The organism is Akkermansia muciniphila ATCC BAA-835 (genome assembly GCF_000020225.1).
GTDB lineage: Bacteria > Verrucomicrobiota > Verrucomicrobiia > Verrucomicrobiales > Akkermansiaceae > Akkermansia > Akkermansia muciniphila.
This window is the reverse complement of the sequence record NC_010655.1, coordinates 343,911-459,253: the sequence shown is the minus strand read 5'-3', so window position 1 is coordinate 459,253 and position 115,343 is coordinate 343,911. Positions and strand designations below refer to the sequence as shown.

Annotated in this window: 95 protein-coding genes and 1 pseudogene (2 of these 96 cut by a window edge); 70 read left to right on the top strand and 26 right to left on the bottom strand. The window is 54.4% G+C overall.

Annotated features, from left to right (window positions below):
* From AMUC_RS02130 to AMUC_RS11770, 6 genes are all read left to right on the top strand, one after another.
* On the top strand, positions 1–1,260 hold the 3' portion of the coding sequence (locus tag AMUC_RS02130; RefSeq protein WP_012419436.1) for a polyribonucleotide nucleotidyltransferase. 885 nt of this gene lie to the left of the window's left edge; the window shows 1,260 of its 2,145 coding nt (coding positions 886–2,145); its start codon lies off the left edge, out of view; its stop codon occupies positions 1,258–1,260.
* A 283-nt stretch (positions 1,261–1,543) separates the two neighbouring features.
* Positions 1,544–2,878, top strand: coding sequence for a hemolysin family protein (locus tag AMUC_RS02120; protein ID WP_012419435.1), 1,335 nt, complete (start codon positions 1,544–1,546; stop codon positions 2,876–2,878).
* Positions 2,875–4,200: a hemolysin family protein gene (locus AMUC_RS02115; RefSeq protein WP_012419434.1), complete on the top strand. Its 1,326-nt coding sequence runs from the start codon at positions 2,875–2,877 to the stop codon at positions 4,198–4,200. The genes AMUC_RS02120 and AMUC_RS02115 overlap by 4 nt, the downstream gene beginning before the upstream one ends.
* 94 nt (positions 4,201–4,294) lie before the next feature.
* Entirely contained in the window at positions 4,295–6,574 is a 2,280-nt protein-coding gene (locus AMUC_RS02110) for a tetratricopeptide repeat protein (protein WP_162610401.1), read from the top strand.
* A gap of 25 nt (positions 6,575–6,599) precedes the next feature.
* Entirely contained in the window at positions 6,600–7,334 is a 735-nt protein-coding gene (locus AMUC_RS02105) for a thioredoxin-like domain-containing protein (RefSeq protein ID WP_161994233.1), read from the top strand.
* Between the two features lie 27 nt (positions 7,335–7,361).
* Complete coding sequence (locus AMUC_RS11770) at positions 7,362–8,036, top strand: TetR/AcrR family transcriptional regulator (RefSeq protein ID WP_012419431.1); 675 nt, start codon at positions 7,362–7,364, stop codon at positions 8,034–8,036.
* A 25-nt stretch (positions 8,037–8,061) separates the two neighbouring features.
* Here AMUC_RS11770 and thiE read toward each other — a convergent pair whose 3' ends face one another.
* On the bottom strand, positions 8,062–8,706 hold the full coding sequence (gene thiE, locus AMUC_RS02095) for a thiamine phosphate synthase (protein WP_012419430.1): 645 nt from the start codon (positions 8,704–8,706) through the stop codon (positions 8,062–8,064).
* Between the two features lie 87 nt (positions 8,707–8,793).
* Between thiE and AMUC_RS02090 the strand changes: the two genes are divergently transcribed.
* From AMUC_RS02090 to AMUC_RS02065, 6 genes are all read left to right on the top strand, one after another.
* Positions 8,794–9,840 (top strand): quinone-dependent dihydroorotate dehydrogenase, encoded by a 1,047-nt coding sequence (locus tag AMUC_RS02090; RefSeq protein WP_012419429.1) that lies wholly within the window; start codon positions 8,794–8,796, stop codon positions 9,838–9,840.
* Positions 9,841–9,872: 32 nt separating this feature from the next.
* Entirely contained in the window at positions 9,873–13,397 is a 3,525-nt protein-coding gene (gene dnaE, locus AMUC_RS02085) for a DNA polymerase III subunit alpha (protein WP_012419428.1), read from the top strand.
* A 4-nt stretch (positions 13,398–13,401) separates the two neighbouring features.
* Complete coding sequence (locus AMUC_RS02080) at positions 13,402–13,965, top strand: GNAT family N-acetyltransferase (RefSeq protein ID WP_012419427.1); 564 nt, start codon at positions 13,402–13,404, stop codon at positions 13,963–13,965.
* Between the two features lie 651 nt (positions 13,966–14,616).
* Positions 14,617–16,017 carry a glutamate decarboxylase gene (gene gad / locus AMUC_RS02075; RefSeq protein ID WP_012419426.1) on the top strand — a complete coding sequence of 467 codons (1,401 nt, stop codon included), beginning with the start codon at positions 14,617–14,619 and terminating at the stop codon, positions 16,015–16,017.
* Between the two features lie 1,184 nt (positions 16,018–17,201).
* On the top strand, positions 17,202–19,778 hold the full coding sequence (locus AMUC_RS02070; protein WP_012419425.1) for a ligand-binding sensor domain-containing protein: 2,577 nt from the start codon (positions 17,202–17,204) through the stop codon (positions 19,776–19,778).
* 194 nt (positions 19,779–19,972) lie between these two features.
* Positions 19,973–20,311 carry a hypothetical protein gene (locus AMUC_RS02065; RefSeq protein ID WP_128191307.1) on the top strand — a complete coding sequence of 113 codons (339 nt, stop codon included), beginning with the start codon at positions 19,973–19,975 and terminating at the stop codon, positions 20,309–20,311.
* A 339-nt stretch (positions 20,312–20,650) separates the two neighbouring features.
* On the opposite strand, the gene AMUC_RS11765 is transcribed toward AMUC_RS02065, so the two are convergent.
* On the bottom strand, positions 20,651–22,648 hold the full coding sequence (locus tag AMUC_RS11765) for a beta-N-acetylhexosaminidase (RefSeq protein WP_012419423.1): 1,998 nt from the start codon (positions 22,646–22,648) through the stop codon (positions 20,651–20,653).
* Between the two features lie 217 nt (positions 22,649–22,865).
* Here AMUC_RS11765 and AMUC_RS02055 point away from each other — a divergent pair, with 217 nt between their 5' ends.
* The 4 genes from AMUC_RS02055 (at position 22,866) to AMUC_RS02040 (ending at position 28,240) form a co-directional block, all read left to right on the top strand.
* Positions 22,866–23,660 carry a hypothetical protein gene (locus AMUC_RS02055; protein WP_143246147.1) on the top strand — a complete coding sequence of 265 codons (795 nt, stop codon included), beginning with the start codon at positions 22,866–22,868 and terminating at the stop codon, positions 23,658–23,660.
* 170 nt (positions 23,661–23,830) lie between these two features.
* Complete coding sequence (locus AMUC_RS02050; RefSeq protein WP_012419421.1) at positions 23,831–25,618, top strand: chloride channel protein; 1,788 nt, start codon at positions 23,831–23,833, stop codon at positions 25,616–25,618.
* Positions 25,619–25,817: 199 nt separating this feature from the next.
* Entirely contained in the window at positions 25,818–27,344 is a 1,527-nt protein-coding gene (locus AMUC_RS02045) for a sigma-54 interaction domain-containing protein (protein ID WP_012419420.1), read from the top strand.
* A complete protein-coding gene (locus AMUC_RS02040) occupies positions 27,341–28,240 on the top strand; it encodes a phytoene/squalene synthase family protein (protein WP_012419419.1) in 900 nt (299 codons plus the stop codon). Before AMUC_RS02045 ends, AMUC_RS02040 begins: the two co-directional genes overlap by 4 nt.
* A gap of 1 nt (position 28,241) precedes the next feature.
* Here the strand turns inward: AMUC_RS02040 and AMUC_RS02035 are convergent, their stop codons facing one another.
* From AMUC_RS02035 to AMUC_RS02025, 3 genes are all read right to left on the bottom strand, one after another.
* Positions 28,242–29,822, bottom strand: a complete 1,581-nt coding sequence (locus AMUC_RS02035; protein WP_012419418.1) for a glycoside hydrolase family 75 protein — start codon at positions 29,820–29,822, stop codon at positions 28,242–28,244.
* A complete protein-coding gene (locus AMUC_RS02030; RefSeq protein ID WP_012419417.1) occupies positions 29,819–30,664 on the bottom strand; it encodes an SDR family NAD(P)-dependent oxidoreductase in 846 nt (281 codons plus the stop codon). The genes AMUC_RS02035 and AMUC_RS02030 overlap by 4 nt, the downstream gene beginning before the upstream one ends.
* A 235-nt stretch (positions 30,665–30,899) precedes the next feature.
* The gene (locus AMUC_RS02025) at positions 30,900–31,322 is read right to left on the bottom strand and encodes a DUF6941 family protein (RefSeq protein ID WP_012419416.1); all 423 of its coding nucleotides are present in this window, start codon (positions 31,320–31,322) and stop codon (positions 30,900–30,902) included.
* Between the two features lie 191 nt (positions 31,323–31,513).
* Here AMUC_RS02025 and AMUC_RS02020 point away from each other — a divergent pair, with 191 nt between their 5' ends.
* The 5 genes from AMUC_RS02020 to AMUC_RS01995 all read left to right on the top strand — a co-directional run bounded on the left by AMUC_RS02020 (position 31,514) and on the right by AMUC_RS01995 (position 38,661).
* Entirely contained in the window at positions 31,514–35,050 is a 3,537-nt protein-coding gene (locus tag AMUC_RS02020) for an ATP-binding cassette domain-containing protein (RefSeq protein ID WP_162610403.1), read from the top strand.
* Between the two features lie 253 nt (positions 35,051–35,303).
* Entirely contained in the window at positions 35,304–35,804 is a 501-nt protein-coding gene (locus AMUC_RS02010; RefSeq protein ID WP_094137949.1) for a hypothetical protein, read from the top strand.
* A 163-nt stretch (positions 35,805–35,967) separates the two neighbouring features.
* Positions 35,968–36,924 carry a hypothetical protein gene (locus AMUC_RS02005; protein ID WP_102744002.1) on the top strand — a complete coding sequence of 319 codons (957 nt, stop codon included), beginning with the start codon at positions 35,968–35,970 and terminating at the stop codon, positions 36,922–36,924.
* Positions 36,921–37,553: an ATP-binding cassette domain-containing protein gene (locus AMUC_RS02000; RefSeq protein ID WP_012419412.1), complete on the top strand. Its 633-nt coding sequence runs from the start codon at positions 36,921–36,923 to the stop codon at positions 37,551–37,553. Before AMUC_RS02005 ends, AMUC_RS02000 begins: the two co-directional genes overlap by 4 nt.
* Positions 37,516–38,661 (top strand): hypothetical protein, encoded by a 1,146-nt coding sequence (locus AMUC_RS01995; RefSeq protein WP_094137948.1) that lies wholly within the window; start codon positions 37,516–37,518, stop codon positions 38,659–38,661. The genes AMUC_RS02000 and AMUC_RS01995 overlap by 38 nt, the downstream gene beginning before the upstream one ends.
* A gap of 163 nt (positions 38,662–38,824) precedes the next feature.
* On the opposite strand, the gene AMUC_RS01990 is transcribed toward AMUC_RS01995, so the two are convergent.
* Positions 38,825–39,307 carry a hypothetical protein gene (locus AMUC_RS01990; protein WP_012419410.1) on the bottom strand — a complete coding sequence of 161 codons (483 nt, stop codon included), beginning with the start codon at positions 39,305–39,307 and terminating at the stop codon, positions 38,825–38,827.
* Positions 39,308–39,335: 28 nt separating this feature from the next.
* Entirely contained in the window at positions 39,336–39,851 is a 516-nt protein-coding gene (locus AMUC_RS01985) for a hypothetical protein (protein WP_012419409.1), read from the bottom strand.
* Positions 39,852–40,049: 198 nt separating this feature from the next.
* Between AMUC_RS01985 and AMUC_RS01980 the strand changes: the two genes are divergently transcribed.
* Both AMUC_RS01980 and AMUC_RS11760 read left to right on the top strand, forming a co-directional pair.
* Positions 40,050–41,339 carry a hypothetical protein gene (locus AMUC_RS01980; RefSeq protein ID WP_012419408.1) on the top strand — a complete coding sequence of 430 codons (1,290 nt, stop codon included), beginning with the start codon at positions 40,050–40,052 and terminating at the stop codon, positions 41,337–41,339.
* Positions 41,340–41,422: 83 nt separating this feature from the next.
* On the top strand, positions 41,423–42,379 hold the full coding sequence (locus tag AMUC_RS11760) for a hypothetical protein (RefSeq protein ID WP_143246144.1): 957 nt from the start codon (positions 41,423–41,425) through the stop codon (positions 42,377–42,379).
* A gap of 70 nt (positions 42,380–42,449) precedes the next feature.
* On the opposite strand, the gene AMUC_RS01970 is transcribed toward AMUC_RS11760, so the two are convergent.
* Together AMUC_RS01970 and menB are read right to left on the bottom strand one after the other, a co-directional pair.
* Positions 42,450–43,280, bottom strand: a complete 831-nt coding sequence (locus tag AMUC_RS01970; protein WP_012419406.1) for a hypothetical protein — start codon at positions 43,278–43,280, stop codon at positions 42,450–42,452.
* A gap of 19 nt (positions 43,281–43,299) precedes the next feature.
* Complete coding sequence (gene menB, locus AMUC_RS01965) at positions 43,300–44,124, bottom strand: 1,4-dihydroxy-2-naphthoyl-CoA synthase (protein ID WP_012419405.1); 825 nt, start codon at positions 44,122–44,124, stop codon at positions 43,300–43,302.
* 211 nt (positions 44,125–44,335) lie between these two features.
* On the opposite strand from menB, the gene AMUC_RS01955 reads away from it, so the two are divergent.
* The 7 genes from AMUC_RS01955 to AMUC_RS01920 all read left to right on the top strand — a co-directional run bounded on the left by AMUC_RS01955 (position 44,336) and on the right by AMUC_RS01920 (position 53,381).
* Positions 44,336–45,412 (top strand): AAA family ATPase, encoded by a 1,077-nt coding sequence (locus AMUC_RS01955; RefSeq protein WP_012419404.1) that lies wholly within the window; start codon positions 44,336–44,338, stop codon positions 45,410–45,412.
* Positions 45,402–46,199, top strand: a complete 798-nt coding sequence (locus tag AMUC_RS11755; RefSeq protein ID WP_012419403.1) for a hypothetical protein — start codon at positions 45,402–45,404, stop codon at positions 46,197–46,199. The genes AMUC_RS01955 and AMUC_RS11755 overlap by 11 nt, the downstream gene beginning before the upstream one ends.
* Positions 46,200–46,375: 176 nt before the next feature.
* Entirely contained in the window at positions 46,376–48,814 is a 2,439-nt protein-coding gene (gene ftsH, locus AMUC_RS11750; protein ID WP_012419402.1) for an ATP-dependent zinc metalloprotease FtsH, read from the top strand.
* Between the two features lie 21 nt (positions 48,815–48,835).
* Entirely contained in the window at positions 48,836–49,186 is a 351-nt protein-coding gene (gene rsfS, locus AMUC_RS01940; RefSeq protein WP_012419401.1) for a ribosome silencing factor, read from the top strand.
* A 315-nt stretch (positions 49,187–49,501) separates the two neighbouring features.
* A complete protein-coding gene (gene mutS, locus AMUC_RS01930) occupies positions 49,502–52,003 on the top strand; it encodes a DNA mismatch repair protein MutS (RefSeq protein WP_042447562.1) in 2,502 nt (833 codons plus the stop codon).
* A 1-nt stretch (position 52,004) separates the two neighbouring features.
* Complete coding sequence (locus tag AMUC_RS01925) at positions 52,005–52,598, top strand: 3'-5' exonuclease (protein ID WP_012419399.1); 594 nt, start codon at positions 52,005–52,007, stop codon at positions 52,596–52,598.
* Between the two features lie 51 nt (positions 52,599–52,649).
* Entirely contained in the window at positions 52,650–53,381 is a 732-nt protein-coding gene (locus AMUC_RS01920) for a GDSL-type esterase/lipase family protein (protein WP_012419398.1), read from the top strand.
* 75 nt (positions 53,382–53,456) lie between these two features.
* Here the strand turns inward: AMUC_RS01920 and AMUC_RS01915 are convergent, their stop codons facing one another.
* Positions 53,457–55,769 carry a protein-disulfide reductase DsbD family protein gene (locus tag AMUC_RS01915; protein ID WP_042447560.1) on the bottom strand — a complete coding sequence of 771 codons (2,313 nt, stop codon included), beginning with the start codon at positions 55,767–55,769 and terminating at the stop codon, positions 53,457–53,459.
* 81 nt (positions 55,770–55,850) lie between these two features.
* On the opposite strand from AMUC_RS01915, the gene AMUC_RS01910 reads away from it, so the two are divergent.
* A complete protein-coding gene (locus tag AMUC_RS01910; protein ID WP_012419396.1) occupies positions 55,851–56,258 on the top strand; it encodes an OsmC family protein in 408 nt (135 codons plus the stop codon).
* Positions 56,259–56,390: 132 nt separating this feature from the next.
* Positions 56,391–56,852 carry a hypothetical protein gene (locus AMUC_RS01905; protein ID WP_012419395.1) on the top strand — a complete coding sequence of 154 codons (462 nt, stop codon included), beginning with the start codon at positions 56,391–56,393 and terminating at the stop codon, positions 56,850–56,852.
* A gap of 11 nt (positions 56,853–56,863) precedes the next feature.
* Here AMUC_RS01905 and AMUC_RS01900 read toward each other — a convergent pair whose 3' ends face one another.
* Together AMUC_RS01900 and AMUC_RS01895 are read right to left on the bottom strand one after the other, a co-directional pair.
* Positions 56,864–57,331 (bottom strand): deoxycytidylate deaminase, encoded by a 468-nt coding sequence (locus AMUC_RS01900; protein ID WP_012419394.1) that lies wholly within the window; start codon positions 57,329–57,331, stop codon positions 56,864–56,866.
* Positions 57,321–59,987 (bottom strand): MFS transporter, encoded by a 2,667-nt coding sequence (locus tag AMUC_RS01895; RefSeq protein WP_012419393.1) that lies wholly within the window; start codon positions 59,985–59,987, stop codon positions 57,321–57,323. The genes AMUC_RS01900 and AMUC_RS01895 overlap by 11 nt, the downstream gene beginning before the upstream one ends.
* Before the next feature lie 476 nt (positions 59,988–60,463).
* On the opposite strand from AMUC_RS01895, the gene AMUC_RS01890 reads away from it, so the two are divergent.
* From AMUC_RS01890 to AMUC_RS01815, 16 genes and pseudogenes are all read left to right on the top strand, one after another.
* Positions 60,464–61,024 carry a hypothetical protein gene (locus AMUC_RS01890; RefSeq protein WP_128252034.1) on the top strand — a complete coding sequence of 187 codons (561 nt, stop codon included), beginning with the start codon at positions 60,464–60,466 and terminating at the stop codon, positions 61,022–61,024.
* A gap of 80 nt (positions 61,025–61,104) precedes the next feature.
* On the top strand, positions 61,105–61,992 hold the full coding sequence (locus AMUC_RS01885) for a prephenate dehydrogenase (RefSeq protein WP_012419391.1): 888 nt from the start codon (positions 61,105–61,107) through the stop codon (positions 61,990–61,992).
* A 134-nt stretch (positions 61,993–62,126) separates the two neighbouring features.
* Positions 62,127–64,334: a TonB-dependent receptor gene (locus AMUC_RS01880; RefSeq protein WP_167525133.1), complete on the top strand. Its 2,208-nt coding sequence runs from the start codon at positions 62,127–62,129 to the stop codon at positions 64,332–64,334.
* A 15-nt stretch (positions 64,335–64,349) separates the two neighbouring features.
* Positions 64,350–65,096, top strand: a complete 747-nt coding sequence (locus AMUC_RS01875) for an ABC transporter ATP-binding protein (RefSeq protein ID WP_012419389.1) — start codon at positions 64,350–64,352, stop codon at positions 65,094–65,096.
* 5 nt (positions 65,097–65,101) lie between these two features.
* The gene (locus tag AMUC_RS01870) at positions 65,102–67,918 is read left to right on the top strand and encodes an ABC transporter permease (RefSeq protein WP_162610404.1); all 2,817 of its coding nucleotides are present in this window, start codon (positions 65,102–65,104) and stop codon (positions 67,916–67,918) included.
* A gap of 176 nt (positions 67,919–68,094) precedes the next feature.
* Positions 68,095–68,730 carry a CatA-like O-acetyltransferase gene (locus AMUC_RS01865; protein WP_012419387.1) on the top strand — a complete coding sequence of 212 codons (636 nt, stop codon included), beginning with the start codon at positions 68,095–68,097 and terminating at the stop codon, positions 68,728–68,730.
* A gap of 273 nt (positions 68,731–69,003) precedes the next feature.
* Positions 69,004–69,453, top strand: coding sequence for a hypothetical protein (locus AMUC_RS01860; RefSeq protein WP_012419386.1), 450 nt, complete (start codon positions 69,004–69,006; stop codon positions 69,451–69,453).
* 378 nt (positions 69,454–69,831) lie between these two features.
* The gene (locus AMUC_RS11740) at positions 69,832–70,218 is read left to right on the top strand and encodes a site-specific integrase (protein WP_143245897.1); all 387 of its coding nucleotides are present in this window, start codon (positions 69,832–69,834) and stop codon (positions 70,216–70,218) included.
* A gap of 52 nt (positions 70,219–70,270) precedes the next feature.
* Entirely contained in the window at positions 70,271–71,638 is a 1,368-nt protein-coding gene (locus tag AMUC_RS01850) for an ATP-binding protein (RefSeq protein ID WP_012419384.1), read from the top strand.
* A 114-nt stretch (positions 71,639–71,752) separates the two neighbouring features.
* On the top strand, positions 71,753–73,768 hold the full coding sequence (locus tag AMUC_RS01845) for an AAA family ATPase (protein WP_012419383.1): 2,016 nt from the start codon (positions 71,753–71,755) through the stop codon (positions 73,766–73,768).
* Complete coding sequence (locus tag AMUC_RS01840; protein ID WP_012419382.1) at positions 73,762–74,349, top strand: hypothetical protein; 588 nt, start codon at positions 73,762–73,764, stop codon at positions 74,347–74,349. The genes AMUC_RS01845 and AMUC_RS01840 overlap by 7 nt, the downstream gene beginning before the upstream one ends.
* A gap of 6 nt (positions 74,350–74,355) precedes the next feature.
* The gene (locus AMUC_RS01835) at positions 74,356–75,471 is read left to right on the top strand and encodes a hypothetical protein (RefSeq protein ID WP_012419381.1); all 1,116 of its coding nucleotides are present in this window, start codon (positions 74,356–74,358) and stop codon (positions 75,469–75,471) included.
* A gap of 13 nt (positions 75,472–75,484) precedes the next feature.
* Entirely contained in the window at positions 75,485–76,780 is a 1,296-nt protein-coding gene (locus tag AMUC_RS01830; RefSeq protein ID WP_012419380.1) for a TRM11 family methyltransferase, read from the top strand.
* A 1,810-nt stretch (positions 76,781–78,590) separates the two neighbouring features.
* Positions 78,591–78,818, top strand: coding sequence for a helix-turn-helix transcriptional regulator (locus AMUC_RS12475; RefSeq protein WP_157738218.1), 228 nt, complete (start codon positions 78,591–78,593; stop codon positions 78,816–78,818).
* 4 nt (positions 78,819–78,822) lie between these two features.
* Positions 78,823–80,044 (top strand): annotated as a pseudogene (locus tag AMUC_RS13085) (primase-helicase family protein).
* A 469-nt stretch (positions 80,045–80,513) separates the two neighbouring features.
* Positions 80,514–80,816, top strand: a complete 303-nt coding sequence (locus AMUC_RS01815) for a hypothetical protein (protein ID WP_012419378.1) — start codon at positions 80,514–80,516, stop codon at positions 80,814–80,816.
* Here AMUC_RS01815 and AMUC_RS01810 read toward each other — a convergent pair.
* The 10 genes from AMUC_RS01810 to AMUC_RS01765 all read right to left on the bottom strand — a co-directional run bounded on the left by AMUC_RS01810 (position 80,808) and on the right by AMUC_RS01765 (position 92,373).
* Positions 80,808–81,776, bottom strand: coding sequence for an ABC transporter ATP-binding protein (locus AMUC_RS01810; protein WP_012419377.1), 969 nt, complete (start codon positions 81,774–81,776; stop codon positions 80,808–80,810). The two genes, AMUC_RS01815 and AMUC_RS01810, sit on opposite strands and share 9 nt — an antisense overlap.
* An 18-nt stretch (positions 81,777–81,794) precedes the next feature.
* On the bottom strand, positions 81,795–83,189 hold the full coding sequence (gene der / locus AMUC_RS01805; protein ID WP_012419376.1) for a ribosome biogenesis GTPase Der: 1,395 nt from the start codon (positions 83,187–83,189) through the stop codon (positions 81,795–81,797).
* Between the two features lie 75 nt (positions 83,190–83,264).
* Positions 83,265–84,356 (bottom strand): LptF/LptG family permease, encoded by a 1,092-nt coding sequence (locus tag AMUC_RS01800; RefSeq protein ID WP_012419375.1) that lies wholly within the window; start codon positions 84,354–84,356, stop codon positions 83,265–83,267.
* Positions 84,357–84,507: 151 nt separating this feature from the next.
* The gene (gene recO / locus AMUC_RS01795) at positions 84,508–85,044 is read right to left on the bottom strand and encodes a DNA repair protein RecO (protein WP_012419374.1); all 537 of its coding nucleotides are present in this window, start codon (positions 85,042–85,044) and stop codon (positions 84,508–84,510) included.
* Positions 85,044–85,817 carry a tetratricopeptide repeat protein gene (locus tag AMUC_RS01790; protein ID WP_012419373.1) on the bottom strand — a complete coding sequence of 258 codons (774 nt, stop codon included), beginning with the start codon at positions 85,815–85,817 and terminating at the stop codon, positions 85,044–85,046. The genes recO and AMUC_RS01790 overlap by 1 nt, the downstream gene beginning before the upstream one ends.
* A 7-nt stretch (positions 85,818–85,824) precedes the next feature.
* Positions 85,825–87,726, bottom strand: coding sequence for a 1-deoxy-D-xylulose-5-phosphate synthase (dxs, locus tag AMUC_RS01785; RefSeq protein ID WP_233420558.1), 1,902 nt, complete (start codon positions 87,724–87,726; stop codon positions 85,825–85,827).
* On the bottom strand, positions 87,692–87,952 hold the full coding sequence (xseB, locus tag AMUC_RS01780) for an exodeoxyribonuclease VII small subunit (RefSeq protein WP_012419371.1): 261 nt from the start codon (positions 87,950–87,952) through the stop codon (positions 87,692–87,694). The genes dxs and xseB overlap by 35 nt, the downstream gene beginning before the upstream one ends.
* A gap of 7 nt (positions 87,953–87,959) precedes the next feature.
* Positions 87,960–89,837: an ArnT family glycosyltransferase gene (locus tag AMUC_RS01775; RefSeq protein ID WP_012419370.1), complete on the bottom strand. Its 1,878-nt coding sequence runs from the start codon at positions 89,835–89,837 to the stop codon at positions 87,960–87,962.
* Positions 89,834–91,225 carry a sigma-54-dependent transcriptional regulator gene (locus AMUC_RS01770; RefSeq protein WP_012419369.1) on the bottom strand — a complete coding sequence of 464 codons (1,392 nt, stop codon included), beginning with the start codon at positions 91,223–91,225 and terminating at the stop codon, positions 89,834–89,836. Before AMUC_RS01770 ends, AMUC_RS01775 begins: the two co-directional genes overlap by 4 nt.
* Complete coding sequence (locus AMUC_RS01765; RefSeq protein ID WP_012419368.1) at positions 91,222–92,373, bottom strand: two-component system sensor histidine kinase NtrB; 1,152 nt, start codon at positions 92,371–92,373, stop codon at positions 91,222–91,224. The genes AMUC_RS01770 and AMUC_RS01765 overlap by 4 nt, the downstream gene beginning before the upstream one ends.
* A gap of 133 nt (positions 92,374–92,506) precedes the next feature.
* Here AMUC_RS01765 and AMUC_RS11735 point away from each other — a divergent pair, with 133 nt between their 5' ends.
* From AMUC_RS11735 to rplN, 18 genes are all read left to right on the top strand, one after another.
* Positions 92,507–92,938, top strand: a complete 432-nt coding sequence (locus tag AMUC_RS11735; protein WP_052294418.1) for an acyl-CoA thioesterase — start codon at positions 92,507–92,509, stop codon at positions 92,936–92,938.
* A gap of 5 nt (positions 92,939–92,943) precedes the next feature.
* A complete protein-coding gene (gene gpmI, locus AMUC_RS01755; protein ID WP_012419366.1) occupies positions 92,944–94,488 on the top strand; it encodes a 2,3-bisphosphoglycerate-independent phosphoglycerate mutase in 1,545 nt (514 codons plus the stop codon).
* A 574-nt stretch (positions 94,489–95,062) separates the two neighbouring features.
* Positions 95,063–95,446 (top strand): 30S ribosomal protein S12, encoded by a 384-nt coding sequence (gene rpsL / locus AMUC_RS01750; protein ID WP_012419365.1) that lies wholly within the window; start codon positions 95,063–95,065, stop codon positions 95,444–95,446.
* A gap of 26 nt (positions 95,447–95,472) precedes the next feature.
* Positions 95,473–95,946: a 30S ribosomal protein S7 gene (gene rpsG, locus AMUC_RS01745; RefSeq protein WP_012419364.1), complete on the top strand. Its 474-nt coding sequence runs from the start codon at positions 95,473–95,475 to the stop codon at positions 95,944–95,946.
* A gap of 63 nt (positions 95,947–96,009) precedes the next feature.
* Entirely contained in the window at positions 96,010–98,157 is a 2,148-nt protein-coding gene (fusA, locus tag AMUC_RS01740; RefSeq protein WP_012419363.1) for an elongation factor G, read from the top strand.
* Between the two features lie 37 nt (positions 98,158–98,194).
* Positions 98,195–98,503, top strand: a complete 309-nt coding sequence (gene rpsJ, locus AMUC_RS01735; protein ID WP_012419362.1) for a 30S ribosomal protein S10 — start codon at positions 98,195–98,197, stop codon at positions 98,501–98,503.
* 45 nt (positions 98,504–98,548) lie between these two features.
* A complete protein-coding gene (gene rplC, locus AMUC_RS01730; RefSeq protein ID WP_012419361.1) occupies positions 98,549–99,184 on the top strand; it encodes a 50S ribosomal protein L3 in 636 nt (211 codons plus the stop codon).
* A 41-nt stretch (positions 99,185–99,225) separates the two neighbouring features.
* Positions 99,226–99,834 carry a 50S ribosomal protein L4 gene (gene rplD, locus AMUC_RS01725; protein ID WP_012419360.1) on the top strand — a complete coding sequence of 203 codons (609 nt, stop codon included), beginning with the start codon at positions 99,226–99,228 and terminating at the stop codon, positions 99,832–99,834.
* Between the two features lie 6 nt (positions 99,835–99,840).
* Positions 99,841–100,125, top strand: coding sequence for a 50S ribosomal protein L23 (gene rplW / locus AMUC_RS01720; RefSeq protein WP_012419359.1), 285 nt, complete (start codon positions 99,841–99,843; stop codon positions 100,123–100,125).
* Positions 100,126–100,151: 26 nt separating this feature from the next.
* A complete protein-coding gene (gene rplB / locus AMUC_RS01715) occupies positions 100,152–100,988 on the top strand; it encodes a 50S ribosomal protein L2 (protein ID WP_012419358.1) in 837 nt (278 codons plus the stop codon).
* A gap of 35 nt (positions 100,989–101,023) precedes the next feature.
* Positions 101,024–101,293, top strand: coding sequence for a 30S ribosomal protein S19 (rpsS, locus tag AMUC_RS01710; protein ID WP_012419357.1), 270 nt, complete (start codon positions 101,024–101,026; stop codon positions 101,291–101,293).
* Positions 101,294–101,313: 20 nt separating this feature from the next.
* Positions 101,314–102,024: a hypothetical protein gene (locus AMUC_RS01705; protein ID WP_012419356.1), complete on the top strand. Its 711-nt coding sequence runs from the start codon at positions 101,314–101,316 to the stop codon at positions 102,022–102,024.
* 38 nt (positions 102,025–102,062) lie between these two features.
* Positions 102,063–102,401 carry a 50S ribosomal protein L22 gene (gene rplV, locus AMUC_RS01700; RefSeq protein ID WP_012419355.1) on the top strand — a complete coding sequence of 113 codons (339 nt, stop codon included), beginning with the start codon at positions 102,063–102,065 and terminating at the stop codon, positions 102,399–102,401.
* 39 nt (positions 102,402–102,440) lie between these two features.
* Entirely contained in the window at positions 102,441–103,130 is a 690-nt protein-coding gene (gene rpsC, locus AMUC_RS01695) for a 30S ribosomal protein S3 (RefSeq protein ID WP_012419354.1), read from the top strand.
* A gap of 52 nt (positions 103,131–103,182) precedes the next feature.
* Entirely contained in the window at positions 103,183–103,605 is a 423-nt protein-coding gene (gene rplP / locus AMUC_RS01690) for a 50S ribosomal protein L16 (RefSeq protein WP_012419353.1), read from the top strand.
* Between the two features lie 14 nt (positions 103,606–103,619).
* Positions 103,620–103,823, top strand: a complete 204-nt coding sequence (rpmC, locus tag AMUC_RS01685; protein WP_012419352.1) for a 50S ribosomal protein L29 — start codon at positions 103,620–103,622, stop codon at positions 103,821–103,823.
* A gap of 48 nt (positions 103,824–103,871) precedes the next feature.
* Complete coding sequence (gene rpsQ, locus AMUC_RS01680) at positions 103,872–104,144, top strand: 30S ribosomal protein S17 (protein ID WP_012419351.1); 273 nt, start codon at positions 103,872–103,874, stop codon at positions 104,142–104,144.
* A gap of 37 nt (positions 104,145–104,181) precedes the next feature.
* Positions 104,182–104,547, top strand: a complete 366-nt coding sequence (gene rplN, locus AMUC_RS01675) for a 50S ribosomal protein L14 (RefSeq protein WP_012419350.1) — start codon at positions 104,182–104,184, stop codon at positions 104,545–104,547.
* A 617-nt stretch (positions 104,548–105,164) separates the two neighbouring features.
* On the opposite strand, the gene AMUC_RS01665 is transcribed toward rplN, so the two are convergent.
* From AMUC_RS01665 to AMUC_RS01645, 4 genes are all read right to left on the bottom strand, one after another.
* Complete coding sequence (locus tag AMUC_RS01665) at positions 105,165–106,007, bottom strand: DUF4332 domain-containing protein (RefSeq protein WP_012419349.1); 843 nt, start codon at positions 106,005–106,007, stop codon at positions 105,165–105,167.
* An 18-nt stretch (positions 106,008–106,025) separates the two neighbouring features.
* Entirely contained in the window at positions 106,026–108,698 is a 2,673-nt protein-coding gene (locus AMUC_RS01660) for a valine--tRNA ligase (protein WP_012419348.1), read from the bottom strand.
* Positions 108,699–108,851: 153 nt separating this feature from the next.
* Positions 108,852–111,812: a beta-galactosidase GalB gene (galB, locus tag AMUC_RS01655; RefSeq protein WP_012419347.1), complete on the bottom strand. Its 2,961-nt coding sequence runs from the start codon at positions 111,810–111,812 to the stop codon at positions 108,852–108,854.
* 296 nt (positions 111,813–112,108) lie between these two features.
* Positions 112,109–113,227 carry a peptidylprolyl isomerase gene (locus AMUC_RS01645; RefSeq protein ID WP_042447544.1) on the bottom strand — a complete coding sequence of 373 codons (1,119 nt, stop codon included), beginning with the start codon at positions 113,225–113,227 and terminating at the stop codon, positions 112,109–112,111.
* Positions 113,228–113,405: 178 nt separating this feature from the next.
* On the opposite strand from AMUC_RS01645, the gene AMUC_RS11730 reads away from it, so the two are divergent.
* The 4 genes in view from AMUC_RS11730 to AMUC_RS01625 are tightly spaced (at most 55 nt apart) and all read left to right on the top strand, a layout consistent with a single transcriptional unit that may run on beyond the window.
* Entirely contained in the window at positions 113,406–114,131 is a 726-nt protein-coding gene (locus tag AMUC_RS11730) for a UbiA family prenyltransferase (RefSeq protein ID WP_012419345.1), read from the top strand.
* A 55-nt stretch (positions 114,132–114,186) separates the two neighbouring features.
* The gene (locus tag AMUC_RS01635) at positions 114,187–114,837 is read left to right on the top strand and encodes a MotA/TolQ/ExbB proton channel family protein (protein ID WP_012419344.1); all 651 of its coding nucleotides are present in this window, start codon (positions 114,187–114,189) and stop codon (positions 114,835–114,837) included.
* 24 nt (positions 114,838–114,861) lie between these two features.
* A complete protein-coding gene (locus tag AMUC_RS01630) occupies positions 114,862–115,293 on the top strand; it encodes a hypothetical protein (protein WP_012419343.1) in 432 nt (143 codons plus the stop codon).
* 19 nt (positions 115,294–115,312) lie between these two features.
* Positions 115,313–115,343: the beginning of an energy transducer TonB gene (locus tag AMUC_RS01625; RefSeq protein ID WP_012419342.1), read on the top strand. It continues 734 nt past the right edge of the window; only the first 31 of its 765 coding nucleotides appear in the window; it begins with the start codon at positions 115,313–115,315; the stop codon falls past the right edge of the window.

Below are 115,343 nucleotides of genomic sequence, written 5' to 3'. Positions count from 1 at the left end.
TTTGAATATATTCAGAAAAAGGCTTTCCGCATCTCCATCATGGAAAAGGACAAGCGGGCCGATGGCCGGGCTCTCAAGCAGCTGCGCCCTCTGACTGCGGAAGTCAATGTGCTGCCTCCTGTGGTGCACGGTTCCGCGATGTTCGCCCGCGGTGAAACGATGTCCCTTTGCCTGGCGACGCTCGCTCCGATGGAAGAACGCCAGTACATGGACAATTACACGGGCAGCGTGAATGAAAAGCGTTTCATCCTGCACTACAATTTCCCGCCTTTCTCCGTGGGAGACACCGGCCGTTTCGGCGGTCAGAACCGCCGGGAAATCGGCCACGGCGCTTTGGCGGAACGTTCCATCGCTCCGGTCGTGCCTGGCGAACAGGAATTCCCGTACGCCATTCGCGTCTCTTCTGAAATCATGGAATCCAACGGTTCCACCTCCATGGCTTCCGTCTGTGCGGGCACGATGTCTCTGCTGGCGGCCGGCGTGCCCCTCAAGCGCCCTGTAGCGGGTATTTCCGTGGGCCTGGTGACGGAACAGAATGACCAGCATGAAATCACCTCTTACAAAACTCTGCTGGATATCATCGGTTCCGAAGACTTTTACGGTGATATGGACTTCAAGCTCTGCGGCACGTCGGAAGGCGTGACAGGCTACCAGCTGGACCTCAAGCTGCCCGGCATTCCCCTCTCCATATTGGAGGAAGCCATTCACGTGGCGAAAGCCGGCCGCACGGATGTTCTGAAGGTCATGAATGAAGCCATTGCAGCTCCGGCCCAGATGAGCCCGAATGCTCCCCGTATTGAGACCACCAAAATTCCCGCCGACCGCATTGGCGAACTGATCGGCCCCGGCGGCAAGAACATTAAGGCTATTCAGGCCGAATCCGGCGCCGATATCAATATCGAGGAAGATGGCACCGTGCATATTTACGCCGCCAAGCAGGAAGGCCTGGACCGTGCTCTGGAATTGGTCACCCGCATGTTCAAGACCATTGAAATCGGGGAACTGTACACCGGTAAGATTGTTTCCACGACCACCTTTGGAGCGTTTATGGAAGTGCTGCCCGGCAAGGATGGCCTGATTCATATCTCCGAACTGGCCGAAGGCCGCACCGCCAAGACGGAGGACGTCGTGAGCGTCGGAGACGTGGTGACCGCCAAGTGCATTGGTATTGACGACAAGGGACGCGTGAAAATGTCCATACGTGCCGCTTTGCGAGATGCCAAGGCTGCCGAAGCAGAAGCCGCCGGCATTACGGAATAACGTTTTTTGTTGAGCCTTTAAACTCTCAGCCCCGTTTCCGGTTATTCCGGGAACGGGGCTTTCCGGTTGCTGGAAAGATGTTTTGCAGTTGCTTCAACTGCTTGCGTGATCGCCGGAATTTTTTTACCTGTGCCGGAAGGAGAAAGTTTGGAATGCTGGAAAGGGACGGGAGGAATGGAGCTCTTTCCGCATGGCAGATTTTTTTGTTTCCCGTTCTTGACAGGATTTTTTCGGTTCCTATGATGCGGATGCCCGTTGCGTTTTACGGACACCCCTGCCATACATGATTCTTTTTGTCACTTTCGTTATTCTTTTTCTGATTCTGGTCAACGCCTTTTATGTTGCAGCAGAATTCGCCGCAGTGAGCGTACGCCGCAACATGATCCGGGAAATGGCGGAGAACGGCAGCAGGGTGGCTGTTCATCTGCTTAAGATTTTGGAAAATACAAAAGAGCTGGACCGCTACATTGCGGCTTGCCAGTTCGGCATTACCATTTCCAGCCTGGTTCTGGGCGCATACGGACAGGTTGAACTGGCCGCCTATCTGTTCCCTCTGTTTGAGCGGTTTGGTGGGATGGACTCCGTAATGGCCAATTCTGCAGCCGCTCTTGTTGTACTGATAGGCTTGACGGTTTTTCAGGTAATTCTTGGAGAATTGATGCCCAAATCCCTGGCTCTTCAGTTTCCCAAGCAGGCGGCCTTGTATACTTATTATCCCATGCGATGGACACTGGCTTTCTTCGCATGGTTCATTGACTTTCTTAATGGAAGCGGTTTGTTGCTTCTTAAACTGTTCCGGCTCCCACCTGGCGGCCATCAGCACATCCACTCCCAGCAGGAGATTAATATGCTGCTGGATGAAAGCCACCAGGGCGGGATGTTGGAGGAAGATGAGCATGAACGGCTGCACAGCGCTTTGTCCCTGGCGGAACGAACGGTGGAACAAATTATGATTCCCCGTTTTCAGCTTGTTTGCCTGGATGTGGATGCCACACAGGAAGATATTTTGAATATGATCGCAGATAGGCCTCATACCCATATTCCCGTGTATGAAGGGAACCGTGAATCTGTCATTGGCATGCTGCATATTAAAGATATGGTATCCGCTTATGCGGAAAAGGGAATTCTGCCTCCTCTCCGTTCCATGCTGAGGCAGGTGCCATGCGTGATGGAAATGCAGACGGTAGAGATGCTGATGGCCCGTTTGCGGGAAGACAGGGCCAAGGAAGCCTTTGTTCTGGATGAATACGGTAAGTTTGTGGGGCTGGTGACGCTGGAACGTCTGCTGGGAGAAATGGTGGGAGATATAGATGAGGAATTCATCCGTTCCGGGGAAAAGGTGGAAACCCTTCCGGATGGTTCCGTGCGCATCCCCGGCATGATGCGTGCCCATAAGGCGGAATGCCTGGTACCCTTTTTGATGAATGGCGCCACTACTGTGGGCGGCTGCGTGATCAAGCACATGTCCTGCATTCCGAAGGATGGGGACCGCCTGATTATTGCCGGACGCGTGCTTGTGGTGGAAAAGATGGACCATAACCGTGTTTCCTCTATCCTGCTGCTGCCTCCGGAGAGAAAGGAAAATGAATTTGCCATGGAAAGCGGGGTGGATGCATGATGACGGTTTTCATTATTCTGTTGCTGATTGTGCTGAACGGCCTGTTTGTGGCTGCAGAATTCGCGTTGCTTGGCGCTCCGCGTGCGGCATTGGAGCAGATGGGTGTGTCCGGCAACATGGTGGCGCGCCGCGTTTCCCAGATATTGAAAACGCCCCGGTTACAGGACCGCTACATTGCTACGGCGCAGCTTGGCGTCACGTTCGCCAGTCTGGGGTTGGGTATGTACGGAGAGCATGCGGTAGCCGGATGGCTTCATGAATGGTTGGCGCAGTACGGCTGGGCTTCCTGGCTGGTGGCTCATGGCGCAGCCAGCATCCTGTCTGTGGCGGTGCTGACGTACCTGCATATTGTTCTTGGGGAAATGGTGCCCAAGGCGCTGTCCCTACAGTACGCCGCAAAGCTTTGCCTCATCATTGCGATGCCCATGTACGTGATCCAGCTCTGCCTGTATCCTCTGGTAGTGGGTATGAATGCCCTGGGCAATTTCTTTCTGGGGTTGCTGGGTGTGGACCGTAATGAATCCAAGTCCCACTACCATTCTGCGGAAGAACTCCAGTATATTATTGAAGAGAGCCATGAGAACGGGGCGTTGCCGCAGGAATCCGGCCGCATCATGGACGGCTTGTTTGACCTGGATGATCTGTATGTACACCAGGTCATGACCCCGCGCGTCAGGATAGACGCCATTCCAGAAGGGGCGGAACATGAGCAGATACGGGAAATTGTGCGTCGCACTCGCCGTACGCGTTACCCTGTCTACCGCGGTGATCTGGACCATGTGGTGGGCATGGTGCATGCCCGCGATCTGTTCCGTATCATGTTCCGCAGAAAGGCTCTGACTCCTGAATACATTCATGCCATACCCAAGGTTCCCAAAACGGTGAAGTTTGACAATGTGGTGGAAATCATGAGGAAGGACAATGTGCGCCTTGCCATTATTCTGGATGAGCACGGGGGGACTTCCGGACTTTTGACCCTGACGGATGTTTTTTCCGAAGTAATGGGCTGGGACCGAGGCCGCATTAAAGTGCTAACGGAGTTGTCTAGGGATGCGGTGGGCTTCTCCTGTGACGTATCCGGTCTGGCACGCATTGAGGAATTGGGGGAGGCCATGGACATGGATTTGGAGGACGGGGAAATAGACACCGTAGGGGGCCTGATTCTTAATTTGCTGGAAGCTCCTGCGGAGGAAGGAGATACTGTCGGCTATAGAGGGCTGGAATTCAAGGTGACCCGGACGGAGAATGGCGGTGTGGAGCGCTGTACCGTGACCCGGATTACTCCCCTGATGCGGGAGGAGGTCCTGGAAGAGGAGGAATAATCTGCCGTTTACGGACTGGGCATGTCAAGGACTGTGCTGCCTGATGTAAAAGTTCCTTGGTGGAGCGCGTATGATATGGCAGAATATTTCCGCCATGTCCGCCCCTGAATCTGCTGATGCCCCTGTGAACCGCCCTTCCATGAAGAAATGGGTGGTTCTCCTCGTTGTTCTTGGGGCTTTGATCGGACTGGGCACAATGGTGAAGGCCTGGATGGACAGACGTTCTGGAGCGGCAGCGCAGCCGGTTGTTTTTTCAGGAGGCAGTGAGCACTGGGACCAGAATGAGGTGCCTATTTCCATGCAGTGCGGAGCATGTCATGAAAAGGAATTCCGTCAGTGGGCCGGTTCAGACCATGCCTGGGCATTCCGCAAACTGGGAGATCAATGGGAATCTGAAGCGTTCCATAACATGAAGCTGGACGCTCATGGCAGCATTCTCCAATTCTCTACGAATGGTCACGGGCGCATGGTCCATGACGGTCAGTCTTCAACCTCCTGGCGCGCGGAATGGGCCACAGGGAGAATTCCCCTGGTGCAGTATCTGGTTCCTGCCAAGGACGGCGGTTTTCATACCTTGAGCGCTGCATGGGACGTGAACCGCAAAGAATGGTTTGATATTTTCGGCAAGGAGTCCCGCCAGCCGGGAGACTGGGGGCACTGGACAGGACGAGGCATGAATTGGAACACGCAGTGCGCGTGGTGCCACATGTCTTTGTTCCATAAGAATTATGATCCTGTTAAAGATCGGTATGCTTCTACCTGGACGGAACCCGGAGTGACTTGCATTCAATGCCACGGCCCCCTGCTGGACAAGCCGGAGGCGGGGACGGGTTGCATGATTTCCACCAGGAACAAGCTGACGCCACAGCAGATTCATGATAACTGCGCTTCCTGCCATGCCCGGAGGGATGAATTTGATCATGATTTTGCCGTAGGTGACCGTTTTGACAATCATTTCCAACTGGTGCTTCCCGTGCAGCCCGGCGTTTTCTGGCCCAATGGCATGCAAAGGGATGAGGATTATTGCGAGACTGGTCTGAGGTTAAGCCGTATGGGCAAGGCGGGAGTGACCTGTTTGGACTGTCATGATCCGCATACGGGAACACTGAAGCTTCCTCAAGAAGATAATACGCTCTGCTTGAGGTGTCACGGTACTGGAGAAGCGGTAAACGGCGTAAAAGCTCCCGTTATTGACATGGCTACGCATACGCCATGTCCTCAGTCCAGCATGGGTGCCCGGTGTGTGGAATGCCATATGCCGGAAAGCCTGTATATGGCTCGGGACCCCCGCAGGGATCATTCTTTCAATTCTCCTGATCCTTTGCTGAGCGTAGAGTTGGGGATTCCGAATGCCTGTACCATGTGCCACGAGGAAAAAAGCAATGAATGGGCTGCGGAGGCGGTAAAGAAATATTACGGAGCTAAACCCAAAATGGCGCAGTACAGGGAACGGACCAGGGCCGTTCAGCATGCCTACGAAGGAAAGGAAGATGTTTTGCCTCTGCTTATGGAATGTTTTAAGAGGGAGGAAGTGGGTGCATGGCGCGCTACGTTATTGGATTTGATGGATGCATGGGCTCATGAACCCGCCGTCCAGGAAGTGGCCGCGGCGGCGGTTAAGGACCCGGATCCTCTGACGCGAGCCGCCGCCGCCAAAGTGATGGGGCGAGTGGGTAATCCTGCTGCGGGCAAACTTCTTAATGATCCGTTCAGGGTCGTGCGCTTGCAGGCGGAATGGGCTCTCCGGGATTCCCTGCCTCCGGACAGTCCGGGAATGAAGGAGCTTACTGCTGCCGCTTTGCACCAGGCGGACCAGCCTTCCGGAGCTATGAAGCTGGCCCAGATAGCCATTAGCCGTAAGGATGTGAAAACTGCGGAATTGTGGTTTTCCAAAGCTTTGAAATGGGATGCCACTTCATCCGTGGTGCACCGTGATTATGCCGTTTTCCTGGCTTCTCAAGGCCGCAGCCGGGAGGCGGTGGATCAGATGCAAGAGGCTGTACGCCTGGCTCCCAGGGATGCCAATCTGTGGTATCTCCTGGGACTGGGCCAGATTGAAAATAATGATGAGTCGGGAGCTTTGGAATCCTTTAACGAAGCTTTAAAAATAGAGCCTTCCTTTATTCGTGCTTTGTTTAACCGTGCTCTGTTGAATGAAAAAGTGGGCCGGCTGGAGCAGGCTTTGCAGGATTTGGAAAACTGTTCTTCCCTGGAAAAGGGAAATGCGGATATTCCTTTCACTCTTGCGGTGATGCTTTACCGCAATGGGCGGTACCGTGAGGCCGCTGCCGCTGCCGCGGAAGCCCTGCGCCGCGACCCGGGACATGCCCGGGCCAGGCAAATTTTGGAATCAGCTTCTCGACATGGAAGATAAGAAATAGTATATTAGCATTATGTGTATGAAATTTTCATCTTGGTGTATCTTATTGGCATCCACATTCATGATGGGGTCCTCTCTCTGTTGGGCGGATTCTTCCGGAGTAGCGGATGATCCTTCCCTTCGCACCTGGACTAATAAAAATACGGGCAGTACGGTGGAAGCCCGTCCAGTAGCCCTGAATATGAAGACCGTCAAATTGGTGACGACGGCTAAAAAGCCCATTACGATGCCGCTGGAAAAGCTTTCCGATGAAGATCGCGCATGGCTGGAGGAACACAAGGAAGTTATCGGCAAGCCTATTGCAGAATGGTCGTCCATGCCGTCCGGCCCTGTGGCGGAGGAGATGAAGGGAAAGACTTACATGCTTGAAAACGGCAAACTTAAAAAGAGGGACGGGAAATTGAATCCCAAGCATTTCATTTTGTATTTCAGTGCAAGCTGGTGCGGTCCTTGCTGCCGGAATGCGCCTCACAGCGTGGAGGCCTATAACAGGGTGGTAAAGGATAATCCGGATGTGGAAGTAATCATGTGCAATCTGGACCAGAACCTGGATGCCGCCCAAAAATGGGCTGCTGCCAATAACATGCCATGGCCTATCCTGTTGAAAGAGGATTTGACGGAGCTTGCCAAGAAGGTGGCTCCACGCGGTATCCCTACCATGATTCTGGTGGACAAGGACGGCAAGCCTATTCAGTCCTCCCAAAACATGGAACAGTTGGTAAAAGCCATCGGCTCAAGCCGTTCTTCCCGCTAGGCGGCGCATTGTCTGATTGTTGAGGAGATGTCTTCTACCCGCAAATCCCAGTCCGACCGTTCTGCGGAAACCAGCGGCAAAATCCTCCGTGCTGCACAGAAGCTTTTTGCCCTCAGGGGATTTAATGGCGTGACCATGAGGGCGGTCGCTTCTGAAGCAGGAGTTAATCTGGCTTCTATCGTTTACTATTTTGAGAATAAGGAGGGACTGTATCTGGCTGTTTACAGACAATATGCGGAACCTCTGATGAAAGCGCGCATGAAGATGCTGAAAGAGGCGGATCTTCATCCGTCCCTGAGGGCGTATGCCCGTGCATTTATAGAACCTGCTTTCCGGCTATTTCTGGATGAGAGCCTGGGAGGGCCGGATCATGTCCGTTTATTGTGGCGTTTGCCGCAGGAGCCGGAATATCTGGGAAGAAAAATCTATGATGAATTTTATGCTCCATCTATCCAGGAGATGATAGCAAGAATTCGGAGATTCTGTCCGTGGGATGATGAGCTTTCCTTATCTTGGCATGCGCATATCATGAGTTCCATCTTCCATGCTACGTTGGGGAAATATGTCGCGTGCATGGATCTTCAAGAAAAGGAACCGTGGATGAAGGATCAGGAGCACATTTTGCAGATGATTGTGAATACCGCCGTTTTTCTGATCTCCCGTCCGGCTCTGTCTCCGGAGGAAGAGGAAAGGCAGGGATAACATGGCTGGGGGTGTGCGTTTTTCGTTACGCTTCTCCCAGTTCTTTTCTGAGAGTTCTGACTGTTCCCGTGATGTCGGGGTGTGTAAGCAGCCAGGAAACGATGACTACCCTGTTTGCCCCCGCCTCCAGTACGGAGGGCAGTGTGTTCCCATTGATGCCGCCGATACAGAAGACAGGGAAATTTTCCGGTAGCTGTTGCTGTACGCTTGCGATGTCTTCCAGGCCAATGGCCTGTCTTCCCGGTTTGGTACCCGTGGGGAACAAGGGCCCAAACCCGATATAGTCCGCCTGCTCTCCACATGCACCCAAGGCCTGTTCAGGACTATGCGTGGACCGTCCTATAACGGCATCCTTTCCCAGCAGCCCCCTTACGGATGCCAAGTCTCCGTCATCCTGTCCCAGATGGACGCCGTCTGCGCCGATGTTCAGGGCAATTTCAGGATAATCGTTGATGATGAAAAGACAGCCGTATTTACGGCACAGGGGGGCAAGCTGGAGCCCCATATTTTCAATGTGTTCCGGGTTATGGTTTTTTGCCCTTAGCTGGAGAATGCGCAGGCCGCCTGCCAATAGTTTTTCTGTTACAGGGAGTAGTTGATGTTCAGCTGTATATCCCATATCTACAATACCGTACAGACGGCAGGATGAGAGGCATTCCTTCCTGTTCATGGCAAGGAATTGTACCGGATAAAATCATCCCGGCAAGACGCTTCCCATTCTTGACCCTAAAAGAGGGTGTGATACACTCCCCGCATTGTGTCACCCGCCTTATATTCCGCCGCTAAAAGTGTATTATTCCAAATGAATCCGGAAACTGCCCACAAGGTGACCTTGTGGGGGTTGCGCCTGGCAGAAAAGATGCGTGTACTACCTCTAGTAATGGGGGAAGTTCCTTCTGATCCTGTGGAAATCCTGGGGATGAAATTCCCCAACCGGGTGGGACTTGCCGCCGGAATGGACAAGGAAGCGGATACGGTAAGCGCTTTTGGCCAGGCCGGATTCGGTTTTGTGGAAGTGGGTACGCTGACGCCCCGGCCGCAACCGGGCAATGAAAAGCCCCGCCTGTTCCGGCTGATTCCCCAGAAAGCTATTATCAACCGGATGGGATTTAACAATGAAGGTATTGCCGCCGGAGTGGAAAACATTCGTTCCGCCACTCGTTTTCACGGTGTTCTGGGGGTCAATATCGGGAAAAATAAAATAACTCCCAATGAGGATGCCGCCCAGGATTACCTTACTTGTCTGCGTGCGGCATGGCCTGTGGCGGATTATATAGCCATTAATTTCTCTTCTCCCAATACGCCAGGCCTGCGCGACCTTCAGGCGGCGGAACCCGCTGCCCGTCTGCTGGCTTCCCTGAAATCGGAGCAATCCAACTTGGCTGCGGAAACGGGGCGCCATGTGCCCATTTTTATGAAAGTGGCTCCTGATGTGACAGATGAGCATATTGCGGAGCTCAGCCGCGTTTTTCTGGATGAGGGACTGGATGGTCTTATTGCTACGAATACGACTCTTTCCCGCGTCGGGGTAGAGGCCAATCCTCGGCATGAAGAAGCAGGCGGCCTGTCAGGCGCTCCTCTGACGGAACGGTCCACGGAAGTTATTGGAGCTTTTGCTTCCGAATTGAAAGGACGTATTCCGATCATTGGCGTTGGAGGCATTATGAACGGGGTGGACGCCGTCGCCAAAATCAAGGCTGGAGCCAGCCTGGTGCAGCTTTATACCGGCTTCGTTTATCGCGGCCCGGACCTTATCCGGGAATGCGTGGAAGCCATGAAGGCCGAATGCCCTGTTCACCGCTGATTTCCTTTATTAACCGCTTACAGGATCCATCCATGCCCGGTTCCTTCGTACACCTTCACAATCACACGGAATATTCGTTGTTGGACGGCGCAGTCCATATCAAGGACCTCATTGCTGAGTGTTCCCGCATGGGGATGCCCGCCGTTGCTGTTACGGATCACGGCAATCTGTTCGGAGCCATTGAACTGGTCATGGAGACAAACAGCCTCAATAAATCCGTGGCCGCCTGGAACAAGGAGCATCCGGAAGGACCGCAGAAGCAGGAGGTAAAGCCTATCTTTGGTTGCGAGGTTTACCTTTCCCCGACGCCCATCAGCGTGAAAAAACAGCTTCCCGGCCGCCGCAAATACACACATCTCCTTTTGCTGGCGGAAAATGAAACCGGGTGGCAGAATCTGGTTAAACTGGTGTCCCGTTCCCACTTGGAAGGCTTTTATTATAAACCCCGCGTGGATATGGAAACCCTGAGGGAATTTCATGAGGGCCTCATCTGTTGTACAGCATGCATTGCCGGACCGCTTAATGAGTGGCTGCTCAATGACCAGCCTGAAAAAGCAGAGGAAGCCCTTCTGGCGCTAAAGGATATTTTTGGGGACGACAATATTTTTGTAGAGCTTCAGGACCATGGCATGGAGGAACAGAAAAAATGCCTGCCGGAGCTGGTGCGTATCGCCCGCAAGACCAATACCCCCATTGTTGCCACCAATGACGTGCACTTCCTCAGGAAGGAAGATCACGACATGCACGATGTTCTGATTTGCATCGGAACCAACGAAAAACTGGCTTCCCCAAAACGCATGCGCTATTCCACGGAAGTGTATTTGAAATCTCCAGAGGAAATGCGGGAGGTGTTCAAGGATTATCCGGAGGCCGTGGAAAATACGTTGAAAATTGCGGAACGGTGCAATGTTGCCATCAAACTGGATTCCACCAGTACAGAGAAATACCCCGAATTCGGCACGCCGGACGGGTCGTCGCGCGAAGAATACCTGCGTAAAGTATGCTATAAGGGGCTGGAAGAACGGTACGGAAAGGAACGTGTAGCTGCAGATAAGGAATTGCGCGATCGTCTGGATTATGAACTTGGAATTATCAACCAGTTGAAATTTCCCTCCTATTTCCTGATTACGGCGGATTTCATCAACTGGGCCAAGGATCATGACATTCCCGTAGGTCCCGGTCGCGGTTCTGCAGCCGGTTCCTTGGTGGCTTATGCCATGAAAATCACGAACATAGATCCTCTGAGATTCGGATTAATCTTTGAACGTTTCCTAAATCCGGAACGCGTCAGCCCTCCGGATATTGATATTGACTTTTGCCAGACACGCCGGCCGGAAGTAATTGATTATGTTCGGCAGAAATACGGAGAGCGCGCTGTTTCCCACATTATTACGTACGGCACCATGGGGGCCAAGTCCGTACTCAGGGATGTAGCCCGTGTGATGGATATGTCCTATGCGGACGGGGACCGTATTTCCAAACTTATCGAAACCGGCCCCAAGGTGACTCTTCAGTCCAGCTACAAGAGTAACGAGGAGCTGAGGGAGTTGATTGCCTCTGATGAGGGGTATGCGGAATTGTGGGGGTACGCGACCCGCCTGGAAGGCTTGATCCGCAACGTGGGGGTACATGCGGCAGGTGTTGTGATCGGTGACCGTCCCCTGGACGAGCATGTGGCCCTTACCCGTGACGATCTGTCCGATCCTCATGCCGCTGTCGTCGCCCAGTGCGACATGAGCGCGATTTATGAAGTGGGGCTTTTGAAGATGGACTTCCTGGGTTTGAAAACCCTGACCGTCATGCATGATGCGGAGCAATACGCCCGCTGGCGCGTGCCGGAGTTCAAACTGGATTCCGTCCCTCTGGATGACCGGGAAACCCTGGACTTGCTGAACAGGGGGGATACGATGGGGGTTTTCCAATTGGAATCCGGCGGTATGGTGGACACTTGCCGCCGTTACGGGATTCAGAAAATTGAAGACATCATTGACTTGCTGGCTCTTTACCGACCGGGAGCCATGCAGTTTATGGATGAAATGATTGAAGTGAAGAAGGGACTGCGCCAGGTGGAGTATGAGCATCCTTTGCTGGAACAGGTCAGTGGGGAAACCTACGGCGTGATGATCTACCAGGAACAGGTGCAGGCGGCGGCCAAGCTGCTGGCCGGCTATACGCTTGGCGGGGCCGACCTTCTGCGGCGCGCCATGGGCAAGAAAGACCCGGCGAAGATGGCCAAGGAAAAGGCCCACTTTGTGGAAGGATGCTGGAAAACAAACCAGATTGATGAAAAAACGGCTACAGCTATCTTTGACAAGATTGAAAAATTCGCCGGGTATGGTTTTAATAAATCCCACTCCGCTTGCTACGGGCATATTTCCTACTGGACGGCCTATCTCAAGGCCCACTTCCCTGTGGAATTCCTCTGCGGGCTGATGTCTAATGAGGCGAACAATGACAAAATCGGAGTGTTCATTCAGGAAGCCAATCGCATGGGTATTGAGATCCTGCCTCCCGATGTGAATAAATCCATGCTCAAGTTCACTCCTGAGAAAATGCCCTCCGGCAAGCTGGCCGTGCGTTATGGGCTGGCGGCCATTAAGAACGTGGGAGAGGGGGCTATGCAGATTCTTCTGGAAGAAAGAGAGAAGAATGGGGAATTTTCCAGTATGGAGGACATTTGTAACAGGCTGGATTCCAAATCTGTCAACAAAAAGATTCTGGAATCCCTGATTCGTGCGGGAGCGCTGGACTGGACGCTGGAGCCGCGTTGTGTTCTGTTCGAACGTGTGGACCTGGCCCTCAGCGGAGCTTCCCAGGTACATAAGGATAAGGCTCTGGGGCAGGGGTCTCTGTTTGACATGACCTTTGAAGCGCCCAGGGTGAAGGATGAACCTGCCGTTCCAGAGTGGTCCAAGGAGCAGCGTATGGGAGATGAAAAGGATCTGTTGGGCGCTTATTTTTGCGGCCATCCCCTGGACTCCATGCGCGGTGTCATTGATGCGGAAAAATATACCCGCATAGGACTCATTGACACGCTGGAACCACACGAACTCAAGCAGAAGCACCAGATTGCCGGCATGGTTCGTTCCGTCACCCCCAAAATCAGCAAGGCCGGTAGAAAATTCGCCATTCTGACGTTGGAAGATTTTACCGGCAGCATAGAAGTGTTGTTGTGGTCGGATGTTTATGAAAAGGCTCAGGAAATGGAGGGAGGCTTGGAGCCGGGCGTTTTCGTCTCCGTGCGAGCCAACATCCGGGAGGATGACCGTACATCCTCCAAAAGCGTGGCTGCCCAGAGCATTGACCCACTTGGAGGCAAAAAGCGCAAATCCAAATCCGGGGATCAGGGGCCTCTGAATATCATTGTCAGTCCCCTCCGCCACACGAGAAAAAATCTGGAACAGATACGGGATATTCTAAAAAGGTATCCCGGTCGTTCCAAAGTCAATCTCACCATCAAGGACAGCCTGGGCCATAGCCAAATTCTGGAACTGGATGAACGGTTTCGCGTGAATCGCTGCCCGGAGCTGGAAACAGAGCTTTCCATGTACAACTAAGGCCATGCCGGGAGGAAAACTGTCATTGCCGGAATCTGAACGCCTGGTGTTACGGGAGTGGCGGGAAAAAGACTGGCCTTTTTTTGCGGCTATGAACGCCAATCCCCAGGTGATGCGTTTTTTTCCCGGTGTCATGACGGAAAAGGATTCTCTTTCCATGTGGAACCGTATACGGAAAGAACTGGATGAAAGAGGGTATGGATTGTACGCAGTGGAATTGAAACATTCCGGTTCCTTGATCGGACTTCTCGGCTTTCATTGGGCTGATTTTGAAGCGGACTTTACACCGTGTGTGGAAATAGGCTGGAGGCTTGTGCCGGAAGCCTGGGGGTACGGATACGCTACGGAAGGCGCCCGTGCATGCCTGAAACATGGTTTTGCACGATTCGGCTTTGACAGGGTATATTCTTTTACTGCTTGCGTGAATTTCCCTTCACAAGCTGTGATGCAACGTGTTGGAATGCGAAAAATAGCGGAATTCAATCATCCCAAAGTAGCTCCGGATTCCATTCTTTATCCGCATGTACTTTATGTGAAGGATACCTTCCGGAAAATTGAACGGGAGTAATCTTGAAGGAATGCCACCTGTTGACCGGGTAAAAAGTGCAGGGAGGGGGAGAAGGTACCTCTGCTGCCAGCCGTGGCTTAAAAGGGTGTAACTTGCCACGGCATTAACCCGGTATAGGTTGGGTATTTCTTCCCCCTGTCTGCACCAGAAGTTGCTCATCAGGAAAAGCGGGGAAGATTCCACGATGTTGGTTTTATTATTGTGCAGCAGTTTTTTTGATGGAAATTCGGGTTAATCCGTATTTTTCCCTTTCTGAAAATGCGCATGCACGCCTCAGCATCAGGAACCGTAAAAGTCCGTGACACAGTTTTTTCCAATGGATGTTGTATTGTTAAGATAGGGGGTAACACATTATCCCGTCTGGGAATTGCATCCGAAAACGTCCGTTTCTCTTAACTGTCATAATATGGAGATGTCATACATAAAGTTATCTGGAGATATTGGCGAGTTTTTATAAAGATATTTGCAATTAAATAATTTTTAGTCATCAATGAATGATGAAATAAATCTCGACTCTGTGTTTTTCCGGGAAAATTATACCTAGGATAATGACAATGGAAATATGAACGCTTTTATTCTCGGGTGCTTCTATCCTTCATGCGGGTTGCCTTTCACGGTTGGCCCGGAAACGATGAAACAATAGATACCGTCATGTTTGATCCAAATCAAAAACCCGATACAGCCCGGGCGGAAAATTCCATTTTCGGTTCTCCGGAAGCAGATAACCTTCTCCCCAAGGATGAGTTCCCGGATTATGCAATGCGCGCGGAGGACGCTTTCCAATTGGTGTCCGATGAATTGATGCTGGACGGCAATGCCCGCCAGAATCTTGCAACCTTCTGCCAGACCTGGGATGAAAAGCAGGTCAGGATGCTGATGAATCTCAGCATTAACAAGAACATGATTGACAAGGATGAATATCCCCAGACAGCCGCTATTGAGATGCGTTGCGCTGCCATTATTGCCAATCTTTGGAATGCCAGCCAGAATGAAAAGCCTATTGGTTGTTCCACTATCGGTTCCAGTGAAGCATGCATGCTTGGAGGCATGGCCGCCCTGTGGCGCTGGAGAGCCCGCCGGAAAGCCGCCGGCAAACCCATTGACAAGCCCAACCTGGTATGCGGCCCTGTCCAAATCTGCTGGCACAAGTTCTGCCGCTATTGGGATATTGAAATGCGTGAAATCCCGATGGTGCCCGGAAAATGGAAGATGGATGTTGACCGGATGCTGGAACAGATTGATGAGAACACCATCGTTGTGGTTCCCACGTTCGGAGTGACCTATACGGGTGCTTATGAATTGCCGGCGGAGATTGCCAAGGCCCTGGATGATTATGAAAACAAGACCGGCATCAGCGTTGACATCCATGTAGATGGAGCCAGCGGCGGTTTCCTTGCTCCGTTCTGCGCCCCGGATCTTGTCTTTGACTTCCGCATTCCCCGCGTCAAGTCCATCAGTGCTTCCGGCCATAAATACGGATTGGCTCCGCTCGGAGTGGGCTGGGTCGTTTGGAGAGATATTTCCGAACTGCCTGAAGGGTTGATCTTCAATGTCAACTATCTTGGCGGGGAAATTCCCAATTTTGCCATTAACTTCTCACGACCGGCCGGACAGATTATCTGCCAGTATTATGATTTCATCCGACTGGGCAAGGAAGGCTATACGAACATCCATACACAGGCCTACGAAGTAGCGAAGTACATTTCAGATGAGCTTTCCAAACTGGGGCCGTATGAATTCATTTGTACGGGCGATCCGGAAAAAGGTATTCCCGCCGTCTGCTTCTTCATCAAGGATGGAGCCCGTGCGAACTACACGCTCTTTGACCTTTCGGACAAGCTGAGAACCCGCGGTTGGCAGGTGCCCGCCTTCACGCTCCCTGCCAACTGTCAGGATACGGTGGTGATGCGCGTCATGGTTCGCCAGGGCTTCTCCAAAGATTTGGCAGACCTGTTCCTGGAAGACTACAAGCGCATGCTCTCTTTCTTCGAGAAACACCCGGTCTCTTCTCCGATGACGGCGGAAGAAGGAACGGCTTTCCACCATTCCTGATGGAAGAAGCTCTGCTGAGCGATTTTTGTTGGATGAATAAGTGTGTGTAAGCGCAGCTCCGCAGTTGTCAAGGTTTGTGCGTGGACCTGACGGCTGCGGAGCTTTAATAAGTGTTTATTTGATACGTTTCGATATTTCAGCAGGGTATTCAACAGCCCCAGGGAGGTAATCCGGGGCGGAAAGGCTGTTCTGCTATGGGCCGGATGCAGAATGATATGTTCCTTTTCTTTGTTGTGGAACGGAACACCTTCCTCTCCAGAAATAATCCGGAGGGGTTGGATAGGTCAGGGAGGTTCGTTTTTCCCTTTTATCTAGAAGTAATAATTGGCACCTGGGTATGAGGAAGGAACGTACGGGACGGCATAATTCTATCTGTCGTGAATTTGGCCGTATCTTTTAGGGAGGCGGTGTTTCATACCCCCGGCTTGGGGCTCAACAGAAACCTGCAGACCGCTATTATCATCGCCCGGATAGGCCATCTAGGGAGAAAACCGGGGGCTTTATTCCATCTTTTTTGTCTTCGCTTTCTTCTTTTCCGCCTGTCGGACTGGTTCCTCCCTCCTTTCCTTTGGTGGCTTTAATATACAGTTGACCGTCAGTCCCGCTTTATGAAGCAATACCTCATTCATGGTCGGAAGGGTGCTGCGTGACTATGCCGGAACTGGTTGCTGGAATCAGGTCCGGAAGAATTGTTCGTGTTGGTGAGGACAACACTTTCTTTTTCTTTGGCCATCATCGGGAAGCCCTCCTCCGGGAACGTCCATATTGCCTCCTATTGCCGCTTCGGAAGAGTAGATGGCTTCTCCTTCGGATCTTGAGCTGTGTTTATTCTCCTGCCTCAAAAAAGGCCGGTAAATATAACTTTATATGGGGAAACGCATGGTAGGTTTGAAATTTGAATCAGAGAATAACCGGGGAAAACATGTTGAAAAAACGGAATGCCGGACGTTGCTATCAGGCCTGTTCCCTGTATTTTCCCATCCAAGCATAAAAAAGTATTAGTGAGGATTTTCTTGGAATTGATGTTTTTAATATAACTAACATATATTAAATGGTTTATGTGTATAATTCTAAACGGATTATGCCGTATTTTATTTGGATAAACTTGACAATAAATTGAAAATGGTGTTGACAGTGATAAAAACCGATAATATTATCCTGTAATAATCAGGAGATAGTTGGTTATGTTGATTAAATTCAAACACTTCGTAGGGACATTTGTGTTGATTTTCCTTTTGTTGGGGGCGTGGGCGGCAGGAAAGGTTGTAACCGTCCAGATACCGGAGCAACTTCCGGAATGTCCGGTCCGTTTTATTCGCGGCACGCTGGTAGCTGGCGACGGCTCCATCTGGGCCGTAGGAGAAAAAGAAAGCATTTACCGCCTTCAGATTGGGGACCGGACATATGAAAAATCGTGGCTTAATATGGATTATTATTCCGGTTTCCCCAAAGGAAAGAATTTCACCTGTATCGCGGAGGACAGGCAGGGGCGCATCTGGGCGGGCACGGATGACAGCGGCGTAGCCGTTTTTAACGGAAGGGAATGGAAGATGTATGACCGCAGCAATGCCCTGAATGGAGAGCATGTTTATGCTTTGGCCATTTCTCCCGTTTCCGGGGAGGTGGCCGTCACCACATCCGGAGGCGTATCCATTTACGATCCTGCAGGCGATTCATGGAAGACGCTGGACAGGTCCACCGGCCTGGTGGAAGACCAGGCGGCTTCCGCAGGTTTTGATACCAGGGGGAATTTGTGGCTGGCCTATGCTTGCGGCGGGGTATCCTGCTCTTCGCGCCAGTCAAAGTATATGCAGTGGAAAAATGTTCAGGCTCCCTGGTACTGGGATAACAGGCAATTCGCCCGTCAGCCGTACCAGCCGTATGGTGATGGTTTGCCTTCCAATATCTGCAATGTTTTGACTTGTACGGATAAGGGCCAGGTGTTGGTAGGTACCTGCTCAGGCTTGGCGTACAGTAACGGCATTAGTTCTTGGCGTTATATGAGAGGGCGTGATTATGCCCAGAAAAACAACCATCTGTATGGTTCTGCCGCACGGAAGACTGCGGTGCCGGGGGAGTCGAATTCCAGAATGTTGTCTGAAGATTTTATTTCTTCCATTATCCAGCAGGAAAAGGAAATTTTCATCGGCTACCGGATGCAGGGAGTGGATGTTCTGGATGCTGAAAAAATGACGGTGAATCAGAGAATAAGGAAGGGGCTGGAAAACGTGGATGTTCCTTCCTTGCTGGCGCTTCAGGACGGGAGTGTTTGGGCGGCGACATACGGACGGGGCTTTGTTCGTCTGAAAAAGGGGACTCTGGCTTATAAACTGGACAGGGAACAGATGGACAATGAAGTCCCGTTCCCTCGTCCGGCGCAGATGGAGGAGCCTTCTGTGGTGCTCAGAAGGTTGGAAAGGCTGGGGTCCGATGCGCATGCGGGGAAGAATATTGTGTTCCGGGGGGAGGACTGGACTACAAAAGGGGACTGGTGCGGGAAGTACGGGCACACGCGTGCCACGCTGTGCGCCACGAATGCCCCCATGAGCAATTCCGAATTCAAAGCCAAGCCTATTAAGTTCCGTACTCTTTCTTCCGTTCCCGGACATCCCGGATATAAGGGGGCCTTGTCTCCCTACTGGATTCAGGGGCTGATGGGGCTCAACCGCAAGAAAGGGGACGCTTTGCGCTGGTGGGTGCACAGCATCAAGGAAAATGATAACCGCAACGTTCTTTTCGACCCTACGGATTCCGTGCGGACAGAGGCGGAGTGGGATGACCACGGAGAAGTGTATCCGGGCTTTGTGGACGGACCCGATATATGGGTAGCCGTAGAGGTGCCGGAAGGTGTCCATGAAATAGCCCTGTATTTTTACAATCCCAACGGTTATCTCACCAATGAATCCAGGCGGGATTACGTGGTGGAAGCCAGAAGGCACCCTTCCACCGCTCCCCTTGTGTTCCAGTTCAATATTGAGGGGGATCTTGCGATAGGAGAACAGAATAATTGGGGGAAGGAACTTGCTGCATCCATGGAGCAGTGGTATTCCTACCCGGTGGAGGCGCGCACACGCGTTTCCAGATTTGCGGGGTCCGGGGTTTATAAAAGGTTCATGAGCAGGAAAGGGGGGATTTACCTGTTCCGTATTTGCCGGAACGGTTCCTTTAATACCATTTTAAACGGCGTGTTTGTGAATGAAAAAATACCGTGGGAAATTCGAATGCCTGAGGAACTGCCTTATTACGTATCCGGTGCTCTGGCCGGTATTGTCCCCACTCCGGAAAGGGTGAGTGGAGCTACTCTGGGACAGAGGGAAAAGGCTGTGTGCAAGCCTCTGTATGAGTTGCAGTATACGCGCAAGTACCTTACTCCGGCTGCGTGCAGTCTTCAGAACAGGTATATTCTTTCCCTGTGGCGGCAGGCCCGGAAGAGTCGGGCCGAGGGTGGTTGTCTGGCGGACTGCCTCCAGTGGGAAGCCAGAGTAAGCGACGACCGTGTGAGAGCTTCCTTCGATGAGACCATGAAGCGTTCTTGGGAGCAGAGCCAGATTTATTATATTGGCAACAGGTCCCGGGATTTCATGCCGAATGCCCCGGGTACTGTTCCTTTTTCTCTCAGCGAATTGCGCCTGATGGCCAAGCTGCGCATCGACTGGAGGCAGTATCGGGACGATGCGAAGACCCCTCCTGAAAAAACTGTTCAGGAAATGAAAGAATTCCTCAATAAGGAATTGCTGAAACAACAACAAAGTAGAAAATAACAATGAATAAAATTGCCTGTGCAATAATGGTTTCTCTCTCAGGAATCTGTCTCTTGAAAGGGGAAACAGTGCCGCAGAAGACGGAATGGAAAGGGGGACGTCTCATTTATGATGGAGTCATCATCAAAAATCAGTTCAATCTGCCTCAAAAAGGAATCAAATACCATGATGAGGATAGGTTGTCCTATGATGTCATGGACACCACCATTGAAATGAGCACCACCCTTTCCAAAAATCCTCAATGCGGCAGGGAATGGTGTTACAAGGGAATCAGCCATATTGTTGTCAAATATTCCGGCCCGATTTCCGATCCGATAGACGGAGGCACCATCTATTTTGAACCATACTATAACCACCATATCTGGTTTGATAAGAAAAAGTATGGGGAATGGGGGATTTTGTACTCCAAAGTCTATATTATTACCCGAATCAAGAATGCGAATATTGAGGATGTCAGAGACTATGGAATCAGCGGGGAGGACGGAAGCATCTTTTTCCAGTATGTGGAAAAAGTGGTAGATGATAACATGTAAATTCCGTCTGGCTTTCCCGGATGAAAATCATCTTCCGCCGATTCACGGTTGTTCAGGTTCCGGAGGTTCGCAAGCAACGACCTCCGGAGCCTTGTTAAGGCAAGGCTGATTTCAGGGTAAGCCTTTCTGTGGGTTAAAGTATCAATTTCGTGCCACCTGATGGAAAGGGGCGTCTTCCTCTATGAAAAGACATGCCGGCGCCCTTGGGAGGCCAATGATACTGAAAGGCTCGTGTCCGTAACCATGAGTCTGCGGATGCTGTGCTCCGTTTGTTGGAGTAAAGGGGGCTCTGTGTGAAGCCCCCCCTGCTGTTTCTGGTATGGGGCGGGGGCGGTGTTTTTATGGCGTTTCAAAATACACTGTCCCGTGGGAATCCCGGCCTCCGGCCCCTTTGAAGTTTGCTTTGACCGTATAGGTTGCTCCTTGCCTAGGGGCCGGGGCATTCAGAATGTACTGGATATTTTCCTTATGGGCGCCGCTTCTGCCTGCATGGGCGTCCCGGGAGACTTCCCGGGAATTTTCATACAGGGCTACGGATTCGATTTCGATGGCGTGGGCGCCTTTGTCGTACAGCAGGGTGACGGTGTGTTTGCCGGACGCTTTGACCAGTTTGGTAACGTCAAACGAATGTTCCTCCCGGGTCAGGGTGGCAGGCGTCCATGTGCCGATCCTGGGCGTATTGAAAAAGTCAGATTTGTCTATTTGGCTGATGACGTTCCGGGCAAACTTGATCCCCATCAGATCCATACGCTCGCTATACGCTTTCAAGCGTTTTTTGAAATCCGGAAAATCCTTTTTACCAGCGGGAGTCCAGCCGACTTCCGCAAAGGCGCAGGCACGGGGGAATGCCTGGTAGTGCAGGCGTTCCGGTGTGGAAATCCATTCCGTCCATACTTGGGCGCCCAGTCCCTTGACTCTGGAATGGTACTGTTTCTCCAACCCGGGGAAAACGGGTTCGAACCCGTATGCCTTTTGCAGGGGAATGCTGCCGTAGCTGTAATCCAAATAGGTGGAGGTGTGGAGGGAATTGATAACGTCATGCCCGTCCCGGATGGCGTTTTTAGCCAGGCTGGTGTTGCCCTTCCAGAACTGGATGACGGCGTTTGTATCCAGTTTGGCGCCGGCTTTTCCTCCTCCGTCCCCATTGACGTCATGTCCGTAAATTTCATTCCATCCCATCATGCGGCGCCCTTTTTGGGCAATAATGCCGGACATGCGGTTGGTGAAATGCATCTGGACGTCCGCATAACTTTTCATGCCGTTTTTTTTCATGAATTCCTCAATTTCCGGAACCCCCTTCCATTGCTTGTCATAGCGCACTTCATCTCCGCCAATGTGGATGATTCTGCCGGGGAAGATCGCCGTGACTTCATCCAAAACATCGGACAGGAAGGCATAAGTTTTTTCCGAGGTGGGATCGAAGGCCGTATTGACGATGAATGTTGTGGGCACTTCCCCGGGAGTTTTCAGGCTCAGGAAGGGGTATGCTACGGCGGCGGCGCTGGCATGGCCCGGCATTTCAATTTCCGGAACGATGGTGATGTTTCGGCGGGCTGCGTATTGTACGATATCCCTGATCTGTTCCTGGGTATAAAAGCCTTCATGCGGCGTTCCGTCTGACTTGCCGCTGTTCCATGTGCCGATTTCTGATTCCCTGCGTTTGGAGCCGATGGAGGTCAGGCGCGGATACTTCTTGATTTCAATGCGCCATCCTGTGTCGTCCGTCAGGTGCCAGTGCAGGATGTTCATTTTCAGCAGAGCCATTTGGTCGATGATCTGTTTAATGGTTTTCTCGCCAAAGAAGTGGCGTGCTTCATCAATCATCAGCGCCCGCCAGGAGAATCGCGGGTAGTCCGTTATGCGGAACGGAGTTTCAGAAATATTCCACCGGACGGCGGATTTATCCCCCGTCCGGTCGTGGAAGACGGAGGGCATCATCTGGACCAGGCTTTGCCCCGCGTAAAAGATGCCCCTGGCATCGGCTGCGGAAAGGATGATTCCACTTGGGGATGATTGGATGGAGTAGGCTTCTTCTCCCCTGGCGGCCAGGGCTGGGTCTTTTTTGATGACAATGCAGGCGGCTTTTTTCGACGCTTGCCCGGCCGGTTTAAGGGGAAGGGGGAGTCCCGTCCCTGCGCTGAGCATCTGCTGCAATTGCCCTGCCTGATCCAGGAAAGCTTTGTCCTGTGTTTCCGTGATGATGAGGGAATCCGGTGTGAGACGGGCCGGACTTCCTGTGAACAATGTGATTTCCGCCGGTTTCGGGATGATTTGTTCTTGTGAGAAGGCTGCGGGAAGGCAGGCGGACAGGGCGAGTGCGGGGATAATGAATTTCATGGACACGGTTATAAGTACAAAGACTGCTGACACAATCTTTCATGGGGAATTCGTTTTTTTGGCTCTTGGAACTGAATATTGTTTTTTCATGCTGGTCTCATCTTTAGAAGGTATTTGTCCGGGTGCGGGCGTAGTATCCGTTTACGGCTAAAGCGGGATGCGGGTACGCATGGATGGCGCCGCTTCCGGATATGCCGTTTCAGAAAAATTTCCAGCCATGACCAATATGAAAATGAATACCGTAATTCTGTTGTCGCTGGCGGCCTACACCGGTATGCTGGCGTGTCCCGGAGCCTGGGCGACGGCGGTCTGCCAGGAACAGTCCTACCACCTGAAGACGGCATGCCCCCACCCCCTTTCCCTGGCCGGTCCTGCGGATGAGCGTGTTTATTTGCGATTTCAGGCGGGGTGGGCCAGCAAGTACGAGTGCGAGGGCTTGGACTTGTGGGACGGTTCTCTCTGCATGTTTGTTCCTGAAATACAGTATAAAGAGTGGGTGGGAAAAATATGGTACGGCGTTTCCACGGACCACCGGAATCATGCGGAGCTGAAATACCGGCTGGACTACGTCAGGGAACTGGGCAACTGGACGGTCATGCCCTGGTATGAGCACAGCTTTGTTTTTCCGGGAGATAAGGGAATCCCGCGTCCCGGATTGAAAACGACCTACCATTTTTCCGACCGCTGGTTTGGCGGCGCGGACCTGTACTGGCAGTATAACAACCATACGTTCCGCGGTTATTATGCCGTATTTGCGGGGATGCATGAAGAAATAGCTGATTGCGTGCGGGTGGATGCCGTAGTGCGCTACGGTTACAATGGGGGGTACGTAGGCCCGGTGGTGCACCATGGTTCCAATGCTCTGGATTATAATCTGAGCGTTACTTTCCGTGCTACCGGGCGCCTGACTGTGGAATTGTTCACCAATTACAGCCAGGCGCTGACCGTGGTAAAGCAAAAGGGGCTGGGGGATGATTTCTATTACGGCGTCAATTTGAAATATACGTTCTGACTACCGGCGCGGGGGCCAGGCCCCGAAGGGGGGGCCGTAAGAGCCGTCTGCGTATCCGTTGAAAATCTTCTCTGGCTCCGGAGGGGCATGGGGCTGGGCAGTTTTTTCTTCCGTATCGAACAGCCGGAGGTATTTTTTTGTCACAATGGAATAGTATTGCCTTCTTTTCTATGAATTCTCCACTCCCCCAGTCCCAGCCGCCGGATTCCGTCTGGTACGGATGGATTTTAAAACTGTTCCATCATTGGAAGGTGGGGGAAAGGCAGGTTACTTATGTATGGGCCGTTCTCGTCGGCATGGTGGGCTCCTGCATGTCTCTGTTTTTCGAGTGGATGGTGGAAGTGATCCAGTGGATGCTCACCGGCATCTGGTCGGATTCCCGCGTAGGAACCTTTTCCCTGGTGGAGCCGGAATGGCGCATGTTTATTCCGGTGGCGGGCGGCCTGGTGGCCGGCTGCATTCTGCTGTTCCTGAAGAAAAGGATGCCGGGGCAGGCTATGGAATACATGGAGGCCATGTCCATCGGGAACGGGCTGATCAAGTTCCGGGCCTCCGCCCTGAAAGTTTTTTCCGCGGCATGGAGCATCGCTTCCGGCGCGGCCATCGGCAAGGAAGGGCCTATCATCCAGTCTTCCGCCCTGATTGCGTCTACCGTGGGGCAGCGTCTGCACGTATCCATTCCGCGGCTCCGTCTGCTGGTCGGCTGCGGAGCGGCAGCCGGGTTCACGACGGCGTTTCATGCCCCTTTTTCCGGCTGCCTGTTCGTGAGTGAAATCATCATCGGTACCGTGAGCATGGATATTCTGGCCCCCCTGCTCATTGCCTCCTGTACCGGGTTCGTGATGCTGCATCTGCTGGGGGATCCCTCCCCTTTGTACAGTTCCCCGTTTGAAAGCTTTACTGTCTTTTCCCAGTCTCTCTGGTGCATCGCCCTGGGGGCGGCGGCGGCCGTGGCGGCCAGGGGATGGGTCAGTTTGCTGGATGCGGCCGCCAGATATTTGAATGGCCGCCAGTCCCTTCTGCCGCTGCGTTTGGCGGCCGCCGGGCTGGTCGTGGGGATTCTGGCCGTTTTTTATCCGGAAGTGGTGGGCAACGGTCAGGCTCTCATTACCGGGCTGGTCCATGAGGATTACGGCACGCGGGAGGCGCTCGTCCTGCTTCTGGTGAAGGTGTCTGCCGTGGCGGTGGTGTTCGGCTGCGGTACGGTGGGCGGAGCCATGACGCCCACCCTGTACGTGGGGAGCATGGTGGGTTTTATCTTCAGTACGGTTCTGACGTCCCTGGGAATGGAGGGCAACCATACGGTGGCATATGCGATGGTGGGGATGGCGTCCTTTTTCGCCGTAGCTGCCCAGGCCCCCCTGACGGCCCTGGTGATGGTGGTGGAGTTTTCCATGAGCGGACAGATGATTTATCCCTTGCTGATCGGTGTCGTAAGCGCTTATGGCACGGGAAAACTGATTCGCGCGCGTTCCATGTATGCCGCCAGCCTGGCCGGCAGTCCGGCGTCCGTCGTCAACCTGCCCATGGCGCAAGTCCATGTGCATGACCTGGCGCGGCACGTGGTGCCCCAGGTGGCCCCGGATGCTTCCCTGGATGATGTCTCCTCCCTGATGCTGCGGAATCCCGGAGATCTGGTTTTTGTGGTGAATAAGGATGGAATTTATGAAGGGGCCATCTATCCGGAGGACTTTCTGGCGGTCCGCCGGCAGATGGAGGAGCGGAAGGGGGCGGTTCCGGCCGATGCCGGGTCCTTGGTTCGTACGGGGGCTCCCGTGCTGGACGCCGGCACCCATCTGACGGATGCCTTGAAGCTGTTTGAACAAACCCATCTGCCCGCCTTTCCCGTGGTCTGGAAGAATACCGGTCGGCTAGACGGCGTGCTGTACCGCAACGCGTTGTTCCAGGTTATCACGGAGATGATGAAACGGGAGTCCGGCGGAGACGTGGGCATGTAAAACGGAACGAAACAAGGGATGTATATTACATTTTTGTAAAAATCTTTTGTTCCCCGTTCGTAATATCATCAACATTAATTGCTGGGATGTTATCCATATTCCCCGTGCCGTTTTTTTTTGCCCGGCTGCATGGTGGTGGAAGAAAAAGTAGTTGGTATGGCGGGGGCGTGCGGTTAATATTCGCCCAGCCCCGGATTGCATGAATGAAATAAACAGGTCACCGGATTTGGAGATGGTCGTGCTGAAAGAAATCAGCTCCGCCATTGTCAATGAACGCAACGGCACGGCTTTGCTCCGGCATATTCTGGACGTGCTTTACCGCCGCATGAAAATGCTGCGCGGCACGTTCACCATCCGCCGCGGGAACGATTTGATGATTGAAGCTTCCCACGGCCTGGACGAGCAGGAAATGAAACGCGGCCATTACCATGTGGGGGAAGGCATTACGGGGCATGTGGCGGAAACGGGCAGGCCCCATGTGATTGAGGATATTTCCCGGGATTCCAGGTTCCTGAACCGTACCCGCACGCGCAAAAGCGGTGAAAAAGTAGCCTTCATCTGCGTTCCCATCATTCATTTGCAGCAGGTCATCGGCACGTTGAGCATTGACCGTGCCGTGGACCGGGACACCGACCTGGAACGGGATCAGAAACTGCTGGAGATTGTAGGCAATATTGTTGGGGATGCTCTGGCTGCCAGCCTCCAGGCGCATGAGGAACGTGCCGCCCTGGTCGCGGAAAATGAAAAACTGCGGGAGCTTTTGACGACTAATCCGGGCGAATTGATCGGCAATTGCAGCACTATGCTCCAGGTGTATGAACAGATCCGCCAGGTGGCGCCCAGCGATGCCACGGTGCTGATACGGGGAAGTTCCGGGACGGGGAAGGAACTGGTGGCGCGCGCCGTGGTGAATCTGAGCGGCAGAAAGGATAAGCCGCTGGTCACGCTGAATTGTGCGGCTATGCCGGAGAACCTGCTGGAAAGCGAGCTGTTTGGTCATGAAAAGGGTTCTTTTACCGGGGCCACCAGCCGCCGCATCGGCCGGGCGGAGGCGGCGGACGGCGGCACCCTGTTTCTGGATGAAATCGGGGATTTAAGCCTCCAGATGCAGGTGAAGCTGCTGCGCTTTCTTCAGGAAAAGACCTTTTCCCGCGTGGGAAGCAACAGGGAGCTTCATGCAGACGTGCGCTTCATCGCCGCCACCAGCCGCAATCTGGAGGAACTGATGGCGGCGAGCAAGTTCCGGGAAGACTTGTACTACCGGTTGAACATTTTCCCCATCGTTATGCCGGACCTCTCCAAACGCAAGGGGGACGTCATGCTGCTGGCGGAACATTTTCTTTCCAAGTTCAACCTGAAATACGGAAAGGATATCAAACGGCTGTCCACCCCCGCCATCAACATGCTCATGGCTTACCACTGGCCCGGCAACGTCCGGGAGCTGGAAAACTGCATGGAACGTGCCGTCATTACGGCGCAGGACGACTGCATTTACGGTTACAACCTTCCCGCCTCCCTCCAGATGCCCAGCCATGACGTCCCTTATTCCCGTGACGGGGAGGCTCCCGCCGATTTGCCGACCATGGTAGATTCCTTTGAACGGGAATTGATTGTAGCCGCATTGAAACGTTCTCCGGGCAATATGTCCGCCGCGGCCCGGGAACTGGGCATTTCCCCGCGGGTACTCCATTATAAGATGCACAGGCTGGGCCTGCAGAAATCATGAAAGGCCTTGACCATCTTTTATCGGCCGTCTCCCGGTCCTTTTATCTGAGCATGCGCTTCCTGCCCCGGGAAATGCGCCCCGGCGTGGCCGTGGGCTATCTGCTGGCGCGTGCCACGGATACGGTGGCGGATGCCGTGGACATGGATTGCCGGGAGCGCCTGGCGCTTTTGAGGATGATGGGGGAGACGGTGGCCGGCTCTGCCTCCCGGGAGGTTGCCGCCACCTGTTTTGGCCGTCTGGGCGTTCTTTCCACAATCCAGACGCACCGGGGGGAGGCGGAATTGCTGGCCCGTTTCCCCGAATGCCTGGCGCTGCTGGAAAACCTTTCCCCGCATGAACGGATGCTGGTGCGGCAGGTGCTGGCCTCCATCGTGGAGGGACAGGCGTGGGATTTGATGTATTTTGAAAGCCATGCTGCCGTCTCATGCCCGGAACAGCTGGAACATTATACTTACATGGTGGCCGGATGCGTAGGGGAATTCTGGACCAGGCTGGGCTTGCTGGCCCAGGGGCCGGGCTTCAGCACGCAGCCGGAGGAGCAGCTTTTGCGCTGGGGCAGGCACTATGGCATGGGGCTGCAGTTGGTGAATATCCTGCGTGACCGGGAGGAAGACCTCGCCCGCGGAAGAAGCTATTTGCCTGCCCCAGATGACCGTCCATGGCTGGACCGCGCGGAACGCTGGCTGAAGGAAGGCGTGTTTTACGCGGAATCTCTGCGGAACGGGCGGCTGCGTTTTTCCACCGTCCTGCCCGCCTGGCTGGGGCTGGACACGCTGGAACTGCTCCAGCGGGCGGATCGGCGGCATCCGTCTTCCGGGAAGGTGAAGATTGCGCGCGGAGACGTTTATTTACGGATGTGGAAAGCCTTTCTTTTTTCTTGGAAAGAGGCTCTGTAGCTTATGCGGCGCTTTTTGCGGCTGATGAAGCCGGAGCAGTTTGCGGGGAAGCCGGCGGAGCCGGGGCAGGGGCAGGCTTGTTTCCGGGAGCTTCCTCCTTTTTCCGCTTATCTGCAGGTGTTTCCGCTGTGCCGCCGCTTTCCGGTTTTGGGGCGGGCGGTGGCTTGGGCGCCAGCAGGTCTTCCCACTGGTGGAGGTTGAATCCTTTCCCCACGCCGCCTATTTCGTTGAGAAGTTCCCGGCATCTGTCCGTAATTTTTTCATAGTCGAGAGGCCCGGCCTCGGGCTCTGCGGAACCGGGGAAAATCAGGTAACTTACCTTCAGGTCGGAGACGGGGCGGCTGTAAGGGCCCGCCTTGGGGTTGATTTCACGGCTCAGGCGCAGGGAACCCTCCCCGGTTTTGTAGCGCGGCCCGGCGTCTCCCACCAGGGCCGGGTACAACTTGTCTCCCACGATGACGACGGCATAGTCCCCGAACTGCGGGGAGAAGGGAGTGGACTGGTTGACGACTCCCAGCGGAACCACGATGAACGGATCGTATTCTGAGATCAGGAAGCTGTACCGCTTCAGTTCCTCAATGACCCGTTCCGCATGGTCTATTTTGCGGCGCAGAGCCGTTTTTTCCGCGGCGGGGGCTTTTTCCAGCGTCTTCTTGTAGGAAGCCAGCCTCTGCTGCCAGGGTTTGAGCAGGGGATTGGGCTTGTCTGTGCGCTTTTTCCAGCGGTAGGAAGTGCTGGGCTGATAGAAGGAGCTTTTCAGGATTTTATCCGGCATGGCGGCCAGCCGGTCCCCGTCCGAGCCGTCGGAAACAACATCCATTTCACTTTGCAGCCAGAGAAGCTTCCTTCCCGTGTCCGGATAGGTGGTTTCCAGAATCGTCTCCGTATCGTAATAATTATGGCGGTCCAGAAGTTTGAGCAGGGAGGCCAGGTTTTTACGGATTTCCGTCTGTTTGCGGACGTAAATCTGCCCGTAGTAAGGGGAGACGCGCGCATGCCTGAACAGGGTGGACAGGCCGGGAAGCATGGGTTCCAGTTTCGGATTGAGCTTCAGCATATCTTCCTTTTTCGTCAATGCTTTGGGCTGTTTGACGTTCAGGGAAAGGGTCATCTGGTAATTGCTTTTGGTTTCCCTGTCCCTGGAGGCCAGGGTGCCGGGCTGGAAATTAACCTGCGTTTTCAGGTTCAGTCCGCGGGCCAGTTCATAAATATGGGTCATGGCCCCTTCCGCAGGCCTTGTGGGAAGCACGGGGGGAAATGGGGGGTACTGCACCGGGGGGAGGGCGATTGTGCGCTCCGGCGTCCATGGAGTGTACAGCCGTTCATCCCCGGGTTCCTTTCCGGAGGCGGATGGTGCAGCGGTTATTGGCTGTTCTTCCTGCCCGGGTTGTTCCGCGGGGGGGGATTTCTGGGGCGGACAGGTTCCGGAATCCGGCGGTGCCTGTTCCGGCGCCCCTTTCAGGGCGCGTATGATCTGGGCGGGGTACGGCGTGAACAGGGAGGCTGCCATGGCTGCCAGGCAGATGCAGACTGCGAGCTTGAACCAGGTGAGGCGGGGTATTCTGCGGCGGTGCGCTTTCATGATGCTGAAGAAGGAGAATCATTGGATGCCGGCAGGACTTTCCGGGGGCGCCTGCCCATGAAAAGGCGTATCAGCCCCAGAGGGGCGGCGGCCAGCAGTATGGCGGCCAGTCGTATTTTCATGCCGGGAAAGACCCGGGCGCGTCCGCGGGCCAGGGCACGGAGGCTGTCTTTCACGACGGTTTCAACGGACGTGTCAAAAGCGTTGCGCCCCGGCATCATGTTTCCGGTAAAGCCGGGGCGGCGCGCCGCTTTTCCGAAACCCGTGGAAACCGGGCCCGGGCAGACGACCAGCACGCGTATGCCGTGTTCGCGCAGTTCCAGCCGCAGCGCTTCCGACAGGCTGGAAACATAAGCCTTGGTGGCCGCATAAACGGCAAAATCCGGAATGGGCAGGAGGGCTCCCAGGGAGCTGAGGTTGATGATATCTCCTCCGTTCCTCTTCATGGAGGGGACCAGCGCATGGCACAGGCGGGTGAGGCTTTCCACGTTCAGGCGCAGTAGAAAACGAATTTTTTCCCAGCGGCCGTCCGAGAAATCTCCGTAATCACCGGCACCGGCGTTGTTAATCAGAAGGGTTCTTCCCGGAGGAAGGCTGTCCAGGCGGGAAATGAGCATATTCAGGGAGGCTTCGTCCGCCAGGTCGCAGGGAAGGACGGAGGCATGAAGGCCTGAATGGTGTTTTTCCAGGGCGGCGGCAAGCTGGCGCAGGGCGGCTTCATTCCGGGCGATGAGCACCAATTCCGCCGTATGGGGGGCCAGCGTTCCGGCAAACGCTTCCCCGAAGCCGGATGATGCGCCCGTAATGATAATCCTGTCGTATTGGAGGCGTGCGGTGTGCATGGCGGGTTGGAGCAGCCCGTATCATGGTCAATCCGGTGCGGAACCGCAATGAAAAAGGGGGAAGGAGGACGCAAAAAGCCGGTCTCCCTTTTTTAGGCCGGGGCCAGGCGCAGAGGTTTTCAGGTGCATGGAACCGGGGCCGGCCTGTTCCGCACTTCCGGGCGGACGGCCGCTCCAATAAAAAACCGCCTGCCGGATGAACGGGAGGCGGTTTGATGGAAGAGGGGATGGTTTCTTAGGCCTGGGCGGCTTCTTCCTGCACCTGCACTACGCGGAAGGGTACGCGGGAGGCGAGTTCGCCGTCAACCGTCAGGTCGATGGAGTAGTTGCCCGGTTTTTCAAAACGCAGGCCCTGGAAGTTCATGATCAGGTTGCGGGTGAAGAAAGAGGCTCCTTCCGGGAAAGCGGGAACCGGGAAATTGATCTTGATGGGCATGCGTTCCTTGTCCAGCGGCGTGCCGTCGGCATCAACGATGCTCAGGCCCAGTTCGTGCGTGCCTTCGTCTTCAGGAGTGAGGCAGATGCGCAGAGCAACGGCGCAGACGGGATGCACGACCGGGAACTGGCGGGCGACCAGGGAGTCAAAGCCGCCCTGGATGCAGAGCTTGCCCTGGTAGTCGGCGGCGAAGTCACAAAGAGTAGAAACTAAAATATCCATGTTGTGATAATGTTGATGTATTTGGCTAGCTTTCACGCGGAAAGCATGAACATTGGACAGAACTATACTTCCTCCGGAGCTATTGCAAGATAAAGCTGTAGAAAATATTGTCATTTCTCCGTGAAATTCCGGTTGCGCTTGAGATGGGGCGGGAATCCCTGTACTACTGTTCCGGCAACGCGTTTCCGGGCATGATCCAATGGTTTTTTGACATTCCTTCCAAGCTGATTCACTGGAGGCTGAATCTGGTCAGGGCGCTGGGCGCCTACGTGCCGTGGCTGCGCCGTGACGACGGCTCCATGAAGGTGCATGCCGGAACGCTGGTGGACTTGTTTGCCACTATTTTAAGCGGACGCCGCCATTTGAGCGCCCGTGATGCGGACGCCGCTCTGGATATTCTGCGCTATACTTTCCCGGAAGTGGAGCACCGCTGGCTTTCCAACCGTTTTGAGCGGTCCATGAGGGCCAGCCTGACGGTTGCGGATGTCCTGGCCTCCGCAGCTTCCGGCAGGGATGAGACGGAACGCATGGCGATAGCTCTGGAAGTGCTTTCCCTGCTGATCAATACGGGAGATTCCCGCATGACAGGGGAGCTGTTTGACCAGGTGACGTACGGTCTGGAACTGCCGGGCACGGCAAACCACCTGAGGCAGCTGCTGATGACGCCGGACGTGGAAGCCCAGGAACCGGCGTACAGCGTCGGTTTTTCCTCCGGCATCGGTGCGGAGGTATCCCTTCCGGAGCAGGACAAGGGCATTTCCTTCCGCCTGATCCGGTGTTCCCGCCTGGTGCTGGTGGTGAATGACGGCACCCGCCCCATTGTGGTGCGCGGGCGCCATTTGCAGCCCGGCGGGGTGATGCCGCTGACCAACGGGCAGGTGGTGCTGCTGCCGTCCGGTCCGCTGAGTTTTGAAGACTTCGCGTTTTTTCTGGACTGCAAGCGTTCAGGCAAGCAGGAAGTATGCTATATTTCCCTGGACGGCGGCTCCCTGCAAATCAGCCGGGTGCGTTCCCGCGCCAGCGAGGTGCGCGTGAACATGGGGCTGGCGTGCGAGGTGGAGGTGCTGAGGCCGGAAGTGGAATTCGCGGTTGACGGGAGACGGCTGTACCCCGGTGAAAGCGTGCGCATGGCTTATTACTCCTCCTTCACGCTGGACGGGGAAGGGCCTTTCTCCATGGGAGAGGTGCAGAATTCCATGTCGGACATCGGGCGCCGTTTCCGCCTGGATCCCGGAAACCGCAAACTGCGGGTGACCAACCTGCCGGAAAAGGCGCGCAAGGGAGACATGCTGCTGACTCCCGGGCTGGCCCCCGGAGCGGTGCTGGAGGTTTCTTTTTCCAGCGCCACCAATTCCGGCTGGCTGGAAGTGGTGGAGGCCTCCATGCCTCTGCTGCTCAATGGCCGGCCTGTTCGGGGAAGGGTTTCCCTGAGGGATGGGGACGTGGTGCACCTGAATGCCTACCACGCGCTGCGCTGCCGTTTTTCCGCCGGGGTGCTGGATGAAGAATACCATGCGATCAGAACCCTCAGCGTGGAAGGAGTGACCAAGGAATTCCTGCGCTCCGGGCGCGTGCTGGACAATATTGACCTGACCGTGAAACGCGGGGAAATGGTGTGCATCCTGGGGCCCAGCGGATCCGGGAAAAGCACGCTGCTCTCCATGTTGGCCGGCCAGCTGCCGCCCACCCGGGGCTGCATCCGTTACAACAACCAGCTTCTGTACAGCGCCCCGGATCTTATCCGGCCCTACATTGCCTTCATTCCCCGGGAAGATATTCTGGATGCGGCCATGAGCGTTTCCGAACACATCTCTCAGGCCACCATGATACGCCGTCCGCGGCTGAGCCGGTCGGAACGCGTCAGGCGCGTGAACGCTATTTTGAAATTTCTGGGCCTGACGCACATCGCCTCCCGCCGCGTGGGTGAGATGAACGCCCGCACCATTTCCGACGGGGAGCGCACACGCCTGAACCTGGGGCTTGACCTGGCGGGCATTGCGGATGTTTTCCTGCTGGACGAACCTATCAGCGGCCTGTCCACGTCAGATGCCAAGCTGGTCATGCAGACCATGCAGAACATGAGCCGCGACAAAATGGTAATCGCCACCATGCACCGGCCCAGCACGGCTATTCTGAACCAGTTCCACAAAGTACTGGTGCTGGACCACGGCGGCCAGATGGCTTACTGGGGGGACGTGCCGGGCATGATGCGGTATTTCCGGAAGGCGGCAGCGGACATGGCTATTGACGTATCCGAGGAGGCTCGAACGGCCGGAGGCGCGGACTACGTGTTTGAGGTGCTGGAAGCCCCCCTCTCCTGGCACGACCGCCGCAGGCGGCAGCACCCCCGCCTGTGGCAGGAGCGCTTTGAAGGCTACCGGTTCCGCAACGTGATGGGGCATCATCATGAAGGGGGCGCCCCCAGAACGCTGTATGAAGGCACGCTGGAATTTCCCCCCGCCCCCAGGCGCAGCGTCATACAGCTCTGGCGGCTTTTCCGCATCTGGGCCGTGCGCACCTTCCTGGGGCGCGTGCGGAGCCGTATGGGGCTGTACACCATGCTGCTGGAAGGGCCGGTGCTGGCCCTGCTGATTTCCATGACCCTGCGCGCCTCTTCCAGCCCGGAATATACGTTTGCCACGGCCCTCCACATCCCTTCCTACCTGTTCCTGGCGACCATTGTGGCCATGTTCTTCGGCCTGACCGGGGCGGCCAGCGAAGTGCTCAAGGACCGTGCCCTGCTCAAGAGGGAGAGCAATGCCAAGGTGTTTGTGACCGGTTATGTGCTGGCAAAGGCGCTGGTGTTGACGGGGCTTTCCGCCGTGCAGTCCGCCCTGTTTCTTTGGGTGGGGAACTCCATTCTGGAAATCCATGAAATGTTCCTGATTTACCTGGGGACGATGACCCTGACGGCCTTTGTCGGCGTGAGCCTGTCCCTGCTGGTTTCCGTCTTCGCCAGGACGGAGAGGGCGGCGCTTAACATGGTGCCTCTGCTTCTGATTCCCCAGATATTGATGGCCGGAGCCATTGTCCGCTTTGATGAAATGAACCAGTTCATCCCATGGTCCGCCCACCGTACGGATGAACACGGGCGTCTTAAGCCGGGGCGCGTGCCGCTGGTGGCGGAATTCTGCCCTTTGCGCTACTCTTTTGAAACGATGGTGGTGGACCAGGCGTCCAAAAATGTATGGGAGAGGGAGCGTGAAACCATCCAGGAGAAAGTGGACGACCTGAAGGAACGCCCTCATCTGGACGACAGGGAATTTGAAGAATTCAAGCTGCTCAAGATGGCGCTGCTCCACATTGCCGCTATTGGAGCGGAGGGGCCGGAACAGGCCAAAGCCGCTGTCCGGCAGGTGAGGAGGGCAGCCCTTGGCGGTTCGGAAAAAAGCTACAGGCGGACTATTGCGGAATTGGAACTCCTGGGTAAGGACCGTCCGTCCGTTAAATCCTTCTATGTCAATGACCGCGTTGTGATGCTGGATGAATCTGCCGAAATCCAGCGTGTCAGCCGGGATGCCCTGGACAGGCCGGAAATTTTTCTGGCCCGCCGCCAGCCTCTGCCCTGGGGAGGCTCCGGCCTGTCCCCGGGGGATTCCGGATACAGCGCGGATGACGGAACGGTTCCCACCCCATGGAAGGATTCCCTGTTCCTGTTCCTGATGGGGGCTGCCCCCCTGCTGGTCACGGGCCGCGTCCTCAAGCGCAGGCTGGAAAAGGCCGGATGACGTTTGCGGCCTGCGGGGATTGGCGTCTGGATTTTCCGCCGCAAAGCGGAAAATCCGGCGTGCACGTCCGGGGAATGGCAGCGGGCCGTAAGCCCCGGTGCATCCCGCAAAAAAAACGGAAGGCCCCTCCAAATATTCTTTTATTTATGTGTTGACGCGCCGGACGGAATCACTATCCTTGAAGAAAATCTTTTTCTTTATGTTTTCCCGATTGACGAACAGGTGCGTATTATCTTCCCTTTCCGCGGCAGCCTTGTCCCTTGGACTCTTTTCCTGCGGAGGCAGCGGCAGCAGCGGTGACGGGGAAAGCCTTCCTTCCGGCACCATGCTGGACTTGAGCGCTTCTCTTTCCACGGAAGATGGGCTAGGGCCGTGGAATATTATCGTCAAATTGACGGGCAATGGTTCGGACCTTCCCCAGGTAAGCATTAATGCGGCAAGCAGCAATGAAAGTGCTCCTATGAACATTGCTTCCGTAGTGTACCGCAGGACGGGATCATCCGCTATTCTGAGGGGGAACTTCACGATTACTTCCGGGCAGTGGACGGCTCCGGGCCCGATTGTCGTGACAAACAGGGACAAGGCCTTTATAGATGCTAATATTTCCTTCAGTTCCTCCAATGAACGTGAGAGCTGCGGCGGGACGTTCACCGGTTCCATCACTTACCAGGTTCCCGTTGAGAATGATGAAGGCGAGGTTGAAGCGCAGGACTGGACCGCTACGGAAGGAACGGTGAGTTACACGGTATCCTGAGTTCTGATCATTTATGACGGGGCTTTGCTGCCGTGAAACGGGGGGGGCAGGCCTGTTTGAAATTATGGTCGGAAGGGCAAAGAAATGTCTTTGGGGCATCTGGCTGTGCTCGGGGCTGGCTCTTTGTGTCTGGAATGCGGAATCGGCCGGCGGGGGGGCTGATATGGCGGCATCGAAAGATGCCTGTTTCATCAAGACTTTCCGCGCCAAGATCGTCCCGGAAAGGCTGCGCTCCTTTGTCATGCCGGCCGATGGAGTTGTCAGCAACTGGATTCCTGCGGACGGGCGCGTTCAGAAGGATACCATTATTGCAACGGTCAATGAAGATGAAATTGAGCTGGAGCGCAAGGAGCTGGAGGTCAAAATCCTGAAGGACCGCATCGCCAAGGAGGAAGAGTTGTCAAAGCTGGAAAAACAGCTTGAAGAGATAGAATTCTACTCTTCCCTGTCGAGGGAGGAACGGCAATATGCCAGCAAGCGGGCGGAAGGCGGGGAAAGGGCCATCCGGGCTTTGAAAGACAAGATTGAGCTTTCCAAAAGGGAGTTGTCCCTGGTGGAGGACAAGCCGCGTCTGGATTTTCGCAAGAAGGAGGAAAAATATATCCTCAGAATGCCTTTTGACGGGAAGCTGCAGTACCAGTTTTCCATTCCGCCGGATAACAGCGTAGCCCTTTACATGGACGCCGCGTCCCCGATTGCGACCGTGTGCGATGACTCCTCTTATTATCTGACCATTTCCATTTCGGACCCTGATTTGACGAATCTGCCGCCGGAATCCCTTTCCCTGTCCGTCCCTCTGGGCGACGGTTCCGCCCTGAAGGGGGTTTTTGCCTTCAAGCGGGTGGAGAAGAATGTTTCCGGAGGCGGGGAATTGCTGGCGTATTTTTTCCGTTTGCCCCGTCAGGAGCATGCACGCGCCCATTCCATGCTGGGTTCCAACTGCACGGCCCGTCTTTATTACATGCCGCAGGGAGAAGTGTTTCATCTCAACAAGGTGAGGCTGGCTTCCCTGCCGGAGGGAAAAAAATGTTCGTCCTGGCAGGAACTTCTGGAAAAAGTGCATCCGGACCTGGAGCTGGTGGTGAATGGGGAAACGGAATTGATTGTTCGAAAAAAATGAAATTGCTGTGCGAATCAGTCTGTTTCAGTTATTCAGGCAAGCAGTGGATTTTTGAAAATTACAACAGGGTGTTCACTTCCGGAATCACCATTTTGAAGGGGTATTCCGGATGCGGGAAAACGACGCTGTTAAAGATTCTGGCGGGTTATCTGAGCCCGCAGCGCGGGCGCGTGATTACCCCCCGCCGTAAGGTTCGGGCGGATTCCCTCTACCGACGCAAGGAGGTAAGTTACATGTTCCAGGGGCTCAATCTCCTTCCCCTCGCTACGGTGGAGAGAAACCTTCAATTATGCGCGGAAATGGCTATGCTGCCTAAAAAGCAGTGGACGCGGAGGGCGGATGATTTGATTGCCCGCCTGGGCCTGGAATCTCTGAGGCATAAAAAGGCGGGGAGCTTGTCCGGCGGCCAGGCCCAGCGGGCGGCTCTTGCCCGCACGATGATGAAGGATTCCGATGTGCTGCTGCTGGATGAACCTACTTCCGGCCTGGATGACGGTAATACGGAAATCATTAAAAATTTGATCAGGGAGTACCCTGCTGACAAAATTTGCATTTTGAGCACGCATGATTCCCGGCTGTTTGACCTGACCCATGAAATCATTGATTTTAACCTGTCTGTATCTCTTTAAAGATACTCTCCACCGTTGGAAGGAACGCCCGGCCAGCCCCCTTTCACGGATTCTGGTGGCCTTCTTCCTTTCCCTGTGCGCGCTCTCTTTTCTCGCCAATTATGTCCTCTCCGCCAAAATGCTGCATGATGAAATCAGGAAGAACGGGGCGGACCTGATTATTGTTTTTGATACCGTGCGCGACGGTGAGCCTTCCAAGAAAAATTTGCTGCAGCATGAACTGCCTTCCCTGTATGGCTGCGACGTCCTGGTGCTGAATGATGCCCGTGCGGGCGTGGCGCGCGTGGGCAAGACAGTATTCCCCATCCTGGAATACAACATGGAGTCCTGTTCCTTTCTTTCCGCGCTTGGGTTGGAGGACGTGGCTACCGTCCTCCTGTACAATCCCTCCCGGAGCCCGTTGCAGGCGGGGCCTTGTACGGTTACCATAGCGGATTTTGATTTTTCCCTGAATGCCTCCCCTCTGCCGGAGGGTCATTTGCTGGGCAGGCTGTATCCTTCCGGAGTCATTTTGGCCCCGGAAGGAACTTTCAGTTCCGGACAGGAGGTCCCCGTGGAAAATTGCCGCTACATCATCCGGGTGCATGAAATGACGGCGGCCCGCATTCGGGGCATAGAAGAAGTGCTGAACAACATGGTGCGTTATGACGGCAGCATGACCATGGTTCAGACTCACGTAGGGCTGCTTGACAGGCTGGAAGTGCTGATGGGCAACCAGACGGAGTGCAGGACTGGGTTTTCCCTCGGCATCGCCGTGATCGTCGGCATTCTGCTTACAGCCCTGGCATCCATGGAATTCCGTCAGAATGAATATGTCTATACGCTGATGAAGAGCTTCGGGGTGCGTCCTGTACTGCTGATTATGGCGTTTATCGTGGAAAACGCGTTTCTGATTGGCGTTTCCTTTGCGGGAGCCGTCTGGGCGTTCATGAAAACCCAGAGAATCGTATTGGGGGAATTCTTTAAGCTGGGAAACTCCGTCCTGACTTATGCCGATATACGGCAGGATTTGTGGCTGCTGGGAATTTCCCTGGCGGGGTGTGTTCTTCTTTCCTCCATTCCGGTTGCCTTTTCCGCCTGCCGCCCCATAGGGAAAGTGCTTAAGTAAGTGATGGGGCTTCGGGGCTGTTCCCGGTTTTGTCTGCGTTCCGGCATGTCCGCCTTTGCCGGCGGTCTGGGGGAAAGGCCGTCTCTGTTCCGGCAGGAAGAGATAATGGATAAAAAAATCCCTTCCCGCCATGGGGGCGGGAAGGGAGGTAGGAAGAAAGGGCTTATTGATCAGAGCTGGGGGGCACTCTGAAATCCCTGATGACCGCCTGGCAGTTATCCTGCTGGGTTTCCGTTTCAGTATATTCGGCGTCTCTGACGCTGCAGGTGGCAGAACCGATGCCTTTGGAAATATTCTGGGGATTATACAGGACAACGAGGGCATCCAGATTGCTGGTTGTTTCCCCGTCATTGGACGACCAGTAAAAGCCTATTTGTTCCGCAGAGTCGGAAGCTGGTTTGTAGTTGACGACATGAAGGGATGCCGTTGAGGCGGCCGGGCTGGTTCCGGTGTAAATGGTGGCGGTGCTTTCTGAGGCGATGATGAAGGAGAAGACGTAAGGCTTGCCGTCCTGAAGCGTGATGTCCAACGTGCGCTGAAGACCAATGGGAAGATAGGCCTGTTCGCTGGAACTGGATCCGCCGCAGCCGGAGAGGAGCCCAAGCCCGAGAGTAATTAAAGCGGGAATATAAAGGCGGGAATTCATGATTTGATGGATAAAGGAAAGAATTTTTTTATGACTGGGATATGATGTTGACGCTGATGGTGATGCCGTCGATGGGGATGGGTGTCCTGTCTTGCGCTTGCATGTAGGAAATGCTGGCGCCGCCTTCCCCGGAAGAAGCATGGGTGGCGTTTTCAAAGGTTAACTGGGGAATCCTGATGGTGCTCATGAGGGTGTTGGGTTCCGAGGACGAACCGCTGTTTCTGTTGTAGGACAGGCTCAGCTCCGCAGTGTTTTTCCCGGTTTTGGTGTAGGAATAAATGCCTGCCCCGTTCCACATGTTCATGTTTTCCCCTTGCGTCTGGATGATGAATGCCCCGTTGTCACCGGTGGTCATGTCAAAAATGGCGGGAAGCGTTATGGCGGCATCCGTAATGCCTGTTACCTGCATGTTTAACACCTTGCTGCCGATGGTGGAGGGCGCCAGGCCCTCGGCATCGGAACTGCTTCCGCCGCATTGGGCCAGCGTAAGAATGCCGAGGGAGCAGCAGGCCGCGGACAAAGAGGTAAGAAAAGGACGCATCATAAAAGGATAATAATTTTCCGATAAACTGTGATATCACACATGATTTGTCAAGATAGGAATCAGGAGGGAGGTATTTTTTACACGGGGAAAGGAAAAACCGAATTCCCTGCGCTCCAGGACTTCTTTTTCCTTCTTTCCCCTCCTGCCGTGTTGATGCTTGACTTTTCAGGGGCAGAAGCTATGTAACAAGGGGCCTGTATGTTCCCGTTTCCTCCTGTTGTCCGTTCTTTCCTGTTTTCCCTGTTTGAAAGGGCATGGCTGAGGGCTGCGTTGTGCTTCTGCCTCTGTACGGCGGTATGCGCCTCCTGCTCCGTGGACAGGCACATGGAAAAAAAGGCGGGGGAATTGATGGCCAGGATGGATGCCGTTCCCGATTGGCGGCAGCTGCCGCGGAAGGAAATCTCATGGCACCAGGCCCTGGCGATGATGATGGAGCGGAACATTGACTTGAAAAAATCGGAGCAGTCCCTCAAGACGACGAAACGTTCCGTCGTTAATGTTTTTACCCAGATTATCCCCGGAGTCAATCTGGACTGGATGCTGACCAAGGAATTGAGCGACCTGGCCAGGGTGACGGCCAGCGATGTGGAATACAATACGAACATTCTGTTCAACATGCCGTCCCTCACCCAGATCCCGTTTGATTATTATTCCGCCAAGGCGGCTGTTTATACGGCGGAAAAGACGCTGGAGATGAAAAAAAGGGAGCTGGTGGCCAGATTGTACCAGCAGGTGCTTTCCTACCGGAACGCGCAGATCAGCTACAATAACCAGCTGAGCTCCCTGCCTTATGACGATGATGGCGTCCAGAAAAAGAAGCTGGACCTGGAACGGGAGCGGAATTTGAATGAGATTTCCCAGGGGTTTGCCGTGTTGCTGGGGAATATGGACGCCCGGTGGCTGGTGAACCCTGAAACGATGCCCAGGCTGGACTGGGGCAGGTACAGGGCGGCGTCCCGGCAGCTGGATCTGCTGGTGGTGACGATGGTGGCCATGGAGCTGGAAGCTTCCCGCCTCCAGGTGCTGAATGCCAAACTGAAGTTCTTCCCGTCCGTGGATATTAATTTTTACAGCCCAACCCTGTTTTCCAGCACGGGCGGGACGTACGGCGGTTTTTTTGCGGGAGCGGGCGATATGAAGGTGAACATGAGCCTGCGGGAAGAACTGGATACGCGCCTGACATCCTGGTTCCAGTATAAGTCGGCCAAAGAAAGCCACGAACTGCTGCAGCGCGAAGTGGTGATGGAACTGCAGCGGCGGCGTATCAAGATAGCCGCGTTGCTGGAGAGCCGCAGGAGGTTTGAGCTCTGGCAGGGGGTGCTGATGAAGGAAATCGCGTTCAAGGAGTCCAGATTATCCGTTTCCGGAGATGAATATCTGGAACAGAGGAAGGATATCAGGAAAATGTATGCTGACCTGGATAATGAAGCTTCCAAGAATGCGGAGGTGGAAGCGGCCCTCATCATGGAATATGGCTGGCTGAAGTAAGGCGGGGGAGGATGAACAGTCCCTGTGTGACTGCGGGGGCTTCCTTTCTTGATGCTTTCAAGGGCTTGTGCTATGTTCCGGATATGCAAAAAGTTCGGCAGCCCGCGGGTACGGCATTGATGATTCTGGCTTTTCCGGCCGCCATTTACGGGGCGTTTCCGTGGGGAATTGCCCTGGGGGCCTTTTTGTTCCTGCTGGGGGTGGTTGTGGCGGCCAGCCGTTTTTCCGCCATAGTCTGGTCATGGTGCCTATTTTCCCTGGGGATGTATCTGGCGGCTCCTTTTATCTGGATGTGGAATCCGGACTATTTTTTCAGCCGTTCGTTTGACATTCTGTTGATAAGCGGCTGCCTGGTGGGCAGCCTGGTTCTGCTTGCAATCCGGTTTGCGGTTATTCCCGTGCTGTGGCCCAGGATTTTCCGCCACTTCGTGGAAGGAAGCCCTACGCTGGAGGATCTGGCGCCCGAAAAGGGAAAGACGGTGGCTGAACTGCGGGGCGGCATAGAACGCAGGCAGGTGAATTTCCTGTTCGGGCATGCGGACCGGGAACTGGTAGAAAAATGGGGGAAAATAGCCCAGGGAATAGCGGCTCTTTCCAGAAGCCGCAAACGGCTGGCAATATGGGCTGCGGGTATTTTCCTGGCTTGGCCCGCAGCCGTGTTTTTCCTTTCCGGGGGGATGGGCGGCGCGCTGGACCGGGATATTGACCGCATGTGGGGAACCCGCCCGTTCCGGGATGGCATGGTGGTTTCCAGCCCTGCGGCGATGAATGCGGCGCGGCGCGTTTTCAGGGATGCCCGGGCGCTGCGTGGCCTGACGATGGAGCAGGCGCGCGCGTGGCTGAGGACGGACCGCAGGAGTGCGGCATTCAAATTGGGCAAGCCCCGTTATGATTTTGAAAAGGATGAAACCGTGCTGGTGCTTTCAGATGGGAGGGATTCCATCCGCCTGGTGGCGGTTTTCAATGATGCGGGTCAGATTACCCATTCCTGGCCTGAGGAGTATATGACTTTGATGGTCAGGGATCTGGAGAAAAATTGAATGCCGGGGCCGGAAGGGGGCATTGCCCGGCAGGGCATCCGGTGATTGCGGAAGGCCCTGCGGTCTTCCGCTACAGCGTGCGCTTTTGCGGAGGCGTCAGGTTCAGCCTGCCTTCACTGATATGGATGCCCATGCCGCTTTCTTCAATCATGTGGATAAGCGGCAGGTAGGCCTGGAGCAGGTTTTCAAACGCGGGCAGGAGAAAAATCATGTAACCCTGGGGAACGGAAAGGCTGCCGATGGTGCCCCCCACGTGGATTCCTCCCGGCAGCGTTTCGTCATTGTAGAATTCGAAGCGGGTCTGCACCGCCATGTAATTGTGCGGATCCAGGGATTGGAAGGGCGTCAGGAACAGGGAAATCGTCTGGCGGGAGTCGATGCCCGTATAGCGTTCGATGATGATTTCCATGTATCCTTCCCCGATGGTTCCGTCCGGCCGTTCCTTGCCGCCGTGCAGACGGATGCCAGCCGCCGGGTTGGTGGCGAAGATGGCCAGGGTGCCGTGCTGCTGGGGATGGATGGAGGAAGCCAGGTAGCGGTTGATGTCTTCTTCCGAGAACGAGACGGAGGCGTCCCTGTTGATGGCCTGTTTCAGGATTCTGGGGATATCCGGGGCGTTTTCCCTTTGGCGGAAGCCGGGCAGGTCGTCCGTTTTCTGCGGGCACCAGGAGGAGTAAACCAGCCAGGCAATAGCGGCCAGAATGGCTATGGTCAGCAGGAAGATGAGATTGCCTATCAGGGAGAAAGGCGTTTTTTCACGGACGGGTTTTTCCCGGGAGCCCTGATCTTCCGGATCGTAGAAATGCTCCACGATGTTTTCATGTTCCGGCAGGTCGCGCAGGGATTCCCTGCCGGCGGTGCCGTTCCGGGGGGCGCCTTCATTGTCGGAGCTGGGTGCCATGGTGCGGAGGAGGGGGAGGTTACGGAAGTCTGGGGAATTTGGAAAAATCCGGAGCGCGTTTTTCAACGAAGGCGTTTTTGCCTTCCTTCGCTTCCTCGCTCATATAATAGAGCAGGGTGGCGTTGCCGGCCAGGTCCAGCAGGCCCATCTGCCCGTCGCAGTCGGCGTTCAGGGATGCCTTCAGGCAGCGCAGGGCCAGAGGGCTGTGGCGGAGCATCTGGCGGCACCAGGAGAGCGTTTCCTCCTCCAGGTCCTCCAGGGGAACCACGGTATTGACCAGGCCCATGTCCAGCGCCTGCCGGGCATCGTACTGCCTGCACAGGTACCAGATTTCCCGCGCTTTTTTCTGGCCCACAATGCGCGCCAGGTAGGAGGAGCCGAGGCCTCCGTCAAAAGAGCCCACTTTGGGCCCTGTCTGTCCGAATTTGGCGTTGTCCGCGGCAATGGTGAGGTCACAGACGACGTGGAGGACGTGACCTCCGCCGATGGCGTATCCGGCCACCATGGCGACGACGGGCTTGGGCATGGTGCGGATGGTGCGCTGCACGTCCAGAATGTTCAGGCGCGGCACGCCGTCTTCACCGATGTAGCCGGCATTTCCGCGCACTTTCTGGTCGCCTCCGGAGCAGAAAGCGTCCGGGCCTTCCCCGGTCAGGATGACCACGCCCACCTTGGGGTCTTCATGAGCGGCGTTCAGGGCGTTGAGCATTTCATGCACGGTCAGGGGACGGAACGCATTGCGGACGTGGGGGCGGTTGATCGTGATTTTTGCGATGCTGCCGTTGTCCGTTGTTTCATACTTGATGTCCGTGTATTCCTTGGCGGTGATCCATTGTGCGCTCATACGGATTACTTTAATAAGGCGCCCGGCAATGGGAAGCCTAAAATGCGCCGCCTTCCGGGTATGTCCGGAACCTGCGGGGGATGGGGCGGTGCTGCGGCCGTATGCGTTTTCCCCGTTGTTTCCGGTGTTTTTCCGGCAGGCTCCCCGGTGGCCGGCAGCTGGCGGCTTTTGTCATTTACGGCCTGCGCTTCTGTGCTACATTGGGAACGGTATGATACATGACCTACTGGTGAGCGGCGTGACGGTGTTTCCCGGGAGAGAGCATTTTGAGTTTGTTCCGGGAATCAATGTGGTGGTGGGAGGCAATGATTCCGGCAAAAGCCATTTGCTGAAATTATGCTATACCGTGGCCAAGTGGAGCGCTGACGGGGGGAGAAAATCCCTGCCGGAAAAATGGGCGGAGGAGCAGCGGCTCAGAAAAGACCTGATGCGGGTGTTCGCGTCCCGCGGGCTGGCCGGGCTGACGGCCCGGAACCGGGGAAACGCCCATGCGCGCGTGGAGGCCTCCATGGAGGGGGACGGCGTGCCGGAGGGCATGGGGAACCTGGTGTTTGATTTCCAGGCGGGGCATGAAGAGGAGGGGCTGAGCATCCGGGAAATGCCCCGGCGTTTTCTGAACGTGCCGGTGGTGTTCCTGGCAGCGCGGGAGGTGCTGACCATTTATCCGAGTTTTGTGCAGGTGGGAAGCAGATTCCCCGAATTTCTGGACGGCGGCAGTTGGGACCTCTGCCGTTATCTGGATATGGAGGCGGAAGCGGAGCCCATCAGTACGGATGCCGGGCGCGTGGTTGCCAGGCTGGAAAAAATCATCGGGGGGAAGGTGGTGAAGCGTGACGGGCGGTTCTTTTTGCAGCGTCCCGGACAGCAGCCGATAGAAATGAGCCTGGTGGCGGAAGGATTCAAAAGGCTGGGAACGCTGAGCTACCTGATCCGGAACGGTTCCGTGAAAAAAGGTTCCGTCCTGTTTTGGGATGAACCGGAAATGAATCTGAACGCCTCCCACCTGCCCGTGCTGGTGAAAACCCTGACGGGGCTTGCCAAGACGGGGGTGCAGGTTATTTTGTCCTCCCACAGCCTGTTCCTGCTGCGGGAGCTGATGATTCAGCTTTCCGAACCCCGCAATGCCATGGTGCAGAGAAAGTTTTTCGGGATGAGCGTGCCGCGGGGGGAACGTTCCGGGGTAAGGGTGTCCTGGGGGGAATCCCTGGAGGACGTGGGACCTGTCGAGTCTCTTGAAGCGGAAATCGAACAGGCGGACAGGTATTTGAAGCTGAGTTATGAGTCATAAGCCGTCAAAAGCTTATTACGTGGAGGGTGTCCACCGTTTCTGGATCGATGAAGGCTACGTGGTGTGCCGCATTGAATGTTCGGATTATTATGCCCGGCAGGCGCAGAATTTCTGCGGGGGATGCAAGGAAATGGATTTTCTGCTGTATCATCCGGAACGCCGGGATCTGTGGCTGGTGGAAGTGAAGGATTACCGTTTTGACGCTCGGCCCAAGGTGGGGGAACTGGTCTGCGCCCTGAGCCGCAAGGTTCGGGATACGATGTTCCTCCTCCGGGCCGCTTCCGTGGCCGCTCCGGACGAGGAGCCGGCGGAGGGCATTTCCCTGAGGGATTTTTCCATTCAGGCCTCGGGAGCGGAGACGCTGCATCTGGCTTTTCTGCTGGAAATGGGCATGGGCGGCGTCTGGACGGACGGCGGCCTGCTGGCGAATGTCAAGAACCTGCTGGTGGGGTCCATGCGTTTTCTGGATGCGGAACTGGTTTGCGCACCCATTACCTATCCCCGCCGCATCGGCCCCTGGCGCGTGACCTCCGCCCACGGGGAGGTGAGCAAGCGGGTGGAAATCCGCCGCGCCAGAAAATTGGCGGAAATCCAGGAGCAGAGGCGGCGGGAGCGGCTGAACGCGCAGGAGGAGGGGGCCTGGCAGGAAAAGAGCCGGGAAGATGCCGGTTCCCATGCGGCCCCGGCGGAAGAAAGGATGCCCCAGTGGAAGCGGCGTCTCCGGCAGCGCATGAACGGAGAAAGCGCGAACCATGAGGGGCGGCGCAGAAAAAGAAAGCGGGAATGAGGCCTGCGCCGGTTAAGGCCTTATTGCCGGGAAGAGCCCCGGCCCGGAACGGTGCGGGCCCGTTCTGCGGCGGCTGTATGGCATGTCTCGGAAAAAAGTTTTATTTTACAAGGACTCGCGTATCATGCCGCCCTATTCATTAACTTCTGTGTGCTAACCACATTATGTCTGACAGAATGCCACCCAGTCCTCCCCGTCCTCCCAAATTTCCCGGCTCCGGCAGGCCCGAATCCCCCAACTGGGGCGTGTGGGTCATGGTACTTCTCATTGTAGGCGTCCTTGCGTTTGGCTTTTTCACCCCTGAATCTTTCGGGTTGGGCCCCCGCAAGGAAAATCTGGAATCCTTTGAAGCCCAGTATAAGGCGGGGCGCGTGGTGCTGAACGACCCCAAGGCCCCCGTGGAAGTGGTGCTGAGCGAGAACGGTTCCGAAGGCGTTATTCACGCGCTGGTGTACAGGAAGGAAATTCAGCCGAAGGTGGAAATGACCCCCTTTGCGCTGACTTATTCCATGTCCCTTCCGGACCGCGACAAGCCTTTGCTGAATGAACTTTCCGGCTACAGGGTGGTGGAGAGCCCGTACCGGACGGAAGAGGGAAAGAATGTTTCCCTCATTCCTGAGGGAGCTCAGAAGCTTTCCGTGCCAGAATTCAACCGCCTGGCCCTGGAAGGCCGCATCGCCGGAGGAAAGGACGGCATCATCCTGGCGGAAGACGGCAACCAGAACGTGCTGGTCGGACAGATTGTCACCCGCATCTGGCCCGCGGCTACGGGAGACGCCTCCGTGGACAAACAGCGTTTTGAACGTGTGGAAGTGCCTTTTACCCTGGAGTTCCAGGGAGACCGCGTCAAGCAGCTGCTGGGGCCGGATACGAAGTTCAAGCGTGAATCCGGTTCCTGGGGCGGCATTCTGCTGAATCTGCTGCCCATCGTGCTCATTCTGGTGATTTTGTTCTTCATGTTCCGCGCGCAGAGCGGCGGGGCCCGGGGGGCCATGAGCTTCGGCAAAAGCCGGGCGCGCCTCATCTCCCCGGACAAGAACAAGGTGACGTTCAAGGATGTGGCCGGTATCAGCGAAGCCAAGGAGGAAGTGTGGGAACTGGTGGAGTTTCTGCGCAATCCGGAAAAATTCCGCGATCTGGGCGCCACCATTCCCCGCGGCGTGCTGATGGTCGGGGCGCCCGGTACGGGCAAGACTCTGCTGGCGCGTGCCATTGCCGGGGAGTCCAACGCTTCCTTCTATTCCATCAGCGGCTCGGATTTTGTGGAAATGTTCGTGGGGGTGGGGGCAAGCCGTGTCCGCGATATGTTTGAACAGGCCAAAAGGACGGCGCCCAGCCTGATTTTCATTGATGAAATTGACGCCGTGGGCCGCCAGCGCGGTTACGGCATGGGCGGCGGCAATGACGAGCGGGAACAAACGCTGAACGCCCTGCTGGTGGAGATGGACGGTTTTGAAAACAACTCCAATGTAATCGTGATTGCCGCCACCAACCGTGCGGACATTCTGGACCCGGCCCTGCTGCGTCCCGGCCGCTTCGACCGGCAGGTGGTGGTGAACCTGCCGGACGTCCGGGGGCGCGAACAGATCCTGCAGGTGCATGCCAGAAAAGTGAAGATGGCGCCCGGAGTCAGCTTTGAGCGGATTGCCCGCGGCACGTCCGGCTTTTCCGGTGCCCAGCTGGCCAACCTGGTCAATGAAGCCGCCCTGCTGGCCGCCCGCAAGGGGCTGAAGGAGATTACGGAGGCCGAATTGGAAGAAGCCCGCGACAAGGTCAGCTGGGGGCGTGAACGCCGCAGCCTGGCGATTAACGAACGGGGGCGCCGCATTACTGCCGTGCATGAGGCGGGGCATGCCATCTGCCTGTTGAAAACACCGCACAGCGAGCCGCTGCACCGGGTGACCATTGTTCCCCGCGGCGGGGCCCTCGGCATGACCATGTGGCTTCCTTCCGACGACAAGATGCACCAGCTCCGGTCCGAAATGCTGGACCAGCTCGTCGTGGCGATGGGCGGGCGCTGCGCCGAACAAATCGTTTTTGGTGATGTGACCAGCGGTGCTACCGGAGACATCAAGAGCGCCACCAACCTGGCGCGGCGCATGGTGTGCGAATTCGGCATGAGCGAAAAACTGGGGCTGATTGAGTACGGAGAACACCAGGGAGAAGTTTATATTGCCCGCGACCTGGGGACGCGTTCCCGCAATTATTCCGAATCCACGGCGGAGCTGATTGACTCGGAAGTCCGCTTCCTGGTGGACAGCGCTTATGAACGCGCCATGGCCATCCTGACGGAAAACCGGGACAAGCTGGACATTCTGACGGAGGCCCTGATGGAGTTTGAAACGCTGGAAGGTTCCCAGGTCATGGATATTCTGGAATACGGGGAAATGAAAAACCCTCCCGCCAGGGTGACTCCGCCCCCCATGCCTTCCGAAGTGGAGGAACAGCCCGGGAAGGATGATTCCGGCCATAACGAGAAGAAAGAAGCTGAAGAGACCCGCGCGGACGGCGCTGAAGAACGGAAGATGGAAGAGGAACTGGAACAGGCGGAACGGGCCCCCTTCTCCTACAATCCCGTTGATGAGTTCGGCAAGGACGGCGGAGAAAAGAAATAATTCAATAGAAACGAATCGAATATGGTAGCCAACGATGCGATGGAACTGGCCAGGATGTGCGCCCGCGCCGCGGATGACGCCAAGGCCGAAAATGTGCGGGTGTACGACTTGCGGGGCATGTCTTCCCTGACGGATTTCATGGTAGTGTGCACGGGGTTGTCCGTCCCCCATCTGCGCGCCGTCATCCGGGAGCTGGAAGAAGCCGTCCGGGAAAAGGCGGGAGCCCTCCCCACTTATGTGGAAGATACGCCTGTGGCATTGTGGTCCGTAGTGGACTACATTGACGTGATGGTTCACATCATGGGGCAGGAAACGCGCGAATTCTACGGAATGGACACCCTGTGGAAGGATGCCCCCGTGGTGGAATATTAATTCCTCCAATCTGACTTCACACCGTGCCGCATCCGGTTGCGGCACGGTTTTTTCTTTTCTGGAATAAATGGCCTGTTGTTTGCCGCGCTTCGCAAAAAGATGGCGGTCTGCATGGCCGGGTTCTTCCGCATGAGGGCCTGTTTCCGGAGAGGAAGAGAAAAGACGCGATAATGGCAGAGGCAACGCATTTTCTTTGCGGGGCTTTGGATGATTCTTCCCTGGCTTTTCCTTGGAAAAGGGGAGTGGAGCCCCGGTTCTAACAAGATTCCAACCTTGCCTTGAAGCCGCAATCGGATTACTCTTTCACCGTTATTTATGAGTAGTTCCGGACCTGCCTCAACCCCGATGATGGATCAGTACCTTCGCATGAAGAAGGGCTTGCCGGAAGACGTGCTGCTGTTTTTCCGGCTGGGGGATTTTTACGAAATGTTTTTTGAGGACGCCAAGGAGGCCTCCGCCATTTTGGGCCTGACGCTGACCAAGCGCCACGGTATTCCCATGTGCGGGGTGCCCCACCACAGCGCGGAAGGGTATATCGGACGGCTGGTGAAGGGAGGAAAGCGGGTGGCTATTGCGGAGCAGACCACCATTCCGCAGCCGGGCAAGCTGGTGGAGCGGGAACTGACCCGCGTGATTTCCGCCGGAACCCTGGCGGATATGAATTTGCTGGATTCCTCCCGCCATAATTACATTGTGGCGTTGTACAAGGACAAGAAGCGCTTCGGCCTGGCATGCGTGGACCATACCACGGGGGAATTTTCCGTGGCCCAGTTCGAACACATGGATTTGCTTCTGGACGAGCTGTCCCGCATCAATCCCTCCGAACTCCTGGTCAGCGACGAGCAGACGGACTGCTTCCCCGGAACCCACCCCACGCTTTATTACGACGGATATACTTTTCTGCCTTCCACGGCCATTCCCAATTTGCTGAACCATTTCCGGGTGCATTCCCTGGACGGTTTCGGCTGCGGGGAGATGACCGCCGCTCTGGGGGCGTCCGGCGCGGTGCTCCATTATCTGGGCTACCAGCTCCGCCGCCCCACGGACCACCTGCGCCGCATTTCCGTGCGCGCCACGGAGAACGCCGTGCTGATTGACCAGGCCAGCCAGAGGAATCTGGACCTGGTGGATTCCCGCGGCGGCGTGAAGCTTTCCCTGCTGGGGACCCTGGACAGGACGAGCACCCCCATGGGCGCGCGCAAACTCCGGGACTGGCTGCTCCACCCCCTGTGTGATCTGGAAAAGCTCCTGGCGAGGCAGGAGGTGATCGCCGTTCTGCTTCAGGAACCCTACCTGATGAGCAAGCTGAGGGAGAGCCTGAAGAATGTGCGGGACATGGAGCGGCTGACGGGGCGCATTTCCCAGGGCGCCGGGAATGCCCGCGACCTCCAGGCGCTGGCTTCCTCCCTGGCGCGCATTCCCGCGCTCAGGGATGATCTGGAATCCCTGCCCGGCGGCGGGGACATGCTGGAGAGCATCCGTTCCCGCATGGGCTGCTTTGATGAGCTGGTGGATTTGCTCCAGCGCGCTCTGGTGGATGAACCTCCCGTGACCATCAAGGAGGGAGGCATCATCAGGGAAGGGTACCATGCCGGTCTGGATGAATTGCGTCTGGCTTCCCGCGACGGGAAGGAGTGGCTGGCACGGCTGCAGGAGAAGGAGCGCAAGCGCACGGGAATTGATTCCCTGAAAATCCGCTTCAATAACGTCTTCGGCTATTACATTGAAGTAACGAAGAGCCATTACGATAAAGTGCCCCCGGATTACCAGCGCAAGCAGACGCTGGTGAATGCGGAGCGCTTTATTACCCCGGAACTCAAGCAGATGGAGAATACCATCTTGGGGGCGGACGAGCGTTCCCGCCAGGTGGAGTATGAGCAGTTCCTCCTGTTGCGCGAGGAAGTGGGGCGCCACATTGACGATATCCAGATTACGGCGGATGCCATGGCGGACCTGGACGTGCTGCTGGGGCTGGCGGAGGGGGCCCAGCAGTACCGGTATTGCCGCCCCGTTCTGGACAATTCCATGACCCTGCGCATTGTCAATGGCCGTCATCCCGTTATTGAGCAGAATGTTTCCGGCGATGTGTTCGTTCCCAATGACGCTTTTCTGGAACCGGAGGAAAACCGCCTTATTCTGCTGACCGGGCCCAATATGGCGGGCAAGAGCACCTATATCCGCCAGGTGGCCCTGATTACGCTGATGGCCCAGATTGGAGCGTATGTGCCGGCGGAGTCCGCCCATATCGGTTTGGTGGACCGCATTTTCTGCCGCGTGGGAGCCAGCGACGACCTGGCGCGCGGCCAGTCCACCTTTATGGTGGAGATGAGCGAAACCTCCCTGATTCTGAATAATGCCACGGAGCGCTCCCTGATTATTCTGGATGAAATCGGGCGAGGCACGGCCACTTTTGACGGGCTTTCCATTGCCTGGGCCGTGGCGGAGTACCTGCATGACGAGTTGAAGTCCCGCACCCTGTTCGCCACGCATTATCATGAGCTGACGGATTTGGCCAATTCCAGGCAGGGCGTGCAGAATTACAATGTGGCCGTGCGCGAGTGGAAGGAGGAAATCGTGTTTCTGCGCAAGATCGTGCCGGGGGCGGCGGATAAGTCCTACGGCATCCAGGTGGCCCGACTGGCCGGCATGCCTGCCGTCATTGTGGACCGCGCCAAGGCCATCCTGTCCCATCTGGAGATGAATTCCACGCGCCCCCGGAGGAAGGAGCGCTCCCGGCTGGCGGAACCGAGAGCCAAGAATACGGATATGGAAGACGATATGCCTGCCGGGGAATATGCTCAGCTGGAGTTGTTCTGATATGCCTCTGCTTTCGGATACAATCGGCGGCCTGCATTTCGCCGCCATTGATTTTGAATCCGCCGGAGCGGCCCGGGGGGAGACGGACCAGCCCGTCCAGATAGGCATAGCCGCATGTCCCCGCCTGGAGGACGAGCCTGAGTTGTGGACTTCCTATATTGCGGTGGAGAAGCCGGTTTTATGGTCCGCCTCCCAGGTGCACGGCATTACTACGGAGATGCTGGCGGATGCCCCGTCTTTTCCCTCCCTGTGGCCGGAGATACGTTCCCGGCTGGGGCAGGCCGTGGTGGTGGGGCATAATCCGGCCACGGAACGGAAGTTCCTGCGCCGGTTTCCGGGCCACGGCTTCGGCCCGTGGCTGGATACGCTGGCCCTGGGCCGGATGTGCGTTCCCGGTCTGGCGGATTATTCCCTGTCTTCTTTGTGCGGCGCCCTGGGGCTGACTTGTTCCGTGGAGGCTCTGCTTCCTGCGCGCCGATGGCATGACGCTTTGTATGATGCGCTGGCAAGCCTGCTGATTGTCCGTTTTCTGGTAAAGGAATTGAATTTGTCCGGCCAGCCTCTGGATGTATTGGGCAAGGCGGTGAGAACATGATTTTCCCGGCAGGGGAAAGAATGCTTTTCCGGGCCGCGTATTCGGAAAAAGATGAATGCTTCTGTTTTTTCCGCCGCTTTTTTATTGTTGTCCCTTGCTTCTTCTGCCGTGTATGCGGCACCTTCAGATGAGGTTCCGGATCCGCCCGATGTTCCCAAACTGAATACCCAGCCGTGGGTTCCGGCCCGTTACAAGGCGGTCCGGGAAAATTTGCTGGGGAAGGAATGCGGCATTCTGTTCGTGGGGGATTCCATTACAGAATGCTGGGAACGGGAAGGTTCCGCGCTGTGGAAGAGGCTGTTCGTGCCGATGAAGGCGGTCAACTTCGGAGTGAGCGGGGACAGGACGGACAGCATGCTGTGGCGCATGGAAGATACGGGACTGGCAGTCAGAACTTCTCCGCGCTATTGCATTTTGCTGGCCGGGACGAATAATATCGGCCTGTGGAAAGGGCGGCAGCCCGCGGAGCAGACGGTGAAGGGCATCCGGGAGATAGCCGTACGCCTGCTGAAGAGATTTCCGGAGACCCGTTTGATCCTGATGGAGGTGACTCCCTACGGCCCCGATCCCGATAGCCCATTGCGCAGGAGGCAGGAGGAGATTAACCGTTTGCTGCGCAGGCTTGAGCTTCCGAGGACCACTATTTTATCCATTAACGGCAGCCTGCTGAAGCCGGACGGGACGTTCAGGGAGGGCATGTTCAAGGATCATGTCCATTTAACGGAGAAGGGTTATCAGGCATGGGCGGACGCGTTGCTGCCGCTGTTGAACGGGGAAGGGTAAGCTTTCCCCGTTTTCCTGCTGCCCGGCATGGCCTGGAGGGAGGGCGGCGGATTGCCGCCCGCATGACAAGACGTCCTAGCGTTCCATTTCCTTTTCCAGGAATTCCAGCAGGTAGGCCGGGGACAGGAGTTCCCTGGTGACGGCTGGTTTTCTGCCGGGAAGATACAGGGCATTGACGGGAACGGCCGTGCGCCCCAGGTTTTTAAGTTCCTGGTCAATGGCGGGGTTCGTGCGGGTCTTGTCCGCTTTCATCATGACGATGCCATATTTTTTGAAAGCGGCCAGCACTTCATCCGTATAGGAGGCCTTGTTGACCTGGCAGGTGGAGCACCAGCGGGCCGTGAAGTCCACATAAACGGGTTTCCCTCCGTCCAGGGCGGCCTGCATGGCTTCCGGGCTCCAGGGTATCCAGATGTTTCCTTCCTCCTGAAGGGAGGGTGCTGCGGCGGCGGACTCCGCCGCCCCGGGGGCGGAACCGCGGCCGAACCAGGCTGCTCCTTCCGGCGGGAGCATGTAGTACAGGCCGGCCAGCAGGAAGATTACGGAGAAGATGCCTCCCGTGATGCGGGACTTTCTGCTGCGGTACATGGGGCACCATCTGCCGTATACCCAAAAGGCCATGGAAAACAGCACAAGCCCGAAGAAGAGGAACAGGATGTCCTGAGGATGGTTTTCTGCATCAAAGAAGGCCATGTAAATCCAGAGGAAGTAGGCTGCGGTGCCGAACATCAGGAAGGACATGGACTGCTTGAAGGATTCCATCCATGCGCCGGGTTTGGGCAGGTATCTGGTCAGGACGGGAAAGGCTCCCAGAATGATGTAGGGAAGGGACATTCCAAGCCCCATCATGGTCAGGCAGAGCACGATGCCCAGCGGCGGCTGGAGCATGGCCGCGCCGATAGCCTGGCCCAGGAACGGAGCGCTGCACGGGGTGGAGATGACCGTAGCCAGGGCGCCGGACCAGAAGGAGCCGGCATAACCCTTCCGGTGCTGGAGGTCGTTGCCCATGGTCGTGGCTTTGACGCCTATTTCAAAGACGCCGAACATGCTCAGCCCCATGGCGAGCATCAGGCCCAGCAGGCAGAAATTCACCCAGGGGTTTTCAAACCAGAACGCCCAGTTGACAACGCCCTCCGCGCCGCGGCCCAGCCAGAAGTCTCCGCTGAACACGCCGGGGCCGGCTGGGGCGCTCCAGTCAAACATGTTCGCTTTCAGCGCAATCAGAATGGCAGTAATGAGCCAGAAAGAAATCAGGATGCCCAGTACGAAGGTAAGGGAGTGGGCCAGCACTTTTTTCCGTTCCCCCCCTCCCAGCTGGACGAATCCCATAATCTTGAGGCCGATTACCGGGAAGACGCACGGCATGACATTGAGGATGATGCCGCCGATGAACATGAAGAACATGATTTCCCCCAGGCCCATCAGCGGAGGAGCGGGGATGGAAGCGGAAGGTTCCGGGGCGGATTCCGTTCCGGCGGCTGTTGACTGAGATTCCCCGGAGAAGGGGCGGTCGTCCGCGGTGATGATGATGCCTTCCCTGCCGGCGCGCAGGATGCCGGAAAGGCTGGTCAGCGGTTTTCCCCTGTCTGCATCCGGCAGGTTGTTGGGGTAAAGGCCGTCCGTGGTGTCATTGAATTGCATGGACAGCTCATAATTGGAGTCATCCAGTTTTTTGAAGATTTGGGGAGTGGTAGGGTTGATTTCCCCCTGATTGCAGAAAAAATAGACGGAATCCTGCGGAACGGGGCGTCCGTTTGTCCTGAGGTGCAGGGTGACGGTTTTCCCTTCCTGGGAAATCCGGGCTTTCAGCCCTTCCGCCCAGTCGGGGGCGGCAAGCCCTGCCATGTTTCCGGTCAATTCCGCCGCGTCAGGGGCTGTCTGCCCGTCTCCGCGCTTCAGTGTGACGCTGAAGTTTTTGGTTTCCGGGGCGGCGCACTGTTCCGCGCACATTTGCCATGTCATGGTGGTGATGAACGTCGCTTCCGGGGGGGCATCCTTTTCCGGAGTCACCCGGAACGCCATTTTGGCTTTTCCGCTGTATCCGTAAAAATCCACAAGCCCTTTCTCCAGTTCCGGGATTTGCCAGAAGGGGCCTTCCACCCGGAAGCCGGGCACAGGCTGGAGAGCGGCTTCCATGGGAAGGCCCACGGTTCCCGGATTTTTATAGTAAACGTGCCAGTGGTCCGGCAGCGCCAGCTCCGTCACGATGACGAAGGAGGCTTCTCCATAGGAGGTGACAGTGGCCTTGGAGGAACCGGATGTCTGGGGCGGACCAAAGTTTCCCGCTTCCCCGAAGCTCATGCCTCCGAAGTCCTGGGCCTCCCCCGTACTGAAACACCCGGCGATCATGCCCAGGCAGCCGACGGCTGCTTTCAAAAAGTTTCTCATAGCAAAGGCGGTTACCATAAAGAACGGGGGGATTCAATGTTTGTGTGTTGCATGGCGGGGAGCCTTGTATAAAATAAGGCCATGGTAAAAACTAAAACGACGTACGAGGGCGGCCTCCATTGTTCCATGGTTCATGAACCTTCCGGGGCCACGCTTTCCACGGATGCCCCCGTGGACAACAACGGCAAGGGCGAGTCCTTTTCCCCCACGGACCTGGTAGGAGCGGCGCTTGCCGGCTGCATGAGCACGATCATGGGTATTGTTGCCGAACGTAAGGGGATTAATCTGGAAGGCATGACGGTGGAAGTGGCCAAACACATGAATGCGGATCCCCGCCGTATCGGCAAGCTGGAAGTCGTCATTACCGTTCCTCTTCCGTCCGATTATCCGGACAGGAAGCTGCTGGAACAGGCTGCTCTGAGCTGCCCGGTCAAGCACAGCCTGCACCCTGATATTGAAATACCCATTACCTGGAAGTGGGTTGGCTGACCGCTTCCGTGTTTTCTTGAGACCGCCTGTGAAAACAGGCGGTTTTTTTTGTGATGTTAAAAAATGTTGGAAAAATGCAATAATAGTTGAGTATACTTGACTTGTGGTTTTCTGTTGTGCATTTTTCCGGGAATGAAAAAGTTGTTCCCTGTCTTGTTGCTGATTCCTGTGACGGTGTGCGGATTGTTGTCCGGGTGCGGCGGAGGTTCGGGAAAATCCGGAGACGACGGGAACACTTCCCTGAGCGGACAGCAGGTAAGCCTGTTTGAGGGAGGAAGCATCTTATTCCAGCTTCAGTTCAGCGGGCAGGACGTGGATGTTATCAGAATGGATACAAGAGCCGTGTACGACGGGGTTTATACGTACCGGTTCAATAGCGGGGAGAATGCCGGCGTATTGAATATTGCTCCGGCAGCCAACAGCAGCTCCGCCTGTACCATGGCGAATGTGAACATTGCCTTTGACGACGCCGGGCGGAATGCGGGCGTCATTACTTCGGGCACCATTACGGAAACCGGTCTTGATTTGGACCCTGCCATTGACGGCGTTCCCCGCTCCATGGCTGGTTGGACATGCCGCGTACACCGGGATTGATTTTCCGGGCATCAGCTGTCCAGGACAAGGGGGAAGTGCCGGCTGAGAGGATAGTCCGTAACCTGGATCAGTTCCACGCCGTAAAGGCTGGCGATGGCAGGAGCTTCGGATTTGTCATAAGGCTCACAGTAATAAATGGTTTTTACGCCATGGGCACACAGCGCCTGCATGCATGAGGTACAGGGCATCGTAGTGCATGCCACCACCTTGGCTTCCCCCCTCCGGAACAGGCTGCACAGGTTGATTTCCGCATGCAGCATGTATTTCTGGCGTTCTTCCCGGCTGGCCCAGAAGGTGTCCTGAGCCTTGAATCCGGGATACAGTCCGTTGTAGGCGGTGCCGATGACGCGGTTGTCCGCATCCAGGGCGGCGGCTCCCACCTTGCGGTACGGGTCCTCCGACCGCAGGGCTGCCGCGTGCGCCAGCGTCATTACATACTGCGGGATGGGAAGACGGGTTGACGAGGAGTTATTGTTCATGGTTGGAAGACTGAAGTTCCGCCAGGAAGCCCGACTCGTCCAGATACAGGTTGGGCGGCAGGGAATAAGGGGTGGAGAGGGTAGCCCCGGCGATGACGTTGGAAAGAGGGGGATTCAGGTAAAAGCCGGGGAGGAGGCGACCTCTTGTCCTGGCCCGCATGCCGAGCTGCACGGTGCCGTCATCCAGCTTGAAGACGCTTCTCTTCATGGACATGGCCAGGATAATGCCGCGGTCCGTGGCGAAGCAGGGCCTCCATCCGATGTTGGGGAGAACCAGGTCGCCCGAACCGCTGAAGTCATAAAACGGCGTGCGCGTATTCGGAACCAGGCTGTAGAGCCTGCGGCGCAGGAAATCGGAGCCGGCTATCTGCCTGATGCCTTCCGGCATGCTGTGGTCCCCGTCGCTGATGAGGTAAACGGGAGTGCTGGTGAGGATGGGCCACAGGACGGCGGCCACCGTTTCGTGGACTTCTTCTCGTCCTACGCTGGTGAGCAGCAGTTCCCGGGGCTGGAGGGAGTTCACCCGTTCCAGCTGCTGGGCGTTCATCCAGAAGTCGCACAGGCGGCTTTGGGAGCGGGTGCTGTCCAGCAGGGTGGACAGCCATTTCCTGAGTTCCGGATGCTCTGCTTCCACGGTGTCGTTCATCAGGCATTCCGCTATTTCATACCCGGAGAGCCGCGCGTTTTTAGAGAAGACCAGAGGTTTGTGGGCGATGCGCTCCAGATGGTTCAGGATGGCATCCCTGCCGATGCTGGCTGCAATTTCCAGGCATGTGGAGGATAGCTCCCGCAGCGTGTTGATGACCATGCGGGGATTGACGGCATCAGGCTCAATGGGCTCTCCGATGGCGGCGGTGAAACGGTAGGGAACGCGGAGAGGCGCCTTGGAGAAGAAACGGTTGCCTGAGTAGGAGAAGATGCTGCCCCATAGTTCGTCCATGTAAATGGGCACGATGGGGCAGCGCGATTTTTTCGCCAGCATTTCCAGCCCCCGGCGCGCGGCGCACAGGGTTCCCGTGCGGGTGAGCTGGCCTTCCGGGAAGATGCAGATGACTTCTCCGGCCTTCAGGGCCTGGATGGCCTTGGACAGGGATTCCCGCGGATTACGGGAGGAAATGGGCAGGCAGTTGAAGAGTTCCAGAATCCAGCCGAGCCAGCGGATGGCTACGAATTCCTCCGCCACGATGAACCGGATGGGGCGCGGGCAAATGAGAGAAAGGAACAGCGCATCCCCGTAGGTGACATGGTTGGAGACGATAACGGCCCCGCCGTCTTCCGGAATGCGGTCCTGGTGGATGATGCGGGAGCGGTAGACAATCCTCATGATCCAGAGGCCCATCATGCGGATGAATTCACGGGGAATAAGCCGGAATGCCACAATGGTAATGACGACGCCCAGGGCGGCCAGCACCCAGAATTGGTTCTGGATGGAGAAGATGTTCCTGAGCATGAGCTGGAAGCCGACGGCCACCAGCCCCATCAGGCAGTCCATCAGGTTGCCGGCGGCGATTACGGTGCTGCGGTTGGAGGGGTCGCAATTGTCCTGGAGGTGGGCGTTTAACGGCACCAGGTACGCGGCGGCGAAAGCCCCGGTGATGCCGAACCCGATGTTGCTGGGGAGGGAGCCGGGAGCGAAGAAGGACATGAACATGCACCCGATAGTAAAGCCGATTGCGCCCAGGGGGATGAGCCCCAGTTCAATTTTTTTCCGGCAGATGATGGAGGCGATGACGCCGCCTACCACCGTGCCGCCGCTGAGCCATGCCATGAGAATGGCCGCGGACATGCTGAATCCGGTGCCGTCAATGGGGTGTTCCTGGGCGATCTGGAGGGAGATGAGCATCAGGGCTCCGGCCAGGAACCAGAAGTAGGAAACACCGATTTCGCTGAGCCTCAAATCCCGCTGGCTCCAGAGATACTTGAGCTGCACGAAATGTTCGTAAAAGAGCTTCCATTCGAATTTTCTGGTCTGGTTGGCCGGATACCGCGGGAGGTAAAGGGACGCAATGGCTACGGGAACGGCGATGCAGGTGAGGATGAATGTGGGGAAAGCGGCTGCTTCCCAGCCGTCATTGGAGGAGACTTGCAGGATGTCGAACCAGGCGAAGATGCCTATCTGGGCCGCCAGCATGGACAGGATGAGGCTCATTTCCATCAGCCCTGAAGCGTAGCCCAGCTGCCGGGAGCCTACCATGTCCTTGACCACTCCCTTTTTGGCCGGACTCAGGATGGTCGCCTGGACGGAGAAGACGCAGAACCAGAAAACGGCCATTTCAATGTTTTCGTATTTATAACACAGAAGCATGGCCCCCAGTACCAGAATCTGTAGGAAAGACATGAATTGGATGATGCGGGCCTTGCAGAAGCAGTCCGCCAGCCATCCGACGAAAGGGGAGAACAGAATATAGGGCAGAACAAAGATGCAGGCCAGAATGTACTGGAGGGAGTTGACCCAGGAATCCGGTCCGTATGCGGCGTTGGTGGAAGCCAGCCAGACGCCCAGCGGAATCAGCAGGAACTGGGCGGCTTTTTCATTGAAAGCGTTCTGGGCTTGAATGAGAATCAGGGAATAAAATCCCCTCCATTCCTTTTTTGAGGGCATTTTTTTCTTAGATGTCTGTACGTCATCCATGTGGGGCGGATTGTAGCAGATCATGGGGGGTAGGGAAGGATAATCTGTTCCCGTACAGGCGCGTTCCCGGGAAGAGGGGGAAGCGTTTTTTCCGGTTTTTTGAAGAGGGCGGGCAGGGGAGGGCCGGAGGCCGGTGCGGCATGTTCGGGAGGGAAGCGTCTCTTCCCGCTGGCGAACGGAATGGAGCTCCGGCTTCTTCCGAATAAGGCTGCGGCAGGAGTACCTGTTGGAGCGCTTGTTGATAAAGAGTGATGGTTGTTCCGTCTTTGTGCCGTTTTCCGGCTCTTCCTTTTGTTGAGTCCGTCCAGGGCTGTTCCGGCGCTGCCGATGGGTAAAAGAAATGCGGCGAGCGCGTTTGTTCGGGCGGCTTTGCCCGCGTGCGGGGACGGAAGCCGAAGATTCCTTGTCATGAAGAGGTTCGGCAAACAGGCTTTATGGTTGACATGAGGTTGCGGGACCGTAGGATGCTGGCAGAAAGCTATCACCTGAAGAGAGATTATATGAATACTTCCCCGACGATAGGCGTGCTGCTGGCCGCAGGTGCAATTCTTCTGCCTTCCTGTGAAACGGAGCGCGTGAATGAACGCCCCATCGGCATTTATCCTACGGAAAATGTCTATCCGTCCGGCGCTATGGGCGTCCAGGGCAATAGCCTGTTGAATGATATTCAGCGTGAAAATTCTCTGGACCCGATGGCCGGGCAGAATTCCGGGTTTAACCCGGACCCCGCCCGGACCAATTCCGGAACCATCAGCAATATGGTGGGCGGGGCCAACAATATCACGCCTCCGGCTCCCGTTGTTCCCAAGCCCGTCGTTCCTAATCCCGTGGGTGACTCCTCCGGTTCCGGCATTGCCGCCCCCAGGCCTGTGGAACCTCCCGCTTCTTCTTCCATCCCGGTGGCGTGGCCTACGGCGGATCCCACGGTGGTGGTCAGCCCGTATGACCGTACCAAGAAGATCAAGATTTTGAACAGGAGCACCAATAAGCCGTATCCCTCCGGGACGGTGTTGCGGGACACCAACTTCCCCAACGAGATCAAGAAGTTCCGCGTGCCCTGATGCGGCCGCCGCAACGAGATCACGCCGCGCCCCTGAACATGCCGATGTTCCGGGGCGCTGATGTATTTCCCTGTAAATCCATGAGAGAATATTCCAGAAAGCAGCTTTTTTTCTCCTCCGTCGCCATTCTCGGCCCCGGCCTTCTGGGCGGGTCCCTGGCGCTGGCCGTCAGGAAGCAGTTGCCGCATGTGCACGTGCGCTTGTGGGGCAGGAGGGAAGAACCGTTGGAATATGCCCGTTCTTCCGGAGCCGCCCATGTCGCTTCCACCCGGATGGAAGAGGTGGTGGAGGGGGCGGATCTGGTTGTGCTGGCTACCCCGGTTGGCGTGATGCCCCGCCTTGTTTCCGATATGCTTCCTTTATTGAAACCGGGAGTACTGGTAACGGATGTGGGTTCCGTGAAGGGGTGTGTTCACCAGGCCGTGGGCTCCGTGCTGAAGAAAGCTGGCGTGGCGTTTATCGGCTCCCATCCCATGGCCGGTTCCGAAAAGCAGGGTATGGAGCATGCTTCCGGGGACCTCTTCCGGGATGCGACCTGCATCCTGACGAATGACGAGCATGTGCATGAAGATGTGCTGCTGTTGCTCCAGAGGTTCTGGGAGCGTGTGGGCTGCCATTGCATCCGGATGAAAGCGGCGGATCATGATTCTTCCGTGGCACGCATTTCCCACATACCTCATGCTTTGTCTGCCCTGTGCGTCCACAGCGCCCTGGACGGTGGGGATGTGAAGCTGCTGGGGCTGGTATCCGCCGGAGGTTTCCGTGATACTACCCGCGTTTCCATGGGGGAACCGTCCATGTGGGCTGAAATTCTGGAGGAAAATGCTCCTGCTGTTCTGGAGCGTCTGGATGAAGCCCTGTCCCAGCTGGGACAAGTGAGGAATTGGCTGGCTACAGGGGATAAGGAGGCATTGCGGGAATGGCTGAAGGCCGCGGCGGAGAGCCGGGCGCAGGCATTGGGTTTGTGAAAGGGCGGGGCCGTTCTGCCATCAGATGCGCTTTTGCCGGAAGGAAAAGGAACGGTCTGTTATCAAATTGTTAACAAACGGGAATGGACGGTTTTTTGTTCCGTCCTATACTTGCCCCTATGCGTTTATCCAACATGAATACCCCCCGCCATCGCCGCCAGGGGCGCGGCCTGCACCGTGCTGCCGCCATTGGGAGCCTGCTTGTTCTCGGACAATCTGCCTATGCCGAGACAAAGGCCGCCGCCGCAGAGGAAGGCGTGCAGGAAATGCCGGAACGCGTGATGACCATCCGTTCCAGGTCCCTGCGGGCGGAAACGGTCAGTTCCGCTACTCTCACGAACATGAAGACGGAGGAAGTTCCGCAAACGGTAAACGTCATTACAAGGGACCTGATGGATTCCAAGGGGTCCGATTCCCTGGTGGAAGCGCTGCGTATGGATTCCTCCGTCAATACGGGTGGGGACATGCTTTTGTCCCGTACGGCGGACCAGTACACCATCCGCGGCTTTGCCGGCAGTGATGTTCAGATCGGCAATATGCCCCTCCCGCGAGGCATGGGGTATGGCATGGATACGTCCCTGATAGAAAATATTGAGATTGTCAAAGGCCCCATCGGTTCCATTTCCGGCGGTCAGACCAGTACGCTCGGGGCATACGGCGCCGGCGGTTCCATCAACCTGATCCTGAAGGAGCCTGATTTCCTGGAACGGACGGAGTTGACGGCTTACGCCCGCCTTTCCCATCACGGGCAGAAATACCGCGCAACGATTGACGATACCCGGTACAGGGGGGATGAAACGAATGGATTTGCCCTGCGCACGGTGGTAGCCGCCGAGTATGAACGCCCGTTCTGGCTGAGCAACGGAGCCAACGGAGGCCAGAAGTACACGGTGTCCCCCATTTTCCGCTGGCAGCATGATTCCCGCACCAAGACGGTGCTGACGACCAGTTTCCAGTATCAGAATTCTCCGACGACCATGGGCATCCCTGTGCTGGGCGGCCATTTTGTGGGGCCGTATGACGCTTGGTACGGTTCTCCGAGCGGAAGGCTTAATTCCAAATCCCTGCTGGCGATGCTGGATTTCGAACGCAAGCTGGAAAAGATATGGACGATCCGCATTGGCGGCGGTATTGGGTACAGCGATGTGGACTATAATGTCTGGGGCATTTCCTCTTCCGCTGGGAGAGGAACCAGCACGGCGGATTATTACAACCAGATGATTGCTTCCGGAAAGGCCAAATATGAAGCCGCCTGGAGCGACGAGTGGAATATCAACTGGAATTTTTATTCCAACGCACTGGCGGAATTTAAGACCGGGCAGGTGAAGCATGAAGCCCTAATGGGCGTTTCTTACACGGGGAGCAGCACTTATGGAGACGGTTCCAGCCTGGTGACAAACGCCACCGCAAATACGAACGGCTATTTTTCCCTGTACAATCCTCCTCCTTTTTTCCCTGCAGGGCGCGATTATTCCGGCGCCAATGCGACGGATACCGTGGTGCAGAGGGCTGGTTTTCTGCTGCAGGATGTCCTCAGTTATGGACAGTGGCGTTTTCTGGCCGGCGTTCGCGGTGACGCGCATTTCAGCCTGGACAATAATTATGCGTTTGCGTGGAGCCCCCGCTTCGGAATTACCCGCATGTTCGGCGAACGCGTAGCGTTGTTCGCCAACGCAGCCCGTACCTCCGCCCCCAACTTCGGGTATCTGGATGAAAACGGGAAGGAATTGACCGATTCCTGGCGTACGGACCAGATGGAATTCGGGTTCCGGGTCAGCCCGGTTGATAAGGTGTGGTTTTCCGCTTCCTGGTTTGACATCATCCAGAATAATACGCCTGTTGCCATAGACGGATATACCAACCGGTACTATTCGGACGGCTCCAAGAGGGCGGAAGGCGTGGAACTTTCCCTGAACGGGGAAATAACCAAGAATTGGAGTTCCTATCTTTCCTACACCTACACCCGCACCAAGAACCGGACCACCGGGGAAGTGTATCCCACGATTGCTCCGAATGCTCTGGCCCTCTGGCAGAAGTACCGCATTGACGGAGGGTTGCTGAACGGTACGGTGCTGGGCTTGGGCTACCGCTGCAAGGATTCCTATTACGCTACGTTCCGGGGCGCAAAAATTGCGGACAACTACACCATCCCCTCCTATAGCGTATTCGACTTTACGGTGGAAATCCCCCTGCCGGAATCCAAATGGCTGAAAGATGCCACGCTGAGGCTGGCTGTGTATAATATCTTCGATAAAAAGTACGTGCAGTCCACCCGCCATGCCGTGCAGTGCACGGTGGGAGAGCCGCGCACGTTTGAAGTAGGCCTGAAGACCACGTTTTAACCTTGCGTTTCCGCCATGAGTTCCCCCGTCATTTCCGTCAGCCATCTCAAGCGCGGTTTCAAATCCGGTTCCGGGAGTATAACTGTGCTGAAAGATATCAGCCTTACCGTGAACCGGGGAGAGTTCGTCGCCGTGATGGGCGCAAGCGGCTCCGGAAAAAGTACTCTGCTGAACGTGCTGGGAGGGCTGCTGGCTCCGGATTCCGGCACGGTGACGGTGGATGGGATGGATCTCGGTTCCATGTCGGATGCCTCCCTGACGGTGTACCGGCGGGACCGTGTAGGGTTCATTTTCCAGATGTTTAACCTGGTGGGCACCTTGAACGTGGAGGAAAACATTCTGTTGCCGTCCCTGGCGGGAGGCAGGAGGGTGGCTCCCGCCGCCCTGGACGCCATGATTGAAAAGGTTGGACTGTCTCACCGTCGGCATGCCATGCCTGATACGCTCAGCGGCGGGGAGCAGCAGCGCGTGGCGATTGCCCGTGCATTGGTCTCCGGTCCCGCTCTGGTGCTGGCGGATGAGCCTACGGGCAACCTGGATTCTGAAAATACCCGGCTTATGGGAGATTTGTTCCGGGATTTGCATCGTGCGCAAGGTTGTGCTTTTGTCCTGGTGACGCATGCGCCGGACGTAGCCATGTGGGCGGATCGTGTAATCGTACTCAAGGACGGCAGCATTGTGGACGACAGATCCACAGCGGAATTTGCCGGTCCTGCGGAATTGTCCTCCTTCTATGAACGTACGCTGAATGACGCCTTATGACGTTGATGTTCAAACTGATTTGGAGGGATCTGCGCGCCAACCCCGGCCGAATGGCTGTCAGCGTGTTCGCCATCCTTGTCTCCGTCAGCCTCATTGTATGGATGATGGGGAGCTATGATACGCTGGTCAGGGAGTTTGACAATGATGCGGAGGCCTATATGGGGAATTATGACCTCTGCCTGGTGCCGGAGTCTCCCAAAGGGCCCCTTCCTCCCGGACAGTACCCGCAGTTCCGTGACCCGGAGCTGCCCGCCCGTCTGGCCGCCTCTCCCCTTGTGGAAACGGTGAACGCCGCGTGCCAGGTGCCGCGCCTCCAAATCGGCTGCGGAAATGAGCGGGGCAGCTTTGACGAGCAGACGCGCGACCGCATGGGAATTCCTCCCCAGAGCCCCATCCTGGTGGGAAACCATGCTGTGGAGTGTCCTTATGAATTGAAAGAGGGAATTTGGCCGGATATGGCTTCCTCCTCAGCCATGGAGGGGGTGCTGGGCAGCGGAAGCGCCAAATATTTCAGCGCGGGAGTGGGGACTGTCATGAACGTGCGCGTGGGAACGCATGTGTACGACGTAAAGATTGTGGGCATCGTCAAGCAGGCCAAGGCCACCCCCGGCGTCATTATGGGGCCGGGCGGCATGTCCGGCCCGGCTTTTTCCTCCCTTTTTGTGCCCGTGAAGGTATGCGAGAAAATTACGGGGCAGCCTTTTGCCCCTAATTTGATTTACGTTCAGCTCAAGGAAGGGGTGGACAAAAAGGAATTTGCTGAGAATTTCCGGCAGGAGCTGGTCCAGGCTTCCGCTGCGGTGGCGGATACGGATTCCATCATCCGGCGGCTTTCCAGCGACCGGGCCGTCCGTTCACAGAAGGATAGCGCGGAAATGTCCGTCTGGCTTGTCCTGTTTTCCTGTATTTTCATTATTTTCACAACGTTGAGCATTGGCGTCAGCGAACGTGCCCGCAGACTGGCCCTGATGCGTGCTCTGGGGCTGGGGCGCATGCAAATTGCACTGCTGATTGCAGGGGAGGGGATTTTTCTGTGCATTCCGGCATTGCTGGGAGGGTTGGCCGCAGGCTTTTTCCTGGTGTACCTGCTGGAGGAAGGCTCTGCCTCTGTACCCGTGCTGACCTGGTCCACAGTATTAACCGCCGCCGTATGCGCTGTGGGCGGGGCCTTGCTGGCTTCCATTATTCCTGCGTGGCGCGCTTCCCGCCAGTCTCCGCTGGAAGCGGCCGTTCCTTCCTCCGGATTCATCGGGAAGGTGAGCCGTGTTCCTGTGTGGTCTGTCGTGGCGGGCCTCGCATGCGTGTGTCTTCAGCCTGCGGCCCTGCTGTTGCCGGGCCTGGAGGTAGAAACGCGCAAATGGATATTTTTCTGGCTGGGTTACCCCGGCCTGGTAGCCGGTGCGCTGTTTCTGGCCCCCACCTTCGTGCGCGTGACGGAGTGGGCCGGGGCATGGATTACCGGATTTCTGCTGCACGTTCCGCATTCTTTCCTGAAAATGCAGCTCAGCCGCAACCTCAGCCGTTCCGTGGGAACTGCCGTATCCATGTCTGTGGGCCTCTCTCTTTTTGTGGGGGTGCAGACATGGGGCTATTCCATGCTGGTTCCTTTTTCCCCGGATACGTCAACACCCGGAACCCTGGTTTCCTTCCTGCATACGGAGTTCAAATCTGCGGATGTTCCGGAGCTGATGGCGCGCCCCAGCCTGCGGAATTCCCGAATGTATCCCATCTACGTGGATGAACCGGATATTGCTCCGGCACAGATGAAAAGCCCCGGTTTTTCCGGGATGCGCAACCGTTCCATCGTACTGGCCGGCATTCCCGTGGCGGAGATGGCCGGGGGGAGCCATCCGCTGTTCAACCCCGTGTTTGTTTCCGGAAATCCGCAGGAGGCTTATGCCATGCTGGAATCCACCCGTTCTCTCCTGATTCCGGACACGTTTGCACGGACGGTGGGGTTGAAGGTCGGGGATGACTTGATGCTGGTTAATCCGTCTTCCCGGGAACGCCGTTCCGGAAATGAGCCCTCTGCCGGTATTCGCGGCCGGGGCAGGGGTGGCGCCGTACGGGGAGAACCCTGGAAGGTGGCGGGAATAGTTTCCTTCCCCGGCTGGCATTGGTTGACCAAGACCAGCGGAATGCGCGTGCGCCGCGGGGGTTTTGTTGCCGCTTTGGCGATTGCCGATGAACGCTGGCTCAAAGAGGAATACGCTCATCAGGGATTCCAGTTTATCTGGGGGGATACTGCTCCGGGGATCAGCAACGTGGAACTTCAGAACGACCTGGGGGAATACGCCCTGATGAAGGTGCGGGAGCAGGAAAACGGAGGGGAAGGCGCCAAGCCTCTGGTGAAGGCCCTGACCCGGGAAAGCCTGGGAGGAAGCGTTACCAGCCGCGGGGACGATGTGATTTTTACGATGAGCAAGCTTCCCATCATCATGATGGTGATCGCCGTTCTGGCCGTACTTAACACCGTCCTGGCTTCCGTGCAGTCCCGCCGCCGGGAGTTTGGATTGATGCGTGCGGTGGGCGTGCCGGGCGGCATGGTGATGCGGATGCTCTGGGCGGAAACGCTGATGGTTTCCCTGTGCTCCGTTGTCATGAGTCTTGTGCTGGGAGTCCTGGGCGCCTGGTGCTCCATCCAGATTTTGGAATACGGCTATCACTTCGGCGTCGTTACTCCTCCTGTCACGATGCCTTGGGCGCATCTGGCCTGTGCTGTGCTTTTGGTGCTTTCCCTCTCATCCTTGGCGTGCCTTCTGCCTGCGTGGCGCATGAAGCATGCGTCCGTAACGGATTTGCTTTCCGTTCGCGAGGGGTAGGGGGCATTCAGGATGTTCTTTGTTGCAACATAGTTGATAATTGAATAAATAGAAGCATTAATCAATGCTTTGGCGCTGGGAACAGCCGGGTTGGAATTTCCGGTAGAGCCGGGGAATAATGGAAGGAAAGAAGCTGTTGTGAAACGGGGAGCCTTCCCTGAATAGAAAATAAGTGCATGAAAAAGAAAATAGAAATCTCTTCCTGGCCTCGAAAGTCTCATTATGAGTATTTCCAGACGTTTGACTGCCCCATGTTTTCCATTACGTCCCCGGTCCGGGTGGATGCCCTGTACCGTTATGCGAAACGGGAGGGGGTTTCCTTTTTCATTTTGTGCCTGTTTGTGCTGCTGAAGGCGTTGAACAGGGTGCCCCAGCTGCGCCAGCGGGTGGAGGAAGGGGATGTATGGGAGTATGAGTCCGTGGATGCCCTGGTTCCAGTGCTGGCTGCGGATGGAGAATTCACTCAGATTTTAGTGGAATACCGGATGGAGTTGTCTGATTTCCTGAAACATGCCGTTCCTCTTGTGCAGGCTGCCAAACTTGCTCCCGCCCAGGCGAATCCGTGCCATAGGGCGGATATCGCCGTATTCAGCTGCCTGCCGTGGATTCCATTCACACAGGTGGCCAGCGCCTACAGAGTGTTTCGGGGACAATACTTTCCCCTCATCCATTGGGGGAAGATGGAGGCGGATGCTTCCGGCAGGATGGTGATGCCCGTGGCCATTCAGGCAAACCATGTGCTGGTGGACGGGGTGCATGTGGGCCGTTTTTACGGTATTCTGGAAGAATTGTGCGGAAATCAATTCTGTTAAAAGGATTTTTCCGTGGCGTGGTTCCAACAGAACTTGAGTTTGTGAATTGAGGTGAATCAAGATGAATTTGAACTGGATGCAAAATACTGAATAATAACGCAATATAAATTTCGACTGAATTTTGGAATTTCACCGTCATTCAAAAAACGTGGTGACCTGCGTGGTGACCCGATTTGACAAATGGCAGTTTGAGTTGTTATATTTGCAGAACCAAAGTGGCTGACAGGGAACAACTGTGAAAGCCGACATTCAAATTTAACGACAAACAAATATATGGCAACAACACCCTCTCCGAAAAAATTGACACCGTTTCATGTTCGCAACAAGGACTTGAAAAAGGATACCGCGACTCTGTTTATCCGCATCCATACCCGAAAGATTGATGTGCTTATTTCGACATTGCTCCAAGTGGAGGTGAACGAATGGCTGAAAGCCACCGCTTCGCCACGTGCGTGGCTGGCGCATCAGAAGAAGAATTACCAACTTCATGCCAAGCTAACGCAGATTGAAGGCATCGTAAAGGCTCACATGGCGAAAATTGATTTCGATCGTGAGGCTCTCGACATGGATGTGCGCTACATATCCGAGTCTGAAAAGGTGGATGCAGAGCGCAGGGCAAAAGAGGAAGCAGCCGCAGCCGAGCGGAAGGCGATTACCAAGCGTGAAGAGGCGAGAGAAAAGGCGCGAACGGCTATATGGAGAAGGTTGTCAACAAGCATCTGACCAACCTGAAAGCTTTGATAAACGCCGCTTTCATTGATGGTGTGCATGACACAACCAACGTGCCGCTTCGCTGATTGTGAAGAACAAGATTGAAGACCGCGACAAGGCTGTCGAAATCTATCTGACGGAAGATGAACTGCAAGTTCTCTATGAAATGCCGCTGACCGGTAAGAACGACCTTATACGCGATGTTTTTCTCATCGGTTGCTATACTTGCCAACGTGTCAGTGACTACAACAATCTCATGCCGACTGCTTTGAGACTACACGCAAAGGCACACGCATCATCCGTATAGTCCAGCAAAAGACCAAGACCGAGGTGACAATTCCGGTTCTTAATGAGAATCTAATAGCCATCTGCGAGAAATACGGCTACAATGTGCCGAAAGTCAACGAGCAGGTGTTGAACCGCTACATCAAGAACATTCTCAAAGATTTGTCGGAAATTATGCCGACCCTTGCTGAGAAAGTGCCGACCCGATTGACTATGAAGCAGAAGGAGGCACTGAAAAAAGAAGGCAAGGAAGCTGAGACCGACCTCAACGGCAACGTTATTGTTCCGCGTTATGCTTGTGTAACTTCGTATACCGCCCGAAGAACAGGAATCACCAATATGTACCTCTCCCACAAATACACGATGCTCCAGATGATGCACGTCAGCGGCCACAAAACCCAAAAGACCTTCATGGACTACATCAAACTCTCCTCCGAAGAGATAGCCGATGAAATCGCCGCAATGTCGAAGAAAGAGTGTGAGATGTGGTGACACACAGCCCTTATCATTATGTCATTTCAAAATAATTTCGTAATTTTGCATTATGTTAACGGCATCTCAAATACTTGACCTTGTAAAAGGAGGCGAAGGCTACAATGTGGACTTCAAACGCAGTGTGCCTTCAAAAGTAAGAGAACTATTCGAGGAAGTGGCTGGTTTTGCTAATGCCGCCGGAGGTTATGTTCTCATTGGTGTTAGTGATGACAACAAGATTATAGGCGCCGAGATAGACAATAATAAGCGTTCAGCAATCCAAGACACCATCGGTGAAATTTCTCCTGCCCTGCATTGCGTCTTTTATCCGATGGATGTTGATGGTAAGAAGATATGGGTTGTTGATGTGCCAAGCGGTAAGGACAAACCTTACATCGCCGGAGGCGTGATATATGTAAGAGAGGGTGCCAACTGCCAAAAGTTGAGAACGGCTGAAGAAATACGGGCTTTCTTTGCCGAATGTTCAAAGATATTTTATGATGCCATTCCATGCAAATGGTTTGGCATTGACGAGGACATAGACAGCCATAATTTCCGTTCCTTTCTTGAAAAATCTCACCTATCTGAAGATTTACCGATTCGACAATTATTCGACAACCTGGAACTAACAACCGATGATGGACGAGTGAAGAATGCCGCTGCTCTTTTCTTCGGCAAAGAGCCGGAGAGGAAGTTTGCTCATGCTGTCGTAAGATGTTTGAGATTCAAAGGTTTTGACAAGGTCCACATCATAGATGACAAGACTTTTGGAGGACCACTATATCAGCAGTATCTCAATACTCTCTCGTGGATTGAGAGCAAACTTGAAGTAGAGTACATCATCGAAGGTACGGGGCCACGAAAAGAAATATGGGAGATACCGCTGGATGTTTTCAAGGAGTCGGTTATGAACGCCATCTGTCATCGCGACCTGTATGAAGAGGGTGCGACAGTGATGGTTGAAGTATATGATGACCGGGTTGAGATTTCCAATCCCGGAGGTCTTCTTCCCATTGTTGCAGAAAACTTCGGAGAAAAGAGTATGAGCCGGAATCCACTTATTTTCGGACTATTCACAAGAATGCAGCTTGTTGAGAAAGTAGGCTCCGGCATTCCCCGTATGCGCCGCCTTATGAAAGAAGCTGGTCTGCCTGAACCCGAATTTGACAACAAGGGCTTCTTTACCGTTACTTTTATGAAGCGAACCAAGTCCCTAAGAACCACCGATGATAAACTAAATGATAGATTAAATGATAGGATAAATTCACGAGAGAAACAAGTTCTTCTGATTTTATCTAAAACTCCTGGTCTAAGGACCAATGAGTTGTCTACAATGATAGAAGTCTGTGTCCCTACGTTGTCTCGCACATTGAAGAATCTAATCAGTCTAGGCTTGATAGAATATCGTGGAGCAAAAAAAACGGAGGATATTATATAAAGAACAAAAGTTTTTAATAATACCGTGCTACAACTTTATAATTGAAGAAAAAAGTATTTTTGTAATTATATTGGATCTGTTGTATATATAGCCGATCTTTTTAAAGAAAGTATTATGAGTAGACACATTTATCTGCCAGAGCTATTGAGTATAAATATTAAGAATTATACTTTATACCCCAACGGTTTGGATTACACCTTTGATTTTGTTAAAGGCGTCAATCTTGTGCTAGGTGGTAATGGCATGGGGAAAACTACTTTTGTCAACATTATTCGATATGCAATTCTTGGGTTATACAAAAAGCCTTTCGGATATACTCGTACATACCAAGGAAATATTATAGAAAAACGCCAACTGTTTCCGCAAAAGTATTTCAGCAATCGCATGGATGACAGCATTCACACGGATGCTTCTCCTACCGTATCAATTAGCATGAAGATAAACAATGTTACAGTTGATTTGACAAGAGATTTATCCTCCATAACCTTAACCAAACTTAAGGTTGATGGAACAGAAGTATTTGGCACCTTAATCAATCAGTTTAGCTACGAAAAATTATCTGATGCTGCAAAAGTTAATATGTTGCCTTATCTATATGAGAAAATCATTAAGACTAATACAAATTTAGAATTTGATGATTTAATATTTTTCGTAAACGAGGTACTTTTTTTCGGAGAAGACCACAAGACCATCCTTTGGAATGATGGTGGCTTCTTCCCTGATGTACAAAGCGAACTATTTAACAAATATTTCAATGACCCTGTTCTCGACAAGAAACGGCAAGAAGCTATTAGAAAAGCTAAATATTTTGATAGTTTGTCTCGTCATAGTTCAGAAGACATGAGAGCTATTAATAAGGTTCTTGGCAAAATGAAGGATACTTCTCCGTCAGCCGACCACTCAACAGCTAATCAAGGGAACACTGCACTTATTCTTATTGATTTAAAGGGAAAGCTTGCAGGAATGGACGCCAAACTGGCATCCATACAAAAAGAACGTGCTTCTAAAAGTCAAGACATATCACTATTGCAGAATGAAATCAACAAAATAAGTTTATCTGCAAATGATATGGATAAACAGTTAAAACAAATAGAGGAGCAACTAAATAACCATATATGGGAGACTCTACATCCTTCATATCATGTTTTCATAAAGAACATTCAGCTGAACCACATCTGTCCGATGTGCAATCAGCCAAATGATGAATTGGTTGAAAAAGTTGCAAATGACTCAAATAGTTGTTTTGCTTGTGGCTCTTCAATTAATGAAAACACAGAAACGGATACAATATTAAGAAAACGTTTTGATGAGATAAGCACACATAGAAAAACATTATATCAGTCTATTAATACCAAGAAGCAGACAATACAAAATATAGAGCAACAAATCATTAACTCAGATACAGAGTTTACTAAGATTGAATTGGAAAGAAGAACGATTCAGCAACAAATCAGGGAACTGGAGTATGAAAATGCTATGTCTGATAATAGTCAAAATTCCATTCAACCATTCCTAGATGAAGTAAATCGTCTGACCCAACAAAAAGAGGCATACCAAAAACAACGTGACGAGCAGTATAATATCGTGACTTCTATTTCAAACGAAATAGAAGATGTTATAACAGCTAATGTTCATGCGTTTTCCTCGATTTTTGCCCAATACGCAGGAAAGTTTTTAGGTGTACCTTGCGAGCTGACATACATCAAACAAACTGGAGATACAAACAAGCGTTTTTATCCTGTTATTGATGGGAAAGTCCGGTTTTACGAAGAAGAAATGTCAGAATCACAAAGATTCTTTGTGGATCATTCTTTTAGAATGAGTATTCTTACATTCTTCTATAGGACTCCGTCTTTTTATATAGTTGAGACACCGGACAGTAGTTTGGATATATCATACGAAAGGAATGCTGCAAGCGTTTTTGCTGAATTCCTAAAGAAGCCCAACTCATTAATCATAACATCAAACCTGAACAATAGTTTATTTATTGAGCATTTATTGGATCAGGAAAATGTTGATCTTGGTATTGTTGGGTTATTGGATATTGCAAAACAATCTACTATACAGAACACAAGTGAGCAATTAAAATCAATCTATCATCATATTAAAAACAGATTGGAATTATGCTAGAAAAGAATTTGATAAGAGCAAATGAAGATATTGTAACAGTCTCAACCATAGCCAAAAGTATGGGTTGGGGGGCGGTTTCAGAACAATCTTTCCAAAGAATATTGTATTTGGTACAAGTTCTCTATTCATTCAAGCATGAAGGAGAAAATATATTTTCATATTACCATTTTACAGTAACAACTTTCGGTCCATATTCAGATTTGATTGAACGGAGTTTAGTTTTCCTAAGAAGTTCTTTAAAATTACGTGAAGAGGAGGGTGGATTGGTTTTATGTTCTAAGAAGGAGATTCCTTTGAATCAAGAAAAAGTTGAATGGCTGAAAACTATTATGTATATGTTAGGCAAATACGGCGAAAAACGATTATTTGGTTTCATCGTTAATGACCCATCTTATGAAAACGCATCTCAAACTAACAATATTGATGGCATAGATACATCATCACCAGATAGCGAAACACTAAAAGTCCTCAAAGATTTCAAAATCGCTTTTGAACAAACTCTTGACGACGCATCAGCTATCAGCGATGAAAAATACATAGAGTTATATTTTGAGTATGTTTTTAGCGAAATTATAAAGTAGCAGGTTATGAAAACAAGATTCAGCCAAAATGCAAACTTTAAAGATTTGCTAAAACGTAATCAAGAAGCTATAGTGGACGCGGCATTGAATGGATTGGAAGCTACTGACAATTTCAAGCTTATGCAGTCGCTCATAAAAACAATGTGCGATAAACACCCAGACAATAGTTTTAAGTATATTGTCATATCAGAAGAAGACTTACAGAATCTTACAAATAATGCAGATAGTGCTATTGAACAGTTGTTTACAGACCCAACGTTTGTTCAGAATCGCCACATTGTCATTGATTCTAATTTTAATATTCAAGAATTTGATAACGAATTGCACAAAGATAACAACGAAACTAGACGTATTTTCACACAAATGTCAAAGAATGGTATCGTTGTATTTATGGTGACTTCAGAAGGCATTATTAATTATTTTGTTAACGGCCGCGACGGTGGTGATTCCATTTTTTATGAAAGCTCGGCCTTACACTCATTCAATAGTAAAAAGCCTATTTCAGAATTGCCGAGAGTACTTGAGGAATATAGAAAACACTTAAAACTCAGAGATACCTATTCTAAATTCTTTGTTGAGAAAAGTCATTTAAAATCTTTACGAACCGATTTGAAATCAGAACTTAATGAAGAACAGTTTATCAAAGCCAATAAGCAATTACTCAGAAATACTCCAGAAGATTGTTTTAGGGATGATTTACGTATGTTCTTAAAGGAAAAATTAAAAGTTTTCTTCGTGCAGAAAGAGGTCATGTTAGAAAGTTTGAAGAGATTGGATATTGCTATGATTGATGAAGATGGCGAGGGATTGTATTTTATAGAAGTCAAGTGGGTAGGTACTAGTGTTCATCATTTAGGCAAGAAAATAGGAACCACATATAGTGCCAAACCGCGTATTGTCCCTGATGCATTTAAACAATCAACCTCTTACATAACAGAATTGTTGGCCGAGGAAAAAGATTTCAAGTTGGGGTATTTAGCAGTATTTGATGCTAGAGACGAAGAACTTCCTGACACAGGAATAGACATGACCATCGATCAAATACCTAAGAAAGATAGACCAGCTTATTACAGACACATTAAATTAGATGATTTTAGAGTAATAAATGAACATCCCAACTGAATAATTAACAACTATGTACAAAGACTATAAATTCATAGATTGCACAGAAAAATACCATTCGGTTATGCAATTTGACAAAAACAAGAATGTTTTTGTACATCGTTGGTACCCTTTTGTGGAAGGATATTCTAAGGAGTTTATTGAAGACATACTAGGCGAATTACCTTTTGCGCCAACCTGTGCATTAGAGCCTTTCTGTGGTAGCGGAACAACTCCTGTTGAACTGCAAAACCACGGAATAAAGTGCTATTCTTTTGAGGTCAGTCCTTTTATGCATCTCCTATCAACGGTCAAATTGGGTAGAAAATATAATGTCGATACCTTTACGTATTATGTTAAAGCCGTAACAAAGAAGCTGTCACGTACAAGTCGAAATATACGTAAAATAGAATCATTACCTTTTGGCGATACGATTGTAAAAAAAGAGCAGAGTAAGAAGTGGAATTTTCACGACACTGCTATAGATGGAATACTTGATGTAAGACATGCCATTAGAACGATTGTTGATAATGATGATTATAAGAATTTATTTACAATCGCATTGGCTTCGATTATCATTCAAGCAAGCAATATGTTTCGTAATGGCAAGTGCTTGTCGTACAAGAAAGGATGGGAAACTAGAATCTTTAGTAGAAAAGATATTCATAATTTTTTTCTGGACAGATTAAATTCAATTTTTACAGAAGATATTAGAATCATTTCCAAACAGAATCCATCTGTACAAAATTCTGAGATATGCTATTTGGGAGATGTTCGGAAAAACATACAACAGGTTCCAGATAGAGAAGTGGATTTGATTATTACTTCTCCACCCTATCTAAACTCCAGAGATTACACGGATATTTATATGTTAGAGCTAAAAGTTTTACAATTAATTAACTCTTATGAGGAACTTCGTGAATTACGTAAAAACACATTACGTTCTCATGTTCAAGTTCCATATGGAAAAGTCTTTCCGATAGCAAATGAAAGACTTAAGAATAGCCTTCTAGAGATGTCTAATAAAGAGTTAAATACATGGAATACAGATATTACAAATATGATATGTGCCTATTTTGAGGATATGCAATTTTTATTCTCGGAATTTGCAAAGAAAATGCATAAAGGGGGTGTCATATATTTCAATGTGGCTAATTCTGCTTACTATGGAGTTGAAGTTCCTGTTGATTATATCATTGCTGACATAGCAGAATCTTGTGGATTTAAGGTTCGCGAAATAAGAAAAGCGAGGGATTTAAAAACCAGCCCACAGCAAAGTGATAAAATCGGCAAACTAAGAGAAAGTGTAATTGTGATTGATTACCAGTGATTTACTTCCAGATCTAGTTTGAATATAAATTTGGAAGTAAAGTTAATGATATTGGTCTCATTAGTGGGAGCTTTTAGAGCTGGATGATAGGCTTGAACATCAATTCTATGAAAATGAATGTTTATCACAGCATTGGGGGGGCGAACTCTCCGACGACATATAGATTCAGGCCTTTTTATGCGGCTTGCTCAAAGTCAGTATAAAAATAGGCGTTTTGGAGTTGGCTGAAAAGGGACAAGTGATCCGTACTCCGCAAGATATTGTGAAGGACATATTCGTTTTAGAATTGCCGGAAGAAAGCGGTATTCGGAAATGGGTCGGAAGTTTTTGGCTGAACCTCGGAAGTATAACGGAGATTCACGGATAGTGGGACTAAAAATTTGGTGGTTTAGATCCAGACATATTATCTTTGCGGTACAGTGGAGATGGTGAGCTAAAAGCGATATTAGGCAATACTTGTACAACCTGAAGCGATACCGGGCATCTGATTATTTGGAGGCTTCGATTATCGCTACTATCTTTGCATCGCAATTCCGGGGCGTTTCAAATGTCAGGCTGTATCGGTAATCAGATTTTTTCGCCGAAAGAAAAATCTTTCTGATTGGCTGAACTTTTTGAAACATTCCTCTGTTTTGTATTTTGTGATGGCACATCATGCGACCCAGCGGAGCAATTACACACCATCATCAACGGATGGAATTATACATCGAAGCTCTGCGGTGACGGTCAAACAGCATGGATTGTGCCTAAAAAGTCCCGTACAAGGGCAGACCATAACCCAAGTCCCCGGCTTCGAGGACAAATGACTCACGCACTGCTCAAAGTGCGCCGACGCTTGCCGAGCGAAACATATGGTGTGCGGGAACGAACCTGCGACATTGCACCGTTATCATCTTTGGTTCAAGGCATATTGTCGGCAGTTGCCGCCGTGTCGTATGATGCGGAAAATGCGGCAAAATCGCACTTTCTTCGGTCGAGGGATCTAAAAATTTGGAAATACGAAAAATATTTCGTATCTTTATATAACACAAGATGGCAGAGCCACCGTCCGACACATTCAACTTTTATATATCGGATTGGAATGATGCTCCTGACTGTGCTACACTTTTTTGTGTTCATACTTACCAACACGACCGGCTGAAGCCGCCCGGAATACTATGAGAGAGCCTAAGATAACGGCAGACGCAGACCGATAACAACCCGCACTAAGGAAGCGATGCTCAACGGTTTGCAAAGGATTGAATGGCTGCTGTATATGGCTCAATGAAAGAAAGGATATTCCTTGGTACGCAGATGATTATATCAGACTGTCAGCACGCTGATAATTGTGGATTTAGTGGCAGCGATGACTGACAATAGGATATGGTAAGATGCAGGTAGAGGAATATATCCTATGAAGCGCGGTACGCGCGATGTTCCATCTTAACATTTCAGCGTATGTTGCACCCATGCGACATTGCAAGACGCAAGTCTGCCCCGACAAGGCGGACAGCCACGGTTGTGCCCGGTTGTCAGAGGCACCCGTAATCGGCAGTGCGTCCGTCTGCTGACCTCAAAAGGGTCGGTAGCACCCCTTGTGTTGATTTCAACGAAAAAGGGGCCGACAGCCACAGCTATGTCCTTTCCGGGACACACCGCCATGCCTTCAATCGTCGCCGGAGGTTTGGCAGTGCAGATAATCAGGCGATTCATTTCAATAGATTCAAGCATACAGCCAATGAACCTATATACCCTTCTTCAAGCAACTCTCTCCGACCCCAACTCTCCCAACATTGTTCTCAATGTCACCCTCGCTGACCTCCATCAGCTTGTGGTTGACACCATCGACGCTACTCGCGAGCGTCTTCTCCCCATCCTCATGAAAGCCGAGGAAGACCGTCTGCTCACCAAGAAAGAGGTGTACGCCCAACTCGGCATAGGAGAAACCTCCGTCTGGAATTTCACCAAACGCGGTAAACTCACCCCTGTCAAAGTGAACAACAGTGTCCGTTATCGCCAGAGTGAGGTATCCGATATTCTCAACTCTAAAAATGACTGAGCCAATGAAAGAAAACAATGCACAATCTACTGACCTACCCGAAGACCGCTTTGTGCGTATCGCCACGACCTACTACAAGATTGTGATGCGTCCCAACGCCACAGGCGAACTTGTGGAATACCGTATGCCGTGGAGCATTGAGGCCATCCGTCAGGACTATGGCAAAGATTTTTTCGCCAATGTACCCAAGTATGATGGCTTCTGCTGTGTTCCGGCTCACATAGACTACAAGCCCGTTGTAGGCAATTTCCTCAACCGATATGCGCCCATAAGCCATATCCCCACGCCGGGAGAATGGCCGACAATCGAAGCCCTTGTCGTCACATCTTCGTCAGTCAGTACGAACTCGGTCTTGACTACCTGCAACTGCTCTATACGAAACCGTTGCAGAAACTCCCGATTCTGCTGCTTTATCGGAAGAACGCAACACCGGGAAATCTACGCTCCTCAACTTTCTCAAAGCGATGTTTGAGGCCAACGTGACCTTCAACACCAACGAGAGCTTCCGCAGTCAGTTCAATTCCGATTGGGACGGGAAATTGGTAATTGTCGTTGATGAGGTGCTTCTGAATAAACGTGAGGACTCCGAGCGTCTGAAGAACCTTTCAATCACCTACAATTACAAGATGGAGGCGCAAGGACGCGACCGCGAGGAAGTGAGTTTCTTCGCCAAGTTCGTGCTGTGTTCCAACAACGAGCATCTTCCCGTTGTCATTGATCCCGGCGAAACTCGCTATTGGGTCAGGAAGATTGAGCGGCTGCAACACGATGACACCGCATTTCTCGACAAAGTGAGAGCCGAGATTCCAGCATTTCTGCATCATCTTTCGGAGCGACCTCTATCCACCACCGAGAAAAGCCGTATGTGGTTCGACCCTGCTCTTACCGACACCGAGGCGTTGCAGCGCGTAATCCGCGCCAACCGCAACCGTGTGGAGATAGAACTCGCCGAGCTGCTAATGGACATAATGGTGACGAAGAATGTTGAGTCCGTTTCGTTCTGCATGAACGATATCCTCAACCTTTTCGACTATCAGCGCGTCAAGGCCGACCGCACGGCACTGAGAAAAGTGGTACAGGAATGCTGGAAATTGCATCCGGCACCGAACTCGCTCTGCTATACCTCCTATCAGATGGGCGTGTTTCTCAACGAACCCTCATACGTCGAGAGTCGGAAAGTCGGACGCTTCTACACCGTCACCCGGCAGATGCTGGAGAACCTTTAATTTTTTTCTCGTTGCTCTTGATAATTTGATGAATTGATGAATGAGAACATAAAAGAATAGTTATCAGAAGTTTTTCTTTTCATCGCCCTTTCATCATCGGCTCAACAAGGATAAAACCACTGAAAAGAAAAATATCAGGATTGGACTTCTCTTTTGCCCCGGTTGCTTCTTCTTTTCATTGGTCGAAAAATTTTGATGAAATACCGATGAAAAAATAACATACTATTTCACATATAGTTACCACTACTTTTCATCAAATTATCAAGTTCAACATTAACCCCGGTTGCTGAGTTTTTCTCGGTGACCACAATTTAAATTATTATGATAGACAGATATACAAGTAGTTTTGATGCGAATGAGTATATTGCCCGAATGAGAGCGCGTCAAGACGCAGAGATAGCCATCAAGAGCATTGTTCCCGAAGGTGCCATGGATGGCAATCCTTGGGAGGATGCTCCTTCCCCCAGATATGGACTATGACTTTGACATCGACAAGTGGGTGCCAAAATCATTCAAGGAAGAAAAGAAGCGTATGATTGAAGAAGAGTTCACCCGGTGCAACGGTACACCAGTGTACCGCCCATCGCCAGCCACTCCATTTTTCAACCACCCCAAATCCCCACCGCCAATGAAACCCAAGACAACAGCCAAGTCAAATCTGAAGAACCGTAACCGCAACGGCCGCCCGGCTTTTCCCGAAAGCGAGAAGCAATCAATCGTGCGCGGCATTATCTGCGTGCAAACAGGCAGGAAAGAAAGGGAGCTAAGCTAGGCAGCCCGGACAATTCTGGACTGAGTGCCCCGGAGATATTTCCACCAGCTCCGGTTCCCGGTCCGTGAGGCAGAGTGCCGGGTTTCCGAGGGTGTTCCTGGGGCGGAAGCTGCATCCGCATGGCTCCTGAGTCATGTTGGGAGGCAGTCCGGGAATGGTATAGAGGGGGGCGCCTTTCGCATGCAGCCCGGGAATGGATTTCATCAGGGCTCTGGTGTAGGCATGCCGGGGATGTTCCAGAAGTTCCTTCGCCGGGGCGCTTTCCACGATGCGGCCTGCATACATGACATTGATGCGGTCCGCGTATTGGCGCACCACGCCGAGGTCATGTGTGATGAGGATGACGGAGGTGCCCATGTCCTGCTGAAGTTTTCTGATGAGATCCAGCACCTGCTTCTGGACAGTGACGTCAAGGGCGGTGGTGGGTTCATCCGCGATGAGTATTTCCGGCCTGGTGATGAGGGCCATGGCAATCATCACGCGCTGGCGCATGCCGCCGGAGAATTGGTGGGGATATGCGTCCATGCGCTGTTCCGCATCCGGTATGCCTGCCAGGGCAAGCTGTTCCAGCGCGCGTGCCCGCGCTTCCTTTTTGCCGGCCCCTTCGTGAATGACAAGGGGTTCCGCCACCTGCTCCCCGATGGTCAGGTACGGGTTGAGGGAGGTCATGGGGTCCTGGAAGATCATGGAGATGCGTTTGCCGCGGATGGCCCGGAGTTTCTTTTCCGGGCAACGGAGCAGATCCGTGCCGTTCAGCATGGCGGAACCGCTTTCAATGCGGCCCGGAGGCATCGGAATGAGCCCCATCATGGAGTAGCAGGTGACGGATTTTCCTGATCCGGATTCACCCACGATGCCAAGCGTTTCCCCCGGGGCTACATCAAAGGACACGTTCCTTACCGCCCGGACAATGCCGGCCCTGGTGTGGAAGGAGGCGCTGAGGTTCCTGACGGAGAGCATGCGGAGAAGGAGGGATGATCAGTCGTTGCGCACGCGTGAACGGGCGGAGAAGATGACCGGAATGCCGGGAGCGGGGTAGGCTTCCCTTATTTTGTTGCGCAGGTACTGGGAATAGCTGTCCGTGAGCAGGCTTTTGTCATTGACGAAAAGAACGTAGCGCGGGACGGGAATAGTATTGTACTTGGGGTCCACCGCTGTGGTGGCGTAATATATTTTCAACCTTCTGGCAGAGCCGCTGGCGGCGCCGGGGGGATTCATCTGCTGGGCAAGCTGGATCAGGCGGTTGAGCTGGCCGGTAGTGGGCAGGTTATGGGATTCCCGGCGGATGCGCGTGATGACTTTGAAGATGATTTCCACGCCTTCCGCTTTTTTGGCGGAGGTGGCGATGAAAGGCGCGTAGCTGATGAAGAAGAGTTCCCTGCGCACCTGTTCCTCCACTTCCGCCATGCGGTCCTTGCGGGAGGCATTCGGATGGAAGAGGTCGAATTTGTTGACGATGATGATACAGGGTTTTCCTTCCTCCGCAATGATGCCGGCAATGCGGCGGTCCTGCTGCGTGATGCCCGCCGCAATGTCAATGACCAGCAGGCAGATATCCGCCCGGCGGATGGCTTTTTCACTGCGCATGGCGGAGAAAACTTCTACGGAGGTGTCCCGACGGGAGCGTGGGCGCATGCCGGCGGTGTCAATCAGCACGTAGGGCTGGCCGTCGTGCAGGTAGGGGACGTCAATGGCATCGCGGGTAGTGCCCGCCACATTGGAGACAATGGTGCGCCTGTCCCGGAGGATGGCGTTGACCAGGGAGGATTTGCCTGCGTTGGGGCGTCCCACTACGGCTACCTTGATGGGAAGGGCCGTTTCCTCTCCGTTTTCCGGTTCTTCCTCCAGTTCTTCTTTAAGCGGAGCCCCTTTTTGCTTGAGAAAACCGTCCAGCCGGGAGGCTAATTCGGAAAAGCCTCTGCCGTGGGCGGCGGAAAGAAAGATATGGTCGTCAAAACCCAGTCCGGCAAATTCGCCCAGATTAAGGTCCTGTTTTTCGTGGTCGGCTTTGTTAAGAAGGAGGATGACGGGAATGTCCGATTTGCGGAGGTGGTCCGCGATGCTCTGGTCGATAGGTGTAAGGTGATCCCGGCAGTCCAGCACGAAGAGGATGAGGTCCGCCGTTTTTATGGCAATGTCCGCCTCTGCCTCTACCTGTTCTGCAAAGCCGTCGCTCAGGCGCGCGCCGATACCGCCCGTATCCATGATTTTACAGGCGCGGTCCGTAATCTTGCAGGGGGCGGAAAGGCGGTCGCGGGTGACGCCGGGTTCATCATGCACGATGGCGATGCGCCTGCCTGCCATTCTGTTGAAAATGGCGGATTTCCCGACATTGGGCCTGCCTACGATGGCGATGGTGGGGACGTGCTGCATGCACGTCATGTTACCCGAAGCTCCCATGCTGTGAAAGCTAATTCCACGCCAGCGGGAAGGGCTTCCGCCGGGGGCTTATCCTTTGTGCTTGGCCCGTTTGTGAAGGTGCAACGCCACGGCAACCGTGATGATGTTGGGAAGCCACAGCAGAATATAGGGGAGCATCGTGTCGTTTTTCCGGGACAAGTCTGCAAAGATCAGGGCCAGAAAGTAGAGTGAGGCGATCAGGATGCCCAGGGCAAATCCTGTGGAGGTGTCTTTTCTGCGGGTGTTGATGGCCAGTGGCACGCCGATGAGGGCAAAGACGATGCAGGCCAGGGAGAAGGAGGCGCGCCTGGGCAGTTCCGTGGCGAATTCCGTGGTCTGCTTTTTATCCAGATAGCCGGGCGTGTCCAGAGCTTCCCGGATTTCCCGGTTGGTGAAGCGGTTGGCCTTGATGCGCCGGGAGCGGGATTTGTCCAAGTTGATGCTCAGAGGCATCTCGTCCATGGTCACGCTTTGGGAGATGGAACCTTCTTCCTGCGTGGTGATGAGGGGATTGATGAGATGCAGGGTGAGGATTTTTTTCTCGGGGGAGAAATCCATGGTCACGCGTTCCGAGTGCATGGCCACAGACGGGGATTTGTCGTCCGCTTTCTGGTAGATATGCATGCCGTGGATGACGTCGTCCACGCGTTTGTCGATGTAGATTTCCAGGTTGTCGAATTTGGTAATGGCCTGGCCTTCATTGAGAAGCCCCTTCGGGTTGATGGATGCGGCTTTGATGAGCAACTCGGAAATGGATTGCTTGGCGCGCGGTGCGATGTCTATGTTAATCCAGTAGCAAAGGCCGGAAAGGGCGATGCCGATGGCGATGGCGGGGGCGCTCAGACGCCACAGGCTCATGCCGGACATGCGCATGGAGGTGAGTTCGTTGTCCGAGGCCAGACGGCCGTACACCAGAAGAACGGCCGTCAGGAACCCCCACGGAATGGAGAACATCAGCGAAAAGGGGATGACCTGGAAGATGAATTCCAGAACGATGCTGATGGGAGCCTTGTTTTCCACCAGGAGGGGACGCAGTTCCTTGAACAGGTTGCCCAGAAGGAGCAGGGCGCTCAGGGCCATTACCCCCAGGGCCGTGACACCCAGCAGCTGGCGGGCAATGTATCTGTCAAGGATCTTCATGCAGTAAAACCGTGCCGGATATTCTGCCCGAAGGCTGCGGACAAGTCAATCTCGCGCACGGAACAATGCGCATCCCGTCCCGGAGGAAGGAAGTGTTGAGCGGGGCGGGGAACATCCCCTGCTGAGGATGAAAGCGGGATAGGCATGTTGCTCAGCTTTCTTTTTGTTCCAGGCTTCCGAGCAGTTTTTCCCGCTGCGGGGGAAGCTTGCCGAAGTGGGATTTCAGAATGACGTGCGCCGGGATGCCTGGGTGGGCTATTCCATGCAGCCGGGCGAGTTCCTGTTCGAAGTGCAGGACGGCGCGCAGCGTGGGATCATTGTTTTCCAGGTAGGTGTAGGCCCTCTGCAGCAAGTCGTAAAATTCCGGGATGGGCGTGTCCGGTTCCAGCATTTGGAGAAACAGGCGCGCGAAATAGCCTGCCGCACTGAGTCGGAGGTAGCTTTTCCGGAGGGCCAGGCGCGGTGAAAGCAGGTCTGCGGAGGTCAGGGTGTGCAAATCCCCCTTCTTTGCCTGCGTCCACTGCATGCGGCACTGATAGAAAATGTCCAGACACCCGGCAAAGGGGCTGCCGGGTTTTCTGGCGCTTTTTGCCGCCGTCCTGATAAGGCCTTCTTCCGTGCACCAGACGGCAATCAGGCCGTTTTCTCCCAGGGGATAAAGCTTCAGGACCGTCGCTTCCGCATTCATTAACGGCGTTTTTCCAGTCCGGTTTTTACCGGCTGTTCGGTTGGGACGGTTTGCCCATAGGGGGAGGGAAGGATGCCAGCCTCCGTCATGGCGTCCGTGAAGGCCTGGATGGCGCTGGTGCCTCCGTAGATGCGGATGGCGGAAAGGAGCTGTCCCTGGGCGGCTTCCTTGTCCCCTTCCATCAGTTTGAGGATGGCCTGGGTGCAGTAGTAGTATGGCGTATCATCCATCGGGCCGTACAGCTTTTCCAATTCCGCAGCAAGGGGCTGGTTATCCAGTTTGCGGGCGCAGATATAACGCTTGAATTGCAGCAGGGGCGTCATGCCGGGATTGTCCTTGAAGGGGAGAAGGAGTTCCGTGAACGCTTTCAGAGCCCTGGAATAGTCGTGATTGACGTAATGCGCTTCCGCCAGGTTGAACTGGATGGTGAGGTTGGAGGGATCCAGTTTCTGGGCTTTTTCAAAATTTTCCAGGGCTTTTTCGATATTGCGGATTTCAATGTAGCATGCGCCGCGGAGGTTGTATAAGCCCGGATTTCCGGCATAAAGTTTTTCCAGCTCCATGAGGGAAAAAAGACATTCCATGATTCTTTTCTGGGCAAAGAGCTGTTCCGCTTTGCGGAATTGGGCTATATAGCTTTTTCTGGTTGTTTCCGGCAGGTTGTTGAATTCCTGAATCCAGGCAGGGGAAGGGGAGGCCGGCAGGGATTGCCGCGCGGAGACGGGAAGAAGGGCAAGCGCAAGGGCTGCCAGCAGGAAGGTGCGTGTTTTCATAAACAGATCAGGAGTTCAGGTGGGGAATGATTTTTTGTAGCGCGGCTTCCGCCGTGAGTCCATATTTTTTTCTGAGGATGGATTCCGAACCATGCTCAATAAATTGGTCCGGCCAAGCGATGGCTTCCACGGGCGTCTTGACATCTCCGGTTTCCAGGGATTCGAGAACGGCTGAGTTGAAGCCGCCGCTGATGGAGTGGTCTTCGAAGGTGCAGACCACCCGGCTGCGTGCTGCGTGACGGCGGATGCATTCATCATCCAGAGGTTTGATGAAACGGGCATTGATCAGGGTGACGGTGTAGCCGCGGACTTCCAGCAGCGAGGCGGTTTCCCGGGCGATGCCGATCATGGTGCCCAGGGAAACGAGGGTTACATCCTGTCCCGCCTGAAGTACTTCCGCCTTGCCGATGGGGAGGATTTCCGCCTTGGCGGGGACGGGGGTTCCGGCGCCGCATCCTCTGGGATAGCGGATAACGGTGGGGCCGTTCTGGTAATGGTTCATGGTTCGGAGCATGTGGACGAATTCGGCTTCATCCTTGGGCTGCATGAAGACAATGTTCGGGATACTGCGAATCATGGCAATGTCAAACAGCCCGTGGTGTGTGGGGCCGTCGTCCGGGGAAAGCCCGGCGCGGTCCATGCAGAAACGCACGGGCAGTTTTTGCAGCGCGGCGTCATGTTGAATCATGTCAATACAGCGCTGCATGAAAGTGGAGTAAATGGCGATGTAGGGTTTCATGCCCTCCGCCGCCAGCCCGCAGGCGAAGAGGGCGCCGTGCTCTTCCGCGATCCCTACGTCGAAATAGCGTTTGGGGAAGGCTTCCTTGAATAAGTCCAGCTTGGTGCCGCTGGCCATGGCGGCCGTGATGGCTGTGATGGATTCATCCTCGCGCGCCATTTCCACCAGCGTGGAGCCGAAGATATGGGAGAATGTGGGGGTGGGGGCGGCCTGCGTTTCCCCGTCCCTCACGCAATAGGAGCCCAGGCCGTGGAATTTGGTGGGGTTGTCCAGAGCGGGCTGGTAGCCCTTACCCTTCTGAGTGACCACATGCAGAATAACGGGTTCGTTGAGATCCTTGATGTAGGCAAGGGTGCGTATCAGGGTGGGAATGTCGTGTCCGTCCAGGGGGCCGAAATAGCGCAGCCCGAATTTGTTGAACAGCAGGGACGGGAAGATAAGGTTTTTGGTGGTGCCTTCCAGCTTGAAAGCAAAGTCCCTGGCCTGCGTGCCGCCCAGCTTTTCAATGAAGGAAGCCGTTTTATCCCTTAACCAGGAAAACGTTTCCGATGTTTGCAGGGAGTTGAAGTATTTTGCCAGCGCTCCTACGTTTTTGTCGATGGCCCATTCGTTGTCATTCAGAATGGTGATGTACCGTTTGGTGGTCTGGCTGATATTGTTCAGCGCCTCCAGAGTGGTGCCGCAGGTGAATGCCGCATCCCCGGCTACGGCCACCACATGGTAGTCTTCTCCTTTCAGGTCCCTGGCCGCGCACATGCCCAGGGCGGCGGAAAGCGCCGTGCCCGCATGCCCCGCTCCGTAGGAGTCATGAGGGGATTCGGACATTTTGGCAAATCCGGAAAGCCCCCCGTGCTGGCGGATGGTGTGGATCAGGGGAGCGCGCCCAGTCAGCATTTTATGGACATAGGCCTGGTGGGAGACATCAAAGATGATTTTATCCCGCGGCGTTTCAAAGACGCGGTGAAGGGCAATGCTCAGCTCTACCACGCCCAGGTTGGGGCCCAGGTGGCCTCCGGTGAGGGAAAGGGAGTGAATGAGAGTATTCCGGATTTCTTCCGCAAGCCTGGGCAGTTCCGACTCAGGGATTTCCATCAGATCTGCGTGACTGCGGATGCTTGCCAGCAGTTCCGGAAGTTCAGGTGAGGGAGAATTCATTGCTGTCTGGTTCATCAGTATCCGTTTTATCCTGAACGGTTTCCGGGTTGCTGAGAGTTTGAATGCGCAGTTCCGCATCATGCAGGATGCTGCGGCAGTGACGGATGAGCTTATTGCCTTCTTCCACCAGGGCTATCATGTCTTCCAGCTCGGTGACGGGGGCTTCCGTCAGGCGTATGATTTCTTCCAGGCGTGCTACGGATTCTTCAAATCCGGGAGCGTTTTTCCGTTGTTTGGCCATATGGGAATTAAGGTTGAGGGGCGGTTTTCTGAAGGTCTTTGTAAAGAATCATTTCCGCTCCCTGAATGAATTGGCGGGAGTCAGGCGTTCCAAAGCGCTGCGCCAGGGGGGCAAGCGCCCGGCTGTGGTCAAAGATGTACACGGGGTTTTTATCCTTGGTCTGGAACAGAACCGTGCCTTCCAGAACGAGGGGAGTGAATTCTCCATAGGAGGAGGAAATGGTGCGGAGGTTCATTTTTGACGTGGAAGAAGGAGTCACCAGAATGCTGCCCACCTTGCCTCCGTGGAATTTCAAAATGCGTTCCAGCACCATGAATTGTTCCACCATTTTGGGGATGCCGATGGCTTTCCGGTCTGCATACCACCCGACGGCGGACGGCTGGTCCGTGAGAATGAAATCCTTTTCCGCCGTCTGGGTGCGAAGATCCCGGTTAAGGCCCAGGGGATAGTAGGGCGGCCATGCCGGAATGCCGCGGCCGGCCGTCAGGATGCCCACCCGCACAATGTGCGGAAGGTTGAGCAGAAGCGGAAGGGAAGTGATGAGAAGGGAGAGCAGCAGGACGCCTCCCCGAAGGATGGAGATTAGCTCTTTGTTGGAATGCCTGGCTATCAGGTTGAGAACAAATGCCGTGCCATAGGCCGTGAAAAAGGGAGCGAAGAGGATTTGAATTTGCCCTAAGGAAATGCCGGTTTTATTGGAGGTATAAATGGCCATGCCGATGACGGCAGGGACCCACATGGCAAAGATGCCCCATTTGGACTGGTTGACTTCCGGACGTTTGAATTTATGCAGGAGGGCCAGCAGAAATACCATGGCCAGGGGGAGATTGCCGAGGTTTTCATAGAGCAGGTCACCCTGTGTCAGAATGTTGTTGATGACGGAAGTGACTACTTTTTGGGCAGCGATGGGAATGCTCCCGGAAACCAGGGCGTTCATCGCTATTTCTTCATTGCCGGTCAGCCCCGTGAAGATGGTGTAATAAGCCGTTCCGAAGAAGCCTCCGCTGAGGGAGCGGTTAATGTAAATGGGGTAGGCCAGGAAAAGAAGGAGAGTGATAAGGCCCGGAATGCAGTACAGGCCGTGCGGTTTGAACCGGATGCCTGCAAAAATCAGAAAACCGGCCATGGGCCACAGCCCGATCCATCCGGTAAGGCAGACGCATGAAAAACAGATGGAGCTGCCGATGAGAGGCCACAGGAATGCGCGGTTTTCCTCCTTGTTTTGCAGGGCCGTGTACAAAAAGTGGATGCCCCAGGCAAAGAAAAAGAGCATCATCATCTGCGGGAGGCCGCTGGTAGCGTACTGCAGGAAAAGATTGCTGAGTATCATCGTCAGGCAGGTGAAGCAGGCGATGGTGACGTCAAACATCCGGAGAAGGATGTAATAGCAGCTCAGGACGGACAGGATGAAGAACATGCAGGAAATGCCCACCACAATCCGGTCAGGCAGGTAAATCATGGATGAGCCCGTCATGCTCCACAGGTCAAATTTGTGGACGCCGGCCATCCTGAAGACAGCTGCTTCCGTCAGGATGTTCAGCGGAGCGTTGCGTGTGTCCCGGAGGGCATAGGGATTGAATTTTTCCGGATCGACGAGGGTTTCGCCTTGTCCAGCCCGGATGGCTTCCTGTTCGTGTATCTGGGCGTCTGAAAGAAAAGGGTTGAGGCCGGCGCGTGTGCTTCCGGAGACCATCTGGATGGGCCTCAGCCAGTTGGTGGTCATCCCCTGCCCCCTGGCTACGTTGCGGGCGATTTGGGCGTGGTCCATGGCGGCATCAGTGCCCAGCCCGTTAAAGTTGAAAAAGTACTGCACCCCCGTGATTGCCAGCAGCAGGATAAGGATAATGATAAAAGGGGTGCGGGATGCCGAGGAGGGCTCATTCATGAATGGAGGATGTCTTGTAGTTTGCGTTGAAGAGTGCGCCGGCTGATGCCCAGCAGGTGGGCTGCTGCCGTTTTATTGCCGTTTGACTGGGCCAGCGCTTGTTGGATGGCATTCCGTTCCAGCAAGGATAAATTCAAAACCCCGGCCGGGACAAGCCCATTCTGCGTGTTGGGTGCATTGTCCTCCGGCCGTTCCTGTGGAGCGGCTTCCGGAGAAGTATCCTGCAGTTGCGGGGGAAGATGATGGAGGCCTATGCTGGCGGAATTGCTCATGACGACGCCATGTTCCATGGCCGTGCGGAGTTCACGAACGTTTCCCGGCCACTGGTAATTCCGGGCGGCTTCAAGGGCGTCCCGGGAGAGGGGCTTGAATTCCTTGTTGTTTTCCCTGGCGAATTCCTTCAGAAAGGCGGTGGCAAGCAGGGGGATGTCTTCACGGCGGTCCCGGAGGGGGGGCATCTGGATATGCACCACATTGAGGCGGAAGTAGAGGTCTTCCCGGAATTTTCCTTCCTGCACGAGCTTTTTCAATGATTTGTTGGTGGCCGCGATAACGCGCACATTGACGGGAATGGATGCATTGGACCCTACGCGTTCAATGGTCCGTTCAGACAGCACCCGCAGCAGCCGGACTTGTGTTCCGGCGTCTATTTCCCCGATTTCATCCAGAAAGATGGTGCCGCCGTCCGCCTGCTCAAAGCGGCCGATGCGGCGTTGTCCGGCTCCGGTGAAGGAGCCTTTTTCATGGCCGAACAACTCGCTTTCCAATAATTGGGGGGAAAGGGCCGCACAGTTGACGGCCACGAATTTATTTTCCGGCCTTCCGGAAAGGGAATGGATGGCCTGGGCTACGAGTTCTTTCCCGGTGCCGCTTTCCCCCTCAATCAGCACAGTCGTTTTGCTGGGGGCCACCTGACGAATAATGGAGAATACGTGTTCCATGGCGGCGGATCTGCCCAGGAGTTTTTGCAGTCCGGAGTCCGCCTGGATGCGGGTGGTGAGTTCCTGGTTGGCCGTTTCCAGGTTCCGGGTATGGAGCGCCCGTTTGAGCACCAGCTCCACGGCGTCCAGATTCAGAGGTTTGGTGACGAAGTCGTACGCTCCCTCTTTCATAGCTGCTACGGCGGCATCCACGGAGCCGTAGGCAGTCATCATGATGCTTTGCGGAGGGTGGGGCAGGGAGGCAGCGGCTTTCAGCACGTCCATGCCGCTTTCCCCGCCCAGTCTCAGATCCGTCAGAACCAGGTCCGGAGATTCTTCCTGCAGGAGGGCGGAAGCCTGGGAGAGATTGGCGGCGGTGTACACTTCATAATCATCCTGAAAACCCATGCGCAGAGCGTCGCGCGTGGGTTTTTCATCATCTACAATCAGCAGAACAGGCATCTTCATGAGGGAATGGAGGATGGCAGGAGCCTGATGGTGCGTTCCACGCGCGGCAGGAAGACCGTGATGGTGGTTCCCTGACCCGGCTGGCTGGCCAGCGTGATGGACCCGCCGTGCTCCTTCACGATGCGGCGAACGATAAGCAGCCCCAGTCCGGAGCCGGTGGACTTGGTGGTCAGGAAAGGTTCATAAATGCTGCCCATGACCTCCGGTGAAATACCGCAGCCGGTATCCGCCACAGTGACGAATACGCTGTCATCCGTATAACCGCTTTTGAGCAGAATGGTGCCTCCCTCCGGAGGGATGGACTGGTAGGCATTCTTGATCAGGTTGTAAAAGACCTGTTTGATTTGGACGGGGTCCAGGCTGAGGATGGGAAGACTGGGCTGGAGGTCCGTGTTGATTTGGATGCCGCGCTGCTGGATTTCCGGTTCCAGCAGTTTCAGCACTTCCATGAGGATGGTTTCAATGTTGTAGGGTTCCCGGATGGGCCTGGTGGGGCGGATGGCCTGGAGGAATTGCTTCAGGATAACGTCCAGCCGCGTGGTTTCGCTCTCCGCTGTTTTCAGCAATTCCTCCATGTCCGTCCGGTACTTTGGAGGCAGCTGCTTTGCCTTCCTGGCAAGGAGCTGGAGATGGAGGCCTATGGAATTGAGGGGGTTGCCTATTTCATGAGCCACTCCTGCGGCCAGCAGCGTCAAGGCATTCAGGCGTTCTGCCTCAAGGTTTTCCGCGTTTTTTTTATGCCGGGGCGTTTCATCCCGTATCAGGACCAGGTGGCCCTGGTTTTTGCTGCCGATGGGGGAAATGAAAATGTTCAGGAATCTGTGTTCCGGGTAAAAGATTTCCGTGTCCCGGGAGACGGCGGTCTGGCTCTGCTGGATCGTGTCCCATGAGCAGTCCCTGCCCAGGAAAATACAGAAGTCATCCGGGGTTATTTGCCCGCGTTCCTTGTCAAAGAGTTTAAGGGCAGCCTTGTTGACGAACAGAATTTTTCCCTTGTTATCCAGCAGGATCAGGCCTTCCTGAATGGCTTCAAATACCTGCTGGAAAAAACCCTGCTGTTCCGCCAGCTTGACAAAAAAGCGCTGGAGATCCTCCTCCTTGATGTGGTCAATGCGGCCGATCAGCTTGTCAATGGTGTCTTTTTTCATGGCGGCGGGTCCGTTGCCGTGCGGCTTGCTCTTATATATATAAAGAGCGGCATGTCACAAATCAAGCTGATGTGACACATTGTCGCGCATTTGCGGCTGGACATGGTTCCGGGGGAGGAGGCAGGATGACGGCATGCCTGAAGATTTTCCCTGCATGCCCTTTGTCAGAACGCGCCAGGTAGCTTTTCATGATACGGATGCTTCCGGGGTGGCCCATTTCTCCCGGCTGCTTTGTTTGGTGGAAGAAGTGGAGCACGAGTACCTGCGTTCCCGGGGGGTGGAGGTTCTTTCCCCAGACTGCGGCTGGCCCCGCGTGCATGTGGAGGCGGATTACTCCAGCTCTGCGGGGCTGGGAGATTGGCTGAGCATAGAATTAAGCCTGGGAACGGTGGGAACCAGTTCTCTGGAATGGAAATTTGCTGTATTTCATTCCGAGCGTCCGGTGATGAGGGGAAGATATGTAGTCGTCCGTGTGGGGAAGGGCGGCAAACCTCAGGCAATTCCGGAATCGGAGAGGGAATGCCTGATTTCAGGCTTTTCAAAAGGAGGGGATGCCTGTAAATAAAGCCTATGTCTTCTAAAAAGCCTGTCGTTCTTGTTATTCGCGACGGCTGGGGCCGCAATCCGTTGGGGCCTGATGTCGCGAAAGAGTACGGTGACGCCACTGTTCTGGCTGATACCCCCTTTACTGATTACCTCCTTGCCAACTATCCCCACAGCCTGCTGGGCGCTTCCGGGGAGGACGTGGGCCTTCCGGACGGCCAGATGGGTAATTCCGAAGTAGGACACTTGAACCTGGGTGCGGGCCGCGTTGTCTTTCAGGACCTCTGCCGGGTGGATAATGCCATCAAAGATGGGTCCATGGGGGAAAACGCCGTGCTGAAGACCGCTTTTTCCCAGGCCGCTTCTTCCCGTCTGCACCTGCTTGGCCTGGTGAGTGACGGCGGCGTGCACAGCCATATCAACCATTTGATCGGCATCGTCAAATATGCTTATGAAGCGGGTGTCCGCGATATTTGCATCCATGCCATTACGGATGGACGTGACTGCTCGCCAACCAGTGGGGTCGGCTTTATTCGCCAGCTGGAGGAAGCCGTCAGGCCGTACGGCGCCAAAATTGCCACGGTTGTCGGCCGTTTCTATGCGATGGACCGGGATAAGCGCTGGGACCGCAACAAGCTGGCATGGGATGCCATCGTTCTGGGGCGCGGCGAACAGTGCTCCTGCTCCCCTGCCGAATATGTGGAGCAGTGTTATGCGAAGGGGGAGACGGATGAGTTCCTGAAGCCCGGCATTTTTGCCTATGGCAACGAACAGCGCGTGAGGGATAACGATGTGGTGTTCTTCTTTAATTTCCGTGCGGACCGCGCCCGGCAGATGAGCGACGCTTTCCTTTACCCCGAATTTGACGGATTTGACCGTGAAGTAACGCCCAAAGTGCACTATGTGACGTTGACGGAATACGATGCCAAGTATCCCTCTCCCATTGTTTTTGAACAGGAACAGCTGAACAATATTTTCGGGCAGATTGTGTCGGAAGCCGGGAAAACCCAGCTCCGCATAGCGGAAACGGAAAAGTACGCCCACGTTACTTTCTTCTTTAACGGAGGTGTGGAGACCCAGTTCCCCGGAGAAGACCGCATCCTTGTTCCTTCCCCCCGGGAAGTGGCTACTTATGACCTGAAGCCCCAGATGAGCGCGGCAGAAGTGGCGGATAAATTTGTGGACGCTGTGAACAAGTATGATGTGGTAATCATGAATTTCGCCAATGGGGACATGGTTGGCCATACCGGATTTGTGGAAGCCGGCATCGCCGCCTGCGAAGCAGTGGACAGCGCCTTGGAAAAATGTGTGAAGAAGGTGTTGGAACTTGGCGGCAAGCTGCTTATTACGGCGGATCATGGCAATGCCGAACACATGCGCAATGAGGATGGTTCTCCGAATACAGCCCACACGACCAACCTTGTGGATCTCATTTACGTGGCGGACGACAAGGATCAGGTAACTCTCTCCGATGGCATTCTGGCGGATGTCGCTCCCACGCTGCTGAGCCTGATGGGGCTGAAACAGCCTGCCGAAATGTCCGGACATTCCCTGGTGACGCCTGGGAAATAGCGGGCTGCTGAGTTCATTGATGAAATCCGTTTCCGGATGCGTTCCGGAAACGGATTTTTCTATGTCATGCTTTCCGGACGGGGCAAAATGGGAAAGCAGGCAGGTTAACAATAAATAATAGACCGGCTGCCGTTTTTATGAAAAAATTTTCCGTGAATTCTGATGGAAAGCTTGTTTTTTGTGCCTCTCCGGCGCTTCATGCATTTTTTTCTGCGGTAACATGTCGGACATGAAGAAATGTTTTTTTTGCCTGTGAAGAAGATTTTTTGTTTCATCCTCCATAAGTGGAGAACTGCTGGACGGGGAGGAAAAAGGACTCCGGGAGCCCGAAATGGAGTTTTGAAAGGAGCGGGGAAAATGGAACGGATAAAATATTTAGGAAAAGATGAATAAAAGACTTGTCATGATATAAAATCACGTTATATTGGCCGTCCCCAAACGTGCCGAAAGGCACAAGAAATACGTTTTCTATCGGGTTTGCCTCCGGAAAAAAGGCGCGCTTCCTGCTTATAAAAAGGAATGTTCGCCTTGAATATCGGATCAGACCGACGAACCACAACCAAAGCAGGAAAACATGCCGACCATTAATCAGCTCGTCCGCAAGGGACGTATTACTCCGGAAGAGAAGTCCAAATCACGCGCTCTTCATAGCTGCCCGCAACGCCGCGGTGTTTGTCTCCAGGTGATGACCCGTACGCCCAAAAAGCCGAACTCGGCTCTTCGTAAAGTGGCTAAAGTCCGTCTTACCAATGGTGAAGAAGTGATCGCCTACATTGGCGGCGAAGGTCATAACCTTCAGGAACACTCCATCGTGCTTGTTCGTGGCGGTCGTGTGAAAGACTTGCCGGGTGTTCGCTACCATATCGTCCGCGGCGCTCTTGACTGCCTCGGTGTTGACAAGCGTCGCCAGGGCCGCTCCAAGTATGGCGCCAAGCGTCCGAAGGCTGCTGCCAAGTAAACCAAACATCTTACCTACTATATATTATGGCTCGCCGTAAACGCGTTTATAGAAAAATCGAACGTCGTGACCCCCGTTACGACAGCGCTCTTGTTGGCAAACTGATCAGCAAGGTTATGCTGGATGGCAAGCGCTCCCTTGCGGAACGTATTGTTTATGCCGCTATTGACATGGCTAACGAAGGCACGGACAGCATTGATCCTCTGGAAGTAATCACCCGCGCCATTGAAAATGCCAAACCCCGTGTGGAAGTAAAGAGCCGCCGTGTCGGTGGCGCTACTTACCAGGTGCCGCTTGAAGTGGATCCGGCCCGTTCCGAATCCCTGGCTATGCGCTGGATTGTGAACTACGCCCGCAACCGCAAGGGTGTGCCGATGCACAAGGCTCTCGCCAACGAAATCAAGGAAGCCGCCAACAATCAGGGCTCTTCCGTTCGCAAGCGCGACGACGTTCACAAAATGGCTCAGGCCAACCGCGCCTTTGCCCATTTCCGCTGGTAATTCCTTCTGCGACTGTCAGCCGAATCATTCACTTTCGATCACTACAGATACTTTCCAGACACTATGTCCGATCACGTAAATAATCCCAATCGCAAGGCTCCCCTTGAGCGTTACCGCAATATCGGTATTTCCGCTCACATTGACGCCGGCAAAACCACGTTGTCCGAGCGTATCCTTTTCTACACCGGCATGATTCACAAGATTGGTGAAACCCACGACGGTTCCACCACGACCGACTGGATGGAGCAGGAACGCGAACGCGGTATCACCATTACCTCCGCCGCTGTTACCACCAACTGGAAGCAGGTGAAGAATGAAGGTATCAGCAAAGTGTTCGAAGGCGAAAATTTCCAGCTGAACATTATTGATACTCCCGGGCACGTTGACTTCACTGCCGAAGTGGAACGTTCCCTCCGCGTGCTTGACGGTGCCATCGTGGTGTTCTGCGGCGTGGCAGGCGTGCAGCCCCAGACGGAAACCGTGTGGCGTCAGGCCACCAAGTACAGCGTGCCCCGCATGTGCTTCGTCAACAAGATGGACCGTACCGGCGCCAACTTCAACAACGTGCTGGACGATATTCACAACAAGCTGGGCGCGAATGCCGCTGCCATTCTGATCCCCATCGGCGCTGAAGACCAGCTCCGCGGCCAGATTGACGTGGTGAACCAGAAAGCCGTCATTTACGCCGACAACGACCGCCTGGGCTCCACCTACACGATTGAGGATATTCCCGCCGAACTCAAGGAAGAAGCCGAACTGGCCTACCATGAACTCGTGAGCCGTGTGGCTGACGTGGACGATGAGCTTGCTGAAAAGGTGCTCATGGAAGAACCCTTCACGCCCAAAGAGCTCAAGGAAGCTATCCGCCGCGCCACCATCGCCAACAAATTTGTGCCTGTCGCCGGTGGCTCCGCTTTCAAGAACAAAGGCGTCCAGTTCCTGCTTGACGCCGTGGTGGATTACCTCCCCTCTCCGGTAGAAACCGTTCCCGCCCACGCGGAAAGCACGCTGGATCCGGAAAAGACCTTCGAAATCACCGCTACGGACGATGCCAAGCCCATGGTGCTGGCGTTCAAGCTCTGGGCTGACAAATTCGTCGGCAAGCTGGTGTTCATCCGCGTGTACTCCGGTGTTCTCAAGAAAGGTGACACCGTGTACAATCCCCGCACCCGCAAGACGGAACGCGTGGGCCGCATCATTCAGATTCAGGCTGACCAGCATACGGATATTGATGCCGTGTACTCCGGTGACATTGCCGCCATCGTTGGGTTGCGCAACGTGACCACGGGCGACACCATCACCAGCCCGGACAATGATATCTGCCTGGAACCCCCCACCTTCCCGGAAACCGTTATTTCCATGGCGGTAGAGCCCAAGACCAAGGCTGACCAGGAAAAAATGTCCAATGCCTTGGGCCGTCTGTCTGAAGAAGACCCGACTTTCCGGGTGAAGACTGATGAAGAAACCGGTCAGACCCTGATTTCCGGCATGGGTGAACTTCACCTGGAAATCATTATTGACCGCCTGATGCGTGAATTCAAGGTGGAAGCCGATATCGGCAAGCCCCAGATTGCCTACCGCGAAACCATTACTGCCCCTGCCCATGGCGACGGCAAACTGGTCAAGCAGTCCGGTGGCCGCGGCCAGTACGGCCATGTGGTCATCGATGTGAAGCCGAACGAACGCGGCAAGGGGCTTACCATTGAAAACAAGATCGTAGGCGGCGCCATTCCCAAGGAATACATGAACGCCGTTTATGCCGGCCTTAATGAAGCCATGACCACGGGCGTCGTCGCCGGTTATCCGGTGGTGGACGTGCACGTTGAAGTGGTGGACGGTTCCTACCACGAAGTGGACTCCAATGAAAATGCTTTCAAAATGGCTGCCATCTTCGCCATGAAGGATGCTTTCAAAAAAGCCAAGCCGATCATGCTGGAACCCATCATGTCCGTTGAAGCTTCCACGCCGACCGATTACCAGGGCGACATCATGGGCGACCTGAACCGCCGCCGCGGCCAGATCAGCAACATGGAAAACAAGGCCAACGCCTGCATTTTGAAAGCTATGGTCCCCTTGTCCGAAATGTTCGGTTATTCCACCGCCATCCGAACCCTTTCCAGTGGCCGTGCTTCCTATTCCATGGAACCCTCCCACTTTGAACAGGTGCCCCAGAACCTCGTTGACCAGATTGTCAGCGAGAAGGCTAAATAAACAAACCTTTGAAGTATAACCAATAGACCGCACGTCCATGCAAAGTCCAAAAATCCGCATTCGACTCCGCGCATTCGACTACCGCGCCATCGACCGCTCCTCCCAGGAGATCGTTGAAACCGCCAAGCGCACCGGAGCCAAAGTTCACGGCCCGATTCCGTTGCCGACCCGTATTGAAAAGTTTTCTGTGAACCGTTCCGTTCACGTCAACAAAAAATCGGCTGAACAGTTTGAAATCCGCACCCACAAGCGTCTGCTCGACATCGTCGACCCGACTGCGCGCACGATTGATGAGCTCAAGAAGCTTAATCTTCCGGCCGGGGTGGACATCACGATCCGCATCTAGTTTGGCACCCGGATAAGTAATTAAAAAACAGAAAGACACACTACAATGGCTCTAGGACTTATCGGAAAAAAGGTCGGTATGACCCGTCTGTTTGACCAGGAATCCGGCGCTATGGTTCCCGTGACCGTCATTGACGTCAAGGGTAACACCTTCGCTCAGATTAAAACAGAAGACAAGGATGGCTACAATGCTATCCAGGTTGCTTTTGATGCGCAGAAGGAAAGCCGCGTGGCCAAGCCTCAGGCCGGCCACTTCAAGAAACTGGGCATCCAGCCTACCAAACTCCTCAAGGAATTCCGCGTAGAAGCATCCGAATTGCCTGCTGAAGGCGCAAAAGATCCCGGTGTGGATCTCTTTTCCGCCGGACAGTGGGTGGATGTGATCGGCACTTCCAAAGGCAAAGGGTTCCAGGGGGCGATGCGCCGCCACAACTTCCACGGCTCTCCCGCCGCCCACGGTTCCATGATGCACCGCCGTACCGGCGGCGTAGGCGGTTGTTCCACCCCCGGCCGCGTCTGGAAGAACCAGAAGATGCCCGGACAGATGGGCAATGCCAAGCGCACGGTGCAGAACCTGAAGGTTGTCGCCGTTCGTCCGGAAGATAATGTCATCCTTATCTCCGGGGCTGTGCCCGGCGCGCGCGGTTCCTACCTCGTGATTCGCCCCGCCAAGAAGAAGTAAGGCTTTAGTTAACCTCACATTGATTATAGGAAAACCTATCTATGTCCGCAAATACCTTTACATTAGAAGCCGCCGCCGCCGCCAACATCCAGGTTGTAGGCAGTGACAAGGGCTCCCAGGCTGTGCATGACCTGATCGTGGCTTACCAGGCGAACCGCCGCACCGGTTCCGCCAATTCCAAGACCCGCGCAGAAGTCAGCGGCAATAACAAAAAGATATTCCGCCAGAAGGGCACCGGTAATGCCCGTCACGGCGATAAGCGCGCTCCCATCTTTGTGGGCGGCGGCGTGGTCTTCGGTCCCCGCCCCTGCGACTACAGCAAGAAGGTGAACAAGAGCACCCGACGCCTGGCTCTGCGCCGCGTACTGGGTGACCTGATTGCCGCTTCCAAGGTCAGCACCGTTTCCGAATTTTCCGTGGCTGACGGCAAGACCAAATCTTTCATCAAAGCCGTCAAAGACCTGACGGATGCCAAGAAGGTGCTCATTGTGGCAGCTTCCTTTGACGAAACCACCTACCGTGCCGCCCGCAACGTTCAGGAAGTTCTCCTGATGACCGCTGCGGAAGTGAACATTGAACAGCTCATGAATGCTGATGCAGTGATCCTCGTTGACAACGCTTTAGAAACCCTCGCCAGCCGTACTGCTTAAGAAGCCATGAAAGACATTTACCAAGTCATCAAGAAGGTGCGCATCAGCGAAAAGGCCACCATGCTCCAGGAAACTACCGGCGAGCTGGTCTTCGAAGTTGATCGTGACGCCAACAAAATCGAAATCAAAAAGGCTGTCGAAGTTGCTTTCGGCAAGAAGGTCGCATCCGTGCGTACCGCCAACTATGACGGCAAGCTCAAGCGCCAGCGCCGCTCTGATGCAGGTCGCACCGCTCATTGGAAAAAAGCTTACGTCAAGCTTGCCAACGGTGAAACCCTTGACCTCGTTTAAAGCCCCTATTAGGAAGGAAAGCTATCATGTCCCTCAAGTCATTCAAGCCAGTTACTCCCTCTAACCGTTACAAGGTGTGGCCGTCCTTTGACGAAATCACCACCTCTACCCCGGAAAAGAGTCTCTGCAGACCCCTCAAGAAATCCGGCGGCCGCAATAACAATGGCCGCATCACCACCCGCCACATTGGCGGTGGCCATAAGCGCAAATATCGCCTGGTGGACTTCAAACGCAACAAGTTTGACGTGCCCGCTACTGTCCTTACTATCGAATACGATCCCAACCGTACCTGCCGCATTGCTCTGATTGAGTACAAGGATGGTGAAAAATCCTACATTCTGGCCCCCACGGGGCTGCAGGTGGGCATGAAGGTGGAAAGCGGCCAGAAGGTTGCTCCCAAGGTAGGCAATGCCATGCCCTTGAAAAACGTTCCTCTGGGTACTTCCGTTCACAACATTGAAATTCGTCCGGGTTCCGGCGGCAAGGTAGCCCGCGCTGCCGGCCAGCAGGCCATCGTTTCCAACCGTGAAGCGGGTTACGCGCTGATCAAGATGCCTTCCGGTGAAATCCGCCGTTTCAATGAAGATTGCTACTGCACGATCGGCCAGGTAGGCAATACCCAGCACATGAACGAAATGTCCGGCAAGGCCGGCCGTACCCGCTGGATGGGCGTTCGTCCTACCGTGCGCGGTATGACGATGAACCCCGTCGACCACCCGAACGGTGGCGGTGAAGGCAAGTCCAAGTCCGGTGGCGGTCGCCAGCACCTCAAATCTCCGTGGGGCCACGTCAAGGGCCAGAAGACCCGCCGTCTCCGCAAGCCCAGCGACTCCGTCATCGTACAGCGCCGCAATGCCAAGTAATCAATATATTATAACTTTAACTAGGATTATATAACATGGGACGTTCTCTCAAAAAAGGCCCTTTTGTCAGCCAAAAGCTTCTCGCCAAGATCGACGCTCAGCTTGAATCCGGCGACCGCAAGCCGATCAAGACCTGGAGCCGCGCATCCATGATTACGCCTGACTTCGTCGGCCTGACTTTCCTGGTGCACGCCGGCAAGAACTTTGCCACCGTGTACGTCACGGAAAACATGGTAGGCCACAAGCTTGGTGAATTTGCCCCGACTCGTGTCTTCAAACAGCACGGCGGTATCGGTAAGAAGTAATCAGTAAGTTAACAATCAACATGTCGAATTCTTCTTCCATCCTTGCATACTCTCTTACCACCCTGGTAGGGCTGGGCGGGGCGTTGCAGGGAGCGGAAGAGGATACGGCGGCACTGACGCGCAGAATCGAGCGCCTCGAAAAGCAGAATGCGGCCCTCAAGGCATCCTATGTCCAGGCCCGCAGCGACGCCGACAAGGCGGCCGCACAGCTGGTGGACATCCGTTCCAGGCTGGAAGCTTTGGGGGGCGCTGCGCTAGGTAACAGCGAGGAACGCCTGATTCAGGCGATGGCGGACATCGAAGCTTTTAATGACCGCGTCCAGCGGCTGGAGCAGGCATCCGTCAAGCTCTCCGGAGCCATCCTTGCCTACATGAAACAAGCCATATCCGAAGATGCGAATGCCAGGACGGCTGTGGAGAGTTCTCTGCGCCTGCTGGAATCCGTTCTGGGATACAGGCAACAGCCCGTGCGAGATGGCGCGGGAACCCTGGCGGAAGCCAAGGTGCTCAGCATTGATTCCGAATCCGGAGTGGTGGTGCTGAATACCGGCAGAACGGCAGGAATGCAAGTCGGGATGCCGGTTCGGTTAACCCGGGGAGCTCAAACCATCGGAGAAGCCGTAGTCACGGACGTCCGCAAGGAAGTATGTGGCGCGCTTGTTCAGAAACTTGAGACGCCAGCCGATCCGGTGCGCGTCGGAGATTCTGCCTCAGTAAAAACCAACGACTAAATCATCTTCATAATAACCTGCACTACGAGGAAAAACCCATGGAAGTGAAAGCTGTTTACAAATACGCCCGCATCTCCGCCAAGAAGATGCGCGATGTTGCTCAAGAAATCCAAGGCTTGTCCGTCTCCCAGGCGACCGACATCCTGTCCTACACCCCCAAGAAAGGTGCCTACCTGCTGAATAAGACGCTCAAGTCCGCGTTGGCCAACGCCGAGAATAATGCGGAACTGTCCGTTGATACGCTGGTGGTCAAGTCCGTCATGGTCGATGAAGGGCCCACGATGCGCCGCACGATGCCCCGCGCCCGCGGATCCGCCAACATGATCCGCAAGCGTACATCCCATATCACCGTTATCCTGGCCGATCAAGAAGGCTAGGCCATACCAATCTAACACACATATAGCTGAACTAATATCATGGGTCAGAAAGTAAATCCAATCGGGTTCCGCCTCGCCGTCAACAAGGACTGGCGCTCCAAGTGGTACGCCACGGGCCAGGATTACGCCACCAAGCTGCATGAAGACTTGGTGATGCGCAAGTACATCAAGGAACAGTTGATGTCCGCCGCCGTTTCCAGCATCGTGATTGAACGCGCCTGGAACAGTGTCCGCATCACCGTCCACACTGCCCGTCCGGGGCTTGTCATTGGCCGCAAGGGTGAGGAAATTGAAAAGATCCGCCAGTACCTCCAGGGCCTGTGCGGCGCTTCCACCCAGGTCAACATTGACATTGTGGAAATCCGTTCCCCTGAAACGGACGCCCAGCTTATTGCAGAGAACGTGGCTGTTCAACTGGAACGCCGCGTTTCCTTCCGCCGCGCCATGAAGCGCGCCGTGCAGGTTGCCATGGAACGCGGGGCCGACGGCATCCGCATCCGCTGCGCCGGCCGTCTTGGCGGGGCTGACATTGCCCGTGCCGAATGGTACCGCGAAGGCAAGGTGCCGTTGCAGACGCTCCGCACTCCGATTGACTACGGCTTTGCCGAAGCCCGTACCCTGTACGGCATCATCGGTGTGAAGTGCTGGGTCAACAAGCGCGATGAAGTCGTCTCCCAGCAGAATTCCCGTCCGTCCGGCCCTCGCGGACCCCGTCGTCCGCGCGCCTAAGAAAGCCGCTACCACATTTGTTCATCACACTTAACACAAGGAGGAATAAGATATGCCTTTAATGCCCAAGAGAGTGAAGCACCGCAAGATGCACCGCGGCAGCCGTTCCGGCAATGCCACCAGCGGTACCTATGTTGCTTTTGGTGACTTCGGCCTTCAGGTGCTCGACCGCGGTTGGATCACCAACAACCAGATTGAAGCCTGCCGTATTGCGATCAACCGTTACCTGAAACGTAAAGGTAAGGTGTTCATCCGCATTTTCCCGCAGAAATCCTTTACGTCCCGTCCCCCGGATACTCGTATGGGTAAGGGTAAGGGCGCCGTGGAAGGCTGGGTAGCCGTTGTCCGCCCCGGCAACATTCTGTTTGAAGTAGGCGGCGTGACCGAATCCCAGGCGCGTGAAGCCCTTCGACTGGCTTCCAACAAGCTGGGCGTATCCACCCGCTTCGTCTATCGTCAAGGCGTTCAACACTAAAGCTACTCATCACCATGTCCGATAAGAACTCCGCCAAAGAACTTCGTGCTATGTCCGCCAAGGAGCTTTCCGCTCTGGTGCGCAGCCTTCGTGAAGAACTTTTCAATCTCCGCCTCCAGCAGGCCACCGGCCAGCTGGAAAACAACCAGAGAATTCGCACCGTCCGCAAGGACCTTGCCCGCGCCCTTACCATTAAGGGTGAAACCGGGGAGGTTTAATTGAGGATTTCCGGTAATTACAGAATATTCTAACACTTTTAGAATCCAATGTCCGAACAAACCGAAACAACCAAGAAGCCCGGCCTTCGCAAGACGCGCGTCGGCGTGGTGACTTCCACCAAGATGGACAAGACCATCGTTGTGGAATACGTTGCCCGCGTTCCGCACCCCAAGTTCAAGAAGATCGTCAAGAAGAGCAAGAAGTTCTATGCCCATGACGAAAATTCCACGGCCAAGGTAGGCGATAAGGTACGTATCGTTGAAACCCGCCCGCTTTCCAAGCTGAAGTGCTGGGAACTGGTGGAAGTGCTTACCCATTAATCAGGAATCAACCATTAAGTAAAGGAGATTTGATACCATGATCCAGATGGAATCCCTAGTCCAGGTAGCCGACAATACCGGCGCCCGCTCCGCCAAGATGATTGGCGTTATCGGCAAGCGCACCCGTCAGGCTCACATTGGCGATATTATTACCTGCCATATCCGCGAATCCATTCCCACCGCTTCCGTGAAGAAAGGAACCGTGGTGAAGGCCGTGGTAGTGCGCACTGCCGCCCCGATTCGCCGTGATGACGGTTCCGTGCTTCGTTTTGACGGCAATGCCGTCGTCATCATCGACAAGGACAACAACCCGCGCGGCACCCGTATTTTCGGGCCGGTCGCTCGTGAACTCCGTGAAAAGAAGTTCATGAAGATTGTTTCCCTTGCTCCGGAAGTGCTCTAACCGAGACGCCTCAGGATTTTGGACGCCATCCTCCGAAAAGGAGGATGGCGTTTTTTATTGTCCCCGTTTTTCTGATAAGTTTTCATTACGGTGTGCTTCCCATATAGGGAGAAGGTTGCCGGAGCGCAGCCCTTGCCTGGCGCACGAGGCCGGCAAATCCGGAATAGGTTAATGAAGGGGGAATTCCGGTTGTTGAAATGTCCGCTTGTTTTCCTGGACTGCCGTTTTCAGGGATATGCTTTTCCATGACGTTGAACGCATGTTTGAGTTGCTGGGATATCCGGAGGAAGGAGGAAACGTATTTATCCGGAAGAGACGGAGAAACGGCCTTCTTGCCGGATTTTTCCGATCCGGTTTTGAGGCGGTTCCTAATGGTGGCTCTTTATAGAATAAGTTACCGGGAAGGGGGGATTCGTTGCCGGGAGCCGTTCCATGAGATACGGAAGCGGGCAGGGGCTTCCTGTCCCGTCAGAGCGTGGGGTTGAAGTGCAGGGAATAGGGGCAGATAATGGAAGGGACGGACAGATGGAGGAACCGCCTTCCGAATGCCAGGTAAGGGGAAGAAAGGAGGCAGGAGGCCGGGATACCGTGAAGCCTGGCGCAGGAATTAAGCTTCGTTAATGCCTGTGCGGTTCGGTACGGGGTTTTCCCAGTTGCTGGGAGGAACCGCAGGCCGGGCAACGGAACCAGCGGAAGAGGAATATATGCAGTGCCGTGGCGAATACGTAGCCGAACAGGGGAATGTGGTGGGCCGCCTTATTGCGGGTGTATTTTTTAAAGGAAAAGACATGGGCCCTGCACACGCTGCATTTCCGGGGAAGCGCCAGGGAAAGATAGAGAACCAGCGCCAGAATCCAGGGGCCGAAGCAGAGGCTGATTAACGGCCAGCCTCGTTCTCCATTGAGAAGCACAAGGGTGGTGACCGAAATGGAGAAGAGGATGCAGATGAACAGGAGCAGGACGATAACGGCTCCCATCCATGTCCGGAAGGAGGTCATGTGCTTGATGCCTTTTTTGCGAAGGTAGGTTTTCGGCTCCTTGTGGGTGTGAACATGTTTTGCGGGCTGGTAGCTGTGTTCTTCCTGCAGCCTGGCCTTAGCGGAGAGATGTTTTGGAGGTCCGTCCGTATGGGAACGCCCACGTTCCCTTCTGTTTTCTAAAGAATCAGTAATCGGAGGGTCAACGGGAGTGGCAAGGGGGAGGCCGTCGCCCTCATGGATGGGAAGAAGCTCCGGTTCCGGCGCAGTAGGAGAGGAAAGAGCCTGATTCACCCATTCCCTGAAAACGGGAGCGGAAGGAATTTCCGTCTGCAGTTTCAGCATCCGTTTTGCCTGGTGAAGTTCAGGCAAAACGGTGGAGGGGTCCGCGGAAGCGAATTGTTCAAGAGTACGTATGCCCACCGCTTCAAGCAATTCAATGAATTGCTCGCGGCCGGCAAAGTACTTTTGAATATTATTCATTCCCGGAATGATAGATGGTTAGGAAAGGGAATCAAGCATCCCTTTTAACTGGGATTGTTTTGCCTCCCAGTCCGCCAGACGGGCTTTTTCCTGATTCACGACTTCTGCCGGAGCTCTTTCCACAAAGCCCGCATTACCCAGCTTGGCCGCGGATTTGGCGATTTCCCTGGCTATTTTGTCCAGTTCCCTGCCCAGGCGTTCCTTTTCCGCTTCCACGTCAATAAGGCCTTCCAGGGGCAGGAAGAGTTCCCCAAGCGGCGTGAGGGCCGCAGGCGTTCCCTTGGGGGAAGAGTAAGCTGCGTCCCGGATGACGGATTTGGCGTTCGCCAAAATGGCCAGACGGGAGAGGATATCCTGGGGTACGTCGTGGGGAGTTTTCAGGATGAAGCTGACGTTTTTATTGTTGGAAAGGTCGTATTCCGCTTTCAGGTTGCGGGCCTTGTTGGCCGTTTCATAAAGGGCTGCGGCCTGGGTATTCGCCAGGGTGATGCGGCTTTCATCAAGTCCTGCCAGGAGGTTTTCGGCAGAGGGGAGAGGAGTGCGCATGAGCGGCAGGCCGCCGTTGCTTTCCGCAAAGCCCAGGGAGGCCCAGAGTTCTTCCGTGATATGAGGCATGACCGGATGCAGAAGGGCCAGGTAGTGCCTGAGCACCGTGTCCATCGTGGTGAGCGTGGCTGCCTGTGCCGCTGGGTCCGCCCCGTCCTTCAGGTCACCCTTGACGGCTTCCAGGAAGCGGTCGCAGTATTCGTTCCAGAAGAATTGGTACAGGGTTTGGATGAGGGCGTTGAATTCGTAGTCCGCCAGCGCTTTTTCTACATCTGCATGCAGTTGCTTGAGCTTGGAGATAATGGAGATATGTACGGATGAGTAGTGAGGGGCCGTTTCTCCCCTGGCATCTCCCTGCATCAGCCGGAAGCGCGTGGCATTGTACAGCTTGTTGGCAAAGTTGCGGCCTTCGCTGATCTGGTTTTCATCAAAGCGCACGTCCGTTCCTGTGGGGGCGATGCGCATGAGTCCGAAGCGGAGGCCGTCCGCTCCGTAGTTGGCGATCAGGTCCAGAGGATCCGGGGAGTTGCCCAGGGATTTGCTCATTTTACGCCCGATTTTGTCACGGATGATAGACGTGAAAAAGACGTTGCTGAACGGTTTGTCATGCTGGAAACGGTATCCGGCCATAATCATGCGCGCCACCCAGAAGAAGATGATGTCCGGTCCCGTGACAAGATCCGTAGTGGGATAGAATTTGGCGCGGGTTTCCTCATCCATGGTGGAGAAAGGCCACAGCCAGGAGGAGAACCATGTGTCCATTACGTCGTTGTCCTGAATCCAGTTGTCCGGGTCCTGGGGCGGTTCGGTTCCCACGTAGAGGAAGCCCTGTTCCAGTGCGGAGGCGTCCAGCGCCGGGGCGTTCCTGAGTTCTTCCGCCTTGTCTTTGCGGTACCAGACCGGGATGCGATGGCCCCACCAGAGCTGTCGGGAGATGCACCAGTCCTGAATGTTTTCCAGCCAGTGGGCGTAGGTTTTCGCCCAGCGCGTGGGGCGAAAAGTGATATCCCCTCCCGCTACGGCGTCCGCGGCTTCTTTCACGCAGGGGTATTTGAGGAACCACTGCATGGAGAGGCGCGGTTCAATCGGGACATTGGCGCGTTCGGAGAACCCGACTTTGTTATCATAGTCTTCAACGTTGACCATGAGGCCGGAGGCTTCCAGCATTTCCACGGATTTGCGGCGTGCGTCAAAGCGGTCCATGCCGTGGAGTTCGGGCACTTCCGGGCAGTTGATATGACCGTCGGGGGTAAGGATGTCGATAATTTCCAGGTTGAATTTCCGGCCTATTTCAAAGTCGGCCTTATCATGGGCCGGAGTGATTTTCAGAGCGCCCGTGCCGAATTCTATTTCTACATATTCATCTCCGATGATAGGAATAGGGGTGGGATTGAGCGGGCGCATGACGTTTTTCCCGATGAGGTGGGCGTACCGCGGATCCTTCGGGTTGACGGCCACAGCCACGTCCGCCATGATGGTTTCCGGGCGGGTGGTGGCTACATGGAGGGCTCCGGACCCGTCTTCCAGTTTGTAAAGAACGGTGTAGAGCTTGCTTTTCTGCTCAGTCATGATGACTTCTTCATCAGAGAGGGCCGTGAGGGATACAGGGCACCAGTTGACCATGCGGCGGCCCCGGTAGATGAGTCCTTCCTTAAAGAGTTCAATGAAGACCTGTCCAACGGCTTTGGTGTATTCCTCATCCATCGTGAAGCGTTCGCGGTCCCAGTCGCAGGAACAACCCAGCTTATGGAGCTGGTTGATGATGATGCCTCCGTGTTTTTCTTTCCATTCCCAGACTTTTTCCAGGAAGGCTTCTCGGCCCAGATCGTGGCGGCTCCGGCCCGTTGTCTGTTTGAGGTCTTTTTCCACCCTTACCTGCGTGGCGATTCCGGCATGGTCTGTTCCGGGCAGCCAGAGGGCTTCATATCCTTTTTGGCGCGCGCGGCGCACCAGGATGTCCTGGATGGTGTTGTTCAGTACATGGCCCAGATGCAGCACTCCCGTGACGTTGGGGGGAGGGATGACGACAGAGTAGGCAGGCTTTTCAGAAGCCGGGTCAGCCTTGAAACAACCTTCTTCAATCCAGCGGGATTGCCATTTTTCTTCCACCAGGGAGGGATCGTATGCTTTGGGCAGATCAGACATGGGCAAAAGGGTAGCATAAAGTTTTTTTCTTTCAATCCCTACCTGTCCGGGAGAGGGTGGAAAGATGGCTCTTTTTCCCCGGAATAATGTGATGAAAAAGCCGCCGGGTTCCTGATGGAGCCCGGCGGCTGGAACGGAGTTTTTCCTGTTTTTTTATTTGACCGTCACAGTTGTCTGAGCCGGCTTGAGTCCGTTGGAGATGACTTGGAGCGTCACTTTTCCGGATTCTCCCTTGCGGGAGCGCAGAATGACCTGGGCAAGACCATTGAAGGCCTTGATTTTCATGATTTTCTTGTTTTCCGGATTCGCCATGGTGGTGAAGTCCGTGGGATCACCGTTGCAGATGCCGGCGATGTCCGCGGGGCCGCTTACCTTGAAGGTGAGCTGGTTTTTGCTTCGGGGCACCATACGGCCCTGGGCGTCGCGGACGGCTACGGTGACATAAGACAGGTCATAGCCGTCTCCCTTGATTTCATTGCGGTCCGGCTTGAGGGTGAGCGCCGCAGGTTTTCCGGTAGTGGTTACCGTGTCCGTAGCCCAGATTTTACCGTCCTTTTTGGCGACTACTTTGAGGGTGCCGGGCGTGTATTTAACGTCTTCCCACACGAGGCGGTAGCGGTCCTTTTCCCCGGTGCCCTTTTTGCGGACGCCCTGGGATTTCCCATTCAGGAAGAGTTCCGCTTCATCCCCGCTGGTGTAGACATGCACGGGCGTTACCTGCCCCTTGCGTTCCGGCCAGTTCCAGTGCGGCAGGATGTGCGCCATCTTGAGATCCGGCCTCCAGTGGGCCTGGTAGATGTAGAAGCGGTCCTTTTTGAAGCCGCACAGGTCCACGATGCCGAAGTAGGAGCTGCGGGAGGGGGCGCGGTCTCCCAGTTTTTTGAGTTCCGCCATCAGCTTTTCGCGTTCCGGCCCTTCCGGCACGTTCAGGGCGTTGGTGGCGTCCAGATTGTACGGGGTGGGTTCCCCAATGTAGTCAAAGCCCGTCCATACATATTCTCCCGCGCTGTTGGGATTGTCTTCCTGAGCGGCGAATTCCACATCCGGACGGTTGGCCCAGCCGGGGGCGTACAGGTCATAGGAACTGACCTGGTAGAGGTAGAATCCCTTGCCTTTGTTCCAGTCCACGGGGAAGAAGTATTCTCCGCGGGAGCTGACACAGGAGGCGGTTTCCGCACCATAGAACGGCTGGTGGGGGCGGTCCTTGGCGAAGTCCTTGTAGGCCCAGGGCTTGTAGTTATAGCCGTAAACATCCAGGGTGTCCCCAAAGCCGTTGCGTGCGGCATTGGCGTTGTTGCAGCCGGAAGTCACTTTACGCGTGGGGTCTTCCCGGTGGAAAAGATCCGTCAGGGTTTGGGAGATATGGTGCAGATTTTTCATTCCCTGTTCCGGAACTTCATTTCCCGAACTCCATGCAATGACACAGGGGTGGTTTCGGTCCCGGTGGCAGAGGTTAACCACGTCCCGTTCATGCCATTCGTTAAAGGATTCGTTGTTGACGCCTTCTTTGGAGCATTGCCATACGTCGAAAAGTTCGTCAATGACCAGGATGCCCATTTTATCGCACAGGTCCAGCACTTCCGGCGCAGGCGGGTTGTGGGACGTGCGGATGGAGTTGACGCCGAATTCCTTCAGGATTTCAATCTGGCGTTCATAGCCTCGCGTGTGGGCGGCGGAGCCGAGCGGTCCCAGGTCATGGTGCTGGCAAACGCCCTTGAGCTGCACGCGCTCCCCGTTAAGGTAGAATCCCGTGGGTTTCCATTCAACGGTTCTTACGCCGAAGTTGGTGAATTTTTGGTCTATGACTTTGTCTCCCATCCTGACCGTGGTTTTCATCTTATACAGATGGGGAGCGTTTAGCGTCCACAGAGTGGGGTTTTTGAGCGTCAGCGTACTGGTGATTTTGCCCTTTTCCCCGGCGGGAATTTCTTCCCCTTTGGTGGTTGTGGAGGCTACGATTTTACCTCCGTCCAGGATTTCTTCAGTAACAGTGGGGATGACGGCTTTGTCCGTGGTGTTTTTCACCGTGGTGTCCACTTCTACCTTGGCGGCGGATTTGGTGATTTCCGGAGTTTTGACGAAAACGCCCCAGTGTTCGATGTGCACAGGGTTGGATTCCGTGAGCCACACATGGCGGTAGATGCCGCCGCCCGGATACCATCGGGAGGTGCTGGGGGGATTGTCCACTCTGACGGCAATGGTATTTTGCTGCCCGAATTTCAGGAAGGGCGTGATGTCCACGCGGAAGGAGCTGTAACCGTATTTCCATTCGCCGGCCAGGTGTCCGTTCACATAAATTTTGGGGCGGGACATAACGCCGTCAAAGTCCAGATAGAATTGGTTGCCCTTGGCGTCCGCCGGGATTTCCAGCGTTTTGCGGTACCAGCCAATGCCGACCCAGGGGAGTTTTCCGGTTCTGTTTTCAATTTCCATCCGGAAGGGTCCTTCCACGCCCCAGTCGTGCGGCAGGTTCAAGGAACGCCAGTTTTTGTCGTTGAAAGAGGGGCTGGAGGGATTGTCCGCCTTACTGGTTCCGGCGGCGGCCTGAGGGCGGATAATTTCCCCCTTGTCGTTTTTAAAGGTGATTTCACGGATGCTGGCCCAGTTGCTCTGGTTGTTGCCCGTGACGGTGATGCGGAAGTATCGCGGTTTGCCGGTTTTGTTTTCTACCGTGTCTTCCTTGGAGTCGTTTTGCCCGGAAGTTTTGTCTTCAATAGTTGCCCAGCGTTTTCCGTCACCGGAGCCTTCCAGCTTGAAAAGATGGTTGCTTTGTTTTTCCCACAGGATGTTAACGGTTTTTACATCTACGGGGCGTCCCATGTCCACGGTGATTTTTTCTCCGCTTTTGCCACTGGCGGCACACCAGCGGGTGGACTTGTCCCCGTCCACGGCATTGTCCGCCGGATTGCCGGATTCTTCACTGGTGGCAGTGGCGAATCCCATGGCTTTTCCCGGTTCCGGTTGCGTACTGCCATCCGGCATTTTCCCGAAACGGGCGAATTTCCAGTTCCAATCCAGGCTCTCCGTTTTGGTTGCATTCAGAGGCGCCGCCATGAGGCTGGCGATGCTGAACGCAGTAATGCAGAGGGTCGTGCGTGTAATATTGGTGAACATATCTGTGATATTACGACTGGAAATCTGCCATCTTGCAAGATTTTTATTCAGCAGGATACGGTTTCTGCCCGGATTACGTCAGCAGGGTTCCACGCGTCAGGCGGGATGACTTGCGGCCGCCGTCCAGTTATGTATGAAGGCGTCTTCCAGAGATATGGGCGAGAGGAAGATGCCCCCGGCAGGAGAAGGAGAGCGGACGGAACGGTTGGCGGAAAGAAAAACAGGGGAAATGAAAGAGAGAACGCCGGACCGGCCTTGTTGAATGGGCCGGTCCGGCAATGGGGAAAGGAGAAGAATCAGATGTATATTTTGACGATGGCTTTTTTCCGGAGGCGTTCCACCCATTTTTTATAACGTTCATTGCTGCGCTTGTTGCGCGCCATGATGTCAATCTGCTCCTTGATGGCGGAGAGGGGGGGCGGCGGCGCCAGTTCCTTTTTCTCCACCAATACGATGGTGAAGCCGGTGGAGTCCACCAACGGTCCGATGATTTCGCCGGGCTGTGCGCCAAAGATGATGGCGGCGGATTCCGGGGAGAGCGTGGAGCGTTCCGTAACGGGCCAGTCACCGCCTTTTTCCGCATATAGATCCTTGGAGTAGCGTTTGGCCATTTCCTCAAAGGTGGCGTTTTTGGATTTGATTTCCTTGGCGATGAGTTCCGCCAGGTTCAGCTGTACTTCCGGCGTGGAGGCGGAGTCATCCCCCAGCATGGGAATGAAGATTTTCTTGAATTTGATTTTGTCTTTGGTCAGGTCCCGGTATTGTTCTTTGGTAGATTCGTATTCCTGCTGTATTTCCTCCGGAGTAGGCGGTATTTCCTGGTCGTATTTGGAAGCCCGCATGATTTGAACCTGAAGCTGTTTTTTCGTCATTTCCCGGAAAGCGCGGATGGTCATGCCGGAGAGGCTCAGGTTTTTCAGGAAGGCGGAACGATCTCCGTTAAAGGTGGTCAGGATGGTGCGGTTGACTTCCTGGTCAATGAGAGAGTCCCTAATGACGCCGCCCATGCCTTCAAATTCATTGCGGAGCAGTTCTCGCTCCACCAGGTCTTCAATGATGTTTTTTTTCGCCAGGGCCAGTTGCTTGTAGAATTCGGGCCCCTGTTTGGGATACTGGGCCGCGAGCTGTGCTCCGATGGGCATGAGACGCACGCTGACCTCATTGGCCGTGATGGGACGGCCGTTGACTGTGGCGGCAATCCGGTTGACGATCCGCTGGGGCTGAACACGGGATGCCGGCGCTTCTTTCGGAGAGATGCGCTTGGATTCGTCTGGCCGCACCGTTTCCCTGCCTTCATCCCCGTGAAGCTGGACGGCTCGTGGAAGGGAGGCCCGTGAATCCACGATGCTTTGCCCCTGTGCGGACAGGGGCATGGTACAGATGAGAAGCGCCTGGATGTGGGTCCTGATATTCATGGGGGGAGAGAAGAGTATTTTTAATGCCTCCGGCATGATAGGGGACAGCCCTGCAAAGACAATCTATTTCTGGGTATGTATGGATGCTGCCCGGCATGGGCGGGATGCCGGTTCCTGCACTTTTGCTGACTGTGGATGTGCTTGGTCATCGCCGTTTTTCCCTGTACAGTATGCGGCGATGCATGATTGCCGTTTATTGAGAGGAGTGCTCCGTTCCTCCCGTCCGGCCAATATTCCCACGCTGTTTACCAACGCGGCGGCGGCGTGGGCTTCCGTCCGTGGGGCGGAGCTGCCGCCTCCCGCCCTGTATGGGGGCGTAGTGCTGATGGGGCTGTGCTTTTATTTGTATGGCATGTGGGAGAATGACCGTGTGGACGCCAGGTGGGATGCCGCCCGTTATCCGGACCGCCCCGTGCCGTGCGGCGCGGTGAGCGTTTCCGTACTGAGGCTGTTGTCTTTGGCGGCCGGGTTGTCCGGCCTGGTGCTGAACATGGCGCTGGGCGGGGAATTTGCCGTGGGGGCTTTGCTGCTGATTGTGATTTCCCTGTATAATGTGTTCCATAAACTGTGGAGCGGCTCCATTGTTTTGATGGGGTTGTGCCGCGGGGTGTGGGTGCTGGCCGCCGGCCTGGCATTTGCCCGTTCGGGTGGAGAGTCCGTTCCTCCTCCGGCCTTGCTGTGGTATGCTTTCGGCCTGTTTTTGTTTACCTGCGTGATTTCCGCCGTAGCACGGCGTGAGGCGGGCAGGCCCCGGGTTCAAAGGGCTGTGACGGTGCTGCTTTCCGGCATGTGCCTGTTTGATGCGGTATGGCTCCTGAGTTTCGGTTCCTTGCTGTGGCTTGGTTCCGTCTTATTATGGGCGGGAACGCGGCTGCTGCAGAAGCTCGGCTGCCGGGCCACATAGGTTTGAGTTGAATTTACATGGGAAGTGTGCATGATCTAACGCGAGAAAGAGGGTTATGAATGAATTGATCATCAAGATAGGTCCGTTGTTCTGGGTTTTGAGCGTTCTGGCCGTTTATGCGCTGGCGGTTGTCGCGGAGCGGATTTTGTATTTTCACAGGATTCAAATTAATACTGGAGATTTTTTAAGAGGTATTTCCAAGCTGGTAAATGCCGGAAAGACGGATGAAGCCCGGCATGAGGCTTCCATTTTACCGGGACCTGCGGCCCGCGTGGTTTCTTCCGTGCTGGCGCATGCCGGATTGAGGCGTGAAGAACTACGGACTGTGGCAGAGGATTCCGTTCAGATGGAAGTGTTTCAGATTGAAAAGAATATCCGCGGATTGCTGGTAGTGGCTACGGTGAGCCCGCTAGTCGGCGTGCTGGGGACGATCCAGGGGCTGGTGGGATTTTATTCCCAGCCGGGGGTTCTGGAAGGGAAGGCTCCCTCTCTTGCCATGTCGGATGCCGTTTACCAGGCCCTGCTTAGTTCCGCCCTGGGGCTGAGCATTGCTATTCCCGCTTATTTGTTTTATTCCTACCTGGCCTCCCGCTCCCGCCAGATTGTACATTCCCTGGAACGGGCCGGCACGGAGGCCGTTTGCCTGGTGTGTGATGCCCGGCAGAGGCGCGAGGCCGGAGAGAGCATGAACGGCCGGGGCGTGTGAGTGCAACAGGGAAGGAGGAAAGGCATGCAGATCAAGACCCGTTCAACATTGCCCGCCGGGGCGTTTTTCATTCAGGTGGTCGTCCTGCTGGATTTGGTTGTTCTTGTCTGCGTGCTGACGATCATGACTTCCCGTGTGGGAATGGCGTACGGGTATGAGGTAAAGGCTCCTTCTTCCCATTTTCTGATGAATATTGTGGGGGATGTTGAGTTTATTTCAGTTACGGCTGGCGACCAGCCCGCTTTTTATATCGGAAACCGCCTGATTGAAGGCGGGCTGCCCGGCGTTTCCTCAGAATTGGACCGGATTTCCCGGGAGCATGGGGAGAATGGGAGCCGTATGGGGATTGCCCTGCGTTTGGATGATTCCGTTTCACGGGCCCTGGAACAGCAGCTGGTGGATATGGTGCTTGCCAAGGGGATGACGTGTTATATTGCCGCCGAGCCCGCGGATTGATTTTTTCCCTTGTTACCTCATGAAGCTGAATAAAAAGAGCCGGGATAAAA

Bases quoted from the DNA above. Each gene is read 5' to 3' on its own strand.
- AMUC_RS02120 (WP_012419435.1), top strand. From the start codon at position 1,544: ATGATTCTTTTTGTCACTTTCGTTATTCTTTTTCTGATTCTGGTCAAC.
- AMUC_RS02115 (WP_012419434.1), top strand. From the start codon at position 2,875: ATGATGACGGTTTTCATTATTCTGTTGCTGATTGTGCTGAACGGCCTG.
- AMUC_RS02110 (WP_162610401.1), top strand. From the start codon at position 4,295: ATGTCCGCCCCTGAATCTGCTGATGCCCCTGTGAACCGCCCTTCCATG.
- AMUC_RS02105 (WP_161994233.1), top strand. From the start codon at position 6,600: ATGAAATTTTCATCTTGGTGTATCTTATTGGCATCCACATTCATGATG.
- AMUC_RS11770 (WP_012419431.1), top strand. From the start codon at position 7,362: ATGTCTTCTACCCGCAAATCCCAGTCCGACCGTTCTGCGGAAACCAGC.
- thiE (WP_012419430.1), bottom strand. From the start codon at position 8,706: ATGAACAGGAAGGAATGCCTCTCATCCTGCCGTCTGTACGGTATTGTA.
- dnaE (WP_012419428.1), top strand. From the start codon at position 9,873: ATGCCCGGTTCCTTCGTACACCTTCACAATCACACGGAATATTCGTTG.
- AMUC_RS02080 (WP_012419427.1), top strand. From the start codon at position 13,402: ATGCCGGGAGGAAAACTGTCATTGCCGGAATCTGAACGCCTGGTGTTA.
- gad (WP_012419426.1), top strand. From the start codon at position 14,617: ATGTTTGATCCAAATCAAAAACCCGATACAGCCCGGGCGGAAAATTCC.
- AMUC_RS02070 (WP_012419425.1), top strand. From the start codon at position 17,202: ATGTTGATTAAATTCAAACACTTCGTAGGGACATTTGTGTTGATTTTC.
- AMUC_RS02065 (WP_128191307.1), top strand. From the start codon at position 19,973: ATGGACACCACCATTGAAATGAGCACCACCCTTTCCAAAAATCCTCAA.
- AMUC_RS11765 (WP_012419423.1), bottom strand. From the start codon at position 22,648: ATGAAATTCATTATCCCCGCACTCGCCCTGTCCGCCTGCCTTCCCGCA.
- AMUC_RS02055 (WP_143246147.1), top strand. From the start codon at position 22,866: ATGACCAATATGAAAATGAATACCGTAATTCTGTTGTCGCTGGCGGCC.
- AMUC_RS02050 (WP_012419421.1), top strand. From the start codon at position 23,831: ATGAATTCTCCACTCCCCCAGTCCCAGCCGCCGGATTCCGTCTGGTAC.
- AMUC_RS02045 (WP_012419420.1), top strand. From the start codon at position 25,818: ATGAATGAAATAAACAGGTCACCGGATTTGGAGATGGTCGTGCTGAAA.
- AMUC_RS02040 (WP_012419419.1), top strand. From the start codon at position 27,341: ATGAAAGGCCTTGACCATCTTTTATCGGCCGTCTCCCGGTCCTTTTAT.
- AMUC_RS02035 (WP_012419418.1), bottom strand. From the start codon at position 29,822: ATGAAAGCGCACCGCCGCAGAATACCCCGCCTCACCTGGTTCAAGCTC.
- AMUC_RS02030 (WP_012419417.1), bottom strand. From the start codon at position 30,664: ATGCACACCGCACGCCTCCAATACGACAGGATTATCATTACGGGCGCA.
- AMUC_RS02025 (WP_012419416.1), bottom strand. From the start codon at position 31,322: ATGGATATTTTAGTTTCTACTCTTTGTGACTTCGCCGCCGACTACCAG.
- AMUC_RS02020 (WP_162610403.1), top strand. From the start codon at position 31,514: ATGATCCAATGGTTTTTTGACATTCCTTCCAAGCTGATTCACTGGAGG.
- AMUC_RS02005 (WP_102744002.1), top strand. From the start codon at position 35,968: ATGGCGGCATCGAAAGATGCCTGTTTCATCAAGACTTTCCGCGCCAAG.
- AMUC_RS02000 (WP_012419412.1), top strand. From the start codon at position 36,921: ATGAAATTGCTGTGCGAATCAGTCTGTTTCAGTTATTCAGGCAAGCAG.
- AMUC_RS01995 (WP_094137948.1), top strand. From the start codon at position 37,516: ATGAAATCATTGATTTTAACCTGTCTGTATCTCTTTAAAGATACTCTC.
- AMUC_RS01990 (WP_012419410.1), bottom strand. From the start codon at position 39,307: ATGAATTCCCGCCTTTATATTCCCGCTTTAATTACTCTCGGGCTTGGG.
- AMUC_RS01985 (WP_012419409.1), bottom strand. From the start codon at position 39,851: ATGATGCGTCCTTTTCTTACCTCTTTGTCCGCGGCCTGCTGCTCCCTC.
- AMUC_RS01980 (WP_012419408.1), top strand. From the start codon at position 40,050: ATGTTCCCGTTTCCTCCTGTTGTCCGTTCTTTCCTGTTTTCCCTGTTT.
- AMUC_RS11760 (WP_143246144.1), top strand. From the start codon at position 41,423: ATGCAAAAAGTTCGGCAGCCCGCGGGTACGGCATTGATGATTCTGGCT.
- AMUC_RS01970 (WP_012419406.1), bottom strand. From the start codon at position 43,280: ATGGCACCCAGCTCCGACAATGAAGGCGCCCCCCGGAACGGCACCGCC.
- menB (WP_012419405.1), bottom strand. From the start codon at position 44,124: ATGAGCGCACAATGGATCACCGCCAAGGAATACACGGACATCAAGTAT.
- AMUC_RS01955 (WP_012419404.1), top strand. From the start codon at position 44,336: ATGATACATGACCTACTGGTGAGCGGCGTGACGGTGTTTCCCGGGAGA.
- AMUC_RS11755 (WP_012419403.1), top strand. From the start codon at position 45,402: ATGAGTCATAAGCCGTCAAAAGCTTATTACGTGGAGGGTGTCCACCGT.
- ftsH (WP_012419402.1), top strand. From the start codon at position 46,376: ATGCCACCCAGTCCTCCCCGTCCTCCCAAATTTCCCGGCTCCGGCAGG.
- rsfS (WP_012419401.1), top strand. From the start codon at position 48,836: ATGGTAGCCAACGATGCGATGGAACTGGCCAGGATGTGCGCCCGCGCC.
- mutS (WP_042447562.1), top strand. From the start codon at position 49,502: ATGAGTAGTTCCGGACCTGCCTCAACCCCGATGATGGATCAGTACCTT.
- AMUC_RS01925 (WP_012419399.1), top strand. From the start codon at position 52,005: ATGCCTCTGCTTTCGGATACAATCGGCGGCCTGCATTTCGCCGCCATT.
- AMUC_RS01920 (WP_012419398.1), top strand. From the start codon at position 52,650: ATGAATGCTTCTGTTTTTTCCGCCGCTTTTTTATTGTTGTCCCTTGCT.
- AMUC_RS01915 (WP_042447560.1), bottom strand. From the start codon at position 55,769: ATGAGAAACTTTTTGAAAGCAGCCGTCGGCTGCCTGGGCATGATCGCC.
- AMUC_RS01910 (WP_012419396.1), top strand. From the start codon at position 55,851: ATGGTAAAAACTAAAACGACGTACGAGGGCGGCCTCCATTGTTCCATG.
- AMUC_RS01905 (WP_012419395.1), top strand. From the start codon at position 56,391: ATGAAAAAGTTGTTCCCTGTCTTGTTGCTGATTCCTGTGACGGTGTGC.
- AMUC_RS01900 (WP_012419394.1), bottom strand. From the start codon at position 57,331: ATGAACAATAACTCCTCGTCAACCCGTCTTCCCATCCCGCAGTATGTA.
- AMUC_RS01895 (WP_012419393.1), bottom strand. From the start codon at position 59,987: ATGATCTGCTACAATCCGCCCCACATGGATGACGTACAGACATCTAAG.
- AMUC_RS01890 (WP_128252034.1), top strand. From the start codon at position 60,464: ATGAATACTTCCCCGACGATAGGCGTGCTGCTGGCCGCAGGTGCAATT.
- AMUC_RS01885 (WP_012419391.1), top strand. From the start codon at position 61,105: ATGAGAGAATATTCCAGAAAGCAGCTTTTTTTCTCCTCCGTCGCCATT.
- AMUC_RS01880 (WP_167525133.1), top strand. From the start codon at position 62,127: ATGAATACCCCCCGCCATCGCCGCCAGGGGCGCGGCCTGCACCGTGCT.
- AMUC_RS01875 (WP_012419389.1), top strand. From the start codon at position 64,350: ATGAGTTCCCCCGTCATTTCCGTCAGCCATCTCAAGCGCGGTTTCAAA.
- AMUC_RS01870 (WP_162610404.1), top strand. From the start codon at position 65,102: ATGTTCAAACTGATTTGGAGGGATCTGCGCGCCAACCCCGGCCGAATG.
- AMUC_RS01865 (WP_012419387.1), top strand. From the start codon at position 68,095: ATGAAAAAGAAAATAGAAATCTCTTCCTGGCCTCGAAAGTCTCATTAT.
- AMUC_RS01860 (WP_012419386.1), top strand. From the start codon at position 69,004: ATGGCAACAACACCCTCTCCGAAAAAATTGACACCGTTTCATGTTCGC.
- AMUC_RS01850 (WP_012419384.1), top strand. From the start codon at position 70,271: ATGTTAACGGCATCTCAAATACTTGACCTTGTAAAAGGAGGCGAAGGC.
- AMUC_RS01845 (WP_012419383.1), top strand. From the start codon at position 71,753: ATGAGTAGACACATTTATCTGCCAGAGCTATTGAGTATAAATATTAAG.
- AMUC_RS01840 (WP_012419382.1), top strand. From the start codon at position 73,762: ATGCTAGAAAAGAATTTGATAAGAGCAAATGAAGATATTGTAACAGTC.
- AMUC_RS01835 (WP_012419381.1), top strand. From the start codon at position 74,356: ATGAAAACAAGATTCAGCCAAAATGCAAACTTTAAAGATTTGCTAAAA.
- AMUC_RS01830 (WP_012419380.1), top strand. From the start codon at position 75,485: ATGTACAAAGACTATAAATTCATAGATTGCACAGAAAAATACCATTCG.
- AMUC_RS01815 (WP_012419378.1), top strand. From the start codon at position 80,514: ATGGACTATGACTTTGACATCGACAAGTGGGTGCCAAAATCATTCAAG.
- AMUC_RS01810 (WP_012419377.1), bottom strand. From the start codon at position 81,776: ATGCTCTCCGTCAGGAACCTCAGCGCCTCCTTCCACACCAGGGCCGGC.
- der (WP_012419376.1), bottom strand. From the start codon at position 83,189: ATGCAGCACGTCCCCACCATCGCCATCGTAGGCAGGCCCAATGTCGGG.
- AMUC_RS01800 (WP_012419375.1), bottom strand. From the start codon at position 84,356: ATGAAGATCCTTGACAGATACATTGCCCGCCAGCTGCTGGGTGTCACG.
- recO (WP_012419374.1), bottom strand. From the start codon at position 85,044: ATGAATGCGGAAGCGACGGTCCTGAAGCTTTATCCCCTGGGAGAAAAC.
- AMUC_RS01790 (WP_012419373.1), bottom strand. From the start codon at position 85,817: ATGAAAACACGCACCTTCCTGCTGGCAGCCCTTGCGCTTGCCCTTCTT.
- dxs (WP_233420558.1), bottom strand. From the start codon at position 87,726: ATGAACCAGACAGCAATGAATTCTCCCTCACCTGAACTTCCGGAACTG.
- xseB (WP_012419371.1), bottom strand. From the start codon at position 87,952: ATGGCCAAACAACGGAAAAACGCTCCCGGATTTGAAGAATCCGTAGCA.
- AMUC_RS01775 (WP_012419370.1), bottom strand. From the start codon at position 89,837: ATGAATGAGCCCTCCTCGGCATCCCGCACCCCTTTTATCATTATCCTT.
- AMUC_RS01770 (WP_012419369.1), bottom strand. From the start codon at position 91,225: ATGAAGATGCCTGTTCTGCTGATTGTAGATGATGAAAAACCCACGCGC.
- AMUC_RS01765 (WP_012419368.1), bottom strand. From the start codon at position 92,373: ATGAAAAAAGACACCATTGACAAGCTGATCGGCCGCATTGACCACATC.
- AMUC_RS11735 (WP_052294418.1), top strand. From the start codon at position 92,507: ATGCCTGAAGATTTTCCCTGCATGCCCTTTGTCAGAACGCGCCAGGTA.
- gpmI (WP_012419366.1), top strand. From the start codon at position 92,944: ATGTCTTCTAAAAAGCCTGTCGTTCTTGTTATTCGCGACGGCTGGGGC.
- rpsL (WP_012419365.1), top strand. From the start codon at position 95,063: ATGCCGACCATTAATCAGCTCGTCCGCAAGGGACGTATTACTCCGGAA.
- rpsG (WP_012419364.1), top strand. From the start codon at position 95,473: ATGGCTCGCCGTAAACGCGTTTATAGAAAAATCGAACGTCGTGACCCC.
- fusA (WP_012419363.1), top strand. From the start codon at position 96,010: ATGTCCGATCACGTAAATAATCCCAATCGCAAGGCTCCCCTTGAGCGT.
- rpsJ (WP_012419362.1), top strand. From the start codon at position 98,195: ATGCAAAGTCCAAAAATCCGCATTCGACTCCGCGCATTCGACTACCGC.
- rplC (WP_012419361.1), top strand. From the start codon at position 98,549: ATGGCTCTAGGACTTATCGGAAAAAAGGTCGGTATGACCCGTCTGTTT.
- rplD (WP_012419360.1), top strand. From the start codon at position 99,226: ATGTCCGCAAATACCTTTACATTAGAAGCCGCCGCCGCCGCCAACATC.
- rplW (WP_012419359.1), top strand. From the start codon at position 99,841: ATGAAAGACATTTACCAAGTCATCAAGAAGGTGCGCATCAGCGAAAAG.
- rplB (WP_012419358.1), top strand. From the start codon at position 100,152: ATGTCCCTCAAGTCATTCAAGCCAGTTACTCCCTCTAACCGTTACAAG.
- rpsS (WP_012419357.1), top strand. From the start codon at position 101,024: ATGGGACGTTCTCTCAAAAAAGGCCCTTTTGTCAGCCAAAAGCTTCTC.
- AMUC_RS01705 (WP_012419356.1), top strand. From the start codon at position 101,314: ATGTCGAATTCTTCTTCCATCCTTGCATACTCTCTTACCACCCTGGTA.
- rplV (WP_012419355.1), top strand. From the start codon at position 102,063: ATGGAAGTGAAAGCTGTTTACAAATACGCCCGCATCTCCGCCAAGAAG.
- rpsC (WP_012419354.1), top strand. From the start codon at position 102,441: ATGGGTCAGAAAGTAAATCCAATCGGGTTCCGCCTCGCCGTCAACAAG.
- rplP (WP_012419353.1), top strand. From the start codon at position 103,183: ATGCCTTTAATGCCCAAGAGAGTGAAGCACCGCAAGATGCACCGCGGC.
- rpmC (WP_012419352.1), top strand. From the start codon at position 103,620: ATGTCCGATAAGAACTCCGCCAAAGAACTTCGTGCTATGTCCGCCAAG.
- rpsQ (WP_012419351.1), top strand. From the start codon at position 103,872: ATGTCCGAACAAACCGAAACAACCAAGAAGCCCGGCCTTCGCAAGACG.
- rplN (WP_012419350.1), top strand. From the start codon at position 104,182: ATGATCCAGATGGAATCCCTAGTCCAGGTAGCCGACAATACCGGCGCC.
- AMUC_RS01665 (WP_012419349.1), bottom strand. From the start codon at position 106,007: ATGAATAATATTCAAAAGTACTTTGCCGGCCGCGAGCAATTCATTGAA.
- AMUC_RS01660 (WP_012419348.1), bottom strand. From the start codon at position 108,698: ATGTCTGATCTGCCCAAAGCATACGATCCCTCCCTGGTGGAAGAAAAA.
- galB (WP_012419347.1), bottom strand. From the start codon at position 111,812: ATGTTCACCAATATTACACGCACGACCCTCTGCATTACTGCGTTCAGC.
- AMUC_RS01645 (WP_042447544.1), bottom strand. From the start codon at position 113,227: ATGAATATCAGGACCCACATCCAGGCGCTTCTCATCTGTACCATGCCC.
- AMUC_RS11730 (WP_012419345.1), top strand. From the start codon at position 113,406: ATGCATGATTGCCGTTTATTGAGAGGAGTGCTCCGTTCCTCCCGTCCG.
- AMUC_RS01635 (WP_012419344.1), top strand. From the start codon at position 114,187: ATGAATGAATTGATCATCAAGATAGGTCCGTTGTTCTGGGTTTTGAGC.
- AMUC_RS01630 (WP_012419343.1), top strand. From the start codon at position 114,862: ATGCAGATCAAGACCCGTTCAACATTGCCCGCCGGGGCGTTTTTCATT.